Source organism: Neorhizobium huautlense (genome assembly GCF_030811685.1).
In the GTDB taxonomy this organism is placed as follows: domain Bacteria; phylum Pseudomonadota; class Alphaproteobacteria; order Rhizobiales; family Rhizobiaceae; genus Neorhizobium; species Neorhizobium huautlense_A.
This window is the reverse complement of the sequence record NZ_JAUSRF010000004.1, coordinates 227,698-341,608: the sequence shown is the minus strand read 5'-3', so window position 1 is coordinate 341,608 and position 113,911 is coordinate 227,698. Positions and strand designations below refer to the sequence as shown.

Below are 113,911 nucleotides of genomic sequence, written 5' to 3'. Positions count from 1 at the left end.
TGATCATCTCGAGTGCTTCATACCAGCTCTTGGCGATCGCCTTGGCGGCATCCGGATTGTCCTTCAGAAAGGCATTGGTGCAGCCAAAAGTGTCGAGGACCGCCGGGTAATCATTGGTGGTGGCGATGATCTTGCCCTTGGTGGGTTCGGCGCGCACGGAGGACAGATAAGGCTCGTAGGTCATGGCCGCATCGTTCTGGCCGGCGAGCAGCGCCTGTGCGGCGGGGCCCGGCTCAAGGTTGACGACCTTGACGTCCTTCATGCTCATGCCGTTCTTGTTGAGGATCCAGGCGAGCAGGAAGTAGGGCGAGGTGCCGGGCGCGGATGCGGCAACCGTCTTGCCCTTCAGGTCGGCGATCTTTTCGATGCCCGGCTTTGCGGCAATGCCGTCACCGCCGTGGGAGACGGAAAGCTGGAACATCTGCGTGGTTTCGATGCCCACCGCATTCCAGACGATCCAGGTTTCCACCGTGGTGGCGGCGCATTGCACATCACCGGAGGCGAGCGCCAGATGGCGGCTGCCCTGCGGGATCTTCTTGATGGTGACGTCGAGGCCGTTCTTCTTGAAGATGCCGGCTTCCTTGGCCAGCGTCAGCGGTGCAAAACCGGTCCAGCCGGAAATGCCCAAAGCGACAGCGGTTTCGGCTTTCGCGGCTGTGGTGGCCATGAGAGCAGCCGCAAAGGCAGCGATGGTGGCAAGCTTTTTCATGTGGTCGTTCCCCTGTCTGCTTCATTATTCAGCAGGTCAGTTGCCTGCCTATAAAGTGATAGTAGGCATGGGAGCGCAGACTTGTCTATACATAAGGTGTCGGGTTTTGCGCTTCTCAGTGCGCTGCAAAAACTTTCAGGAAAATCAGTGCGAGGCCTGAGAGAAAGGCCAGAGACAGGGTGGCGGCGCCGATGACGCGTGTGCCGGATTGGCGGATGCTGCGGATATCCACCGACAGGCCGAGCGCCGCCATCGAAACGATGGTGAGGAGGCCTGAGGCGGCCGAGATGGGAGCGAGTGCCGCCTGCGGGATCATGTCTGCCGAGCGCAGCGCCATCAACGCCGCAAAACCGATGATGAACCACGGCACCATGCTTCTCCAGCACAGTTTGCCGCCATCCTTGCGGCCATGCAGGACGGAAAGCGTGGCGATGACCGGGCCGAGCATCAACACGCGGATCAGCTTGACCAGTGTGCCGGTTTGTACGCTGACGAGGCCGGCCGGCGCGGTGGCGGCCAGAACCTGCGGCACGGCATAAACGGTGAGGCCGGCAAACACGCCGTAATCGGCAGCACCGAGCGACATCGGTACCTGCAGGAGCGGTAGCGCCAGCACGAGTGCCACGCCCAGCACGGCGGTGAAGGCAATCGATGAGGCGATTTCGTCCGGCTTGGCCTTGATGACGGGAGCGGCGGCGGCAATCGCCGAATTGCCGCAGATGGAATTGCCACAGGCGACCAGCGTGGCGATGCGCGGGGGCAGGCCCGCCAACCGGCCGATGGCATAACTGCCGATCAGCGACAGCGCGACAATGACCATGATGGCAATGACGAGCGTCATGCCGGCATCCTCGATGGCCGAAAGGCTGATCGATGCGCCGAGCAACACCACCGCCACTTCCAGTACCGTCTTGGCGCAGAACTGGATGCCGGCTTCCAGCGATGCCGGCAGATCGAAACAGGAGCGGACCGCCATGCCGATGAGGATCGCAAGAACGAGGCTTTCGATCCAGCGGCCGTGCAGGAGATGCACTTCGAGCGTTTCCGCCAGCATGGCCGCCGCTGTCACCGCAAGCGCGACCAGCACGCCCGGCAAAAGGCGGGTGATGGTGTGCGATGTGTTGTGGTCTGTGTGGCTGGCAAGGGCCATGAGGCATCCAATCTGTTGCAGGCAGGATGCGCTTTCACCGTTTGTAATTCCATCGTATAATGCGGGATGTTTCATGCGGTAAAATCGAACGATGACCTTTGAGCAGCTTGCCATCTTTGTTGCCGTCGCCGAGCGCGAGCACCTCACGCGGGGTGCTGAGGCCGTGGGGCTGACGCCGTCCGCGGCCAGTTCCGCCATCCGCAATCTCGAGGGATTTTATGGTGTCGAGCTGTTTCACCGAGTGGGGCGGCGTATCGAGCTGACCGCCATCGGCCGCGAGTTTCTGGGCGAGGCGCGGGCAACGCTGGCGCGGGCGAAAAGCGCCGAGCTGATGCTCTCGGAAATGAGCGGGCTGGCGCGCGGCGAGATTTGCGTTTTTGCCAGCCAGACCATCGCCGGCTACTGGCTGCCGCCGATCCTTCTGAAATTCAAACGGCTTTATCCCGGTGTCGAACTGAAGCTGACGATCGGCAATACGCGCATGGTGGCGGACGCTATCCGCGACGGGCTGGGTGAGGTGGGGTTTATCGAGGGACTGATCGACGAACCGGCGCTGTCGGTGCTGCCGATTGTCGCCGACAGGCTGGTGGTGGTGGCAAGCCCGGTGCATCCCTTTGCCGATGGTCGCGCCATCGGGCGGAACGATATCACCTCTGTGACGTCATGGGTGCTACGCGAAAAAGGGTCAGGAACGCGCTCCGCCTTCGAGGAGGCGCTGTCGGGCATGGGGATCGGCGTCAACGACATTTCGGTGGTGCTGGAACTGCCGTCCAACGAGGCCGTGGTCTCGGCGGTGCGCTCCGGCGATTGCGCCACGGCCGTATCGGGCATGGTGGCGGCGCCGTTTCTGCGGCAGGGGCTGCTGGTACGCGCGGGGATAGAGCTTCCGGCCCGCAACTTTGCCATCCTGCGCCACAAGGAGCGCCATCGCGGCAGGGCGGCGGAAGAGCTGGAACGCATCAGCCGGGCGGCGGCAGATGAGCACAAGGTGGGGCTGATGGGGCTGTGAGGCAGGGGGATTGCGTGGGGAGTTGAGGTGGTGCGGCATAGACCCTTCTCCCGTCAGACGGGGAGAAGGTGCCGGCAGGCGGATGAGGGGCAAATATCTCAAGCTCCAGGGGTTCGTGGCTGCCCCTCATCCCCTCGCTAACGCTCCGGACCTTCTCGCCGCGCGCGGGGAGAAGCGGCAAGCCGCGCCGTCCGCATTCCATCATCTCCATGCCGCCCTTTGCATGTTCAGGCACTTGCATGGGCTGGTTCATTGTGACAAGCACTGGGTAACGCAGGGTGAGGCTTTCCACCCCGGTTCTTCAGGTTGGCTATGACGTCATCCATCTCGCACATTGCTGCCCCCATGATACGGCGAAAACGCGGTATCAGTGTGTCGTCTTGGACTTTTGGCATTGCTGTCGTCGTGGCGCTGCTGGCGCTTTTGCCGTTCGCTTTCGTGATCTGGGCGACGATCGCCACCGGGCCGGAAACCGCCTACAGGCTGATCGCGCGGCCGCGTGTCGGCTTGCTGCTGGCCAATACCGTGGCTCTGGTGCTGATCACCGTGCCGATCTGCGCCTTGCTGGCCGTGGCATTGGCCTATCTGACCGAGCGGACCGATATGCCGGGCAGGCGGCTCTGGGCGTGGCTGTGCATCACGCCGCTTGCCGTGCCGGCCTTCGTGCATTCCTATGCCTGGATCGGGCTGTGGCCGAGCCTTCACGGTCTTGGGGCCGGCGTGGCGATTTCCGTTGTCGCCTATTTCCCGTTTCTCTACCTGCCGGTTGCGGCCGCATTCCGGTTGCTCGATCCGGCGCTGGAGGATCAGGCGGCCTCGCTGGGGCTTTCTCCTGCTGCTGTTTTCCGCCGGGTGGTGCTACCGCAATTGCGGCTGTCGCTGTGCGGTGGTTCGCTGCTGGTGGGACTGCATCTGCTGGCCGAATACGGGCTTTTCGCGATGATCCGCTTCGACACGTTTACGACTGCCATCGTCGAGCAGTTCCAGTCCACCTATAACGGCGTGGCGGCGCATATGCTGGCGCTGGTGCTTGTGATCTGCTGTTTCGCGCTGATCGGTTTTGAGGCGGTTTTGCGCGGGCGCAACCGTTATGCGCGGCTGGGCTCCGGTGTGGCGCGGCTGGCGGGTATCACGCGGCTGGGGCGTTGGCGATATGCGGCGATGCTTCTGCCGGCGCTGGTGGCTGTCTTCGCGCTCGGCATTCCGGCCTATACGCTGACGCGCTGGCTGGTGGCGGGCGGCGCAAAAATCTGGCGGATGGACGAGATCGGGCTTGCACTCTCGCAGACGCTGCTGATCTGCGTGATTGGCGGACTGGTGACCGTTCTGGCGGCGCTGCCGGTGGCGTGGCTTTCAGTGCGCAAGGCAGGTCGCTCGAGCCGGCTGGTGGAGAGCTGTTATTATCTGGCAAGTTCGATGCCGGGCGTTGTCGTGGCGCTGGCTCTGGTGACGGTGACGGTGCGCGTGGCGCTGCCGCTTTATCAGACGGTGGCGACCATCACGCTTGCCTATGTCATCATGTTCCTGCCGCGCGCGCTGGTTAGTCTCAGAACCAGTATCGCCCAGGTGCCGGTGGAGCTGGAACAGGCGGCGGCAAGCCTAGGCCGTTCGCCGGGCCGCGCGCTGCTGGCCACCACGGTGCGGCTGGCGGCGCCGGGGGCGGCCGCCGGCATGGCACTCACCTCGCTCGGCATCCTGAACGAGTTGACGGCGACGCAGATGCTGGCGCCGAACGGTACGCGCACACTCGCCATGGCCTTCTGGGCGCTGTCTGGTGAAATCGATTATGCGGGTGCCGCGCCTTATGCGGTGCTGATGGTGGTGTTTTCGCTGCCGATGACATGGCTTCTCCATCACCAGTCGAGAAAGATAGCAGGTCGATGAGTTTTTTGAAGGTAAAGGGTCTGCACAGGCGGTTCGGCAGCGTTGCGGCGCTGGATGGTGTCGATCTGGTGGTTGCCAGTGGCAGTCGCACGGCGATCGTCGGGCCGTCCGGTTGCGGCAAGACCACGCTTCTCAGAATGATCGCCGGTTTCGATGTGCCGGACGGCGGTACGATCACGGTGGATGGCGTGGTGCTGGCCGATGCGCAAAATCAGCTGCCGGCGCATAAACGCGGCATCGGTCTGGTGGCGCAGGACGGTAGCCTGTTCCCGCATCTGACCGTCTCCGACAATATCGGTTTCGGGCTGGACAGAAATTTCGACGGGCGTGAAAAACTGGTCAGTGAGCTGATCGACATGGTCGGGCTGGAACGTTCTATGCTGGCGCGCAAGCCCGAGCAGCTTTCCGGGGGCCAGCAGCAGCGCGTGGCTTTGGCGCGCGCCCTTGCCAGAAAACCACGGCTGATGTTGCTGGACGAGCCGTTTTCGGCGCTCGATACCGGCTTGCGCGCCACCACACGACGGGCGGTGACAGAAGTGCTGGTCGCAGCCGGCATCACCACCATTCTCGTCACCCACGACCAGAACGAGGCGCTGGCCTTTGCCGATCAGGTGGCGGTGATGCGCGCCGGAAAATTTTCCCAGATCGGAAGCCCGCGCGAGATCTATGCAAGGCCGGTTGATGCGGCGACGGCGCGGTTTCTGGGCGAGGCCATCGTGCTGCCGGCGGATATCGCCGACGGGTTTGCAGATTGTGCGCTGGGGCGTGTGGCGGTGGTTGGTGGCGCTCGCACCGGCCGGGCTGACATCATGGTGCGGCCGGAGCAGATCGAAGTTTTGGCATATGGCGAAGATGGCAAAGATGTCACCGGCATGGCCTCGCAGATCGATTTCTCCGGCCCGAGTTATGACGTGACGATCACCACCGATGCGGCGGCACCGTTCGTGATGCGGCTGAGCCTGCCGAGCCGGAATGTTCTGGGCGAGGGTGATCGGGTGCGGCTAAGGGTGGCCGGCGCGGCGCATGTGCTGAGTGGACCGGGATCGCAATGACCGCCACGACGCTGACCATCGATTGCCGCGGTATCGACAGCACGGCTTCCTTCTGGGAGCGTTATGTGGAGGTGGTCGGCCCGGAGAATTGCGTAGATTTCGGACGCAATCTCGATGCCCTATGGGATGCGCTTTCCGGCGGCGGGCCGGGATGGCCGGATGTGGAGCATCTGGTTTATGAAAACTCGAAAGCCTTGCTGGACATGCCAGACGGTGAGGCCGCGTTTCTGCTTCAGCGGCTCAGCGATATGGCGGCGAGGCTGACGCATATGAAACTTGAACTGGCCTGAAGGCCTGCCGTGTTCGGCAATTGATGCGCCCTTCTATCGCCCGGCGGCTTTCTCTGTGCGTGCGGTTTTTTCCGGCAGCAGCCGTCTTGCCACCACATCGGCCGGTTCCGGGCGTCCGAAATAATAACCCTGAAAGACATCGCAGCCGAGGCGGCGCAGGGCTTCGGCATGCTGCTTGGTCTCGATGCCTTCGGCGATGACGCCGACTTTCAGCGCCTGGGCGATCTGAATGATCGATTTCAGCACGCGACGCTGTTCCACCGAAACCACCACGTCCTTGACGAGATTACGATCGATCTTCAGCCGGTCCGGGCGGATTTTTACAAGGCCCAGCAACGAGGCGTGGCCGGAGCCGAAATCGTCGATTTCTATATCAATGCCAAGAGCGCGCAGGGCCCGGATGCGATCGAGGATTTCATCGGAGGATTCGTCTAGAAAGATGGTCTCGACCAGTTCGAAGGCGATGCCGTGGAAATCCGCGTGACGCCGCTCCAGTTCGGTCAGGAGTTCGGCGTCATGAAGACGGGTCGCGGAGACGTTGACGGCGATACGGGGGACGCACAGGCCGTTTTCACGCCAGCGTTCGCGGTCTTCCAGAACCCGGTCGAGAACGGTCGCGTCTATCGTGTTGGCAAGGCCTGCTTCCTGGGCGATGGGCAGGAATTCGAAGGGAGAGAGCAGGCCGCGGACAGGATGGTTCCAGCGCACCAGCGCCTCCATGCCGATGATCGCGCCGGTGCTGGCATCGACCTGGATCTGGTAGTGCGGCACGACTTCATGGCGTTCGAGCGCGCCCGCCAATTCGGCCGAAAGCGTGCGTCGGGCCAGAAGCTCGTCCTTCAGGGCGGGATCGAAAAAGGCGATGCGGTTCCGGCCGAGCCGTTTGGCCTGGTAGAGCGCCACATCGGACTCCGTCAGCAGGTTGGCGCCGGGGCGAGCATCGAGCGTGTAACCGATGCCGATCGATACGCCCGAGCGCAGGATGTCGTTGCCGAAGGTGACGGGCTCGCTCAGTGCTTTCTGCATGCGCCGCGCGATCTGCTGCAGGTCTTCGGTAGACGCAAAGTCGGTCAGCACGATGACGAATTCATCGCCGCCGGTACGGGCGGCAATCGCATTGGCGGGAGCCGCACCGATGATGCGGGAGGAGGCGACCCGCAGGACATGGTCACCGGCCGCATGGCCGTGACTGTCGTTGATCTGCTTGAAGCGGTCGAGATCGAGATGCAGCACGGCCAGCGAGCGGTGACGGCCATCGGCCTGCAGAGCTCGTAGCCGGGCGTCGAAAAAGTTGCGGTTCGGCAGGCCGGTCAGGTAATCGTGCTGGGCGGCGTGCTCGATTTCGGCATAACTGTCGGCCAGTTCGCGCGCGCGTTCTTCCAGTTGCGTCTTTTGCGTCTGCAGCGCGTGATGCAGAACCACGTCGTCGGTCACGTCCCATTCGGCACCGATCACCGAAGGTTCGCCTGCATCGTTGAGATAATAATGGCCGCGAGAGCGCAGGTGGCGGATTTCTCCGCCCGGCAGCACAATGCGGAACTGCGAATCGTAGCGGCTGTGGCTGGATACTGCCCTTTCGAAATCCGCATTGGCCTTTTGCATGTCGTCGGGGTGAATGGCATTCTGCCAGGCATCCGCCCCGACCAGCCTGTCATTGCGACCGGTGTGGTAGATCCGGTGCATCTGGGCGTCCCACAACAGTTCGTCGCGTGCCAGATTATGTTCCCAGACGCCCAGTTGCGATGCGTCGAGTGCCAGTTCCAGTCTGCGGATGAGGTCGCGATAATCGCTGTTGGAAGATGGGGTGTTTGCCACTGCTGTCCTCGAAATTCGAGAATATAGTAGGGCCTGCTTATTAACGTAATGTTTGTATCGGGTAAATCTTTCCATCAATCAGTTTTTTGCTTTGTATCAGGAAGCCGGCATGTCGCTGGACATGTTCGTTCGTGGAACGTGATCTTGTGTCCGGTTTGAAACCGTGACAGCGGCTGCCTTCCCATGCGCGACGGAGACCAGGCTCGATGATTTTCGCCTGGCCGCTGGGGGCGGTGCAATTCAGGGTAAAAATCCCCAAGTCGCCTTAAAATACAAGGTGTCGGCAAGAGCGCCGATGCGGTGCCTTGGTGTGCCCGCGGTGAACAGCTGTGCAAATGACGGGGCAGTCTTAAGCGTAAAATCTGGTCATATTTACTTGCTGTTAACCATTTTTTCTCATTAGGTGGCGCTAAATGAGGCAATGTCGACTTTTGCGTGGCGATATCGATTTTTAGACTGGACTGCACGTTATGGCTGTGTTTACATCCGCGTTATAAGTTTGCGTCACGCTGAGTTTCACGCAGCGGATGTATCTACACGAAGCCCAGAACGAGAAACGGTAGTGCCTGATAAAGCCGGATTTCGACATTTATCCCTTCGTGTCCCTACGCACCTGAATACGGATCTTTCATCCGTTTTCGGGCAGAGGCCGCTTCGCCCCGATGCCGCTATGCGGCGGGGAGGCGTGTCCAGCGAGATCATCAAGGGTCTTCCACGGTTCGCGATGGCGTTTCAGCCGATCGCAGACACGATGACGGGTGCCGTCTTCGCGCAGGAAGCACTTGCGCGCGGCCGAGATGGCGAAGGTGCCGTATCGGTGTTCGACAAGGTGCCGCAATCGCGGCGGCATCTGTTCGAATCGCTCTGCCGCCAGCGGGCGCTGGAAGCGGTCAAGGAAATCGGCCTTGGCGAAACCCGCATTAGCCTTAATGTTTCGCCCGAAGCGGTGCTCGATCCCGAATTCGGCATTCTGGAAACGATCCGGGTGGCGCGCACTCTGGGCCTGCACGAGCGCCAGCTCATCCTCGAATTCACCGAGAAGCAGAAGACCGCTGATATCCGCGCCATTCGCGACCTGATCATCCCGTTCCGCAAGCGCGGCATGATGGTGGCGCTCGACGATTTCGGCGCAGGCTATAATGGTATCCAGACGCTTCTGGAGCTGAAGCCGGATGTGGTGAAGTTCGACATGGGGCTGATCAACCGCATCGACACCTGCGAGATGCAGCAGACACTGATCTCCAGCCTTGCAGAGGCCTGCAGCCGGCTCGACATCATTGTCGTGGCCGAGGGCGTCGAAACGCTGCCTCAGGCGCGCATGCTGCAATCCATGGGCATCGCCCTGATGCAGGGCTATCTTTTCGCCCGTCCGGCCGTAGGCCTGCTGCCGGCTCCGGCTGAAGCGGTCATGGCAAAACTGATGTGACGCTGGAGGCGGTTCCAGACGGGCAGGAAAGGAAACACTTTCCGGGATGCTCGCTCTGGTCCGCTCGCTGGTGTTTTCGCAATGCCTTCCATTGCAGCATCCGCTCGCGGAACCTTAACCGCATTTGTGCCTGCTTTTCTCCTTTGCCGATGGGCGACATCGCGCTCACCTGTTCGATGCCGTCGGTGATGGTCTCGACAGTATCTGGCGACGTGGAACTGCGAGCATTGTCGCGCATGCAGGGGTAGACGCGGTCGCGACTGGCATCCGCCATCATCAGGTTTTTCGCGTGCGCATCAATGATGTCGGGCACTCTCTGTCGAGGAGGTATGTCGCCGATCTGCGGCCTCCGGCGGGAACGACGGAGTTTCATGCACTGGTGGAGCGGCATGCAAGAGGTTTTGCGACGCCGGATGGCTGACCTGAGGACCGGCGACCAACGGCCGTTTACCGCTCGCGCAATGCTTCGCTCGCCTTGTTGAACGGCTTGACCAGATAATCGAACACCGTCTTGGCGCCGGTATGGATATCGACGGTCGCCACCATGCCCGGCACGATCGGAAACCGCTTGCCGGTGGCATTGATCAGCGCGTCGGCCTCGGTCTCGATGAAGACCCGGTAATAATAGATTTCCGGGTCGGCCTCGTCGCGCATCGTGTCGGGCGAAATGGTCGTGACCTTGCCTTTGAGATCGCCATAAACGGCGTAGTCGTAAGCGGTGATCTTGACGCTGGCATTCTGGTCCGGGTGGATGAAGGCGATGTCGCGTGGGGCGATACGGGCCTCGATCAGCAGCTTGTCGTCGAGCGGGACGATAGCCATCAGCTTTCCATTGGGCGGAACGACGCCGCCGATAGTCGAGACCTCGATATCCTTCACGATACCGCGCACCGGCGAACGCAGGGTGAGGCGGGTCAAAGCATCCTTCTGGCCGCGGATGATCGATGACAGCGCTTCCACCTCGGCGCTCGCCTTGGCCAGTTCCTCACGGGCCTGCACGATGTATTTCGCCCGCGTATCGACCTTCTTCAATTCCAGTTCCACGACTTCACGCTTCAGCCGCAGAACCTCGACATTGCTGGCCGCACCCATGCTGATCAGGCCGGTATTGATCGACAGTTCGTCATTGAGGAGAACGAGCGATTCCGCGATCCATTTTTCCGTCTGTTCGAGACTGTCACGGCGGGCGTTGTAAAGGTCGGTCTCAGCGCGGATCAGTTCCGGAAATTCGTCGAGTTCGGCCGGAAAAGTCAGTTCGGTCTGGTTGACCTCGGCGCGCAGGCGGGCGCTGCTGGCCAGTGCCGCGCGGTATTTGGCGGCACTTTCGCCGACTTCGGCTTCGGTCACCGTCGGATCAAGGCGGGCGAGGATCTGTCCGGGCCAGACGACCATGTCTTGCCTCACCTGAAGGTCGGCGAGAATGCCGCCCTGAAGCGACTGGATAACCTGTTCCCTTGTGGTCGGCACGACGCGACCGGTGCCGCTCGAAACCTCATCGAGCAGGGCAAACCAGGCCCACACACAGCCGGCCGCGACAAGAAGGAAAGCAAGCACGATGATACGCGTGGAGCGCACGATCTGTGCGTCGTCGGCTTCTCCGTAGATCCATGAGCGTTCTTCCTCACCGAAATTCCGGTGAATGGTGACGCCGTCGCGTTTCTCATGTTTCATTGGAGGACTTTCGGCTGCGCTTGGCTGTGGTCGCTTGCCGTTCCGGTGGCGCGGCAGGCTCTGCTGCCGGTGGTGCGGACGGTTCTTCCGTTGGTGCCGGGTTTGGTGTGCTGCTGGCCGGTGTTGTCGCTGCCTGTGTTGGGTCGTTCGGCTGGATTTTCGTCACGGCCGGCTTTTGTACCGATGCTCCGGCCATCCTGCGCATGGCGTTTTCCTTGTTGTCATCCAGCGTGATCGTGCCGTTTTCAACGACGATCATGCGTTCGGCGACATCGAGCACGCGCATGCGGTGGGTGGCGATGACAACGGTGCGCCCGGTGCTCCATTCGCGGAACTGGCGGATGAAATTGCGTTCCGTCGCCTCGTCCATCGATGCCGTCGGTTCATCAAGCAGGATGACATTAGGCTGGCGGATGATCAGGCGCGCAAGCAACAGCGCCTGACGCTGGCCGCCCGACAGGCCGATGCCGCCTTCGAGCAGGACATGTTCCAGCCCCTTGGGCAGTTTGCGGATGAACTCGTCGGCACCCACCATGGAGAGCGCGCCCATGATTTCCTGCGCCGAGGCATGTGGTGCACCGAGCGTGATGTTTTCGCGGATCGTGCCGAAAAACAGCCGTGCGTTCTGGGTGATGAGGCCGACATCGCGGCGCACATCGGCGGGGTCGATCTGCGGCAGCGAGACGTTTTCGAGAAGAACCTCGCCGGAGGAGGATTCCAGCAGGCCGGACAGGGCCTGCAGAAGCGTGGATTTGCCGGCGCCGTTCTTGCCGAGAATGGCGATATGTTCGCCCGCCTTGATGGAAAGGTCGCGCACGGTGAGGGCAGGGAGACCTTCCGGCCCGTAACGGAAAACGGCGGATTTCAGCCGGTAGTTTCCGGGGATCTGACCCAAATGAACACGCGATTCCGCATCCGGGTGATCGACGGGCAGGCCCATCAACTCGTTGAGGCTTTTCATCGCCACCTTGGCATGTTGCAGGCGTGTCAGCACCTGGGCGATCTGCGCCATCGGCGCGATCATGCGCGAACCGAGCATGGAGGCGCCGACCAGCGCGCCTGTCGTCATGTCACCGGCGATGACCATCGGCGCCCCGACGAAGATGACGACAGCATATACGGCGGTCTGCACGCTGCTGGTCCAGGTGTTGAGCGTATTGGCGAGATCACGCCCGCGCATCTGCGCCTCGCCGGTGACGAGGTTGTAATGGTTCCACTGCTGCTGAAAACGCTCTTCGGCCTGCAGGGTCTTGATATCCTCGATACCCTGCACGGCTTCGACCAGCATGGCATTGCGCAGCGAGGATTCACGCATCGCCTCGCTGGCGTGGATGCGGATCTTTCGCTGGGCGAGAATGCCCGGAATGAGCATGGCAAGGATGGCGGCGATCGGCACCAGCACGATGATGCCGCCGATATACCAGAACAACACCAGAAACAGCAGCACGAAGGGCAGGTCGGCAATCGCTGCAACCGTGGTGGAGGTCAGCAGTTCGCGCACCTGTTCGAGATCGCGCAGCTGGGCGATGAACGTGCCGGTGGAGGCGGGGCGGGCGCTGTTTTTCACACGCAGTGCGTGGCCGAACACGCGGTCCGACATGCGCAGGTCGGCGCGTTTGCCAAGCAGATCGACCACGCTGGTGCGCACCCGGCGCATCAAAAAATCGAAGAGGATCGCCAGCAGGACGCCACTGAACAGGACATAAAGCGTGGGATAGGATTGGGCCGGCACGACGCGATCATAAACCTGCATGGAAAACAGGATGCCGGCCATGCCGAGCACGTTGGCAACCAGAGATGCCAGCAGGACATGGCCATAAGGTTTCAGATCGCGCAGGACGATCTGACGCAGCCAGTTCTTTTCATAGGGCTTTATATAGGCATCGACACGCTGGTCGGGCACGGCCCTGGCGGGACGCGGGATCAGCAGCGTTTCCACCTTGCCCGCGAGTGCTTCCAGCGGAACGGGCGTTTCAAGCCCGCGATCACCACTGAAGGCAAGACTTGCCGTGTCCTTGCCGAGCGCCGTCAACACGCCGATGCGGCCGTCCGCCAGTTGCAGCACGATCGGCAGGTTCCAGCTGGAAAGCCGGGTTGCGCCGGCATTGCCGAACTTGACCTGCAGGCCCATCTGGCGGGCGATGTTGCGGATCATTTCCGGCTCGTCGCTCAGTACGTCCCATTCGGCGGCGTGGCGTACACGCTCGACGGAGACGGGCAGGCGATAATGCTGGGCGACATGCTGGAGGGCTTCGAGCCAGGGTTCGAAATGCAGGCTGCCGAGAGACTTCAGGGCATCGGCCTCGCGTCCATTGCCGGCATCTTCGCCGGAACCCTCGGAGTTGTTTGGCGATGCCCGCATGTTCATTACAGATTTACTCCACGAACCACTGTGCCATTCAAACGGAAGGCCTTGCGCGCCATGCCGGAGTTGAACAGGCAATCCGCATCCAGCCGTCGAAGATCATGTTCTGTGTTGACGGCGTCGAAGCGGGCGGTGTGCAATTCCTGTTCGGCATTGAGGAGATCGAGCAGGGTACGGGTGCCGAGCTGCACATATTGCTCGCGGTAGAGGTCGCGGGTCTCGATCATCATGCCATTGCGTGAGGCAAGCGATGCCAGCAGCTGTTTCAGCCCCGCCACCTGTCCGCGCGCCTCGTTGAGGCTGCGCCCGGCTTCGAACCGGGCGGCTTGAGCGGAGGCTTCCGCCGCCTTCAGCGCAAAACCGGCGGCATCGCGACGGGCGGCACTCGCACCGCCCTGATAAAGATTGCCGACGAGATTGATGCCGACGGTGAAATCGGGATTGTCGACGCGCGAGTTGGTGCTGGAGCCGGCAATGTCGTAACTGCCATCCGCCTGCAATTGCAGTGTCGGGAAGATTTCCGACTTGCTGAGCGCCAGCCTTGCGGCGGCCTCCCGTTTGCCGGCTTCCGCCTGCAGCAGGCCCGGCACCTGTTGCCAGTCCGGTTCCATCACTTCGCAGGCCTTCGACAAGGTGGCCGAGCGCCCGGCGTTGAGGCCGACGCGGCCGCTGACGCCGGAGAGTGCGGACAACGTGGTTTCCCAGCGGGTGAGGCCGGACGATACTTCCAGAACCCGAGACTGTGCAGCCTGCACGCGCGCTTGCGCCTGGATCTTGTCCGACCGGGTGCTGGCGCCGCTATCGGTGCGCTGGCTGACGAGCTTGGCGATCTCGCCGACGCCCGCCAACTGGTCCTTGGCGACCGCCATCATGGCGCGGTAGCGCTGGACTTCGATGACGGCATAAGTCGTTTCGCGCACGATCGTGTCGATCATTTCCAGCATTTCGGCATGGCTGAGTTCCTCGCCGGCCTTTTCCGCCGCCACCGAGTTCGAAACCTTGCCGAAATCATAGACCATCTGCGAAACCTGCAGGGTCGCGCGCGGGCGAAAACTGCCGTCACCGCCATTGCCATAACCGGTGTTGAGGCCGCCCTGGATTTTCGGGTAATAACCGGCGCGGGCGATTTCGATCTCCTGTCCGCTCTGGTAGACGCGGCCGGCCGATGCGGTGATGGCGGGGTGCCAGGAGACGGCGCGCAACACCGCTTCCTCCAGCGATCCCTTCTTGAAGGAAGGCGGCGGCGAAAAGGCTGTTGCCTGCGATCCAGGCTGCGAACGGTTCTGCTGCTGATCTGCGCGCAGTGCTGTCTCCCCGTGGCTCAACGGCGAAAGGGACCCGCGCTGAACGGAGCCCTGATTGAGTTTTTTACCCTCTGCCACGTCCTGCGACGCGTTCGGGGTCGTGCATGAAGTCAAAGTCCAACATCCAAGCAATACAAGAGCAGTCGGCCTTCCCCAGAGCCGTCCGAACATTCACCCTCCATCACGCGCCGTCGCGCGGATCATGGCGACCGGCGATAGGGATATGCCGGTCGGTCGCTGTCGTCTGCCGAAGGGCATCCCCCCGCGTTCAATCCGGCATCGCAGTTTTGAATGATGCCGTTGCGGTCCGTAATTGCCGTGAGGGATAAGGTCTGCCGTCTCGTAACCTGATTGTTCCGTTCGATCGGATCATTCGGGTTGCAGTCGGCCATATCCCTAACACGTGACAGATTCGCGCTTGCAGTATCCCTAATGTATCAAGCTTGTGCGAGGGTGTGTTTGCTACCTTTCATTGTAAATTCACTCATAACGTCATCTTTTATGGCCGGACACGCTACGGGAGAGAGGTGGCTGGCGGCGCCGCACCTAATGCCCGTCCCGCTGCTCACCAGCCTCGAGAAGCGCGCGACGCAGAAGATCCTCATCATGCAGGCCAGTCTGGAAAAGGTGGATCGCCAATGCGGCCAGACGGACGGCTTCAGGGTCGCGCGTAGACAGGTGGAGTATGTTGAGCGAGCGCATGAACGCGCGCTCGACAAGCGATATGTCGGGTGGAGAGAGCGGCGGTTTCGCGATGGCCTGGGCGCTGGTGTTTATCGTTTTCATCCCTCGGATCGCCGATCTCTTTTATATTAGAGAGCCATTATGTTGGCGGGCCGTGGGATGATCAAGTCTGGCACACATCTATGGTTTACCAGTGGTAAGTGTGGCGGTGTGAAACACTCGCGGCTATCGAGATTTTTGGTGTTTTTTCTTTGATCGGGCGGGGCGCCGATGGAACCGCGATGGTTGTTTATCCGTTGTCAGGCCATTGAACACTAAGGACGAAATCCATGCTGAAATGGGCTCTCATCTTCCTCGTCATCTCCCTTATCTCCGGCTTTCTCGGGTTTTCGGGGATTTCCGCGGCGACAGCCGGTATCGCCAAGCTGCTGTTCTACATCGCGCTGGTGATCTTCCTGATCTTCCTCGTGCTGGCGCTGATGGCCGGCAGCGCCATCTTCTGACGGCGACCAGGGATTTGCCAGGAATCTGAATGTGCAGGCAGACCGTCATCTTAACCGATGACGGTCTTTCCGTATGGGGATCAGAAACCCTTGTCCTTCACCGACTGCATGACGACAAAAGTGGAGGTGCTGGCGACATGGGGCAGGGCGGAAATCTTCTCACCCAGCACGATGCGGTATCGGCGGATATCGGCGGTGCGGACTTTCAAAAGATAATCGAAGGAGCCGGCGATCATGTGGCATTCCTCCACCTCGCGCAGCTTCTTCACCGCCGTGTTGAATTCATCAAGCGCCTTCTCGCGCGTATCCGACAACTTGACCTCGGTGAAGGCAATGTGATCGAGCCCGAACTTTTGTGGGTTCAGCGTGGCGCGGAAGCCTGTGATATAACCTTCGTCGACGAGACGCTTCAGGCGAATCTGGCAGGGGGTCTTGGAAAGGCCGACCTTTTCGGAGAGATCGGTGATCGACATGCGGCCGTCATCTGCCAGCGCATCGACGATCTTGCGGTCGAAAGCGTCGAGTTCACCAGCGATCGTGGCTTTTGCCATGTATTTTGACTTTCAAGTGGCCTGATAAAAGAGAAAAACACCAGAAACTGACCGTATTCAAGTCAGCATGATGATTTGAGAAGATGATATTCAGCAGGAAAGCGGCACGTGTGATGCCGCAGCCCAGATGAGGACATCGCAATGGCAGACAGAGTGGAACAGCCAGCAGAGGCCCAACCGGTTTCGACGACGCAGATGGATCTGCCGTTCCAGCCGGTTTTCGAGGATTTTGCGTCGCCGGTCAGCGAAAAGACGCCGCTGCGCGCTGCCATTACCGCCGCCTATCGACGGCCGGAAGCGGAATGCGTGGCGCCGCTTCTTGAAGCCGCAACCCTTTCGGACGAGCTGAGCGCCAAGGCAAAAAACACCGCGCGCAAACTGATCACTTCGCTTCGCGCAAAACATCGCGGTTCCGGCGTCGAGGGGCTGGTGCAGGAGTATTCGCTGTCCAGCCAGGAGGGCGTGGCGCTGATGTGTCTGGCGGAGGCGCTGCTGCGTATCCCGGATACGGCGACACGCGATGCGCTGATCCGCGACAAGATTTCCGATGGCGACTGGAAGTCGCATGTCGGCGGCGGGCGTTCGCTGTTCGTCAATGCCGCAACCTGGGGCCTCGTGGTCACCGGCAAGCTGACCGCCACCGTCAATGATCGCAGCCTGACGGCAGCGCTGACCCGTCTGATCGCCCGCTGCGGCGAACCGGTGATCCGCCGTGGCGTCGATATGGCAATGCGCATGATGGGCGAGCAGTTCGTGACCGGGGAGACGATCGCGGAAGCCTTGAAGCGCTCGAAGGTCATGGAAGAAAAGGGCTTTGCCTATTCCTACGACATGCTTGGGGAGGCTGCGACGACGGCTGCGGATGCCGAGCGTTATTACCGCGATTACGAGACCGCCATTCATGCGATCGGCAAGGCCTCTGCCGGGCGCGGCATCTATGAAGGTCCGGGTATTTCGATCAAACTGTCGGCGTTGCATCCGCGTTATGTTCGCGCGCAGGCCGCCCGTGTGATGGACGAGCTTCTGCCGAAGGTGAAGGCGCTGGCGGCGATCGCCAAATCCTACAATATCGGCCTCAATATCGATGCCGAGGAAGCCGACCGGCTGGAGCTTTCGCTGGACCTGTTGGAAGGGCTCTGCCTCGACCCGGATCTGGCCGGCTGGGATGGCATCGGTTTTGTGGTGCAGGCTTATGGCAAGCGCTGCCCCTTCGTGCTTGATTTCATCATCGATCTGGCGCGTCGCTCAAAGCACCGGATTATGGTGCGTCTGGTGAAGGGGGCCTATTGGGATGCCGAGATCAAGCGGGCGCAGCTGGATGGTCTCGACGGTTTCCCGGTGTTTACCCGCAAGGTGCATACGGACGTTTCCTATATCGCCTGCGCCAAAAAGCTGCTGGCGGCGACGGATTATGTTTTTCCGCAATTCGCCACCCACAATGCGCAGTCGCTGGCGACCATCTATCATCTCGCCGGTTCCGATTTTCAGATCGGCAAATACGAGTTCCAGTGCCTGCATGGCATGGGCGAACCGCTTTACGAAGAAGTGGTCGGCGCCAAAAATCTCGGCCGTCCGGCGCGCATCTATGCGCCCGTCGGTACGCATGAAACGCTGCTGGCCTATCTCGTTCGCCGCCTGCTGGAAAACGGCGCGAACTCCTCCTTCGTCAACCGCATCGGCGACCCGCTTGTCTCGGTCGATGAGCTGATTGCCGATCCGGTGGATGTGGTCAACGCCATGGTCGAGCCGGGTGCCGGCCATGATCGGATCGCGCTGCCGGAAGACCTCTTTGGTGCTGCCCGCAAGAATTCGGCGGGGATCGACTTGTCCAACGAGGATGTGCTGGCTTCCGTCTCGGCTTCGGTGAAGCAGGGTGCGGCGATGGAATGGCGTGCCGTTCCGCAACTGATCGGTTCGGAAGCGTCCGGCGCGCCGCAGCCGGTGCGCAATCCGGGTGATCATCGCGATACGGTCGGCACTGTGACGGAAGCGACCGAGGAAGAGGCACGCAACGCGGTCGCCCGCGCTGCCGCTGCCGCCGCAAGCTGGGCAGCCGTTTCCCCGGTCGAGCGTGCCGAATGCCTGGAACGCGCCGCCGACCTGATGCAGGCGGAAATGCCGGGCCTGCTCAGTCTGGTCATGCGCGAGGCCGGCAAATCCATGGCCAACGCCATTGCCGAAGTGCGCGAGGCCATCGATTTCCTGCGTTATTACGCGCAGCAGACCCGCCGCACATTGGGACCGGCGCATGCGCCGCTCGGGCCGATCGTCTGCATCAGCCCGTGGAATTTTCCGCTGGCGATCTTTACCGGTCAGGTGGCAGCAGCCCTCGTTGCCGGTAATCCGGTTCTGGCAAAACCTGCTGAAGAAACACCGCTGATCGCCGCAGAGGGCGTGCGTATTCTGCGCGAGGCCGGCATTCCGCTGGAGGCGCTGCAATTCCTGCCCGGTGACGGGCGGATCGGTGCGGCACTCGTCGGTGCGTCTGAAGTGGCCGGCGTGATGTTCACCGGCTCGACGGAAGTGGCGCGGCTGATCCAGAAACAGCTGGCCGATCGCGTATCTACCTCCGGCCGCCCGATCCCGCTGATCGCCGAAACCGGCGGCCAGAACGCCATGATCGTCGATTCCTCGGCGCTGGCAGAACAGGTGGTCGCCGACGTCATCGCCTCGGCCTTCGACAGTGCCGGTCAGCGTTGCTCGGCGCTGCGCGTGCTCTGCCTGCAGGAGGATGTCGCCGACCGTATTCTGGCCATGCTCAAGGGCGCGTTGCACGAGCTGAACATTGGCCGCACCGACACATTGTCTGCCGATATCGGTCCGGTCATCACGGCGGAAGCCAAGGGCAATATCGAGGCGCATATCGAAGCCATGCGCGCGCTTGGCCGCAAGGTGGAGCAGATCGCGCTCGGCGATGCCACCAAGGCCGGTACATTCGTGGCGCCGACGATCATCGAACTGCCGTCGCTCGCCGATCTCAAACGCGAAGTGTTCGGCCCCGTCCTACACGTCATCCGGTATCGCCGCGCCGATCTCGACAAGCTGATCGACCAGATCAACGGTACCGGTTACGGCCTGACCTTCGGTCTTCACACACGTCTCGACGAAACCATCGCGCACGTGACCAGCCGCGTGAAGGCCGGCAATCTTTACGTCAACCGCAACGTCATCGGTGCTGTTGTCGGCGTTCAGCCGTTTGGCGGACGCGGATTGTCCGGCACGGGCCCGAAGGCGGGCGGACCGCTTTATCTCGGCCGTCTGGTCAGCGTGCCGCCGGTGCCGCCGCAGCTGAGCTCGGTGCATCGCGACGAGGCGACCGCCGATTTCGCGCGCTTCCTCGATGAAAGCGGCGAGAGCGATGCGGCGGAAGTGGTGCGCACGCTGGCAAGCACGTCGGCTCTCGGGCTGGAACAGGAACTGCCGGGACCGGTGGGTGAGCGCAATCTCTACGGCTTGCATCCGCGTGGCCGCATCCTGCTTCTGCCGCAGACCAAGGGTGGTTTGTTCTGGCAGCTGGGTGCCGCACTTGCGACCGGCAATACGGTGGTCATCGACGAGGAAAGCGGTCTGCGTGATGCGCTTTCCAAGCTGCCGGCCTCGGTTGCGGCACGTGTGACCTGGGCAAAGGACTGGGCCGGGCAGGGGCCTTATGCCGGTGCGCTGGTGGAAGGCGATGCCGAGCGGCTGAAGAGGCTGAACAAGGCGATTGCCGCGATGCCGGGACCGCTGGTTCTGGTGCAGTCGGCAACGACGGAGGCGCTCATTGCCGATCCGGAAGCCTATTGCCTTAACTGGCTGCTGGAAGAAGTGTCGATCTCCACCAACACGGCAGCGGCCGGCGGCAATGCCAGCCTGATGTCGATCGGATAGTCTTCAGCGGGACTGTCCAAAAGAAAGGCCGCGCGGACAAACCGCTGCGGCCTTTTTGATATACGGAGTTTTCTTCAGCCTAGTTGTCGACGCCGGCCATCTGTTCCGGGGTTGCGACAATGTCGTTGCCCAGTGTGTTGTCGGCATATTTCAGGCCGAGAATGCCCAGCACCGATGCGACCATGATCACGAATACAATGCGCATGCAAAAACTCCTTGATAGGTAAGCGGAAAACGACGATCGCCTTGTCGCGGTTCCCGCTCCCCTGGTTTCTGACGGGTTATGTGGGGATGGTGTTGCCCTGCTGCATCAGTGCCGACGCCCGGCAAATCAATGATCACGTCCAATTGTCGGATGTCTCGCACCCATTGTGACGTCCACTCAGGCACGGTCACGGCTCTATACCGAGCGAGTGTCATACGCCTGTAAAGAACGCCCTCTAGAGAAGCTTCCATAGTGATTGCACGCCTGTGCAATGGGGGCATGGTATGAGTGGTGACGGGTTTCTTCAACTGCGTGGCGTGGCCAGCCGTTATGGCCAGACGCGGGTCCTGAAGGATATCGATCTTTCGATCGGCAAGGGTGAGTTCGTGGCGTTGCTGGGCTCTTCCGGCTGCGGCAAGACCACGCTTCTGCGTGTCATCGCCGGTTTCATCGAACCGTCCGACGGACAGGTGGCTGTCAATGGCCGCGACATCACCCGCCATCAGCCCGACAAACGCGGCATGGCGCTGGTTTTCCAATCCTACGCGCTGTGGCCGCATATGACCGTGGCGCAGAATATCGGTTACGGCCTGCGGCTTCGCGGTGTCGCCCGCGACGAGATTGCCCGCCGGGTTTCCGAAATGGCCGAGCTTCTGGGGCTTTCCGGTCTTGAGGAGCGCAAACCCGCCAATCTTTCCGGTGGTCAGCGGCAGCGTGTGGCGCTCGGTCGCGCACTTGCCATCGACCCGGAAATTTTGCTGCTCGACGAGCCGCTTTCCAACCTTGATGCGCGTATCCGCCTCAGCGTTCGCCATGAGCTGCGCGCCTTGCAGAAGCGGCTTGGTATCACTGCCGTGCACGTCACCCACGATCGCGAAGAGGCGATGGTGATGGCCGACCGGATCGTCATTCTTGATGGCGGCCGCATCGCCCAGCAGGGTTCGCCGGAAGAGGTTTATAACCGGCCGGCATCCTCCTTCGTCGCCGCCTTCATGGGGGCGGAAAATCTGCTTGAACTCGACGGTGTTCGCGACGGGGAAACTTTTGTCCTGCAGCCGGGCTCTGCGGGCGAGGGCGGTTCGGTGCCGGTTGCCGGACGCGCTCTGGAAAGCGGTGCCGTCGAGGCGCGGTTCCGGCCGGAAGCGGCACGGCTGACGGATATCGATACGCCCGCGACAGAGCCCGGCGCGCGCTTCTTCGGTGAGGTGATGGCGGTGTCCTATCCCGGTGGCCATTGGCGCCATGCGGTCAAGGTCGGCGATCGCGAGATCATGGCCGATGCCGACCGCGCTTTTCCGCCCGGCCAGCCGGTTACCGTGTTCGTGCCGGCGGAGACGCTGTTCCTGTTCAATACGCCTTCGGGCGACCCTGTTTCCCGTCCCGGCCTGCCGTCGGAGACGGTGAAAATTCCAGCCTGACTTTTCTCTGATCCGACTTCAATCTCTGGAGAGAACCATGAAGAGATTTTCCTACGCTGCCATCGCCATCACGCTCGCTGCCTTTCCGGTAAAGGCCGCAGAACTGACGGTTGCCACCGCCGGCGACCAGAACATGGTCGATTACATCAATCAGTATCTCGGACCGTTGTTCGAAAAGACCTATCCGGGCAACACGGTCCGCGCCGTCGGCACCGGCCCCGGCGACAGCGGTTCGCAGAAGCTGCTGGAGCGTTTTGACGCCCAGGCAGCCGCCAAGTCTGAAAAGTGGGATGTCGACGTTGCCGTCGTCCACGAAAAGTTCGTCGGCCCGATGGTCACCAAGAACTATCTGGCAAAATATCGTGGCGATATCGAAACCGGCTCGCTGGTCACCCGCGACAACGCCAAGATGGCGCTCGGCACCAATGTCGACGGTTACGTCATGCCGATGTTCAACAGTCAGACGGCGCTTGCCTACAACCCGGATCTCGTGTCCAAGCCGCCGCAGTCCTATGCGGAACTGGCCGACTGGGCCAAGGCGCACCCAAAACAGTTCGGTTATAATGGCATCAAGGGCGGCGCTTCGGGCGTATCCTTCGTGATGGGCTGGATCTACGCCTTCGGCGATAGCGACGCCAACACGCTGATGAACGGCCCGTTCAATGCCGATGATACCAAGAAGTGGGACGGCGCCTTCAAGAGCTTGGCCGATTTCACCACCAATGCGACGCTGACGCCGGGCAATGCCGGCACGCTCGACCTTCTGTCGCGCGGCGAAATCGCCATGGGTCCGGTCTGGGTCGACATGTTCTATTCGTGGCAGGCCAGCGGCCAGCTGCCGCCGACCATGAAGCTCATCCTGCCGGCGCCGGGCATGCCGGGCCAGCCGATGCATTATGTCATCCCTGAAAAGACCGCCCAGAAGGAACTGGCCGAAAAGTTCGTGGCGCTTGCCACCAGCCCGAAGGTTCAGGCCGAAGGCATCGTCAAGCGCTTCAACTGGTACCCGGGCATCGACGCCGACAAGGTCAAGGCCGAACTCGACGACGCCACCTGGAACAAGCTGTTCGTCGACATCTCGCCGGCTGATCTGGCCGAAAAGGGCAAGCCTTTCCCGATCGCTCCTTATAACTCGGCGATCCTCGAGGCTTACGAGAAGTCGGTGAAGTAAGACGCGATCGCTCTTTTTTCGGGAGAGCTTTGCCTGGGAGCGGTGACGGTGCGGCGGGTCGATCTCCCCCTTGAGGGGGAGATGGCCGGCAGGCCAGAGGGGGGTGACGTCGTGCACAACTCCGATGGTCGGTCATGCCGCGCCGTTGCCTGCCCCCCTCTGTCACCTTCGGTGACATCTCCCCCTCAAGGGGGAGATCAGAGGGAGCAAGCGGCGCCGCTCCGGCAATGCGTCACCCCTTGAAGAAGAAATCACGTGCAGTCGCCTCAGCGAGCAAACCCATGTCCAGACGTCTCCTCGGTCTCCTTCTCGTCCTGCCCGCACTCGCGGTGATCGCGCTGTTGTTCATTCTGCCGCTGATCATGTCGGCAGTCGGCGCGTTTCAGGTCGATGGTGCATTCGGCTGGGGCAACTTTGTCAAAACCTTCGATCTCTACACGAAGGACATCATCTTCACCGTCGTCATCGTGTCGCTGTCGACCGTACTGATCGGCCTCGCCTCGATCGCCATCGGCGGATACCTGACGCTCGGCAACAACCCGGTTGCCGTCTCCATTCTGCGCTTTCTTTATCGCTGGCCGATGTTCATTCCCTTCATCGTCGTCGGGCAGTTGATGCGCACCTTCCTTGCCAAGAACGGCATGATGAACAATGCCGCCGTCAGCCTTGGCCTGATGACGCCGATGGAGACGATGAGCTTTCTCGACTGGCGCGGCATCGTATTTGCCTTCGTGTGGAAACAGACGCCTTTCGTGGCGCTGCTGGTAGCCGGTGCCATGGCCTCGCTCAATCGCGACACGATCGAGGCGGCGCGCAATCTCGGCGCATCGAAACTGCGGGTTCTGTTTGAAATCATCGTGCCGCAGGTGGCGGTGACGCTGACGGTCGGGCTGATACTCTCTTTCGTCACCATGATGTCGGTGCTCTCGGTACCGCTGATGATCAACGCCCAGTCTCCCACCATGCTGACCGCCGATATCGCCTTCCGCGTCAATGCCTATGGCGATTACGGCGTCGCCAATGCGCTGGGCCTGATCTCGCTGGTGCTCGCCTCTTCCGTCGCCTGGATCTATCTCCGCATCAGTCTCAAGGAGCGGACATGACCGCCTTGCGCAACAATCTCTCCGCCCTGTGGTGGGTGCCGCGCGGCATCGTCTTCGGGCTGATGGCCTTTTTCATCTTCGGGCCGCTGTTCAACATGCTTTTGTGGACCGTGACGGAGAAATGGTATTTTCCGCACACGTTCCCGCTCGAATACGGTTTCAGCTCCTGGGAAAAGGTTTTTGCGCCGCGTGGCGGGGCGCTGGAATCGCTCGGCAATTCGCTGGTCGTGGCGCTTTTGACGGTGGTCGTGTCGCTGGCTCTGGCCATCCCGGCCGGTTATGCGCTGGCGCGGCTGAAACTGCCGCTTCGGGGCGTGATCCTGCTCGCCTTCCTCATTCCGCAGGCGTTTCCGAACCTGACGGTCTACGTCAATATCGCCCGCATCTTTTACGAGATCGGCCTCAACGGCACGATCCCCGGCGTGGTTCTGGTGCATGTGTCGCACGGTCTCGTTTATGCCGTCTGGATCGCCACTGCCGCATTTTCAGCCATCGACCCGGAACTGGAACAGGCAGCCCGCAATATCGGTGCCGGGGCGTTGCGCACCTTTCGCGACGTGACCCTGCCGCTGGCCGCGCCCGGCCTGATGGCCAGCGCCATCTTCGTCTTCCTCGAAAGTCTCGACGAATTCACCGGCAGCTATTTTGTCGGTGCGCCCGACGTCAACATGCTGCCGCTGCTTCTCTACACGACCGCCTCCGGCGGCAATTACCAGATCGCTTCCATCACCGCCCTTCTGCTTCTCGTGCCCTCACTGGTCTTCATGGCCGTGGTGGAGCGCTTTTTGAAAGCCGACGTGCTGTCGCGCGTCGGACAATGAGGTTGCCATGACCGAAGACGCCAAAAACAATGGACGCATGCGCTTCGTCAGCGCCCAGCAGGTGGCTGAACTGGCGGGGGTTTCCCGCTCGGCCGTATCGCGCACTTTTACCAAGGGGGCGAGCGTTGCCCCCGCCACCCGCGAAAAGGTGCTGGCGGCGGCAAAAGAGCTTGGATATCACGTCAACGATCTGGCGCGGGGTGTGCTGAACAATCAGAGCCGGCTGGTGGGCATTGTGGCGATGAAACCGGAACTCGGTTTTCGTGCGCATCTGACGGCGGCGCTTGCCAAGGCGCTGATCCGGCGCGGCAGTATTCCGATCCTCATCAATACCGGGCAGACGGAAGCCGAATTGTTGGCGGCGCAAAAAATGCTGATCGGTCACCGGGCCGAGGCCACCATCGTGCTTTCCGGCTCACCGCCTGCGGCGTTTTTCGAGGAGGCGCAGCGTAATGGCCAGCCGCTGGTGATGATCGGCCGATCGGAAGCGGATGCCGACCATGTCCGCGCCGGCAATTCGGAAGCCTCTGCCAAGGCGGCAGACGCTTTTGTGGGGGCAGGGCGCACATATCTGGCGGTCGCCACATCCTCTTCCGGCACGCCGGCCATTCGCGAGCGCGAAACGGCTTTCGTAAGCTCGGCTGAAAAGGCGGGCTGTCGCACCTTGGTTGTCGAAGGCGGGCAGGAATCGGACTATATGACGGGGCTGGCGGCCGCGCGAAAACTGTTTGCCGGTGATGATCATCCCGATGCGGTGTTCTGCACCAATGACCTGATCGCATTCGGAGTGATCGACCATCTGCGCAAGGAGCGTGGTCTGCGCGTGCCGGAAGATGTCGCCGTCATCGGTTTCGACGACGTACCGGAAGCGGCATGGCTGAGTTTCCGGCTGACGACCTTCCGGCAGGACCCGATCGTGATGGCCGACCGGGCGGTGGAGCTGCTGCAGCGGCGCATGGACAATCCTGACGAACCGCCGTTTCAGGAGCGTGTCATTCCCGAACTGGTGGTGCGCGACAGCTTCTGGCCAGTTCTGGGCGCGAAGGCATAAAACTTGGCCGCAAGCTTCGGTCAGGCAAGGTGAGGGTAACAAGGTGCCTGAATGCCGAATCTGCCCCGACGGAGCCCCATGGAAAGCGCCAACCAGAATTATCGTGTTACTGCGGCCAATGCGCTGGTTGCGGAACTGATGACCGCCGCCGGCTCGATCGGCGCGGTAAAGCCGCATCAGCGCAGGATTCTGGTGGCGCGGGCGGCTGCGGCCATCGAGACGCAGCGTGAGTTGCTCGATATGGGCGAGGGGGCGATTTCGTTGCCGACGGGAATCGTTTCCGATCTCGATATGCTGCGGCGCGAATCCTCGGATTTTCCCGATCTTCTGGCAGCGCAAATCCTGCGTCAGGTGGCCGACGAAATACGCCGTCTTGCAGGTCTCGTTAAGCAAACGATCTAACATTTTCGTCAGATGTCGTTTCTGACATGGTTCCGTTAAATTTAATGGTTAATTTATTAACCTTCACTGGGAGAGAGTGAGGAACCGAAACGCTGGAGGCGCGTTTCGGATAGCACACGGGAGAAGCCAACATGTTCTTTAGCAAGCCTGCCACCACTGAACCTGTAACGGACGACATTTCGGCCACCGGCACCTTTGCCGACGGTGTGCTGCAGCTGACCGAAAAGGAACTGGCGGAGTTTGCCCGCAAGGATTTTTCCGGCGCCTCCTTCAAGCGTGATTACGGGTCGGCCCGTCGCGTTTCCGAATGCCGGGTCGCACAGGTCTGATCCCATCGGTTCATCGAGGTTTTTAAAAGGCGTCTGCCGGTCGCGGCAGGCGTCTTTTTGTTTGTCGACTGGCGGTTCAGTCGTCGTTCTCATCGTCCTTGATGCCCAGCGCCACTTCGCTATGGCGCACCAGCCAAAGCACGATGATGCCAGCGAGGGTGGCGATGGCCGCGATCAGCCAGAGGCCAAGCCCGACGCTGAGCCCGATGGCGCCCGACAGCCACATGCTGGCGCCGGTGGTGAGCCCCTGAACCGAACCGCGCGTGAAGACCACGACACCTGCCGCCAGAAAGGCGATGCCGCCGGTGACGGCCTCGATCAGGCGGATCGGGTCCATGCGCATGGCATCGTTGGCGGGCGCGAGATTGTTGGTGATGTGAAGCGTCACCAGCGTGAAGATGGTGACGGAGAGGCCGATCAGCATGTTTGTGCGCAGGCCGGCCATGTTCTTGTTGATGCGCCGCTCCAAGCCGATCAGCCCGCAAAGAACCATGGCGCCGAACATGCGGGTGACGAGGATGAGCACCGGCACCGGGCTTTCATGCGAAAATTCCTCGGCAAGTGCCTGTAGCATAACGCCTTCTCCATTCTTGTTGATGGAGAACACGTGAGGGCGGTGGTGGTTCCCGCAACGTGAAGTGCGGGAGCCAGTCTCTTGAAATCAGCGCGTTCCGGCTTCGAGAATGCCCCGCGTCACGCTGCCCGTGGCCGGGTAAAGCGGGATCAGGCAGGCTTGCAGGGCGTGGTAGATGTCGCCCTTGCCCGGAAACAGGTCATGCGAGGGTACGAGATCCTCGGTCAGTTCCTCATGCCAGCCGCCATGTTTGTGGTCGATGAAACGGCGTTCGATGACGTTCCAGATTTTGCGATAACTGTCCTCGTGGAAATCCGAGGGCAGGTGTTCATTGAGGAAGTGTGCTGCACCGGCGCCTTCGCAGGCCGGCCACCACAGCTTGTTGCGTTTTTCCGGCTTGTCGTTCCAGTCAAGCGTGTAGAAGAAGCCGCCTTTGTCCGTATCCCAGCCGAGCGCCATCGACTGCGCAAAAAGCTCGCGGGCCGCTTCCGGCATCCATTCGTGTTTCTTATTCCCGAGCACCCAGAGTTGCAGGATCAGGCGCGCCCATTCCAGCCAGTGGCCGGGCGTGGTCCCGGCCGGGCGGAACATTTCGTTCGGATGGTAATAGGCCTTGTCGATGGTCCAGTTGGTGTCGAAATGTTCGGCGACGCGCCAGTCGACCGAACCGGCGGCGCGGCGGATGATCAGGTCGGAAATGCGCTCTGCCTTGCGCAGATATTCAGCGTCGCCGGTTGCTTCGAAAGCGGCCATCAGCGCTTCCGTGAGATGCATGTTGGAATTCTGGCCGCGATAATGGCCGCCATCGAGCGGCTGCCAGTCCGGTGTGAACTCTTCGCGGATCGCGCCGTGTTCCTCATCCCAGAATTTTGTGTCGATGATCTCGGTAATGTCAGCCAGCATCTTGTCCGCCAGCGGATGGCCGACGAGTTTGGCCGAGGAGGCGGCGAGCAGCACAAAGGCGTGGCCGTAGCCCTGCTTGTTGGCATCGACCGGGCCGTTATCGTCGAGCGACCAGAAATAGCCGCCATTCGTCTGGTCGCGGTGGTGATGCCAGAGATAGTTCATGCCGTGATCCACGACATCATAGGCGCCCGGTCGGCCGAGCAGGGTGCCGATGGCAAAGCAATGCACGGCGCGCGCGGCAATATGGATGCTGCGGATCTGGCCTTCGGCGTCGAGTGGTCGGCCAAGATCGTCGAGATCGAAAAAGCCGCCCTTTGGGTTGATGGAATTGTGCTGGAAGAAGCTGAAGAGCCCGTTGGCCTGTGTGGTCAGCCAGTCGCGATGGTATGTGCGGCTCGTCCAGTTGCCGAGGTCGCGATCTGCCAATGCCATGAAGTCCCTCCAATTTCGTGCATAACAATCTGCCGATTGCCTATATAGGGCAGCCATGAGTCTGTCATCGGCCCGCTTTGGGGAATTGATGGCGAAAGGCCCATATAACATCCGTCATATATTGACATAAAGATATCTTTATGTGATCTGGGATGCCTGAAATCGATGACGTCAAGGGAGTGCGCCGTGTTCGACAATGTTTTCGGTCCTGAAGGGACAGTCCGCGACGGCAACGAAGTGTTCGCAGCGCTGCGCAAGGCGGCCAGCGAACGCATTCTCGTGCTTGACGGCGCCATGGGCACGCAGATCCAGGGGCTTGGCTTCGATGAAGACCAGTTCCGTGGCCACCGCTTTATCGGCTGCGCCTGCCATCAGCAGGGCAATAACGATCTTCTGATCCTCACCCAGCCGCAGGCGATCGAGGACATCCATTATCGCTATGCGATGGCGGGTGCCGATATTCTCGAAACCAACACCTTCTCCTCGACCCGCATCGCGCAGGCCGATTACGAGATGGAAAACGCGGTCTACGACCTCAACAAGGAAGGTGCGGAAATCGTGCGCCGCGCCTGCCAGCGCGCCGAACGCGAGGATGGCAAGCGCCGTTTCGTGGCCGGTGCCATTGGCCCGACCAACCGGACCGCCTCGATTTCCCCGGATGTGAACAATCCCGGTTTCCGCGCCGTTTCCTTCGACGAGCTGCGCATCGCTTATGGCGAACAGATCGACGGTCTGATTGATGGCGGCGCCGATATCATTCTGATCGAAACCATTTTCGATACGCTCAACGCCAAGGCCGCGATCTTCGCCTGCAACGAGCGTTTCGAAGCCAAGGGCATCACCCTGCCGGTGATGATTTCCGGCACGATCACCGACCTTTCCGGCCGCACGCTTTCCGGCCAGACGCCGACCGCCTTCTGGGATTCGGTCAGCCATTCCAACCCGTTCACGATCGGCCTCAACTGTGCGCTCGGTGCCGACGCCATGCGTCCGCATCTGCAGGAACTGTCTGCCGTTGCCGACACGTTCATCTGCGCCTATCCGAATGCCGGCCTGCCGAACGAGTTTGGCCAGTATGACGAAACCCCGGAAATCATGGCCGCACAGGTCGAGGGTTTTGCCAAGGAAGGCCTCGTCAACATCGTCGGCGGTTGCTGCGGTTCGACGCCGGACCATATCCGTGCGATTGCTGAAGCTGTTGCCAAACACAAGCCGCGCCCGATCCCGGAACATAAGCCTTTTATGTCGCTGTCGGGTCTCGAACCCTTCACGCTCACCAGGGACATTCCGTTCGTCAATGTCGGCGAGCGCACCAACGTCACCGGTTCGGCCAAATTCCGCAAGCTGATCACCGCCGGCGATTATACCGCCGCGCTCGCCGTCGCCCGCGATCAGGTCGAAAACGGCGCGCAGGTCATCGACATCAACATGGACGAAGGCCTGATCGATTCCGAGAAGGCGATGGTCGAGTTCCTGAACCTGATCGCTGCCGAGCCGGATATCGCCCGCGTGCCGATCATGATCGATAGCTCGAAATTCGAGATCATCGAAGCCGGCCTGAAATGCGTGCAGGGCAAGTCGATCGTCAATTCGATCTCGCTAAAGGAAGGCGAGGAGAACTTTGTCCGTCAGGCAAAGCTGGTGCGTTCCTATGGCGCGGCCGTCGTCGTCATGGCCTTCGATGAAACGGGGCAGGCGGATACGTATGAGCGCAAGGTCGAGATCTGCAGCAGAGCCTACAAGATCCTGACCGAACAGGCGGGTTTCCCGCCGGAAGACATCATCTTCGACCCGAACGTGTTTGCGGTTGCCACCGGCATCGAGGAACACAACAATTACGGCGTCGACTTCATCGAGGCGACCCGCACGATCCGTGAAAAGATGCCGCTCGTGCATATTTCCGGCGGCGTTTCCAACCTGTCCTTTTCGTTCCGCGGCAATGAGCCGGTGCGCGAGGCCATGCATGCCGTGTTCCTCTACCACGCTATCCAGGCGGGCATGGATATGGGCATCGTCAATGCCGGCCAACTGGCCGTTTATGATCAGATCGATCCGGAATTGCGCGAGGCCTGCGAAGACGTGGTGCTGAACCGCCGCGCCGATGGCACCGAGCGCCTGCTGGAAGTGGCAGAGCGTTTCCGTGGCGGTCCCGGCCGCGAGGCCAAGGTGCAGGATCTGTCCTGGCGCGAACGCTCCGTGGAAGAGCGTATCTCGCATGCGCTGGTTAACGGCATTACCGAATATATCGAGGCCGATACGGAAGAGGCGCGCCTTCAGGCCGAGCGTCCGTTGCATGTCATCGAAGGCCCGCTGATGGCCGGCATGAACGTGGTTGGCGACCTCTTCGGATCGGGCAAAATGTTCCTGCCGCAGGTGGTGAAATCCGCCCGCGTGATGAAACAGGCCGTGGCCGTTCTTCTGCCTTACATGGAAGAGGAGAAGCGCCTCAACGGCGGCGAGGACAAGAAGGCTGCCGGCAAGATCTTGATGGCGACCGTGAAGGGCGATGTCCACGATATCGGCAAGAACATTGTCGGCGTCGTTTTGGCCTGCAACAATTACGAGATCATCGATCTCGGCGTCATGGTGCCGGCGACAAAGATCCTCGAAACGGCGATTGCCGAAAAGGTCGATGTCATCGGCCTGTCCGGCCTGATCACGCCGTCGCTGGACGAGATGGTGCATGTGGCTGCCGAAATGGAACGTCAGGGGTTTGAGATCCCGCTGCTGATTGGTGGCGCGACGACCAGCCGTGTCCATACGGCGGTAAAAATCCATCCGGGCTATAACAAGGGCCAGACGGTTTACGTCACCGATGCATCGCGTGCGGTGGGCGTGGTGTCGAACCTGTTGTCGCAGGACGGCCGCGAAAAATATGTCGCCGATATTCGCGAGGAATATGCCAAGGTGGCGGCGGCGCATGCCCGCTCAGAGGCGGAGAAGGTGCGCCTGCCGCTCAGCAGAGCCCGTGAAAATGCCCAGAAGGTGGATTGGGATGCCTACACCCCGGTCAAGCCGCAGTTTTTCGGCACGAAGATTTTCGAAACCTACGATCTCGAAGAGCTGTCGAAATATATCGACTGGACGCCGTTCTTCCAGACATGGGAGTTGAAGGGACGTTACCCCGCCATTCTCGAAGACGAGAAGCAGGGCGAAGCGGCCCGCCAGCTGTGGACAGATGCACAGGCGATGCTGAAAAAGGTCATCGCCGAAAACTGGTTCCGTCCGCGCGCCGTTATCGGTTTCTGGCCGGCCAATACGGTGGGTGACGATATCCGCGTTTACACCGACGAAAGCCGGACCGAAGAGGCCGCGACCTTCTTCACGCTGCGCCAGCAGCTTTCGAAGCGCGATGGTCGTCCGAACGTGGCACTGTCCGACTTCGTGGCGCCGGTCGATAGTGGCAAGAAAGATTACGTCGGTGGTTTCGTCGTCACTGCCGGTATCGAGGAAGTGGCGATCGCCGAACGTTTCGAACGCGCCAATGACGATTATTCGTCGATCCTCGTCAAAGCTCTGGCCGACCGTTTTGCCGAGGCTTTTGCCGAGCGCATGCACCAGCGTGTGCGTAAGGAATTCTGGGGTTACGCGCCGGACGAGGCCTATGCCAACGAAGACCTGATCCACGAGGAATATGCCGGCATTCGCCCGGCGCCCGGTTATCCAGCCCAGCCCGACCATACGGAAAAGGACACGCTGTTCCGTCTGCTCGATGCGACGGCGGCAACCGGAGTCGAGCTGACCGAAAGCTACGCCATGTGGCCGGGCTCGTCGGTTTCCGGCCTCTATATCGGCCACCCGGACAGCTACTATTTTGGCGTCGCCAAGGTGGAGCGCGACCAGGTGCAGGACTATGCGGCCCGCAAGGGCATGGCGATCGAGGAGGTCGAGCGCTGGCTGGGGCCGGTGCTGAACTATGTGCCGCAAAGTGCTGCCAAGGATGAGGCGGCCTGAGCCGCGTCGTCACCACGTCGTCATGCTCGGGCTTGTCCCGAGCATCCGCTACGTCGCGATTTTGGTGACGTGCTTAGACCCTCGGGACATGCCCGAGGGTGACGCCAAGGGGGCGGCGGCGTTCAGGCGAGAAGCAAGCCGAGCCGATCCAACGTCACCCGGCATTGTCGGCACAAGGCCTCGTTGCGGCCGCCTCGGTAATAGCTCAATGCGATAACGGCGCCGTAGAGCGCCCAGCCTTCTGCGCGCAGCCAGTCCTCATCCGACAAGTCGAGCGCCTTGCGAAAATGGTCACGGGCTGTGGGATCGATAAAGACCCATGCGGTGGCATAATCGGCGGCCGGATCGCCGACGGCGGCGAGCCCCCAGTCGAGGACAGCGTGAAGTCGGCCATTGCGGGCAAGCAGATTGTCGGCCTTCAGGTCTCCATGAAGCCACACGGCCTGTTCAGGCAAGGGCAGGGTGCAGGCGCGTTTCCAGAGTGCGTGTGCCGCTTCGCTGTCGATCTCGTCGGCGAGAATGTCGATGGCCGGCAGGGTGACGGCGGAGAGATCGTCAAGCGCGACGCCACGGCGGTTGTTGAGCGGGCCAGATCGAGGCGCGTCCTTGGTATGTTTCAGATGTAACGCACGAAGGAAGGCGGCGAGATCGTCTGCCGCCTGGAACGGATCGGAGATCTTGTCGGGGGTGGCGATATCGCCCATGAGCCAGTCGAAGATGCCGAAATCAAGAGGTTGATCGAGGTCGGCCGTGCCGCGATATCGCAGGTTCGGCACGGCGAGCGGCAGGCCCTGCATATATGGCAGCCAGTCCAGTTCCTTGCGAGCCAGATCAACGGCGTGGCCTCGGCGCGGCAGCCGCAGCAGAAGCACGTCACCAAGCCGGTAAAGCGCATTGTCCGTGCCGGAAGAGGCGAGGCGCTCGCAGGGCAGCTCTGCCCATTGCGGGGTGTGATCCGCAATCAGTTGTCGAACACGGTTTTCGGGCAGAGAGATATCGTCATCGTGCATGGCATGACGTTAGGTGAGGCATGTGACACCCGCATGGCGGGAATTTGCGAAAAATTCAATTTTCCTGGCTCAGCGCATCACGCATGGCGCGAATGACGAGGATGGAAGAGAGTTCTCCAGCCCCGGGTTTTGGAAAACCGGCCGGCTGTTCTTCGGCCGCCTCGGTGGCGGCCTGCAGACAGGCGGACAGCTTGCCACCGGCGGCGGATTCCATCGCATAGGCTTTTGCCGCACGTTGCCACACGACGGCGATTTCCGCGCCGCCGGGTTCCCGCTCGGCGTGATCGCGAAAGCTGGTGGCCATTGCGGCAAAGGCGCTGCCGAAATCCTCGGCGAGAATGGAGCGTTTGCGCATCAGGGCGCTGCCGGCGCGGCGGAATGCGCTGGCATAAAGGCGGGGCGCGACGCCCGGAATGGTGAGAAGTGTTTCGGCGGCAAGGTCGAAATAGCGGCCAGGGGTCCATTCCGACGGTTCAAGGCCGGCAAGTTCGGCTTCGATCGCGTCGAACATGTCCGGCGTCACGGCACCGTGGTCGCCGCGACCTTCCTTGTCCGTCAACAGCACCAGACGGTGGCTGTTTTCGTTGATCGCCACCGCGATCTCGGAAAACATTTCGAAGATTGAAACGCTGTCGGTGTTCCGCATGAAACCCTGCCTTTCTTTCCTGTGCCTTTATCCGGTCTCTCAAAAAGTTTTTGGCTTTGCAAGGGTAGAAACGCCCCGAAAACGAGCAGGTTAGCGTAGCTGGCCGGTGTGGCGGGGCTCTCCAACCACCACAATTATTGTGCGCTGCCGCATCTTTCGCACTAGCGAAAAGCCCGGAAAACCGGGCTTTGTGAGCGATCCTCACGAACGGCTGCAAGTGCCGTTTTTGGGCGGCTTTTTCCGCCGTTCACGGCCCTTTACGTTTTTTCGCAATCGGTGATCACAAAATGCGGCGTGACCATCGTTTTCCACAAGGGGTCGCTAAAATTAATCGCGGATGACCAGAAGGTCACCGGCGGAAAAACGCAGCGTGACCACTTCGTCCGGCGTCGGCATGACGAGATCCGGCGAATTGAACATATCGAAGGAAATGACGTTGCCGCCGACATCGATGCGGGTGCGCACTACCGAGCCGAGGAAGTTCGCGGACACGACCTTGCCGGTGACCGCGGTATCGCCCTTCGCACCCTCGGCGATCGAACCCGCTTCGGGGCGCAGCGCCAGCGAAATCTTTTCGCCACCGGTCTTGTCGGCGATCGATTCACGCAGGGTAAGCGTCTGGCCGCCAACCGTTACGGTCGACGCTGACGGATCGACGACGGTCGCCTTGATGATGTTGAGCGTGCCGACGAAAGAGGCGACGAAGCGGGTGGCCGGGCGATTATAGATATCCGAAGGGGTGCCGATCTGGTCGGCGCGGCCGGCATTCATGACGACGATACGGTCGGAGATCGACAGCGCCTCTTCCTGGTCATGCGTGACGAACACGGTGGTGATACCCAACTGCCGCTGGATCATGCGGATTTCCTCACGCAGCGACACGCGGATCTTTGCGTCCAGCGCGGAGAGCGGCTCGTCGAGCAGCAGGACCTGCGGTTTCGGGGCAAGCGCACGCGCCAGTGCCACGCGTTGCTGCTGGCCGCCGGACATCTGGTAGGGGTAGCGGTCGGCGAGGTGCTCGAGATGGATGAGTTTCAGCATCTCGTTCACGCGCTTTTCGATTTCGGCCTTGGGCTGGCCTGCCACTTTCAGGCCAAACGCAACGTTGTCGAACACGGTCATGTTGGGGAAGAGCGCATAGGCCTGGAACACCATGCCGATATTGCGCTGGTTGGGTTTCAGGCGTGTCTGGTCCTTGTCGGCGATATGAATCGTGCCGCCGCTCGGCTGCTCGAAACCGGCGATCATGCGCAGGATCGTCGTCTTGCCGCAGCCAGAGGGCCCGAGGAAGGAGATGAACTCGCCCTTTTCGATCGACATGTTGAAATCATGCACGACCTGGGTCTGGCCAAAGCTCTTCTTGATGTTTGAAAGTGCGAGAAAGGGCATGGGTTAAACCTTTAAGGACGGGACTGTGTCAGCTTGCCGAAGCGCGACACGAGCTGGATGAGGCCCATGGAAAGCCAGGTGATGGCAAAGGCGATGATGGCGAGCGCGGAGGGCTCATAGGCCTTGTTGGCGCCGACGAGCTGCAGATAGGGGCCGAAAGCCGGACGGTTGAGAAGCGCGGCCATGGTGAATTCGCCAATCACGATGGCAAAGGTGATGAACGCACCCGACAGCACGCCGGACATCACGTTCGGAAAGATGCAGCGGAACATGATGGTCGGCCATTTGGCGCCAAGGATTTCGGCCGCTTCCGTCAGCGTGCGCACATCGATGGTGCGCATGGCGGTATCGACCGAGCGGTACATGTAGGGCAGCGACAGGGTGATGTAGGACATCACCAAGAGGATGTTGGTGCCGAGCAGCGAGCCGGTGAAGGGAATGTAGGAGGCCGAATTGTAGAGCCGGAGATAACCGAACACGATGACGATGGCCGGAATGACCAGCGGCATCAGCGTGACGAATTCCACGAAGGGGCGCATCTGCGGCAGGCGCAGGCGCACCCAATAGGCGGTCGGCACGACAAGCAGCATGCCGAAGACGATTGTAAAGAGCGCCATCAGCATGGAAAAGCCAAAGGTCTGCTGGAACTGCACGTCGGAAAACACCGAACCATAGGCATCCAGCGAATATTCGCCACGGCGCATGCGCAGCGAAAATTCGAACGTGCCGGCCAGCGGCACGAAGAAATAGGTGACGCCAACGGCGATGGCGAACCAGGCGAAGAATTTGGTCATCTTCATGCGCGCGCCCTCACTTCTGCCAGCGTTCGGCGCGCATGCGCAGCCAGATATAGAGGATGTTGGACAGGCCGGTGATCACGATCATGCCGAGCGCCAGCGCATAGCCGAGGTTCGGGTTGTGCAGCACGTCGCCGCGGATCTGTGCGTAAAGCAGGATCGGCACGATGTTGAGCGAGGCGCCGGTCAGCGCATAGGCCGTGGCGATGGCGCCGAAGGCGTTTGCGAACAGGAGAAGCGAGGTGCCGAGCAGGCTCGGCCACAGGATCGGCAGGCCGATCATGCGCCAGTATTGCCAGTTGGAGGCGCCGAGGATTTCGGAAGCCTCGCGCCATTCCTTCTTCAATCCATCCAGCGCCGGCGTCAGGATCAGCACCATGAGCGGAATCTGGAAGAACATGTAGGTGATGGTCAGGCCGAAGAACGACAGGAGGTTGAAGCCCGTCGAATAAAGGTTGAAGCCGAACCAGTCACGCAGCAGCACCGTCACAAGCCCGGTGCGGCCAAGCGTGGCGATGAAGGCAAAGGCCAGCGGCACGCCGGCGAAATTGGAGGCGACGCCGGAAAAGGTCAGGAGGCCGGAGCGGATCCACGAGGGAAGGCCACCGAGCACGATTGCCCAGGCCAGGAAAAATCCGATCAGCGCGCCACCCAGCGAGGAGGCAAGCGAAACCTTGATCGAAATCCAGTAGGCGGACATGATGGTCGGCGTGAAAAGACCGGCAATGTTCTCGAAGGTGAAATGGCCCTCGGCGTTGAAAAACGCGCCGCTAACCAGATAGAGCGTCGGGGCAATCAGGAACATCAGCGCGAAGATCATGAACGGCGCAATGCCGAGCCAGTCGATGATCGTGCGGCGATCGATGAGGGGAGAGGATGCGGTGGACATCAATGCCGCCGTTTCTGCCGGAGGAATGAAAGCCTCCCCGCGTTTTCGCGGAGAGGCCAATGCGATACCAGAGTGATTACTGGATGTTGGCGCCGACGACCTTGTCCCACTGGGTGGTGATGGCGGTCTTGCCCTTGTCCTGATCGTCGAGTGTCGGGAAGACAGCCTTTTCATAGGCTGCAGCCGGCGGCAGGGCGTCGAGCAGTTCCTTCGGGATCTTGTTGTTCTTGGCAAGATCGTTGAAGCGGATCGGGTGGCAATAACCCTTCAGGTAACCGAGCTGGCCTTCGTCGGAATAGATGTGTTCCATCCACAGCTTGGCAGCGTTCGGGTGCGGCGCGTAGGCGGAGATCGCCTGAACGTAAACGCCGGCGACAACGCCCGATTCCGGAACGACGACTTCGAGCGGCGGGTTGCCCTTCAGCGTGTCGCGCCAGGAGAGACCGTTATAGTCCCAGGCGATGACGATCGGGGTGGAGCCCTGCGCGAGCGATGCGGACTTGCCGATGACGGGCACGAAGTTACCGGCCTTGTTGATTTCGGCAAACAGGTTCAGGCCGGCTTCGCCAGCCTTGGTGGCATCGGTTTCGCCAGCGGCGATACCGGCGGCGTAAACGCCCTGAACGGCCTGGTTGGACGAACGCGGGTCACCGGCGAGAGCGACCGAGTTGGCGTAATCCGACTTGGTCAGATCTTTCCAGTCCTTCGGCAGTTCCTTGACGATGTCGGTGTTCACGATGAACGACAGAACGCCGTAATAATCGCCGTACCAGTAACCTTCGGCATCCTTGGCATCGTCCGGGATCGAATCCCAGGTCGAGACCTTGTAAGGCTGAATGAGGCCTTCCTTCTTGGCGGACGGACCGAAGGAGAGACCGACGTCAATGACGTCAGGTGCCTGCGGGCCCTTGTTGTCCTTGTTGGCCTTGATGGCTTCGATTTCGTCGCCCGAGCTGGCATCCGGGTTCAATTCGTTGACCTGGATTTCCGGGTATTTCTTCTTGAAGCTGGCGATGACTTCGCCATAACCGCACCAGCTGTGGGGCAGGGCGATAGTGGTGAGCATGCCTTCCTTCTTTGCGGCTGCAACCAGCTCTGCGCTCGGCTCGGCGAAGGCAAAACTGGTCGAGGCGACGAGCATGGCGGTGGTGACGGATAGAAGACGTCTGGTCCTGGTGATCACGGTATCCTCCTTAAGTTTCAGATTGTGTCGGCGACACTCGTAGAGCCGGTTCATGTATCGAATGTGACAGTATGCACAGCTGCGCAAGCATCAATGCAAACACTTGGATTTCCACTGATTTTCAGTGAACTATCCGTGATTTGAGCGATCGTTTTTCGCTAAGCGGCGGAAAAGACGGCTTCGCTCGAAAAGATTTTCCAAGGAATGCATGCGTTTGCGGGTGGTTTCCCAGCCGGCGCTCTGCACGGCTTCGATCAAGGCTTCCACAACAAACAGGGTAACGACCGAGGAATCCCACGCCGAGGGCGCCTCTATTCGGACCTTGAACGTGTGGCGGGCATGATGGGTAACAGGCGAAGCCCACAGGTCGGTGAACAAGACGATGACGACACCGGCCGCTTTGGCGGCTTCCGCCAGCGTCGCCATCTCCTGCTCGTAACGACGGATGTCGAAAATCACCAGCACGTCGCCGGCATTCATGTTGAGCACATGTTGCGGCCAGGAGCTGGAATTGTTGGAAATCAGCGTCGTGCGCGGCCGGATGACCTGCATGTGGGTGAAGAAATATTCGGCGAGCGAACCGGTGATGCGGCCACCGACGAAATAGACGTGCCGATCGAGATCCCGCAGCAGGGCGGTTGCGCCATCAAAGGCGGCAATATCGATTTCGGCCAGCGTTTCGCGCAGGTTGTCGGTGACGGCTTCGGCGAAGCGGTTGAGGATATGGGTGTCCGGGGCGCGGGCGGCCCAGCGATCCTGCCAGTGATCGTGTTTGGCGATCGGGTTGGAGATCGTCGCTTCCAGTTCCTGGTGCAGGTGTGACTGGAATTCCGGATAACCTTTGAAGCCGAGTTTCTGCACGGCGCGCGCCACCGTCGCCGTCGAGACGCCGGCATTTTCCGCAGTCACCGTTATGCTTCCAAGCCCGGACACCGGATAATTCTCCAGCAGGCTATCCGCCAGTTTCCGCTCGGTCGGCGTCAGGCTGTCGTAGCCGCGGCGTATGACATCTGAGACGGTGCGTGAGGTGGCTGGCACGGATGCTGTTTTCCCCTCCGGTCTTTGCCGGTTTGGCTGAAATTAACAATTGTCGGGCGGTTTCTGTCAATGGGGCCTCTGAAAAGATTCTTTCAGGAATACGATTGACCTTCGGCAAAAAGTGAAGAATTCTTTTCTTCAATGTTCGTTAACGAATGCGGCGGGGCCTGCATGCTCGTTCAGTCAGCGGTTTTGACAGAAGCGGATGGCGATCCGGTTGCCGTGGAAAACAGCGGCGGTCTGAGCGACGTGCTGCTGGTTTGCGAACATGCCTCCAACCGGCTGCCGGAAGCCTATGGCGATCTCGGCCTGTCTGCGGGTGCGCTTTCCTCGCACATCGCATGGGACCCCGGCGCGCTGGCCGTTTCGCAGCTCATGGCGCAAAGCCTCGATGCTGTGCTGATCCACCAGCGGTTTTCACGGCTGATCTATGACTGCAACCGTCCGCCGGAATCACCCGCCGCGATGCGTGATGTCAGCGAGGTCTTTCGTATTCCCGGCAACGAGAACCTGTCAGAAGCAGAAAAGGCGCGTCGCACCGCAGCGCTCTATCTGCCATTTCAGAAGCGGATTGCTGAAGAGATCGCTGCCCGGACAGAAACGGGCAGGGCGACTGTGCTGGTGACGGTACACAGCTTTACGCCGGTCTATTACGGCCGCAAGCGCGAGGTGGAGATCGGCATTCTGCATGATGCCGACAGCCGTCTGGCCGACCGTATGCTGGCGACGGCAGCAGATACAAAACTCTACCGCATCAAGCGCAATGAACCTTACGGGGCCGCCGATGGTGTGACCCATACGCTGGAAGTTCACGCTCTGCCGGGCGGGCTTTTGAATGTCATGATCGAGATAAGGAACGATTTGATCGAAGAGGAGGTCGACCAGAGGGTCGTGGCCGATTTCCTGACCGGCCTTTTGCGGGAAAGCCTCGCAACGGCCGACACCTGAGACCCTAGGGAAACAGCACTGCATGTCACCGACACCGAAATATCGGGCGGTGGGCACGAACGGAACTGGGGGCGCTGCCCGGCCATTCACGGCCGGTCGCCTGTTTTTTCTTTGATCAGGAGAGAAGGCATGGAAAGTTCATCATCAGGGGTCAGCTACAAGAAGGCTGACGCATCCTATTTCGAAAAACGGCATCTATCCCGTTACGCGGGCGTTTGGTCTCTTTGGGCGCTCGGTGTCGGCGCTGTTGTTTCCGGCCATTTCTCCGGCTGGAACTTTGGTTTCGCCACCGGCGGTTGGGGCGGCATGCTGGTGGCCGGCATCATCATCGCCATCATGTATCTCGGCCTCACCTTTTCCATTGCGGAAATGAGCCCGGCTTTGCCGCATACGGGCGCGGCCTATTCCTTCGCCCGTACCGCCATGGGGCCGTGGGGCGGGTTCATTACGGGCTTGTGTGAAAACGTCGAATACGTGCTGACGCCGGCCGTCATCGTCACCTTCATCACCGCTTACGTGAACACCATTCTGGGACTGGACCCGGCCTATTCGCCGCTTTTGTGGGTGTTCTTCTACGCGGTGTTTCTCAGCCTCAACATTTTTGGTCTGGAACTGTCGTTCAAGGTGACGCTGGTAATCACGCTGGTGTCACTGGCGGTGCTGGTGTTCTTCTGGGTGAGCGCCATTCCCAACATGGATTTTTCCCGCTGGGCGCTGAATATCGGCGTCGGACCGGATGGTGCGGCGGTGGAACTGCCGGAAGGCAATGGCGACTGGTTCCCCTTCGGTTTCTCCGGTGTGCTGGCAACACTGCCCTTCGCCGTCTGGCTCTTTCTTGCCATCGAGCAGCTGCCGCTGGCGGCGGAAGAATCCGTCGATCCGAAACGCGACATGCCCAAGGGCATCATTCTCGGGATCATCACTCTGATGATTTCCGCCTTCATGATCGTGCTTCTCAACCCGTCTCTGCCGGGCGTCGGTGCCTTCCATCTCGGTTCCGCACTGGAACCGCTGCTCGACGGTTTCAAGGCCGTTTATGGCGATAGTGGCGTCGTGGTTCTCGGTCTCGTCGCGCTGACGGGCCTGATCGCCAGTTTCCACACCATCCTTTATGCGCAGGGCCGGCAGATCTATTCGCTGTCGCGCGCCGGTTACTTCCCGACCGCGCTGTCGATCACCCATTCGCGCTTCAAGACGCCGCATATCGCCATGCTCACCGGTGCCGGCACCGGTCTGGCGGTCATGCTGGTGATCTGGTTTGCGCTGGGTGCGGAAGCTGGCGGCAGCGTTATCGGCGCGGTGTTGCTCAACATGGCGGTGTTCGGGGCGATGTTCTCCTACATCATGCAGGCGATCTCCTTCATCCTGCTTCGGAAAAATCTGCCGAATATCGAGCGGCCGTTCCGCTCGCCGCTCGGTGTGCCGGGCGCGGCGCTGACGGTGATCATCGCCTGCGTGACGCTGGTCTATCAGGTTCAGGACCCCAATTTCACCAAGGGCGTTCTTTGGGTCGCGGTGTGGTTCGCCGTTGCCATCGCCTATTTCGCGCTGATCGGTCGCCACAAGCTGATCCTGTCGCCGGAAGAGGAATTTGCGCTGGAGCACAAGGAGAAGGCGGTGGCTGCCGCTGCCGCCCGTGCCTGAAAAAAGCAAACGTGAGGACCGGCGGCACACATGCCGCCGGTCGACATGTCAAACAATCCGAGCATATCGGGGAGCTGCATGACCGCCGCATACACATTCGAAGACTTGAAGGCCGACGTTTCTGAAGGCGTTATCGATACTGTTCTGGCATGTCAGGTGGACATGCAGGGAAGGCTTATGGGCAAACGCTTCCAGGCGGAATTTTTCGTCGAAAGCGCCTGGAAGGAGACCCATAGCTGCAACTACCTGCTTGCCACCGATATCGAGATGGAGACGGTCGGTGGCTACAAGGCGACGAGTTGGGAAAGCGGCTACGGCGACTATACGATGAAGCCGGATCTTTCGACGCTACGCCGCATCCCTTGGCTGGAGGGTACGGCGCTGGTTTTGTGCGACGTGCTCGACCATCACACCCATGAGGAAGTGCCGCATTCGCCGCGTGCCATCCTGAAAAAGCAGGTGGCGCGGCTTGAAGCCATGGGCATGAAGGCCTTCATGGCGACGGAGCTCGAATTTTTCCTGTTCGACCAGACCTACGAACAGGCGCAGGCCTCCGGTTATCGCAGCCTGAAACTGGCGAGCGCCTATAACGAGGATTACCACATCTTTCAGACCACCAAGGAAGAGGATGTGATGCGGGCAATCCGCAAAGGCCTGCAAGGGGCTGGCATTCCGGTGGAAAATTCCAAGGGCGAGGCCTCGGCGGGCCAGGAGGAAATCAACGTCCGTTACACCGATGCGCTGACCATGGCCGACCGGCATGTGATCGTCAAAAACGGCTGCAAGGAAATCGCCTTTTTGAAGGGCAAGGCCATCACCTTCCTCGCAAAATGGCATTACAATGCCGCAGGCTCCTCTTCGCATATCCATCAGTCGCTATGGAGCGCTGACGGCAAGACGTCGCTGTTTTTCGACAAGGACGGTGAGTGCGGCATGTCGGAAACCATGCGGCATTACATGGCGGGGCTGCTCGCCCATGCCGGCGAGATCACCTATTTTCTGGCGCCCTATATCAATTCCTACAAGCGTTTCGTGGCCGGCACGTTCGCGCCGACCAAGGCGGTCTGGTCGAAGGACAACCGCACGGCTGGCTACCGCCTCTGTGGCGAGGATAGCAAGGCGGTGCGTGTCGAGTGCCGCGTCGGCGGCGCCGACCTCAACCCCTATCTCGCCATGGCGGCACTGATTGCCGCCGGGATCGAGGGCATCGAAAAGAAGATGGCGCTCGAGCCGGCTTTCGTCGGCGATGCCTACAGCATCAAGAACGTGCGCGAAATTCCGGTGACCTTGCGGGCGGCGACCGAGGTGATGACCGCATCGACCATGCTGAGGGCCGCTTTCGGTGATGACGTGATCGATCATTACACGCGGGCGGCGCGCTGGGAGCAGGAGGAATACGACCGGCGGGTAACCGACTGGGAAGTGGCGCGTGGTTTCGAAAGGGCATGAGGAAACCGCAATCGACCCAGCGGGATTGTTGAGTTTTTATCGATGATCGCCTAGGTTGAATGCGGGCTTTCGAGGATGACGCCATGACCAAGATCGACAGCGACTGGTTTTATGCGAGGCTGAAGGAAATCGGCGCCTCCAGCAGCGAGCTTGCCAAATTTCTCAAACTCGATCCGAGTTCCGTTTCGCGCATGCTGAAGGGCGATCGCAAGATGAGCGCCGAGGAGCAGGATGGGGTCTCGGCGTTTCTGCGCGTGCCGCTGAATGTTGTCGCTCTGCATCGCCGCGGTGAGGAAGCGGTGTTCGGTTTCTCGGAAAAGAAGCAGGAATCCTATGCAGCGACGAGCGGTCCGCCCGCGCTTGATCCCGCGATCAAATGGTTCACCGAGGATGATATCATCTACAAGGACGGCAAGCGCTGGATGGAGACGCAGGACGGACGCATTGTGGAATTACATCCGGCCTTCGGCTGCATGAAGGGGACGATAACAGTCATGCCGGGTGTCGATCTGACGGCGCCGATGGACTGGGATTATGAGTGGGGTGAGAAGCTCTACAATGAGTAAGCCCTATCTGCTCGATACCTGCGCGGTGATCTGGATCAGCCAGAATGAACGCTTGGCCGCTTCTGCTGCGGATGCCATTGCATCATGCCGCGTAAGTGGCGTTCCAATCTACATATCTGCCGCGACGGCTTGGGAGATGGCCATGCTCGTGGCGAGGGGACGGGTATACGAAAAAGACGATGCGAAGCTCTGGTACGATGATTTCAGGCGTGACGGAAAGGTGTCAGAGCAGGCCGTGACTGCCGATATTTTCATTGCGTCCTGTCGTCTTCCGCAGCCCATTCACAAAGACCCGATCGACCGCATCCTTATCGCCACCGCGCGCGAACACGACCTCACCATTGTCACGCGTGACCGTGCAATCCTCGACTACGGTGCTGCGGGCCATGTCCGCACGCTCTCCTGCTGATATGCCTGCTGAATTTTGGGAGTTTTTCTGGAAATGACGATGATCCAATGCATTTCGCCGATCGATGGTTCGGTTTATGCCGAGCGGCCGGTGCTCTCTTTCGATGCGGCAAAGACTGCGGTGGAGCGTGCCCGGAAAGCGCAGAAAAGCTGGGCGAAAATGCCGCTGGAAGACCGTGTGCAGCTGGTTCTGAAAGGTGTCGCCCGCCTCAACGAGATGGTGGACGAGGTGGTGCCGGAACTGGCCTGGATGATGGGCCGACCGGTGCGTTATGGCGGCGAGTTCAAAGGTTTCAACGAGCGCTCCAATTACGTCGCCTCCATCGCCGCCGATGCCTTGAAGCCGATCGAGGTGGAGGACAGCGCAAGCTTTGCCCGCCGCATCGAACGCGAGCCGCATGGCGTGGTTTTCGTCATCGCGCCGTGGAATTACCCTTACATGACCGCCATCAACACGGTGGCACCGGCGCTGATGGCCGGCAATACGGTGATCATCAAACATGCGGCGCAGACACTGCTGATGGGCGAGCGCATGGTGCGCGCCTTTGTCGAAGCCGGCGTGCCGGAGGACGTGTTTCAGAATGTCTTTCTCGACCACGAGACGAGTGCTGCGCTGATCGCGGCCGGTTCGTTCAATTTCGTCAACTTTACCGGTTCGGTGGAGGGCGGGCGTGCCATCGAGCGGGCGGCGGCCGGCACGTTTACAGGTCTCGGGCTGGAGCTTGGCGGCAAGGACCCCGGATATGTGATGGAGGATGCCGATCTCGAGGCCGCTGTCGACACGCTGATGGATGGTGCGACCTTCAATTCCGGCCAGTGCTGCTGCGGCATCGAGCGCGTCTATGTGCACGAAAATCTCTATGACGCCTTTGTCGAGAAATCGGTCGCCTGGGTTTCCAATTACAAGCTCGGCAATCCGCTGGATGCGGATACCACGCTCGGGCCGATGGCCAACAAGCGGTTTGCCAAACTGGTGCGCGAACAGGTGGCCGATGCCGTTGCCAAGGGTGCAAAGGCGCTGGTCGATCCAAAGCTGTTCCCGGCCGATGATGGCGGTGCCTATCTGGCGCCGCAGGTGCTGACCGATGTCGATCATTCCATGGCCTTCATGCGCGAAGAGACGTTTGGGCCGGCCGTCGGCATCATGAAGGTGAAAAGCGATGACGAAGCGCTCGCGCTGATGAATGACAGCCAATACGGGCTGACGGCATCGCTCTGGACCAAGGACGTCGAGCGGGCGTCGCGTATTGGTGCCGAGATCGAAACCGGCACCGTCTTCATGAACCGTGCCGATTATCTCGATCCCGCGCTGGTCTGGACCGGCGTCAAGCAGACCGGTCGTGGCGGCTCGCTCTCGGTCCTCGGTTTCCACAATCTCACGCGTCCGAAATCATACCACCTGAAGAAGGTTACAGCATGAACATCGTTGCCAACTGGAGTTATCCCACCGCCGTCAAGATGGGCCGTGGCCGGATCAGGGAACTGGCTGAGGCCGCCAAGTCGCTGGGCATGAAAAAGCCGCTACTGATCACCGATCGTGGCCTGTCCACCATGGTCATCACCCAGACGGCGCTTGATGTGCTGGAAGAGGCGGGGCTTGGCCGGGCCATGTTCGCCGAGGTCGATCCGAACCCGAACGAGATCAATCTCGAAGCTGGTATCAAGGCGTTTCGCGATGGTGGCCATGACGGCGTCGTCGCCTTCGGCGGCGGCTCGGGGCTGGATCTCGGCAAGTGCGTGGCCTTCATGGTCGGCCAGACCCGACCGGTCTGGGACTTTGAGGATATCGGCGACTGGTGGACGCGGGCCTCGGTGGAGGGCATTGCGCCGATCGTGGCGGTGCCGACCACGGCGGGCACCGGTTCGGAAGTCGGTCGCGCCTCGGTCATCACCAATTCGCAGACGCATGTCAAAAAGATCATTTTTCACCCGAAGTTTCTGCCGGGCGTGGTGATCTGCGATCCGGAACTGACGGTCGGCATGCCGAAGGTGATCACCGCCGGCACCGGCATGGATGCGTTCGCGCATTGCCTGGAAGCTTATTCCTCCCCCTTCTTCCACCCGATGTCGGCGGGCATCGCGCTGGAGGGCATGCGGCTGGTGAAGGAGTTTTTGCCGCGCGCCTATCATGAAGGCACCGATATCGAGGCGCGCAGCAACATGATGGCGGCCGCTGCCATGGGCGCTGTCGCTTTCCAGAAGGGGCTCGGCGCCATCCACGCACTGTCACACCCGATCGGCGCCGTCTACAACACTCATCACGGCATGACCAATGCGGTGGTGATGCCGGCCGTGTTGCGCTTCAATCGCGCGGCCATTGAGGAGAAGATCGCCCGCGCCGCCGCCTATCTCGGCATTTCCGGCGGCTTCGACGGGTTCTACGATTACGTCCTGTCGTTACGGTCGGAACTCGGCGTGCCCGATACGCTGACAGCGATGGGAATAGCTCCTGATCGGATCGACGAGCTTTCGGCCATGGCGATCGAGGACCCGAGTGCCGGCGGAAATCCGGTTCCATTAACGCTGGAGAATACCAAAACCCTGTTTCGCGACTGCTTTTAACGTTTTCGCAGGCAAGAGGCTCTCGCGTGCTGCCTTGGAAGTTCCAGTGAAACCCGCTGCTTGTCGGCGGGTTTTCACGTTTTGCGTGCAATACACGAAAACTCAATCATTATATTAACGATATCTGAATTAACGTCTTGTTAACCATGTTTGGAAAGGATGTGAACATCGGCGCATGTTCCATAGCGCCCCACAGGAGCGATGCGGCTCGCACCTTTTCGAGGATTTTTCGCATGCCAGTAATCTCTTTCGCAAATGCCAAGGGCGGCGCCGGTAAGACGACGGCAGCCCTTCTGCTGGCAACAGAACTTGCCCATTCCGGCCACCGTGTCACGCTGATCGACGCCGATCCGCAACGCTGGATCAGCCAGTGGGCGCAGATGTCCGGCCCGATCCGCAATATCGAGGTGATCTCCGAGGTGAGCCTTGCCTCGCTGCAGTGTCATCTGCGCGAGATGGCCGCGCAGACCGACTATTTCATCATCGACCTTGCCGGTGCTCGCGATGCGCTGGTGACGACGGCGATCGGCCTTTCCGATCATGTGATGATCCCGGTCCAGGGTTCCGCCATGGACGCCAAGGGCGCGGCGCAGATCCTCGATCTTCTGGCGATGATGAAGGAAAAGGCCAATCTCGACATCGCCCATTCCGTGGTGCTGACGCGTGTCGCCTCGATGGTGACGACCAAGGCGCTGGTTGCCATCAAGGGTCTGCTGGCGGCGCGTGGCGTCAACGTGCTGAACACGCCGATCAACGAGCGCAATGCCTTCAAGGAACTGTTCGAAGTGGGCGGCACGCTGCACACGCTCGATCCGGCAAAGGTCAGCAATGTCGACAAGGCCCGCGAAAATGCAGCGGCCTTCGCGACGGAAGTGATGCGGCTGATGCCGGTGCGGGTGGTGCGCTCGGGCATGCCACACATGTTCTCTTTCCGTCGTCAGGCGGCCTGACGCCTACATTTTTCAGGAAGTGGTCGGTTCGGATGAAACGACCACTTCCGCATATGTTTCAGCCGCTTGTCTGGCTGCTGCGGCGATGGTGATCAGTTCCGGCTCCGGCGCATTGGCCGACATTTGACGGGCCGACACGAACCGATCCCGCATCTCTTTCCAGTTTGCGATCGCCATTGCCTCGATTTCCTGATGCGGGATTGTGGAGGTCGTAACGAGCGAGATGGTCAGCATGTCAAAGCGGTCTTGCGCATGCGAGAAACTCCAGCCGACCAGCCGTGTTTCGGGAAGCGTTGCCACAAGTCTCTGCAGCATCGGGTCGAGCGCGATCCGCTCCGGTTCACCAAGCAGGGCTTCTTCATGATGAAGCGCAAGACCGAATGTGTGTTCATGCGGTTTATCGGCATGGCAACGAAATTGCTGTATGTCGCTGTTTTCCAAAAGTATCTGATTGCAGAGCATGACACAGCGGTTGCAGATCGATATCGCCGCCGGCCCGGCGATGATCGTTTCGACCGCATGGCGGTTAGAGGCGCAGAACGAACAGACAGTGCCATTGTCGCCGCGTCCGAAGATAAGGGAAAACGCACCCTTTAATCTCGTTGAGAAATCCATGTGATGCTCCGCCTTACCGTTTTTTCTTCTTTATCGAACCGTTTTCGATCCGGTATTCGGCATTCGCATCCCTTGCCCCGCCCGCATCGTCCGTCACCTCGAAAGTCTTGGTATCGATTGCCTTCTGGATCGCACCGGTGATGAACGAGAACACCACCTTGCCGTCGCTGCCCCAGAAATCGTTCATTTTCTCAAAGCTCGCGCCATCGATACCGGCAACGTTCATCGTGCCATTGGCTCGGTAAAGCCCGTTTTTGTCCTGCGCCCAGCTGTTGGTGGATGTTTCGCAGAGGAATCGAAAACTGGCGGCGTCCAGCTTCTTTTTGTGTTCGCCTGCAAGATAGACGCTTTTGGCATCCGCGGCCCATGAGCCGCGGCTGCCGAACGCCTGAAAACTCTCCGTTTGTGCGCCTTCCAGTGGTGCCAGCACATGGTCCGGATGGCCAAAGGGCTGGCTCGTCCTGTCGAAAGTCTCGGCGTAGACGCTGGTCTTGTCCTTGCCATAGGCGCGTGTCGTGTCGAATCGGACAAAGCTTGCCGGATCGGCGCCTTCCACACGGTAACCATTGTAATAGACCGCCTTGACATCGGCCCCGAACAGGGCGCCGAGGGCCTTGAAGCTGGATGGATCGGCATCTCTGATCCGGCGCTGACGGCAAAAGACGTTTTTCTCGTCCCGCCCGTGGTCGGAATCGAGCGCTTCAAAACTTTTTGGATCGGCGCCTCTCAGCAGGTTGAAGGCTTCGCCCTTGCCGCGCATGTGTTCGTGGGTTTCGTGGAAAAACACGGCGTTATCCGTGGCGTACCAATCGTCCGAAATCTGCTCGGCACCATCCGCCGAATATGGGTAATCGCGATGCCACCATCCGATGATGTCGGGGTGGTGTTTGGCAAGCCATGCGCCGATCAGCTGGTCATGCTCGTCCTCGAGCGAAAAATGTACCTGTTCGCGATGCCGGTAATGATTGATCGAGCTGAGCGACGAGCTGTGGTGAAAGAGGTTGTTGGCATCGCCGATCAGCGGGCCGTTGGCAATTACTGTTTCGATGTCGATCTCTTCGAACTGGAAAAAATGCGAACCGTCCTTCACATAGATGCGGTGACGGTCTTTTGCGAAATACGTGCCGTTCTCGACCAGTGCAAAGGTCTCGGGATCGGCTCCGGGGATGTTTCGATCCTCGAGATAGACATGGCTTGAATCGAGGCCGTAATCATCATCAATCACGCGAAAGCCATCGGCATCTGACGTGACGAACTGTGCCTTCCTGTTGCGGGCATGGAACCACCAGACACCCTTGGCATCGCGTAGGTAACCCGCCCACAGCCAGCCATCCTCGAAGGCGCTGATGATGGCAAAACCATCCGGCGAAATGCCGCCGCCGATCTCGACCGGTTCCCGATCATCATTGCCGACGCAGAAAACCTTGTTGTCGATGACGGCAAAGGGTTTTGTCATTCTAAAAATCCCGTGATGAAAATCGGCGCGGTTATCCCGACGATATCAAGGGCAGCAAGCGCCCATGGCAAGGGTAGATTTCCGGAATGCGTGCAGGAAAAAGAAACCCCCGGAAGCAGACTTCCGGGGGGTTGCGATGAGAAGGACGGCAGCCGTTATTCCACGAATTCCACGGTCGTGCCGGGCTTGACCATCTTGGCCAGTTCCGTCGCGTCCCAGTTGGTGAGACGGATACAGCCATGGCTGTTGGTCTTGCCGATCTTCGATGGTTCCGGCGTGCCGTGAATGCCGTAGGTGGGCTTGGACAGCGCGATCCAGACCGTGCCGACCGGGCCGTTCGGACCCGGCGGGATCTGCAGGATTTCGCGGTTTTCGCCCTGCTGGAAATTGATCTTGGGATTGTAGGTGTAGCCCGGGTTCAATGCGATGCGGGCGACGGTGTGGTTGCCGACCGGCGAGGGCGTATCGGACGAGCCGATCGTGGCCGGATAGGCGGCAATCAGCTTGCCATCCTCGCCATAGGCAAACACCTGCTTGCGGCCCTTGTCGGCGATGATGCGGGTGACATTGCCGGTTTTCGGCGTGCCCGGATTGATCACCTTGATGATCGTGCCGGGAATGGTGAAGTCGGCATTCGGGTTCAGTGCCTTAAGGTAGCCTTCGTCCATGTGGAACTGCTCGGCCAGCTTTTCGCTGGTCGAGGTAAACGACATGGCCGGCAGCTGCGCCTTGTGAGCGTAGTCGTCGGGGATCGAGGCGACGTAGGGGCCGGCGGCATCGGCGGCGGTGATCGTGTAGTCGACGATCGGCATGCCACCCGAATAGGAGAGGCGGCGCACGATGTCCTCGGCATTGTTCGGATCGAGCGTTTCGCCGGTCATTTCCTGCCAGGCGGCAATTGCCTTGTTGACGTTATCGCCCAGACGTCCGTCGATCACGCCCGGCGAAATGCCTTCGCGGTCGAGAAACACCTGAAGCGCCGCAATTTCGGCCTGCGGCTTGTTGGTGACGGTAATCGTCTGACCGGAATGTTGCGGCTCGGGGCCGAGCGGCTGCGTCTGGTTCGGCTCGATCGAGGCATAGTCCGGGTCGTATTGCGACGGATCGTTGGACGGTTCTTCGAGCGGCAGGCGGGTGACGGAGCCGTTGTTCGGCACGGAACCGGTGACTTCGCCGTCGTATCGGCCATTACCGCGATAATCGCGGTAGTCGCGATAACCGGGGGCGACGCCGGGCATGGGTTCACTGCGCGCATAACCGCCACGATCGCGACGGCTCTGCTGCTGCATCTCGGTGGCCACCACATTGCCGTTGCGATCCATGTAAACGCGGCGGCCGTTACGGTCGCGCGTGACCACGAATTCGCCGGGCTCCGGCGTGTAATCGAGGATATAGCCTTCAGGCGTGACGAGGGTTGGTTGTTCTCTGCCGTACTGGCGCTCGTAACGATAATCGGGTGCACCACCGTAATCGCGGTACATGACCTGCGCCTGAACCGGGGCGGCAACCGCCGTCAGGGCAAGGAGGCTGAGACTTGTAACGAGACTGCGCTTCACGATATCACCGATCCTTAACTTCATCTTCAACCCGAAAGGGTGGCGTCTCGTTCCAACGGTCGAGCTCATTGTTCCAGACTAATAAATTGCGACCCTAATGTGGAAAAAATGAATTCGTGGTGAAGGCGTTGTTAAATTTCCCGTGTTTACCCGTTTACCAATCACAATAGTCTCGGGGGGAGGCAGACATGAAGGCGTTTTCCACTGGTAAGGGACCAAAACTGTTCCTTGATCCGACATCGGTTCTCGATATCGGCTCCTGCATCGTCAACGGAGTGGATGTCGCACCGGGCCGCGCCATTCCCGATGATGGCGATCCGCGAATCGATCATTCGCTCGAAGGGTTTCTGTTCACCTGCGGGCCCGACCACATCCGTCATCCCGACCTGATCGATGGCCGGACGGATGGCAGGAAATATCCGCTGCATGGATCCTTTTCCGCGCATCCGGCCGAAATCCTGTTCTGGGATGCGCAGGGTGACGATGCCGAATGCCATGCCAAGGTTTCCGTGACGCTGGCGGATGGCGGTTCGGCCACTCTGGAGCGGCATTGGCGCATAGACGGGCAGACGGGCGAGGTCTCGCTCAAGGATCGCGTGACGAACACGGGTGCGACGCCGTTTGCGCGCGTGCACATGTATCACATGAACCTCGGCGCATGGCTGTTTGACGATGGCGTGCGGCTTGGCGGCAAAATGTTCGAAGGCGGCGGCTTTCCCTGGAATTTTGGCGAGGAGCCGGGCAGCGTTTTTTGCGTGCCGGCAGCGGAAGAGGGCGAGGAGTGGGCCGAGGTGTCGCTTGGTCCGATCGCAGCGCTCGATGGCCGCACACTGCATGTGAAGTTCAGGACCGACACGCTGCCGCACTTGCAGATGTGGCGAAACCAGAAGGCGCCGGCGCATGTGCTCGGCATCGAGCCGGTTTCGCACCGGCTGGCGGAACGTTCCGAACTGGCCGCAAGCGGTGAACTCGACATGGTGCAGCCAGGTGAAAGCACCGACTATGCGCTGCGCTTTGCATTTGTCTAAAACATTGGCGCGGCTTGCATTGACGCTCCGCGCCGCATCACGCTAAGTGATGCGCAATTCACAGAACTGGAGGGTCACGCATGGATATCCGCCCGATCAACGACGAGTATTCGGTCAGCGGCCAGATCACCGTCGAAGAGGTCGATCAGGTCAAGGCACTCGGTTTCCAGTCGATCGTCTGTAACCGCCCCGATGAGGAGGAGCCGGGCCAGCCGAGCTTTGCCGATGTTGCCGTACGCGCTGAGGAGCTGGGCATCCAGATCCGCCATATTCCGGTCGGCCGCATGGGCCTGACGCCGGAAGGTGTCACCGAAATGGTTGACGCACTGGAAGACCTGCCGAAGCCGATGCTCGGTTATTGCCGCTCGGGCGCCCGCTCGACCGCCATCTACGAACAGAGCCAGCGCCTGCGCGGCTGACGAACTCTCGCCGCCGGTGATCATTTGACGCCGGCTTCTCCACGCTCGCATTTTTTTCGAGGAGCATTCCCATGACCATCAAGCGTATCGAGCCCGGCGCCCGCATGAGCGGCGCGGTTGTCCACGGCAACACCGTTTACCTGGCCGGCCAGGTTGGCGAAGGCGAAACCGTTACCGAACAGTGCAAGGACGCGCTGGGCGAAGTCGATCGCCTGCTGGCCGCTGCCGGTTCGGACAAGTCGAAAATCCTGCAGACGCTCATCTACCTCGCCGACATCAACGATTTCTCCGAGATGAACGCTGCCTGGGAAGCATGGGTCGATCCGGCCAACACGCCGGCTCGCGCCACCAGCGAAGCAGCGCTTGCCGCTCCGAAATATCGCGTCGAATTCATCGTCACCGCGGCGATCTGATTTTTTGACAGTTCAATAAAAAAGCCGGGGCGTCGTCTGATGCCCCGGCTTTTTTCGTTCAAGCTTTGTCGCGGATCTGCGTCAGCGTTTTTGCCGGAGTGATGGCTTCCGGATCAAGACGCACTTCGATGATCGCCGGTTTGCCGCTGGCGCGTGCCCGCTCATAGGCCGGGCCAAAATCCTCGGTCTTTTCCACCAGTTCGCCGTGCCCGCCAAATGCCTGCGCATAGGCGACGAAATCCGGGTTCATGAGATCGGTGCCGCTGACGCGGCCGGGATATTCGCGTTCCTGATGCATGCGGATCGTGCCGTAGATGCCGTTATTGACGAGCACGGTAATGATCGGCAGTTCGTAACGCACGGCGGTGATGAATTCCTGCCCGTGCATCAGAAAACAGCCGTCGCCGGCAAAACACACGACCTCACGCTGCGGAAACAACTGCTTGGCGGCAACGGCTGCGGGAAGGCCGTAACCCATCGAGCCGGATGTCGGCGCCGCCTGCGTGTTGAACCGCTGGAAACGGTGGAAACGGTGCAGCCATGTGGCGTAGTTGCCGGCGCCATTGGTGAAGATGGCATTCTTCGGCGTATTGACTTCGATCCAGTCCATGATCGGACCCATCTGCACATCACCCGGGCCGGTTTTGGGTGGTGTCGACCATTTTGCGTAAGCCGCGTGCATGTCTGCCGTCCGTTCGGCCCAGACCGGTTTTTTCGGTGCCGGCAGATCCTTCAACGCTGCAACGAATTCGGCGGGTGCCGCGCAGATGGCAAGGTCGGGGCGATAGACGCGGCCCAACTCTTCCGGGTCGGGATAGACATGCACAAAAGCCTGCGCCGGGTAGGGGATATCGACCAGCGTGTAACCGGAGGACGGCATTTCCGAGAGGCGGCCGCCAAGCAGGACGAGAAGATCGGATTCCTTGATTTCCTTCGACAGCGCCGGATTGATGCCGATGCCGACATCGCCGGCATAATTCGGATGGGTATGGTCGAACAGCATCTGGCGGCGGAAGGAGCAGCCGACCGGCACCTTGAATTTTTCCGCAAACGTCTGGAAGTCCGCCACAGCCTGTTCGCTCCAGCGGGTGCCGCCGAGAATGAACATCGGCCGTTTGGCCTTGGATAGAACCGAGGCGAAGGTGGCGATCTGCGACGCGCCGGGATGGCTTTCGACCGGCGTATAGGGTTTGGCGGCAACGGCCTCGACCTCTTCCACCAGCATGTCTTCCGGCAGCGTCAGAACGACCGGGCCGGGACGACCGGATGTGGCGACGGCAAAGGCGCGGGTGACAAATTCCGGGATGCGGCGGGCATCGTCGATCTCGCCCACCCATTTGGCGAATTCGGTAAAGGCGCGGCGATATTCGACCTCCTGAAACGCCTCGCGTTCCTTCATGTCGCGGCCGATCTGGCCGACGAACAGGATCATCGGGACCGAATCCTGCTTGGCGACATGCAGGCCGGCGGAGGCATTGGTGGCGCCGGGGCCGCGCGTCACCATGCAGATGCCCGGCTCGCCGGTGAGGCGTCCCCAGCAATCCGCCATCATCGCCGCCCCACCTTCCTGGCGGCATACGAGGACGTCGATATCGCTGTCATGCAGCGCGTCGAGCACGGCGAGATAACTTTCGCCGGGCACGCAGGAGACGCGCTTGACGCCGTTCGCCTTCAAAGCCTCGACAATGAGCTGGCCGCCGGTCTTCATCCCGCATGTCCTTTCGTTTGAGGTGCGGATCCACGAAGTTCCGCCAGAATTTCATCCGTGTGTTCGCCAAGCGCCGGGCTCGGGCGGTGGTAGTGAAGCGGCGTTTGCGACAGCACGATCGGGCTACGCACGCCGGGGATCACCGTACCGTCCTCGGCCTCCAGATCAATGCGCAGTTTGCGCGCGATCACCTGAGGGTCTTCGAACATTTCGGCGATGGAATTGATCGGGCCGGCCGGAACGGCGGCCTTGCCGCATGCTTCCAGCAGATCGGCCTTCTGCCATTTTGCCGTTTCCGCTGTCACCATGCCGCGCACGCCGGCGCGGCTGGCGACACGCGCCTTGTTGGTGGCAAACAGGGGGTCGTCGGCCATGGCCTCGATGCCGAGAATTCTTGTCAGGCGCCGAAACTGGCCGTCATTGCCGATGGCAAGGATGATATGGCCGTCGGCGACCGGCACGACCTCGTAAGGGCTGATATTGGGATGGGCATTGCCGAGCCGGGAAGGGGCTGTGCCGGAGACGAGATAGTTCATGTTCTGGTTGGCAAGAATGCCGGCCTGTACATCGAGCAGCGCCATGTCGACCAGCTGACCCTCGCCGGACTTCATCACATGGATCAGCGCGGCCTGAATGGCGGTGACGGCATAGATGCCGGTGAAAATGTCGGCGATGGCGACACCCGCCTTCATCGGTTCACCATCGGGGGCTCCCGTCACCGACATGAAGCCGGACATGCCCTGCACGATGTAGTCATAACCGGCGAGGTCGGCATAAGGGCCATCCTGCCCGAAGCCGGTGATCGAGCAATAGACCAGTTTGGGATTGATCTTTTTCAGGCTGTCGTAATCCAGCCCGTATTTTTCGAGGCCACCACGCTTGAAATTTTCGATCAGCACATCGGCGCGGGCGGCGAGTTCGCGAACGGTAGCCTGGCCTTCCTCGGTCTTCAGGTCCACCGCGATCGAGCGTTTGCCGCGATTGGTGGAATGGTAATAGGCAGCCGACAGGTTTTCTCCATCCGCGCTTTCCACGAAGGGAGGTCCCCAGGCGCGGGTGTCGTCGCCGCCCTCAGGGTTTTCCACCTTGATCACATCGGCGCCCATATCGGCCAGCATCTGGCCCGCCCATGGGCCGGCAAGGACGCGGGCAAGTTCAAGGACACGGATGCCGTAAAGCGGAGGCTTTTTCGTGTGTGTGTCCGTCATGCCCAATCCTCCGTCATGCCATTCGGCCTGCCGCTGTAAGCGCGACAGAAATCTCCTCGGTATTTGATAACGGCAAGTGTTTTGGCGGGCACGTGAATTTAAATCATGAGGTCATTCCCAATCGGGGCCGGGTACGGCGGAGGGTTCCGGCAGAACACGCGTTGCCCATTCGGAAAAATCGGCGATAGCGGTGGCCGCGCCGATCTCGTTCAGTGTTTCGTGACGCATGTCGCGGTCGATGTTGCAGGTCACGCGGGTCATGCCCAGCGACTGCATCTGCCGGCTCAGCCACTTGACCGCCTGACCGTTATCGGTCGCCGGATCGCAGCCGCCGCCGACGAGGTGGACCGGCAGCGATTGTGGCAGTTTCAGCAGATTATCGTTTTGCGTCCCGCGAAAGGTCAGGTCGAAAATGTCGAGCCATAGGGAAACGCTGGCATCAAAACCGCAGAGCGGATCGGCGACATAGGCATCGACAGCTGCGTGGTCGCGGCTCAGCCAGTCGAAATCGGTCCGGCCTTCGCCGATGGATTTATTCCATGCGCCAAAAGTGAGTTTTGGCAGCAGAGTGCTCGGCACGTCCGAGCCTTTCAGCGCCCGTTCCGTTTTCAGTACCAGTTGTGCGGCGCGGCCCGCGATGCCCGGATTGAAGTTGGAGTTCCATATTGCCAGTGCATTAAAACTGGCGGGAAAGGCCTCTGCGGTGTTGAGGGCGATCAGGCCTCCCATCGAATGGCCGAAAAGGATGACCGGCAGATCGGGATGCGCTGTTGTTGCCATGTTGCGCATCGCCTGAACGTCGCGGGTCGCCGTGATGCCACCGCTGCGCAGGCCAAAACGGCCGATCGGCGCGTCATCCGCGGTCGTTTCGCCATGGCCGCGATGGTCATGCGCATAGACGTGGAAACCGGCTGCCGCCATGGCTTCGGCGAAGGGGCGATACCGTCTGGAATGCTCCGCAAGCCCGTGGCAGATGATGAGGATGCCGATGGCGGCGGTGCGGGCCGGCTCGTGGTGATAGGCGAGGTTGGCACCGGTCGGGCTCGGCAGTCGCTCTGTCGTGTCGAACATGTTGTTCCGCTGTACTTCAAATAATCTGTGTTTGCCTTGTTTCGCAGAGGCTAAGCTTTAGTGCAATCTTAAATGGCCATGGACTAGTTTTGAGGTCGGAATTGGCGGGGTTATCTATACGTGACACATGTGGCGGAAACTGGCGTGAGCGATCTGGCGCGACCTGCGGAGTTGCGTCTGCTGCCGCTCTTCGCCACCGTTTTGGTGATAGCCTTCTGTGTCTGCCTGTTCGATCTCGCCGACGCTCGAAGGTTTCTCGGCGACATTGACGACCAGATACGTGAAGTCCAGATTCACCACCTGATGTTCGGCGGCGGTTCATGGTGGGATCTCGGTTTGCCGGCGGTAGCACTGCCGGAACCTTATGTGTCTCCGTGGTCGCGTCTGATCGATGCGCCCTATGTGCTGATCGCCTCCCTGTTGACGCCAGTTTTCGGTCCCGAAACAGCGCTGGGCCTTGCGTTCGATATCTGGCCTCCGGTCATGCTTGCTGTGTTTTCGCTGCAATGCGCTGTCATCTACCGGCGCATGAGTGTCGCGGCATCGCTTTTGGGCTATGTCGTCGTCGCTTCGGCAACCATTCTCATGGCCTTTGCCCTTTGGGAATTCGTGCCGGGCCGGATCGACCACCACAATGCCCAGATTGTCGCCCTGATGGCGATCCTGTGCGGTCTCGTGCGCTGGGACCGTGCCGGTGGCTGGCTTGTCGGTATCGGCACGCTGGCCGCGGTTGCGATCTCTCTCGAAGGGCTGCCCTTTGTCGTCCTCGCTTACGCCTGCCTCGTGGTGGCAATGTTTCTGCGCGTGGATGGCGCGGCAGTGATGCTGAGGCGTGCTTGCGCCATAATGTTCTGGCTGTCCGTTCCGCTCGCCTACGGATTGCTGGGGCCGGTCGGTCTGCTGTCCACGCAATGCGATGCTTTCTCTGCGCCCTATATCGTGCTGCTGACGGGTTTCAGCGCCATTTTATGGTGCGTCGCGCGGTTTGTGCCGAATGCAGGCTGGGCTGCGCAAGCCGCGGCCCTTGCTGTGCCGGGTGTGGCGCTGCTCGTCGTGTTCGCGGTTCTGTTTCCGCAATGCCTCGCCGGCCCTTACTGGATGATCGATCCGCTTTCCAAAAGTCATTGGCTCGATCGTGTGGCGCAGGAACATAGCGCCCTCTATTTCATCCAGCAGGGGCAGGCCTCCATCATCTTGCTGGCCGTCATACTCGCTTCTGTCCTGACCTTGGCATCGAGCAAAACTGCCTCCCGGCGGGGGGACGGTTGGGTTGGCCTGCTGATCGTGCTGATCATCGCCTGGGCCGCCCTGATGCTGACGCTGATCCTCAACCGCTATATCCGCTTTGCCTTTGCCTTCGCTCCTCTTTTCGTGCCGGTCGCGGCACAGTTCTTGCTGGATGGTTCGACGGGCAGGACTGCGCGTCGCGTGGCGCTTGGCTGTGTTGCGATCTATGTGGCAGTGGCCGGATTGATCGTGGTGGCCACACCCGTTCCACCTCCCATGTTCGATGCGGCCGATTACATGGGTTACGATACCTGTGAGCAGGGTGATTTCAGCGCTCTGGCTGCAAATGCCCCCGGGCGTATCGCCGCGCCGCAGGGCATGGGAGCAACACTCATCAGCGCGCTGCCGCCGGGCTTTTCCGTGGCCGCCATTCCGTTTCACCGTGCGGCACCCGGCATGAAGCGCATGTTCGAGGCTTTCCTCAGTTCGGATAGGGACGTGCGCCGCAATGCGCTTGCGCCATTCGATTACGTCGCCATCTGCCGGTTTCCATTGAAGACCGATTACGGTACGGCGCCGCTTTACGACGCCTTGTCCATCGGCAAGGACTGGCCGGGCCTGATCCGCCTGCCAACCGGTGCAAACAACCCGTTCCAGCTGTTCCGGATCGACCATTCGGCCCTGCAATAACGTAAATTAGGCGTCGAAACCTGCGGCTTTCGGCGCACCACGCGTTGCCCCGGAGCGCTTCTTCGCCTACATAGCGGGCAAATCCCTTTTCCCCGGAGCAGAGTTACCGATGGCACGTCAGTTCATCTACCACATGTCGGGACTGAACAAGTCCTACGGCGCCAAGAAGATCCTCGAAAACGTCAACCTGTCCTTCTACCCGGATGCCAAGATCGGTATTCTCGGCCCGAACGGCGCCGGTAAGTCGACCGTGCTGCGCATCATTGCCGGCCAGGACAAGGAATATACCGGCGAAGCCTGGCTCGCCGAAGGTGCGACCGTCGGTTACCTCGAGCAGGAACCGCATCTGGACCCGGCCAAGACCGCCTTTGAAAACGTCATGGTCGGTGTTGCCGACAAGACCGCCATCATCGATCGTTATAACGAACTGATGATGAACTATTCCGACGAGACAGCCGACGAAGGCGCGAAACTCCAGGACATCATCGACAGCCAGAACCTGTGGGATCTGGAACAGCAGGTCGAGATGGCGATGGAAGCGCTCCGCTGCCCGCCGAAGGATGCCGACGTGACCCTGCTTTCGGGTGGTGAGCGTCGCCGTATCGCGCTCTGCCGTCTGCTGCTGTCGCAGCCGGACCTGCTGCTGCTCGACGAACCGACCAACCATCTTGACGCCGAAACCATCGCCTGGCTGGAAAAGCACCTGCGCGATTATCCGGGCGCCGTGATGATGATTACCCACGATCGCTACTTCCTCGACAACGTCACCGGCTGGATTCTCGAACTCGACCGCGGCCGCGGCATTCCGTACGAAGGCAACTATTCCGCTTACCTGCAGGCGAAAGCCAAGCGCATGCAGCAGGAAAGCCGCGAAGAAGCCGGCCGCCAGAAGGCCCTGTCGCGCGAACAGGAGTGGATCGCATCCAGCCCGAAGGCCCGTCAGGCCAAGTCGAAGGCCCGTATCAAGGCCTATGAACAGCTGGTGGATGCAGCCGAGGGCATTCGTCCCGGCGATGCGCAGATCATCATCCCGGTCTCCGAGCGCCTCGGTAACGTCGTTGTCGAGATGGAAGGCATCACCAAGGGTTTTGAGGGTCGCACGCTCATCAACGACCTGTCGATCAAGCTGCCGCCGGGTGGCATCGTCGGCATCATCGGCCCGAACGGTGCCGGTAAGACGACACTGTTCAAGATGATCACCGGGCAGGAAAAGCCGGATAGCGGTTCGATCCGCGTCGGTGAAACGGTTCAGCTCGGTTATGTCGACCAGAGCCGCGATGCGCTGGCCGCCGACAAGACCGTATGGGAAGAAATTTCCGGTGGCGCCGAAGTCATCAAGCTCGGCAAGTTCGACATGAACTCCAGAGCCTATTGCGGCGCGTTCAACTTCAAGGGCGGCGACCAGCAGCAGAAGGTCGGCAATCTTTCGGGTGGTCAGCGTAACCGCGTTCACTTGGCCAAGATGCTGAAGGCCGGCGGCAACGTTCTCCTCCTCGACGAACCGACCAACGACCTTGATACGGAAACGCTGGGTGCGCTCGAAAGCGCGCTCGAAGCCTTTGCCGGCTGCGCCATCATCATCAGCCACGATCGCATGTTCCTCGACCGTCTGGCGACGCATATCCTCGCCTTCGAAGGCGATGGCCATGTGGAGTGGTTCGAAGGCAACTTCGAAGACTACGAGCAGGACAAGATCCGCCGCCTCGGCCCGGATGCGCTCAACGCCGGCAGCCAGGCCTACAAGCGCCTGACGCGCTAAGATCTGCGACAAGACAATACAGGGAAGGGGCCGGTCACGGCCCCTTCGCATTTTTGCCAATCATCCGTGCTACCCACAGCTTTCCACTTGCATGATTGCGACTCTTCACATAAAGATATCTTTATATCTTGATTGAAAGTTGGTGAGAAACATGGCCCTTGGGCTGGATGCATTGGTGGATGTTCTGAAGGCAGCGGGCGAGCAGACCCGTTTTCGCCTGCTGGCGCTTCTGGCCTCCGGAGACCTGACGGTCAGCGATATGACCGAAATCCTCGGGCAGTCCCAGCCGCGCATTTCCCGCCATCTGAAGCTGCTTGCCGAAGAAGACCTGATCGAACGCTATCAGGAAGGCGCCTGGGCCTATTTTCGCCTGCGCCACGAAGGTGATGGCGCAACGCTGGTGCGCACGCTTCTGGCCGTATCCGATCGCAACGATCCGGTTCTTCTGCGCGATGGTGAGCGTCTGGCCGCCGTCAAGCGTACGCGCTCAGATCGGGCGCAGGCCTATTTCAGCCGCAACGCTTCCGAATGGGACGAGCTTCGTCGCCTTCTGGTGAGCGATGCCGCAGTCGAGGACGCGGTGCTGCGGCTGGTGGGCCCCAATCCGGTGGATGCGCTTCTCGACCTCGGCACCGGCACAGGCCTGATGTTGCAGGTGTTGCAGAATAGCTATCGCCATGCGGTCGGCATCGATGCCAGCCGCGACATGCTGTCGGTGGCGCGCGCCAATCTCGACAAGGCCGGCATCGTCAAGGCGTCCGTGCGCCATGGCGATATTTTGAACCTGCCGCTGGAAGGCCAGGATTTCGATCTGGTGATCATTCACCAGGTCCTGCATTTTCTCGATCAGCCGGAACTGGCGATCGGTGAGGCGGCGCGTGTTTTGCGTCCCGGTGGCCGGTTGCTGATCGTCGATCTGGCGCCGCATGAACTGGAATACCTGCGCAATGACCATGCGCATGTCCGTCTCGGCTTTTCGCATCAGTCGGTGGCCGAATGGCTGAACAAGGCCGGCCTCGATGTCGAAGAGGTTCTGGATCTGGCGGCGGACAGAAAGAACGAGGCCGCATTGACGGCGACCGTGTGGCTTGCCCGCGATCGCCGCCTGTTGATTGCTGACGACAAGGTTCCGGCCGCGAGCCCGGAACATATCGCATAAGATCGGAGACTTCACGCCATGCAGACGAAAGCCCCCGAACAGAAGGGTCGACACGCCTTCCGGCTTTCCTTCGAATTCTTTCCGCCGAAATCGCCGGAGATGGAGGCCCATCTGTGGGAATCCGTCAGCGACTTCACGGAATGGGACCCGGAATTCGTGTCGGTGACCTACGGCGCCGGCGGTTCCACCAAGGCGCCGACCTTCAGCACCATCGAGCGTCTTATGTCAGACACGCCGATGGCGACCGCTTCGCACCTGACCTGCGTCGACGCGGCGCGCGAGGAAACGCTTGCCGTCATCGACGAACTGCGAACTGCCGGCGTGCGCCATATCGTGGCCCTGCGCGGCGATCCGTCCGCCGGCATCGGCACGGCCTATCAGCCGCATCCGCAAGGTTATGCCAACGCTGCCGAACTGGTGGCGGCGCTGAAGGATGTTGGTGGTTTCGAAATTTCCGTCTCTGCCTATCCGGAAAAGCACCCGGAGAGCACTGACACCAATGCCGATATCGAGATGCTGAAGCGCAAGGCGGATAATGGTGCCGACCGCGCACTGACGCAGTTCTTCTTCGATAACGACGTGTTCGAACGCTACATGGACAAGGTGCGGGCGGCAGGCATCACGCTTCCGGTCGTGCCGGGCATCATGCCGATCCAGAACCTCAGCATGCTGAAGCGGTTCGCCGGCCGCTGCGGCTCCACCGTGCCGGAATTCCTCGATCGCCGTTTTGCCGGCACCGAGGATGATGCCGCGGCGCGTGCCGAAGTGGCTGCCGATGTCGCCGCCGAACAGATCCAGGATCTGATCCGTCGCGGGCTTGGCGAGTTCCACATCTACACGATGAACCGTTCGGCCCTCACCAATGCCGTTCTGGAGCGTCTCGGTCGCCAGCGCGTGGCCGCAAAGGAAGGGGCGGCGGCCTGATCGGTCGCAGCCTTCATCACGAAAAAAGAGGCCCATGTTCCTGACGGATCATGGGCCTTTTCAATTTGAAGTGCATTGAAGATCAAACGGTCAATGGATGCTGTAATGACCGGTTGAAGGGCGCGGCTGGCCTCAGATGAAAAGCATCGAGGCTACGAAAACGAACGCTGCACCAACCACCAGGACATTGAGAGAATGAGTGCGTCCCATATCTGCCTCCTTGCGTTGACAGATCAATTGTGGCGCGTTTGGCCGCAATTGCAAACGGTAATTTACGCTGCGATGTGCGGCCTGGTGCCCCAAGGCGCTGCTATTTCTATGTTAATTAGCTGATTTAAATGAATAAATCGCATTAACGAACAGGCTTAACCACCCCTTAAATTAATCGCTCGGCCTGTTAACAAGCGTTACGTTACGTGATGCTTTGCCACATTTCGCCTGTGGATAGTCGAATCGAGCACCGTGTCAGCGGCGGATTCCAAGCATGCCGTTGAGCACCAGAAGCCCCAATCCGATCAGCGCCATGCCGGCCACTTCGGCGACATCGAGCCGCTCATGCAGGAAGATTGCACCGAGCAGGATGGCGCTTGGCGGCACCAGCAGCGTCACCAGTGACGTGTAGGTGGCGCCGGCGAGTGCTAGGATGCGGAAGTAGATCAGGTAACCGAGCGCCGTCGAGAGCAGTGCCAGCGCGAGGATGGCACCGACCACGGCTGCGGATGGGAAGGCGAGCGTCCAGGGCTGGTCGGCGACCAGCATGACCGGCAGCATGATGATCGACGAGGCCGTCATCTGGCCGGCTGCCGTCACCGGTGCGGGCAGGCCGCGAAAGCGTTTGCCGTAGGTTCCGGCACATCCGTAGGAGAGGGCGGCGAGAACGGGCAGGATCAGCGCCCAGAGCGGGGCGGCCGTGGAGGTGAAGACGCCGGGACCGATCAGCACGATCGTGCCGGCAAGGCCGAGCAGGCAGCCGATGATCTTTGCGGTCGAGAGTTTTTCATCCTCGGTGAAGCGGTTGGCGATCAGCACGGTGAAGATCGGCGTGGTGGCGTTGAGGATGGCGGCAAGGCCGGCGCCGATTTCCGTCTGGCCGAAAAAGATCAGCGTGTGCGGAATGGCATTGTTGATGAGGCCAAGGATGGCGAAGGAGCGCCAGTGCTCTCTCAAGAGCGTATAGGTGCCGAAACGGCCGCGCAGATAGATATGCAGCGCCAGTGCGGCGAGAAACAGCCGGAAGAAGACCAAAGTGAAGGGCGGTACTTCCGCCACCGCGATGCGCGCGAAAAAGAACGAACCGCCCCCGAGCAGACCGAGAACGAAAAGAAGTGCCCAGGCGCCGGCACCGGGTTTGGTCATGGTCGAGGCGGTCATGTGGCGAGAATCTCCCTGTCTTGATCAGGGATAGACCCGCAATAAAAACGCCGCCACCCGATTTTTAACGGATGGCGGCGCAGACGCAAAAATTCGTTTCGTCAGTTCTGGCTCAGAGCCCCTGAACCAGCTGCTGGGTCGGCCAGCCGTCGGCGGGCAGGCCAAGGCGCTGCTGTTCCTTCTGGATGGCGTTGCGCGTGCCGGAGCCCAAAATGCCGTCGATCTTGCCGACATCGTGGCCACGTGCCTGCAACCTGGTCTGCAGGTCCTTCATGGCCGCATCATCGAGGGCAGGATGGGGGTTGCCTTTGGTGTAGGTCGGCGCGCCGGACAGGCGGGTGGCGAAATAGGCCGCGGACGTCGTGTAGATAAACGACTGGTTCCATTCCAGATAGATGTTGAAGTTCGGATAGGTCAGGAAGACCGGACCCTTGCGGCCCTGCGGCATGATCAGCGCCGTCGGCAGGTTGCCGAATTTTGTATCGCCGTCACGCGGGGTGACGCCGAGCTTGAACCATTCCGACGCCGGCATCTCGTTGCCGAGGCCTGTCTTTTCCCAAGGCAGGTTTTCCGGAACCTGGACTTCCTGGATCCATGGTTCGCCCTTGCGGTAGCCGAGCGACTTGATGAAGGCGGCGGCGGTCAGAACGGCGTCTGCCGAAGACTTCTTCACGTCGATATGGCCGGAATTGTCGCCATCGACGCCGTGGGCGATGATGTCCTTCGGCAGCATCTGCACCTGGCCGATTTCGCCGGCCCATGCGCCGGTGTTGGTGGCCGGGTCGAGATCGCCATGCTGGACCATCTCGATGAGGGCGATCAGCTGCGGGCGAAACAGCTGCGGGCGGCGGCAATCATGCGCCAGTGTGACGAGAGCATTGCGGGTGTTGAAATCGCCCTGTACGGCGCCGAAATCGGTTTCCATCGCCCAGAAGGCGGTGATGACACCGGCTGGCACGCCATATTCGCTTTCCGCGCGGCCAAAGATGTCCTTCATCTGGCTCATCTTCTGGCGGCCGATATCGAGGCGCGACTGGCTGACGGTGCGCTGCGAGAATTCAAGAAAAGTCTGGCGGAAGACGCCCTGTGCGCGGTCTCGCGACAGCACCTTCTGATCGATCTGCGCGCCGGCAAGGGCGGTATCGACGGCACTGGCCGGAATGCCCTTGGCAATGGCTTCCTGCTTGACGCCGGCGAGGAAGGCCGGCAGCTCGCCACCGCAGGCAACCGGCTGGGTGTTGTTGCCGGCCGAAAGCTCCAGCGACGCGGCCTGCGTCAGCGTGGTGGTGGCAAGAAGGGCGGGCAGGGTGAGGGCGAGCGCAAGGCGGCGTGCGACGGACATGCAAAGGTTTCCTGTTATGGGCAAATGCGGAGTTGGCGTTTGTTGTGACGCAAACAATGTGACATAAACAAGGAAACGGCCCCGATATGGCCCGTCTTACATCAGTTCCTCGTCATTTCTGCAAGTACCGCCGCCAAAGCGCAGCACTTCTACCTGTTGGCGGAAGCAACCCATTGCCGCCAGCTCTTTTCCGAACCGGAGAACACGTTGATGTCGGTCGGTCCCTTGATGCCGGGAATGACACCGGTCGCCGTATATTGCCAGAAGGTCCATTTGCGGTTGGCGTAGATCTGGCTTGGATGGGCGGCCACGGAGCGCACCCAGAAATGATGGTTGCTGAAGGCGCCGACCAGCCGGTCGCGATGAAAATCCACCGACGTATAGATGATCGGCTTCACCCCGTAATGGGCTTCGATCCGGTCCATGAAACGCTGCATCACGTCGCGCACCGTTTCCGTGTCGGGCTTCAGCTTGCAGCTGGGCGAGGCGTGGTTCCACTCCATGTCCAGCACCGGCGGCAGCATGTTGGCTTCCTTCGGCACGTTGCGGATGAACCAGTCGGCCTGATCTTCCGGGGTCGAGCAGAAATAATAGAAATGATAGGCCGAATGCGGAATGCCGGCGCTGGCTGCCCCGCGCCAATGGGTGGTGAAGGCGGAATCGATGCGGTCCTTGCCCTCGGTGCCCTTGATGAACACGAAAGCGACGCCGGATTTTTTCACTTCCTGCCAGTCGATATCCGTGCCGTTCCACTTCGACAGGTCGATGCCATGCACGGCGTGCGTGCCGGGATGGTTGCGGCCAAAGTCCTGCGGGTCATTGTCCTTGAAACGCGTGCCCTTGATCGACGGCGCGTCGAGCAGGTCTGCGGTCGAGGTGCAGCCGGTGGCCAGCATTGCGGTCACGGCAAGGGCGATAAGGGCTCGATGCATGAAAGGTCCGGTCTTGAGGCTCAGATTTCTTGACCGTCCATGCGTGCTGGTCGGGCCGAATCGGGTTTAGCACAAAGACCGGAAAATTGGAGCCGGGCGAGCCCGGCCGCTGATGACAATCGTGTCAGGTCGGCAATGTCAGGCGCGCTTGCGGATGATCGCATGCCAGGCGTAACCGCCACCGATTTCCTCAAAGATCATGTCGGCATTGGCATCCGCCAGTCGTTTTTCCAAGGCTTCGTGGAGGTTCGCCCGTGGTGTCACATGGAAGCGGATGAGCCAGGCCTGCAGCATCGCGCGGAACCATGCGGGCAGGCGCTCTTGCTGGCCGAAATCGACGATATGCAACGAACCGCCGGGCTTGACGGCTTTCAGCGCCGCATCAATCGCGCCTTCCCAGTCGGGGATCATCGACAGGGCATAGGAGATCAGGATGCGATCAAAGCCGTCCGTGCCGAAATCCTGAGCCTTGAACGTGGTTGCGTCGGCCACTTTCAGCACCGGCTGCTCGGCCTTGTTTCGAAAATTGCGGCGGGCGCTTTCCAGCATTTCGGCGGAAATATCGAGACCGAACAGTTTTGCGCCGCGGTGGTGTTTGTGGGCAAGCAGCAGGTTGCGGCCAGTCCCGCAGCCGACTTCCAGCAGCGTTTCGCCTTCCGCCATGCCAAGGCTGGCGATCGCCTTGTCGCGGCCGAACAGGTAATATTTGCGGGTGAGGTCGTAGATGTGCCGCTGGTAACGGTACATGCCGTCCATGCGGGCGGCATGGTCGTGGTCTCCGCCGTTCAGGTGATTGTGTTCGTTTGCCGCCGCCATCCGTCCGGCCCCACTCAGGCGTTTTTGGTGTAGATGTGAAAACCGCCATAGATGGCTGAGCGGTCCTGAACGTTGAGCGCCTCCGAGCGGTCCTTGCTGTAGGTCCACTGGTCGGCAATGGCCTGCGACAGGCGGCCTTCGATGACGCTCTTTTCGGCGGCGGTGCGGAAGATGACGCGGGCGCCGGGAGCGGCAGTGCGGGTGACTTCGGTCCAAAGGTCGTTGAGCTGCTCGTCGTTCATCCAGTCCTGCGCATCGAGCAGGATGTAACGGTCGACGGAAGCGGCCGGCTTCTGGTTCAGAAGTTCGGTGAAGCTAGCGTGGTGGACGCTGACACGCTCGGCATTGTCGCGGATCGCGGCGTAATGTTCCTCGCGCAGATAGGTCGGCAGCGAACCCTCATGCGGCTGCGGATACCGGCGTGCAAAGGCCTGCCAGGCAAAATAGTTGTCGCGCAGCGGGAAATGGCAGGCGAGTTTTTCAAGCCTCTGACGCAGGACCGGTGCGATCGAGCCGTCATCGGCAAGGCTCGCCAGCTCGTCATATTGCTGCGGCGGGATGCCGAGGCCGAACAGCGAGCTCTTGCGGCTGGTGAGGAACTTGATGAACGGCTTGTCGAACAGGGGGGCGATGCGGTCTTCGAAGAACTGGCGCTGTTCGCGCAACGATTTTGCCTCCGCCATTTTCGTCAGATCGACGCCGTGCAGGCGCGCCAGAAGATGGCCGACGCCGATGAAACGACCGAGAAGGCCGGTGCGATAGATATTGCGCTTGAACACATCGATGCGACGGCGGCCGTTGACGCCGCGTTTCTGCCAATAGGCGCGGGTGGTGTCGTCGAGATGCGGGGCGATGAACGTATCGAAGGCGGAAATATTGGCGTCGTTATTGTGCTGGCCGAGCAGGCGTACGACGTCGGAATGGCCGGGCAGGTGACGGAAGGCCGTCAGCTTGAGACGGTTCAGCGCCACGTGGTGCGGATTGAGATCGACGACATCGATCTTTTCCGGGCGGCGGCTGAGATAGGCAATCATGTTGCAGCCGCCGGATGCGATGGTAACTACACGGTGACCTTCAGCCAGTTCCATCGCTGCCATGTCGACATCCGGGTCTTCCCAGATCTGCGGATAAACGAGGCCTGAAAACAGGAGGCCGAACATGCGCTCGGAAAGACCCTTGGCCGAGAGCGCCTTGTGCTGGAGGAGGGCACTCTTGAGTTTCTCGTTCTTGAGATAACCGGCTTCCGAAGCAAAATCAGTCATGATCGTTCCTGCTCTTCATGAGTTGAAACGGCTCTAGACCCGGCCTGCTACAGTTTGATGACGCGGATATGTGACCATGGTGACAGTCGCGGCTCTTCCCTTGATGAAACTTTCCTGATTGCATGCGCCCGCAACCGGAGCCCGCCATGCGCATCATCAAGATCATCCTCATCACCGTCGTCACGCTGCTGGCCGCCTGCCTTGTCTGGCTCGTCACCATGCCGCCGGAGCTTTTGCGGGTGGGCAGCGGTTATGCCGCCAAGATCGTGTGTTCCAACGTTTTTTTGGCGGATCGCGATGCGCAGGAGGTGCTGGCCGTCGATGTGCAGGCGCCGGGCCATCCGCTGCTGCGGCTGATGCGGGTGAGTGTCGATGAACAGGCGGCGAAGGTGGATGCGGCGATCTTCGGGTTCATCGCGCCTTCGGTCGCCATCTATCGTGACGATGTCGGTTGCGCGGTGACGCAGGATCTGGCCGCCAAGGGCGAGCGGAACCAGAGCTCGCCGATCATCGGGCCCGAATCAGCTCCGGCCGACGTTCTTTTCCCAGACGGTGCGAAGATCGAGGCGGATCAGCGGATCACCTCGCTTCTGGCAAACGAGGCTTTGACCGGACCCGGCATGCGCGCCGTCATCGTTGCGCAGAACGGGCGTATTCTCGGTGAGCGCTACGGCGCGGGATTTTCGGAGAAAACGCCGCTGATTGGCTGGTCTATGGCGAAAACGGTCAATGCGGCGCTGATCGCCAAGCTGGTGGGTGAGGGTAAGCTGGCCTATTCGGATCGCAACCTCTTTCCGCAATGGGCCAATGACGAGCGTGGCGAGATCACGCTGGCGCAGCTTCTCGCCATGGAGAGCGGCCTCGGTTTCAACGAAAATTACGGCACGGTGGCGGATGTCACGCGTATGCTGTTCCTTGAGCAGGACATGGCCGAATTCGCCATCGACACGCCGCTGGAAGCTTCGCCCGGCACAAAGTTTTCCTATTCCTCCGGCACCTCGGTGATCCTGTCGAAACTCTGGATGGACCGCATCGGCGACAAGGCGACGGCTCTTGCCTATCCGCGGAAGGCGCTGTTTGCGCCGCTCGGCATGCAAAGCGCGGTGTTTGAGACCGATGCGAGCGGTACTCTTGCCGGCAGTTCCTACATTTATGCGACGGCACGCGACTGGACGCGTTTCGGCATGCTGCTGGCGGCGGATGGCATGTGGAAGGGCGAACGCCTGCTGCCTGAGGGCACTGTTGCGATGATGGGCAAGGCTTCGCCGAAATCTGATGGCCGTTATTCGCAGATGCAGACCTGGCTAAAACTTTATGGCCGCGATGCCGAAGGCCTGCCGGCGGACATGTTCATGCTGAGTGGTCATGACGGGCAGACGGTGGCGATAGTGCCATCGATGGGGCTGGTGGTGCTGCGCATGGGGCTGACGCCCTCTGGCGGCGGCTACAACGTGCTGGAATTGATTGCGGCGGCCGCGAAGGCGGTGAGGTGAGGGGGCGCAAAGGGTCCCAATAAATACGACGTCATCCTCGGCCTTGTGCCGAGGATCTGCTGAGCGTCAATATGGGGCGTGGTTAGATCCTTGGGACAGGCCCAATGATGACGTCCGGGAGAGGTCGTCCCATCCTCACTGCAAGACGTGCAGCATGTTCTTGCGCTTGGCGTCGTAATAATAACCGCGGGCGTAAAGCTTGATGGCTTCGTCATTCTTGTTGCCGGCCACCAGCCAGGCGCCGCGCAGGTATTTGATCGCGTATTTCAGATTGGTTTCGGCATCGAGCAGGCCGTTGGCCGGACCGTCGTAACCCATCGATTTGGCGGTCGAATATTTGATCTGCATGAGACCCCAATAGCCGTTCTTGTGATAGGCCTTCGGGTCATATTTGCTTTCGCGATGCACGACGCGGTGCACCAGCGATTCCGGCACGCCATAGAGACCGGCATAACGGGTGATCAGCTTGTTGAGCTGCGGATTACTGGCATCGGCGGTTTCCGGGATCGGTGCGCCGGGTGCGGGCGGAAAGAAGCCCGCATTCATCATGCCGGAAACGGCGTCGTGCGGGCCGGCATAGGCCAGCATCATGTTCGGTGCAGTCGGTTTCGGCATCGGCACGACAGACTGAACGGCGACCATTTCGGCCGTGATGGGCAGTTCCGCGGTCGCGACCATTTCATTGGCCACTGGGCCGGCCGACATCTGCGGCTGCACGATACGTCCGGATTTGGTGGAAAGAGTATGCTGTGAGGGGGCAGCAGAAGCGAGAACTGTGCTGGTTGCCGGAGCGGAACCCGCGACCGGAGCGGCACTGGCGATGGCCTGCGCTGCACTGGTGGCGTCGGTGATCGGTGCAATGGCGAGCGGAACAGGCTGCGGTGCCGGGTCCGACGACGCAAGGGCTGCGGTCTGGATCTCGGTGACGCTGAGACTGGTCGGAAGCGAGGCGATATGGATGCGGCCGGACTTTTCGAGAACCGGCGCGGTCTCGCCAGCCATATCGGCCACCTGAGCTGCGTTCGGATCAACGGCGGTATCGGCTTGTGCGGTCGCCGTCGGCTGGCCTGCCGTCATATTCGGACCTGAGGCCTGATCCATGGCCGAACAACCCGCGAGTGCGGAAGAAACAGCAAAAGCCAGAGCCGTCTTGCAGCCGCCAAATCGCGTGATCACCATTGGGTCGCTCTCATGAAATCGGTTGTCCCAGCCCGCTCAAGAATCCTAACGGATCATTACGTCCATTAACCGATTGGTAGCATTCGGGCAAGTGGACTGCACAGGTGTTCGTTAAGCCCCTGTTTTCAAGGCCAAACGCCTATTCGTGTCAAAGTCTGCGCACAGCTTTTTTTGGTCGCTTCGCTTTTTTTCAGGCGGCAATCCGCCGGTATCCGGCCGTGACCGCACGACGGGATATAAATCGCGTACGAGGCTTGCGCGAGGCTGGCTTCTTAAGCCCGAGTTTTTCGGCCCGCTTCAGACGGCGCCCCGCAAGGACGACGTTCATCACGCAGCCGACCATTGCCGCACCCAGCAAAACACCATCCATTTCAACCAGTTGCAGAGAAAGCGAGCCATGTGGATCGAAAGCCTGCGGCAGAAGCGCGATAAAGGCGAGGATGGAGCGCGGTTTCAGCGCCGCAAGGCGGAAGATGTGCAGAAAAATGCGGACCGGCTGGCGTTCCGGCAGGTTGTCGTTGTGGGCGAGATAACCGCGGGCCGGATGCTGCAGCGTCCACAGCACATGCAGCAGAAGATAGGTGAGGCCGATCCACGAGACGAGTTCGAAAAGGTGCGGCAAGTAACGGGCGACGGCGACAACCGGCATGCTCGCCACCGTCATGGCGGCAACGAGGCCGAGCGCGATCGCCGGAACGGTGAGAAGGCCGGTGAGGCGGCCGCGCGACAAAGTGTAGCGCGCGGTCAGATCGGCAAGCGGACCGGGCAGAATGACGAGGAACAACGCCGCCGCTGCGAAAAGAAGCATTGCATCGCTGGACATTCCCATTCTCCTCCGGCCCTTCCTCTTTCGGGCCGCTGCCGCTGAAAATCAGGCCTTTTCGAAACCTTGGCCGACTGCCGTCATGACCTCACCGAACCATGGGGTCGACAAATCAAAATGCTTGCCTCCCTTGATACGCGGGAATTCGATCGTGCGCAATTTCCCATTCTGATCTTCGTCGTGTCCGGTGACGCCGGAAACGCCATTCAACGCACTTTCCACAGCCAGATCGACCATGCCCTGGATCAGTCGCAGGTCATCGCCATTGGCAGGAGCCGAGCGGGCAAAGTAGCCGGACTTTTGGACCAGCGAGCGTTCGGCACCCAGCAGCGAGGCGAACTGTTTCTGGAACCAGCCGCCGACATTGATCGTATCGAGCTTCACATGGCCAAAGGCATCACGCTTGATGTTTTCGCCGGACGCTTCCAGTTCCCTGACGATGACATCCATGCAGGCGCCCTCGGAAATGAACAGGGTGACGAAACCATAGCGGTCCATCACGTCCTTGAGGCGGGTGGCTTCCGCATCGCGATCAAAACGCATCTCCGGCAGATAGATGCCGTCGATCTTCTTCAACTGCTCGTCCATCATGAAGCCCTCGACGTAATCGTGGGTCCTGGTTTTCTGCATGTAGGCGCGGGCGGTAGCGGCTGTTAGCCAGCCGCAATGGCGGCCCATCACCTCATGGATGATCAGCGTGCGCGGTGCGGCGCTCTGTTCGTTCGACACATTATCGAAGAAGTTCGCGCCGACTTCCGCCGCCGTCCACGCGCCAAGCGACTGGCGGATCGGCACGACATCGTTGTCGACGGTTTTCGGCAGGCCGACCACGGTGAGGTCATAACCGTTCTGGCCGAGATAGGCGGCAAGATCGGCGGCCGTCGTATTGGTGTCGTCGCCACCGATCGTGTGGAGAATGGTGACGCCATCGGCTGCCAGCCGTTCGGCCGCCACTTTCAGCGGGTTTTCGCCTTCCTTGACGAGGCCGCGTTTGACGCAGTCCGCCGCATTGGTCAGCTTGACGCGGCTGTTGCCGATCGGCGAGCCGCCGAAACGATGCAGGAGGTGCGCCTTTTCGCGCATCTGCGGGGTGATTTCGATGGAATCGCCAAGCAGCACGCCCTGATAACCGGAGCGATAGGCGATGAGATCCAGTTCCGGCGCGACATCGCTGTAACGCTCGATCAAGCCGCCGACGGCTGAGGAAAGGCAGGGGGCAAGGCCGCCCGCCGTCAGCATCGCTACTTTTTGTCTGGCCATGAAATCTCCTCCGGGATAGTGCGCTCCTCTCAGCGCTTGTGCTGGATGGATGCGACAGAGCGGGGCGGCTGTAAAGCCGGTTTTGCTGGGAATTCCGTTATTTCTGAGCGCGCTAAAGGCGTTTCCAGTATTCAATCGGTTCAAATTCGTGGACGGCTTTCCGTAACGTTACCCGCCACATAGGGTCGCACGGCCAAGGGCTAATCTCTGCTCTGATTTCTGGTTCATTGTCGGCAATTTACGTCCATCTCTCTCAGAGATGTGATTGCTGCACCTGAACTGCCGGCTTCTCCGTCATCTTGCAAAAACTGGCAAAAACTGGTCATGTAGAATGATGATCATGGATTTTGCCTGCCTCCACATTTCCTCGCTCTGGGAAAAGCTGCTCGGCGCCATTGGCGACGCGGCCGGCAGTGCGCTTGGCCGTGTGGTGGAAGCGATCCGCACCGTATTCGAAGGTGACCCGGAAACCCGGCGTCAGGTGTCGTTTTCGGTTGCCATCATCGCGCTCTCGGCCAAGATGGCCAAGGCCGATGGCAATGTGAACGAAAAGGAAGTCGCCGCCTTCCGCCAGATTTTCGATTTCCCGCCGGAAGAAGCCCAGAACGTCGCGCGTCTCTATAATCTCGCACGTCAGGACGTCGCCGGTTACGAGGCCTATGCCTCCAAGCTTGCGAACCTTTGCGGCACCGGCGCCCACAATTGCCCGATGCTGGAAAATGTCGTGGACGGCCTGTTCCACATCGCCAAGGCGGATGGTCTTCTGCACGAGAAGGAACTGTCCTTCCTCGCCCGCATCGCAGAAATCTTTCGCATCGACGAAGCGCATTTCCGCCGAATCATGGCACGCCATGTCGAGTTGGAAGGTCGCGATCCCTATCTCGTCCTCGGCGTTTCGCCCGAAGATGATTTTGCCACGATCCGCAAGCGCTACCGCAGTCTGGTGATCGAACATCACCCGGACAAGCTGCACGCCCGCGGCGTGCCTGCTGCCCTGCATGCGGCGGCGACAGAACGCATGGCAGCTCTCAACGCCGCCTATTCGGAAATCGAGAAAGAACGCCGCGCCGCATGAGTGCCGTGAAATCCGAACATCTCGGCGCATCGCTGATGCCGTCGCCGAATCACGGCGAGCGTGCCGATGGCCGCGAGCCGGACATGATCCTCCTGCATTACACAGGCATGGGCGGTGAGGATGAGGCACTGTCCTGGCTCTGCAATCCCGAAAGCCAGGTTTCGAGCCATTATTTCGTCCGTGAAAACGGTGCCGTCTTCCAGCTCGTGCCGGAAGGGCTTCGCGCCTGGCATGCGGGCAAGAGCGTGTGGGAAGGTGAGGCCGATACCAATTCGCGCTCGATCGGCATCGAGATCGCCAATGTCGGCCATCCCGGCGGTCTGCCGCCGTTTCCCGGCGCGCAGATCGAGGCTGTGATCGGCCTGTGTCGTGACATTGCCGCCCGCCGGTCTATCGCGCCGCAGCGCATTCTCGGTCATTCCGATGTGGCGCCGATCCGCAAGGTCGATCCCGGCGAAAACTTTCCGTGGGGCCGGCTGCATCAGGCCGGAATCGGCCACTGGGTCGAGCCGACGCCGATTTCCGGCGGGCGGTTTTTCCAGCGCGGCGATAGTGGCCAGCCGGTCGAGGCGTTGCAGTCGATGTTGGCGCTTTATGGTTACGGCATCGAAATCACCGGTGAATTCTGCGAACACACGCAGGGCGTGGTCGAGGCGTTCCAGCGGCATTTCCGCACCGAACGCGTCGATGGCATTGCCGACATGTCGACCATCGATACGCTGCACCGGCTTTTGACCTCGCTGCCGCATTACGCCTGACCGATCCGGCTGTTTCTTGCTCTGGCATTGATTCCGCAAACGGCTACAACTGTCTGCGCACTATCGATAATCAGGGGAACGCAGGCATCTCATGGATGGGCATTTCAAATATATCATCATCGGTTGCGGCATGATGGGCGCGGCGGCTGCGCGGCATCTTTCGAGTTGGACGGACGGCGTTGCGGTGATCGGCCCGGCGGAGCCGGTCGAGACCGCCAGCCATGAGGGCGTGTTCGCCAGTCATTACGATGAAGCCCGCATCACCCGTACCATCGATCAGAACGAAGTCTGGGCGCGTCTCGCCAATCGGTCGATTGCCCGTTACGGCGAGATTGCCAGCGACAGCGGCGTCGACTTTTATTCTGAAGTCGGCTGCCTCGCCGTCGGGCCGAAACGCAATGGCCGCGACAGCTATATCGGCCGTATCGCTTCTGCGGCCTGCGTGCTTGGCGTCGAAACGGAAAACCTCGAGGGAGCCCGTATTGCCGAGGCTTTCCCGTATTTCTCATTCCCGCAGGGCAGTGACGGCATTTTCGAACGGACCAATGCCGGCCATATCAATCCGCGCCGGCTGGTGAGGGCGCAGACGGTTCTGGCCGAGCGACAGGGTGCCACCGTGATCCGCGAGACTGTTGTTTCGACACATGAGGAGGCGGGTCTTGTCGTCGTCACGACCGCCGAGGGCAAGACGTATACGGCGGAGAAGGTGCTGGTGGCGGCTGGAGGGTTTTCCATCGCGGAAAAGCTGGTAGGTGCCCGGCTCGACCTCAGCGTCTATGCCCGCACCGTGTCCTTCTTCGAAATCGACGAGACGCAGATGGACGCATTGGGCGAAATGCCGTCGCTGATCTGGAAATGGAGTGAGGGCGAAGACGGCATCTATCTGTTGCCGCCGGTGCGGTACCCGGACGGAAAACTGTATCTCAAGATCGGTGGCGATCCCGACGATGTGGAGCTGAAAGCCGAACCGGACATCCGCGCATGGTTCCGTTCCGGTGGTCGCGAAGGCACCCATCGGTACCTGACTTCGGTCGTGGAAAAGTTGGTGCCGGATGTCGATCTGTCGCGCAATTCCATGGCGGCCTGCGTCACCTCATTCACGCCAACCGGTTATCCGGCCATCGCCATGACGTCTGCACGCATGGGCGTTTTGACCGGTGGCTGTGGTGCTGCCGCCAAAAGCTCCGACGAGATCGGCAGGCTTGGAGCGGAATTGCTGTTCCGTGGCCGCATCGCGGATGATGCTTACGCTCAGGCGAATGGTTTCCCCGCCCATTTCCTCTGATCCGTCGCCGTTGGTGTTTTCCCGGTGGCAATTGTGTTTCGTCTCGTCTAAGGAGCGCGGACCAGTTGGCCGGGCAGCCGCGCTTTACCAATGTCGAAAGACGGTAGGGTGAGGAAAGTCCGGGCTCCACGGAAACACGGTGCCGGATAACGTCCGGCGGGGGCGACCCCAGGGAAAGTGCCACAGAAAGGATACCGCCCGGCTCCGGCCGGGTAAGGGTGAAAGGGTGGGGTAAGAGCCCACCGCGCTTCTGGTAACAGCGGCGGCATGGTAAACCCCACCGGGAGCAAGACCGAATAGGGATGACGCGGGTTCCGTCGCAAGGCGGAGCTACAGCCGGTTTTCGGGCCAGTCATCCGGGTGGGTTGCGTGAGGCGACGTGCAAACGGCGTCCCAGATGAATGGCTGCCACGTTCCGGTGTTCGCATCGGGGCCATACAGAACCCGGCTTACAGGCCAACTGGTATTTTCATCCTGTTTTGAGGCGAGTTCCGCGACGGTGATCCAATGGGGTGGCGTGGGGCGGTTAAAGTGATTCACGTCCTGACGTAGAGCGATCAATTTGTGGATGCTCGCCAAGATTGCGACTGCGAAGCGCTTTCTTATCCGTCGTTTTTCTAATCTGTCCGATTGCCCAACGGCTTAGCCTCCGATGTCATGCGACTTCGGGGCATTTGCGCATGCAATCTGCGGGCATTGCTCGCTAACTCTTTGTTAAACTTAACGGGTTATAAATAAACGATGTGGCATTCCGGTTTGCCGGGTGCTTCCCATTGACGCCCATATGGTCCCATGTTATCCCAAAACTGCACTGCACAAGGGTCGCGGCAGACCCCTCAATCAGACAGTTTCGACCAGTTCCGGAAACGGAAAGGCGGATGGGCTTATGGTCATCCGAAGGCTGGTTCGTGCGTCCGGTTCGAGGTCGTGCAGCGCGTTATTGCCGACATGTTTTTCGTTCGGCGGCTTTCGGGAGTGGGTGTTTGGTGTCATGAACCGCTTCCTGTCCAATGCGACGAATCGGATCGATGCGAAGGGGCGAGTTTCCGTCCCTGCGCTGTTCCGTTCCGTGTTGGCGCAGCGGGGCGTTCAGGAGCTTTATTGTCTCCAGGACCTCGTCTTTCCGGCGATCAGCGTCGGCGGTCCGGATCTGCTCGAGCGCTACGAGCGGCAGATTGCGGCAGCCGATCCGTTTTCACCGGAGGCAAACAGGATGTCGCTGCTGGTTCACGGTGGCGGCGTTTTCATGAGGCTCGATGCGGAAGGCCGTCTGATGGTCACGGATTTCATCCGGGACTTTACGGGCATCAGCACGGACGTGACCTTTGTCGGGCGCTCGGATCACTTTCAGCTTTGGCAGCCACAGGCGTTTCACGAGGCGCAGGCGGCAGCACGAGAAGGGCGCTTGAGTATGTCGCGCCCTCAATAGGACGAGGAAACGGGATGGCGGCGAATCTTGGCGACGGGACATCTGAAGCCGATGGCGGATCGGTTCGCCACATCCCGGTTCTTCTCCGTGAAGTCTTAGGCTCGCTGCAGCCCAAGGTCGGCGACATCATTCTTGACGGCACTTTTGGCGCAGGCGGTTATACCTCGGCCATTCTCGATGCTGGTGCCAACGTGATCGCGCTCGACCGCGATCCGACGGCGATTGCCGGTGGTCAGGCGCTGGTTGCGGCAAGCGGCGGTCGCCTCTCGCTCATTCATTCGCAGTTTTCCGATCTCGACCAGCATGCGCCGGAAGGCGGTCTCGATGGCGTCGTGCTCGATATCGGCGTCTCCTCCATGCAGATCGATGAGGCCGAGCGCGGTTTTTCCTTCCAGCGCAACGGCCCGCTCGACATGCGCATGTCGGCGTCGGGCGTGTCCGCTGCCGATGTCGTCAACCGTGCCAAGGTCGGTGATCTGACGCGTATTTTTGGTTTCCTCGGTGAGGAAAATCATGCCGGCCGTATCGCCCGCGCCATTGAAAAGCGCCGCGCGCAGGAGCCGTTCACCACCACGCGCGATCTCGCCAACCTGATCGAGACGGTCAATCCGCGCCGCGCCAAGGACAAGATCCATCCCGCCACCCGCGTTTTCCAGGCGCTGCGCATTTTTGTGAATGACGAGCTGGGCGAACTGGCGCAGGCGCTGTTCGCTGCCGAGCGCTCGCTGAAGCCCGGTGGCCGCCTGGTCATCGTCAGCTTCCATTCGCTGGAAGATCGTATCGTCAAAAAATTCTTCGCGGATCGTTCCGGCAAGGCCACCGGCTCGCGCCACATGCCGCTGGTCGAGGAGCGTCCGGTGGTCTTTGAGGCCATCGGCAAACCGATGATCGGCGCGACCGAAGAGGAGGCGGAGATCAACCCGCGTGCCCGTTCGGCCAAGCTGCGTGCCGGCCTGCGCACGACGGCACCTGCCGGTTCGGCAAACATGTCGATCTTCGATCTTCCCGATCTCGCAAGCCTTGTCACGATGGGAGCGTAACATGCTCAGAAGTTTTGATATCGTTCTCATCGGTGTCATGACGGCCACCGCCGTCGTCACCTATACGATCAAGCATCGGGCCGAGCTGAAGCTGGACGAAGTTCGTCGTCTGGAAACCGAAATCCGGCTGGAGCGCGAAACCATCGACCTGTTGAAGGCCGACTGGGCGCTTCAGACGCAGCCGAATCGCCTGCAACATCTGATCGGCGCCTATAATCAGGAATTGCAGCTGGCAGCCACTGATCCGACCCAGCTCGCACAGCCGAACGAGCTGCCGATGCTGAAATCGCAGCTGCCGCAACCCGAGACCTCGATCGAGCAGTTGATCGCCGGTGCGGATGATGAAGTTGCCAAGGCGATCCGTGGCGTTGCTGCCGCAAAAGCGTCGGCTCCAGCTTCGCGCATCCCCGTTCCGATAGCACGCGGTTCTGTACGCGTAGACTCAATCTCAACCGGATCGGTAAATCGCTGATGTCTTTTCTTTCCCGGATCATGGTGCTGAAGAGCAGGGGGCATTTCTCCACGGGTGCCCGTGGTGCTTCGCCGCGCAAGGCCGGTGCCAATTTCGAAGGGATCCGCAAGAGGAAGGCGCAGCAGGCCCGCAACCGTGTCGGTCTCGTCATTTTCGGTTTTGCCGCGCTTTACTGCGTCATCGGCGGCCGCATGGTCTATTACGGCATGACCGAACCGCAGACGACCTCCAGCATTCCGCCGGCCGACCGGCTGCTGGCATCGCGTCCCGATATCGTCGACCGCAACGGTGCGCTTCTCGCCACCGACATTCGTACGGTTTCGCTGTTTGCCGAGCCGCACAAGATCGTCGATGCCGATGAGGTCATCGAAAAGCTGTCGACCGTCCTGCACGACCTCGATGTCAGGGGAACCTACACAAAGCTCTCGTCGAAAAGCCGCTTCCAGTGGCTGAAGCGCCAGTTGACCCCGAAACAGCAGAGCCAGATCCTCGCGCTCGGTATTCCGGGCATCGGTTTCCGTCCGGAAAAGCGTCGCTTTTATCCCGGTGGACCGACCGCTGCCCATATCGTCGGTTACGTCAATATCGATAACCGCGGCGTTTCCGGCATGGAGCGTTACATCGACAGCCAGGGTCTCGCCGATCTTGCTGCCGTCGGCATGACCTCCAGCCAGCCGCTCGAACCGGTAAAACTGTCCATCGATCTGCGTGTGCAGTCGATCGTGCGCGACGTGGTTGCCAGTTCTCTGACGAAGTATCATTCGATTGCGGGTGGCGCTGTTGTCATCGACGTTCATACCGGCGAAATTCTCGGCATGGCATCCGCTCCGGATTTCGATCCGAACGACCCGAACGCCAACGGCCCGGAAGGCTGGATGAACCGCATGACGAACAGCACGTTCGAAATGGGATCCACCTTCAAGTCCTTCACGCTGGCCATGGGCCTCGATCACGCAAAAATTTCGCTGAACGACACGATTGATGCGCGTTTCCCGATCCGTATCGGCGGCTTCACCATCAAGGATTTCCACGGCAAGGGCCGTGTTCTGACCATTCCGGAAGTGTTTCAGTATTCGTCCAACATCGGCACCGGCAAGATCGCCGATGCGGTCGGCATTCCTGATCACAAGGAATTCCTGACCAAGCTTGGCCTGCTCAGCCGCATGAAGACGGAACTGCCGGAAGTGGCGATGCCGAGTCAGCCGCGTGAATGGAAGAAGATCAACTCGATCACCATTTCCTTCGGCCACGGCGTGTCCACCACGCCGTTGCAGACGGCGGTGGCCGGTGCGGCACTGGTCAATGGTGGCGTTCTGCACCCGCCGACTTTCCTGCCGCGCACGGAAGAACAGGCGGCGGAAGTCGCTACCCAGGTTCTGAAGCCGTCCACCAGCCGGGATATGCGTTATCTCTTCGAATGGAACGGATCGAGAGGGTCCGGCCGTAACGCCCGTGTCGAAGGTTTCGATGTCGGCGGCAAGACCGGCACGGCCGACAAGGTCGTCAATGGCCGTTATGCGCACGACAAGAATTTTAACGGCTTCCTCGCAGCCTTCCCGATGAGCAATCCGCGTTACGTGGTGCTGAGCTTCTCCGACGAGCCGAAAACCGACAAGGGCAATGGTGCAGCTCTGGCTGCGACCTCTGCCGCACCGATGGTCAAGGAGATCATCGCCCGGTCTGCGCCTATTCTCGGTGTACAACCTTCGTTTGGTGAAAATGGCTCCGCCTTGCTCGTGTCCTATTAGGTCATAATGAATGGGCACGACGATTCGCGGGCCGGCATGATCCGGCCCCCGGAAGGAGAGGGCAGAGATGATATTGAGAGAGCTTTTAGGCGCCGATTTTCCTGAGCTTGCCGAGGCTATGAAGGGTCCTGCGGGGGACCTGAAAATTACCGCGATCGCGTCGGACAGCCGCAAGGCTGTACCCGGCGCCTTGTTCGTTGCTATGGCCGGCACAAAGGCCGATGGCGCAGGGTTTATCGGGGATGCCGCCGCGCGCGGTGCCGTTGCCGCGATTGCAGCGCATAGCGCCGATGTCGGCATTCCGGTCCTGACCGTTTCCAATCCGCGCCGCCTTCTGGCGCTGGCTTCGGCGCGGTTCTCCGGAGCGCAGCCGCAAACCATGGTCGCCGTCACCGGTACGGCCGGCAAGACGTCTGTCGCTTCCTTCACACGCCAGATCTGGGCATATGCGGGCCATCCGGCAGCGATGATCGGCACGACCGGCGTGGTTTCACCTACCCGCAACGACTACGGTTCGCTGACCACGCCCGATCCGATCGCGCTGCACGCGCTGCTTGCCGAACTGGCTTCGGAAGGCGTCACCCATGCCGCCATGGAAGCCTCCAGCCACGGCCTCGACCAGAGCCGTCTTGATGGCGTGAAGCTGGTGGCCGCCGGTTTCACCAATCTCGGCCGCGATCACATGGATTATCATCCGACGGTCGAATCCTACATGGCGGCAAAAATGCGCCTGTTCGATACGCTGATGCCGAAAGGTTCTCCGGCAGTGATTTTTTCCGACGATCCGTGGTCGGAAGAAGCCATCCGCGTTGCCACCGAATCCGGACTGGATGTCCGCACCGTCGGCCGCAAGGGGTCTTATCTGACGCTCAAGCGCGTCGAACATTTCCGCCACAAACAGACCGCCGAAATCACCGCAGAAGGTCGTATCTTCGAAGTGGATATTCCGTTGGCCGGTGATTTCCAGATCGCCAATGCGCTGGTCGCTGCCGGTCTTGCCATGTCCACAGGCGTCTCCGCCGAAAAGGCAATGGCGGCGCTCGAAAAGCTGGTCGGTGCTTCCGGCCGTCTCGAACTGGTTGGTCAGACGCCGGATGGCGCGCCGGCCTATGTCGATTATGCCCACAAGCCGGACGCGCTGCAGAACGTGCTGTCCTCCGTGCGTCCCTTCACCACTGGCCGTGTTGTCGTGGTGTTCGGCTGCGGCGGTGATCGTGACAAGGGGAAACGCCCGATCATGGGTGAGATCGCCACGCGCCTCGCCGATGTGGTGATCGTCACCGATGACAATCCACGCTCGGAACAGCCTGAGGTGATCCGCTCGGAAATCATGGCAGCTGCTCCCGGGGCCACCGAGATCGGCGACCGCGCCGAAGCGATCCGTCATGCGGTCTCGCTGCTGCATTCGGGTGACACGCTGATCGTCGCCGGCAAAGGCCATGAAGAAGGCCAGACCGTCGGTTCGACCACGCTGCAATTCTCCGATCATGTCGAAGTTCGCAAGGCGTTGGAGGGGCTGACACAGTGACTTTGCTTTGGACCTCCGAAGAAATGACCGCCGTGATGGAAGGTCGTCCGTTTGGCGCGCTTCCTGCCGGGATTACCGGCATTTCCATCGACAGCCGTTCGATTGGCGAAGGTGAAGCCTTTTTCGCCATCAAGGGTGACCGCGTCGATGGTCACGATTATGTCGGCGTCGCCGTTGCCAATGGTGCGGCGCTGATCGTCGTTGCCGAAGGCAAACTGCCGGCCATGGGGCGCATCAGCGTGCCGATGATCGTCGTCGAGGATGTGCTTGAAGCGCTGGGAAAGCTGGCTGTTGCCGCCCGCAAGCGCAGTCGTGCCCAGATCGTCGCCGTCACCGGCTCGGTCGGCAAGACGACCACCAAGGAAATGCTGCGCCACGCACTCGCCCCTTCCGGCAAGGTGCATGCCGCCGTAGCCTCCTTCAACAATCACTGGGGCGTGCCGCTGACGCTCGCCCGCATGCCGATCGATACCTATTTCGGCGTTTTTGAAATCGGCATGAACCATTCCGGCGAAATCCGCCCGCTGGTCGCCATGGTGCGCCCGCATGTGGCTGTCGTCACCACCATTGCCGCAGCCCATCTCGGCCATTTCCGCGATCTCGACGAGATTGCCGAAGCCAAGGCCGAGATTTTCGAAGGCGTGCTGCCGAATGGCGCGGCGCTGATCAACCGCGATATTCCGCAATACGATCTGCTGGACAAGGCGGCGCAGGCGGCAGGCGTCGAGAACGTCCTGACCTTCGGCCAGCATGCCAAGGCGGATTTCCGTCTCGCTGATTTCGAAGGCAATGCCGACGGATCGGTGATCTGGGCAACGCTGCAGGGCGATACGACCGAAGTGCGCATCGGCGCGCCGGGTCGGCACATTGCTGAAAACGCCATGGCGGCACTTGCCGTCGTGTCGCTGTTCGGTGCCGATATGGATGCCGCCAAACAGGCACTGGCCGAGCTGAAGCCCGTCAAGGGCCGCGGCGAACGCCACACACTCGGTATCGGCGAAGGTCGCCTGACCCTGATCGATGAAAGCTACAACGCCAATCCGGCCTCGATGCGGGCAGCGATTGCGCTTCTCGCCACGCATCAGCCGGAACTGTCCGGTCGGCGTATCGCGGTGCTTGGCGACATGCTGGAAATGGGCGAACATTCGACAAAGGTTCATCAAAACCTTGCGGGTGCGCTTTTGGCTGCGGGTATCGAGCATGTCTGGCTCGCCGGCCCCGAAATGGCCGCATTGCGCGACTCACTGCCCGACAGCGTTGAGGTTTCCTACTTCGAGACGACTCAGGAACTCGCGGATCACAGTGTGCGCTCGGTCGTTCCGGGGGATGTTCTGATGGTCAAATCCTCGCTGGGCCTTGGTTTCCGCAAGATCATCGACGCTCTTATTGACAACTATCCGGCCTTCGCAGACACGGAGCCGCAATCTTGATCCCGGCTTCCGAGAAAGGGCCATCATGCTGATCTGGCTAGTCGAACTGGCGAACCACGTGCAATTCTTCAATCTGTTCCGGTACATCACGTTCCGCACAGGCGCCGCCGCGTTCACCGCCGCGTTCATCGTTTTCATGTTCGGCCCGCGTATCATCGATTCGCTGCGTGTCCGTCAGGGCAGGGGGCAGCCGATCCGTGCCGATGGCCCGCAGACCCATTTCAAGAAAGCCGGCACGCCCACCATGGGCGGCCTGATGATCCTTGCCGGTATTTTGGGCGGATCGCTGCTCTGGGCCGACCTCTCCAACATCTATGTCGTTTCGACGCTGCTGGTGACCCTCGGTTTCGGCGCCATCGGCTTCTATGATGACTATCTCAAGGTCACGAAACAGTCGGACAAGGGGTTCTCGGGCAAGGCGCGTCTCGGCATCGAATTCGTCATCGCCGGTATCGCCACCTACTTCATGATGCGCATGGCGCTCGCCACCGGCCAGAGCGGTTCCGCGCTCGGTTCGTCGATCGCCTTTCCGTTCGTGAAAGATTTCGTCATCAACCTCGGCATCTTCTTCGTGCTGTTCGGTGGTTTCGTTATCGTTGCGGCCGGCAATGCCGTTAACCTGACGGATGGTCTCGATGGTCTCGCCATCGTGCCGGTGATGATTGCCGCCGCTTCCTTCGGCATCATCTCTTATGTCGCCGGTAACGCCGTTTTCGCAAACTACCTGCAGATCAATTTCGTGCCCGGCACAGGTGAACTCGCCGTCATTCTCGGCGCCGTCATCGGGGCAGGGCTTGGTTTCCTGTGGTTCAACGCACCGCCTGCCGCCATCTTCATGGGCGATACCGGTTCGCTGGCGCTCGGTGGTCTGATCGGTTCGGTTGCCGTCGCCACCAAGCACGAGATCGTCATGGCCATTATCGGTGGCCTTTTCGTCATGGAAACGCTGTCGGTCATCATCCAGGTCGGTTTCTTCAAGCTCACCGGAAAGCGCGTGTTCCTGATGGCGCCGATCCACCACCATTTCGAAAAGCTCGGCTGGACCGAAAGCCAGGTGGTGATCCGCTTCTGGATCATCGCCGTCGGTCTTGCCCTTCTCGGCCTATCCACCCTCAAGCTGCGCTGATTGTATCATGATCCCGGTCACCACGTTTTCTGGCAAAAAAGTCGCTCTCTTCGGCCTCGGTGGCTCGGGGCTTGCGACGGCAAAGGCTCTGGTGGCCGGTGGCGCTCTCGTCACCGCATGGGATGACAATCCCGACAGCGTTGCCAAGGCGACCGCCGAGGGTATTACGACTGCGGATCTGCGGGGGCTGGACTGGCCCTCGCTTTCCGCGTTTGTGCTATCGCCCGGCGTGCCGCTCACCCACCCGAAACCGCATTGGACGGTCGATCTCGCCCGTGCGGCCGGCGTCGAGGTGATCGGCGATGTGGAACTCTTCGTGCGCGAACGCCGCGCCCATGCGCCGGATTGTCCGCTGATCGCCATTACCGGCACCAACGGCAAGTCGACCACGACGGCGCTGATCGCCCACATCCTCAAATCCAGCGGTCGTGACACCCAGCTCGGCGGCAATATCGGCACCGCCATCCTGACGCTCGATCCGCCCAAGGCTGAGCGTTATTATGTGGTCGAATGCTCCTCCTACCAGATCGATCTGGCCCCGACGCTCAACCCGTCTGCCGGTATTCTCCTCAACCTGACGCCCGATCATCTCGATCGTCACGGCACGATGCAGCATTACGCCGACATCAAGGAACGTCTGGTTGCCGGTTCGAAGACGGCCGTTATCGGTGTTGATGATAGCTTTTGCACCATGATCGCGGACCGTGTCGAACGTGCCGGTGTGAAGGTCGAGCGCATCTCCAAGCGCAATCCGGTCGCCGATGGTCTTTATGCCGAGGGCAGCCGAGTTGTCGGTGCTCACAGCGGCAAGATTTCGGACGTGGCTGATCTCGCCGGCATCGATACGCTGAAGGGTGCCCATAACGCCCAGAACGCCGCTGCGGCGATTGCCGCCTGCCTTGCCGTTGGCGTCTCGATCGAAGAGATCCGTGCGGGTCTCAAAAGCTTTCCGGGTCTGAAGCACCGCATGCAGCCGGTCGGTCGTCGCGGGCAGGCCGTGTTCGTCAATGATAGCAAGGCGACCAATGCCGAGGCTGCGGCGCCTGCGCTGTCGAGCTATGAGCGCATTTACTGGATCGCCGGTGGCCTTGCCAAGGACGGTGGCATCACAAGCCTCGCACCACTCTTCGGGCGTATCGTCAAAGCCTATCTGATCGGGGAGGCGGCACCGCAATTTGCCGCAACGCTGGGTGATGGCGTGAAATTCGAGATTTCCGGCACACTTGCCCAGGCAGTTGCCCATGCGGCAGTGGATGCGGCGCAAGATGGCGAAGCGTCGGCCGTGATGCTGTCGCCGGCCTGCGCCAGCTTCGATCAGTTCAAGAATTTCGAGGTCCGCGGTGACGCCTTTGTTGCCGCGGTCGCAGGGCTCGACGGCGTGACGATGCTGGTCGAGGTCGGTTAAGGAGAAAGATTATGGTAAGCCGCGTAGACCGTGGTCCGCTTGCGGACTGGTTCTGGACGATCGACCGCTTTTTCCTGGCGGCCTTCATCCTGTTGATGGGTATCGGTTTCATGCTGTCCTTTGCGGCATCCCCCGCAGTGGCCGAACGTCTCGGCCTCGACAGCTTTCACTTCGTCGAACGTCACGCGTTTTTCCTGATCCCCTCGATCGCCGTCATGGTCGGCCTGTCCTTGTGCAGCCCGCGCCAGATCCGCCGCACCGCGATCATCCTGCTTATCGTGGCGCTGGCGATGATGGTGCTGGCACTGTTTTTCGGCATCGAGGTCAAGGGCGCCCGTCGCTGGGTCAATTTCGGCAGCCTGTCGATTCAGCCTTCCGAATTCATGAAGCCGGCCTTCGTTGTGGTCTGTGCCTGGTTGTTTGCCGAGCACGCGCGCCAGCCGGAAATTCCCGGCAATCTGTTCGCCATCATCCTGTTCGGCATTGTCGGCGCGTTGCTTGTGGCCCAACCGGATATCGGTCAGACGATCCTCACCAGCGCGGTGTGGGGCGGCATGTTCTTCATGGCCGGCATGCCGTGGCTGTGGATCGTGCTGCTGGGTGGTCTGGGTGTCGGCGGCGTTGCGACAGCCTATTACATGCTGCCGCACGTGGCCGGCCGTATCGACCGGTTCTGGACCGGCGAGGGCGACACGTTTCAGGTCGACACCGCCCGTGACGCCATCATCAACGGCAACTGGTTTGGCCTCGGGCCGGGCGAGGGCATCTACAAGCGCATCATCCCCGACAGCCATACCGACTTCATCTTCTCCGTTGCGGCGGAAGAATTCGGCATCCTGTTCTGCATGGTGCTCGTGTCGATCTTTGCCTTCATCGTTCTGCGCGGCTTGAGCCACGCATTTCGCGAGCGCAACGATTTCAACCGTTTTGCCGTCGCCGGCCTCGTTCTGCAGCTCGGCGTGCAGTCGATGATCAACATCAGCGTCAATCTCGAACTCATCCCGGCCAAGGGCATGACGCTGCCGCTGATTTCCTATGGTGGTTCGTCGATGATCGCGGTCGCCGTCACCGCCGGTTTCATTCTGGCGCTCACCCGCCACCGCCCGGAAAAGCGTGCACAGGAACGCAGCCTGTTCCGCGTGACATCTGCTGTGCCGGCAGAGTAGAAGGGTTTTCATGACCAAAGGCATTATCCTGCTTGCCGCCGGGGGAACCGGCGGCCATCTGTTTCCGGCCGAAGCACTGGCGCATGAGTTGAAGGCGCGCGGTTATTCCGTGCATCTGGTGACCGACAGCCGTGCCGAACGTTTTGCCGGCAAGTTCCCGGCCGACGAAATCCATGTCGTGCCATCGGCGACGATCGGCTCGAAGAACCCTATTGCGGTGGCGAAATCGCTGTTCAAGCTGTGGACCGGCCTGCGCGCCGCCCGCAAACTGATCACGCGGATCAAGCCGCTGGCCGTTGTCGGTTTCGGCGGTTATCCGACCGTACCGCCGCTTCTGGCCTCGACCGGTCTCGGCGTGCCGTCGATGATCCACGAACAGAATGCCGTGATGGGCCGCGCCAACAAGGCGCTCGCTAAACGCGTCAAGGCGATCGCCGGCGGGTTTCTGCCCGAGGGCGTTGGTGCCTATGCCGACAAGACGGTGACGACCGGCAACCCGGTGCGTCCTGCCGTGCTTGCCGCAGCGACCACGCCCTACCAGCCGAGTCTCGAAGGCCAGCCGTTTAACCTCGTCGTGTTCGGCGGCAGCCAGGGCGCGCAGTTCTTTTCCCGCGCCATTCCGACGGCCTTGAGCCTGCTGGAAGAGAATGAGCGCAGCCGCATCGTGCTGACCCAGCAGGCGCGCCCGGAAGATCAGGATCAGGTCGGCTCCTGTTTTGCCAAGCTGAAAATGTCGCCGGATGTTTCCGCCTTCTTCCCGGATATGGCCGAACGCCTCGCATCCGCGCATCTGGTCGTCTGCCGTTCCGGCGCGTCCACCGTTTCGGAAGTGTCGGTCATCGGCCGTCCATCCATTCTTGTCCCTTATCCTTACGCGCTCGATCACGATCAGGCCGCCAACGCTGCAGCACTCGTTGCCACCGGTGGCGCCGAGGTCGTGCCGCAGGCGGAGCTTTCGCCGGAACGTCTGGCGCAAAAACTGTCAGCGGCTCTGAAGGAACCCGAGCGTCTGGCGAAGATGGCGGAAGCCGCCAAGCAGGCCGGCCGTCCACATGCGGCGACCTTGCTTGCCGACATGGTTGTCGCTATTGCCGGTGCACAAGGGATCGCGCAGTTCAAAGGAGTTCGGGCATGAAGATGCCGCAGGCCATCGGCCTCGTCCATTTCATCGGTATCGGCGGCATCGGCATGAGCGGCATTGCCGAAGTGCTGCACAACCTTGGCCACAAGGTGCAGGGCTCCGACCAGTCCGACAGCGCCAATGTGCAGCGTCTGCGTGACAAGGGCATTCCGGTTTTCGTCGGCCATCAGGCGGAAAACCTCGGCGATGCCGAAGTGGTCGTTGTTTCGACCGCCATCAAGAAAACCAACCCGGAACTGATCGCCGCGCGTGAAAAATCGCTGCCGATCGTGCGTCGCGCCGAAATGCTGGCCGAGTTGATGCGTTTCCGTAACGCCATCGCCATCGGTGGCACACACGGCAAGACCACGACCACCTCGATGGTCGCCACCTTGCTCGAAGCGGGCAATCTCGATCCGACGGTCATCAATGGCGGTATCATCAATGCCTACGGCACCAACGCCCGCATGGGCGAGGGTGAGTGGATGGTGGTGGAAGCCGACGAATCCGACGGCACTTTCCTGAAACTGCCGGCAGACGTCGCTGTTGTCACCAATATCGATCCGGAACATCTCGACCACTACGGCAATTTCGACGCCGTGCGCGCCGCTTTCCGCCAGTTCGTGGAAAACGTGCCGTTCTACGGTTTTGGCGTGATGTGTATCGATCATCCGGAAGTGCAGGCGCTGGTCGGCAAGATCGAGGATCGTAAAGTCGTCACTTACGGTGAAAACCCGCAGGCCGATGCGCGTTTTTCAAACGTTCGTATGGAAGGCACAAAGGCCATCTTCGACGTGGAAATCCGCCGCCGCCGTACTGGCCGTGTATTCTCCTTCAAGGACCTGACACTGCCCATGCCGGGCCGCCACAATATTTCCAACGCCACGGCTGCGATCGCCGTCGCCAACCGTCTCGGTATTTCCGAGGAAGACATTCGCAAGGGCCTGGCTGCCTTCGGTGGCGTCAAGCGCCGTTTCACGCTGACCGGTATCTGGAACGACGTATCGATCTTCGACGATTACGGCCACCATCCGGTCGAGATCAAGGCTGTCCTCAAAGCTGCGCGCGAAAGCTGCTCGGGCCGCGTCATCGCCGTCCACCAGCCGCACCGTTATTCGCGCCTGAACAGCCTGTTCGAAGACTTTGTCACCTGCTTCAATGATGCCGACAGCATCATCCTCGCGCCTGTCTATGCGGCTGGGGAGGATCCGATCGAAGGTGCCGATTCCGAGACGCTGGCTGCGCGCATCCGCGCCGGTGGCCATCGTGACGCCCGCTTCATGGTCTCGCCGGAAGCGCTTGCCGGTATCGTTGCCACCATTGCCAAACCGGGCGATTTTGTGGTTCTTTTGGGAGCGGGTAACATCACGCACTGGGCAGCAGCACTGCCCAAGGAATTGCAGGGCATTTCGGGGCATACGCAATGAAGCAGGTGAATGGGGAACGGTTGCTGGCTTCGCTCGGTGAGGGCGTCAAGGACATTCGCGGACGGCTGACGCCGGATGCGCCGATGGACAAGGTTACGTGGTTTCAGGCCGGTGGTCTGGCCGAGCTGATGTTCCAGCCGCATGACGTCGATGATCTCGTCACCTTCCTGAAACTTCTGCCGGAAGATGTGCCGCTGACCGTCGTCGGTGTCGGATCGAACCTGCTTGTGCGCGACGGCGGCATTGCCGGAGTTGTGCTGCGCCTGTCGGCCAAGGGGTTTGGCCAGGTCGAACTGGTCGGTGAAAACCGCATCAAGGCGGGTGCGATCTGCCCGGACAAGCATGTCGCCGCGATGGCGATGGACAACGGTATCGGCGGTTTCGCCTTCTATTACGGTATTCCGGGCTCGATCGGCGGCGCGCTGCGCATGAATGCCGGCGCCAACGGTACCGAAACCAAGGACCGTGTTGTCGAAGTCCATGCCGTTGACCGCAAGGGCAATGTGCATGTCCTGTCGAATGCCGATATGGGCTACAGCTACCGCCATTCCTCGGCACCGTCGGACCTGATCTTCACCCACGCCGTGTTCGAAGGTTACCCCGACGATCGCGCAAAGATCCGCGCAGAAATGGATGCCGTGCGCCAGCACCGTGAAACCGTGCAGCCGGTCAAGGAAAAGACCGGAGGCTCGACCTTCAAGAACCCGGAAGGCCATTCGGCCTGGAAGGTGATCGACGAAGCCGGTTGCCGTGGCCTGATGAATGGTGGTGCGCAGATGTCGGCGCTGCATTGCAATTTCATGATCAATATCGGGCACGCGTCCGGCTACGATCTGGAATATCTCGGCGAGATGGTGCGCCAGCGTGTGTTTGAAGACCACGGCATCAAGCTGGAATGGGAAATTAAGCGCCTCGGCGTCTTCATGCCCGGTCGTGAAGTGCGTCCCTTCCAGGGCGTCACGACGGAGTAATCGGCTCGGCTGGTCCGTTCGGGAGGCGTTGATGACGCTGGTGCATAATGAACGGACCAAGCTGACGGCGAATTCCCTTGATCGCCTGTCTACCGCCTGTGCGTCTGCGGGGTTTATTGCTCCTGCCGCATCTTCGCGAATTCCACTGGAGCATTTCAGATCACCTGGGGCACGGTGATTTTCACCTCCGCTTGGCTTTCCGGCGCTTTGATATTACGTTTGGGTGCCAGACACGTATTGAAGAAACTGAAGTCATGAATGCCCCGACTTTCTTCTTTCTCTATATTCTCCCCTTCGTCATCGCCGGCACGGCGTGGGCAGGCATTCTGCTGAGCGAATGGTTCGAGCGCCGCAAGGTGCGGATCCGCGCCGGCAAGTAACGCTGTTGGTCGGCGGGGTGATATATGTCTGATGCCGGTTTTGACGAGAGGCAAGAGCGGCGGCGCGTTCTTGTACGGAATGAGCGATTGAAGCTGGCTTCTGCCAATCTGGATAGATTGTCGACAGCTTATGTCGTAGCGGGCTTCATTGCCCCAATAACCTCGCTGTCATCGACCGGCTCTTTCGCGATCCTTACGCCAAAGTCGGCATCTCGACGACGGCTTGGATTTTCGCGGCATTGATATTACATTGGATAGCGAGGCAAGTCTTAGGAAAGCTGGAAATATGACATTCATGGCTGCTTTCTATCTGTACATCATCCCCGCGGCGACCGTGGTGATCGGTCTGGCTTGGATTATGTTCGACAAACGACAGGAGCGCCGTAACAAGCGGCTGCACCCCGGCGAATGACAGTGCGCGTCACGAAATAAAAAAAGCCCGCGAAACCATCGGTCTCGCGGGCTTTTTCGTCAGTTCAGTCCGTTAAGGCTCAGACTTCGTCCTTGCCCGACAGGAAGATGCAGGCGAGTGTCACCACGGCGGCGAAGCCGAGGTAGAAACCGACATAGGTCATGCCGTAATTGGCCTGCAGGTAGGTGGCGATGTAGGGCGCAAGCGACGCGCCAAAAATGCCGGCGAAGTTGAAGGTGATCGACGAGCCCGTGTAACGGACCGCGGTCGGGAACGGAGCTGCCAGCGCCGTGCCGATCAGGCCGTAGGTCATGCCCATCAAAACCATGGCGATGGTGACGAACAGGAAGATCATGTTCGGGCCGCTGGTCATCAGAACCGGCAGGATGAACGAGAACAGGCCGATCAGAACGGTGGTGAGGATCAGCATTTCGCGGCGGCCGTAACGATCGCCGAGCTTGCCGATGACCGGGATGGCGAGGCCGAAGACGACCGAACCGAGCAGCTGCACTTCCAGAGCTTCAAGGAACGGCATGCCGATGACCTTGACGTTGTAGGAGAGCAGGTAGGCCGAGCCGATATAGAACAGCACGAAGGTGGCGAGTGCCACGAACGTGCCGAGCACGAGGCTGCGCTTGTGCTTGCGGAACAGTTCGGCGACCGGAACCTCGACGCGCTCGTGGCTGTCGATGGCCTTCTGGAAGGCCGGTGTTTCGGTGATAGACAGACGCACCCAAAGGCCTATGCCGATCAGAAGGATCGAGGCGATGAACGGAACGCGCCAGCCCCAGGAAAGAAGCGATTCCTGCGACATGAAGTGCAGAAGAACCCAGAACACGCCGGAGGACAGGAACAGACCAAGCGGTGCGCCCAGCTGCGGGAACATGCCGTACCAGGTCTTCTTGCCCGGAGGTGCGTTTTCGGTGGCCAGCAGAACCGCGCCACCCCATTCGCCGCCGAGGCCAAAACCCTGGCCGAAGCGGCAAATCGCCAGCAGCAGCGGTGCGAGAACGCCGATCTGCTCATAGGTCGGCAAAAGGCCGATGACGACGGTGGAAATGCCCATGGTCAGAAGTGCTGCCACAAGTGTGGTCTTGCGGCCGACGCGGTCGCCGTAATGGCCGAACACGATGGCGCCGAGAGGGCGTGCGAAGAAGGCGATCGAGAAGGTCGCGAACGAGGCGAGAAGCGCGCTCGTCGGGTCCGAGCCCGGGAAGAACAGCGCCGGGAAAACCAGAACGGCAGCCGTTGCGTAAACGTAGAAATCGAAAAATTCGATCGTCGTGCCGACCACGCTGGCCGTCAGGACTTGTGCAGGAGAGTTCTTTGCAACAGGTTCCAGCGGCTCAGCGGCCGACGACACGGGGGAATCCATCTGTGTCATCTTATATCCGTGAGAGTTGTCTCGCCTCCTTGTTAAGGAGGGTTGTTGCGGCCATAGCGTAATTTTAAATCGAATAAAATGGCTGTCCGGCAATAAAGCGCAAAAATTCAGGGCTTGAGCGAAAGCTATGACGCATTTCCGCCACGCGACCGGGCGACGGAGGGTGATGTCGTTAACGCCTGCGGGCGGGCGCGGTTAACGAAAGTAAACGTTTTATTAACCTTAATGGCGCTTAACTGGCACCTATCGGAAACGGTTGGAATCAGGCCGCGAAAGTTTCGCACAAGCGTCGAGCTTCAACCTTTATTGATTTCCTGAGGAGTGGTTTATGAGTGGCAAGCATGTGGCTGTTTTGATGGGAGGTTTTTCTTCCGAGCGGCCTGTCAGCCTGTCTTCCGGCAATGCCTGTGCCGATGCCCTCGAAGGTGAGGGCTACAAGGTCACGCGGCTTGATGTCGATCGCAACGTCGCGGCCGTGTTGGCCGAACTGCGCCCGGATGTCTGCTTTAATGCGCTCCATGGTCCTTATGGCGAAGACGGTACCATTCAGGGCATTCTCGAATATCTTGAAATTCCCTACACCCATTCCGGTGTACTGGCGTCTTCGCTGTCCATGGACAAGCAGCAGGCGAAGCATGTCGCCAAGGCGGCCGGCATTCCGGTTGCCGAGGCCAAGGTGCTGAGCCGTTTCGATTTCGGCAATGCGCATCCGATCAAGCCGCCTTATGTCGTCAAGCCGGTGCGCGAAGGCTCGTCCTTCGGCGTCGTCATCGTCAAGGAAAACCAGACGCATCCGCCGCAGGTCATCGGCTCCTCCGAATGGCGTTACGGCGAGGAGGTCATGGTCGAGCGGTATGTCTATGGTCGCGAACTGACCTGTGGTGTCATGGGCAATGTCGCGCTCGGTGTGACCGAAGTGGTGCCGAATGGCGACACGTTCTACGACTATGATGCGAAGTACGCCGCAGGTGGCTCCACTCATGTCATTCCGGCACGAATTTCACCGAATATTTACCAAAAGATTCAATCATTGGCACTGAAGGCGCACCAGGCGATGGGTTGCCGTGGCGTGAGTCGGTCGGACTTTCGTTACGACGATCGTTTCTCCGAAAACGGTGAGGTCATCTGGCTGGAAATCAACACGCAGCCGGGCATGACCCCAACCTCTCTGGTGCCCGAGATGGCCGTACATGCCGGTCATTTGTTTGGTGATCTCGTCCGTTGGATGGTGGAGGACGCTTCTTGTTCGCGATGAACAGCAAAAGGGCAGGTGGGGCGCGTAATCCTTACGAGGATGGTCCTGTTGCGGACGATCGCCGGGTGCTGCCGCGCCCGCTGCGTCGTGTCGTGCGCTTTTGCGTCAGTCTTGCGACCGGTCGTATCGATATTCCTCGCCATACCGGCACGGTTGCCACGTTCGGCCTTTTTGCGGTCGTTGGTCTTTACGGCATGTCGATGGGCGGTCACACGCAGACGGTTGCTCAGGCGACTACCGCTGCTGCCGGTTTTGCCATCGAGGACGTGCGCGTCTCCGGCAACAGTCAGACGTCTGAAATCGATATTCTCCAGTTGCTCGGTCTCGATGGCACGACGTCGCTGGTCGCGCTCGATATCGAATCGGCCCGCCGCCAGCTCTCCGAGCTTCCCTGGGTTGCCTATGCCGAGGTCCGCAAGGTCTATCCGCGCACGATCGAGGTCATGCTCAGGGAGCGTGAGGCTTTCGGTATCTGGCAGCATGGCAATGAACTCTCGCTGATCGAAAAGAGCGGCGCGATCATTGCTCCTCTGCGCGACAACAAGTTTGCCTCGCTGCCGTTGTTTGTCGGTCGCGATGCAGAAAAAGCCGCCTCCGGCTTTGAAGAGGAAATGGCCGAATGGCCGGAGCTGAAGCAGCGCGTGCGTGCCTTCGTGCGTGTCGCCAGCCGTCGCTGGGACCTGCATCTCGACAACGGCATCGTCATCAAGCTGCCTGAAGACAATGTCGGCGATGCGCTCAAGCGTCTCGCCAAGTTCGAAACCAACCAGCAGATGCTGGAGCGCGATATCGCCGCCGTCGATCTTCGCCTTCAGGATCGCACCACAGTCCAGTTGACGGCCGACGCTGCCGAACGCCGCGAGCAGGCGGTTGCGGAGCGCGCCAAGGCACTCAAGAAAGCAGGGGCAACGTGAGCCTGTTCGGATCATCCAATCTCGGTCTGCCGCGCCTGAAGCCTCTGTCTTCGAAGCGCAGCCATGTCGTTTCGGTTCTCGATATCGGATCGAGCAAGGTCGTGTGCATGATCGGCCGCCTGACCCCGCGTCAGGAAAGCGAAATCCTGCCGGGTCGTACCCACAATGTCGAAATCATCGGCATCGGTCATCAGCGTTCGCGTGGCGTCAAATCCGGCGTGATCGCCGATCTCGATGCCGCCGAAAGCGTCGTGCGTCTCGCAGTCGATGCGGCCGAGCGTATGGCTGGCCTCACCATCGACAGCCTGATCGTCAACGTTTCCGCCGGTCGTCTGGCCAGTGACGTCTATACCGCCACCATCGATCTCGGTGGCCAGGAAGTCGCGTCGGGTGATCTGCGCAAGGTCATGATCAATGCCAGCCAGCTGTCGCAGCGTCAGGATCGGGTTATCCTGCACTCGTTGCCGACCGGTTACTCGCTGGATGGCGAACGCGGTATTCGTGATCCGCTCTCCATGTACGGCGATACGCTGGGCGTCGACATGCATGTCGTGACCGCCGAACGCGCCTCGATCCGCAATCTCGAACTCTGCGTCAATCGCGCGCATCTGTCGGTCGAAGGCATCGTTGCGACGCCTTACGCCAGCGGTCTTGCGGCTCTGGTCGACGATGAGGTCGAACTCGGTTGCGCCGCCATCGATATGGGCGGCGGCACCACCACCATTTCTGTCTTCTGTGAAGGCAAGCTGGTTCACACCGATGCCATCGGCCTCGGTGGACATCACATCACCACCGACCTTGCGCGCGGTCTTTCCACCCGGATCGAAGACGCCGAGCGTATGAAAGTCGTTCATGGCTCTGCCATTTCCACGGGCGCCGATGAGCGCGACCTGATTTCGGTCGCACCGATCGGCGAGGACGACCGTGATCAACCCACCCAGATCCCCAAGGCTCTGGTCACCCGTATCGTTCGCGCGCGACTCGAAGAGACGCTGGAACTGATCCGCGACCGCATCCAGAAATCGGGTTTCAGCCCGATCGTCGGGAAGCGGGTCGTTCTGACCGGTGGCGCCAGCCAGCTCACCGGCCTGTCAGAAACTGCGCGCCGAATCCTTGCCCGAAACGTCCGAATCGGGCGTCCTATGGGCTTGTCGGGTCTTCCGACCGCAGCAAAGGGACCGGCCTTCTCCACGGCGGCCGGGCTGATGATCTATCCGCAGGTCGCCGGTCTGGAGACGCATGCGGCAAATGGCGGTTTCGCGTCGGGACTGGTCAGCGGCAACGGCCGGCTGGCGCGAATGGGGCAGTGGTTGAAGGAAAGTTTCTGACACACCGGTTTCGCACCAGCGTGTCGAGGTAACAGGAATAAACGGCGGCGTGGCGACGCTGCCCAAGGATTAAGAAGGAACGGTTAGATGACCATCAATCTGAACAAGCCGGACATTACCGAGCTGAAGCCACGGATCACCGTGTTCGGCGTCGGCGGCGGCGGCGGCAATGCTGTCAACAACATGATCACCGCGGGCCTCGAAGGTGTCGACTTCGTCGTTGCCAATACCGATGCCCAGGCACTGACCATGACCAAGGCTGACCGCATCATCCAGATGGGTGTGCAGGTAACCGAAGGTCTGGGCGCCGGTTCGCAGCCGGAAGTCGGCCGCGCTGCCGCAGAAGAGTGCCTCGACGAAATTCTTGACCATCTCCAGAACACCCACATGTGCTTCGTCACCGCCGGCATGGGCGGCGGCACCGGCACGGGTGCAGCTCCGGTCGTGGCACAGGCCGCCCGCAACAAGGGCATCCTGACCGTTGGCGTCGTCACCAAGCCGTTCCACTTCGAAGGCGCACGTCGCATGCGTCTGGCCGAACAGGGCATCGAGGAACTGCAGAAGTCGGTCGATACGCTGATCGTCATCCCGAACCAGAACCTGTTCCGCATTGCAAACGACAAGACGACCTTCGCCGACGCATTCGCGATGGCCGACCAGGTTCTCTATTCGGGTGTTGCCTGCATCACCGACCTGATGGTCAAGGAAGGCCTCATCAACCTCGACTTCGCCGACGTTCGCTCGGTGATGCGTGAGATGGGCCGCGCCATGATGGGTACGGGCGAAGCTTCCGGTTCGGGCCGCGCCATGCAGGCCGCCGAAGCCGCGATCGCCAACCCGCTGCTCGACGAAACCTCGATGAAGGGCGCACAGGGCCTGCTGATCTCCATCACCGGTGGTCGCGACCTTACCCTGTTCGAAGTCGACGAAGCCGCAACCCGCATCCGCGAAGAAGTCGATCCGGACGCCAACATCATCCTCGGCGCCACCTTCGACGAAGCTCTCGAAGGCATCATCCGCGTCTCCGTCGTTGCCACCGGCATCGATCGCGGCATGGGCGAAGTCGATCTGCGTGCCGCTGAAATGCGCGCAGCCCAGAAGCCGATTATCCGTCCTTCGGCGGCCGTTGCTCCGGCTCCGGCCGCAGTGCAGCCTGTCATCCAGCAGGCACCCCGCGCGATCGCCCCGGCACCGGTAGACCCGATTGCCGAGACCATCCGTCACGCCGAAGCCGAAATGGAACGCGAACTGGCCATCCCGGCTGCTCCCGCTCCGGTCGCTCCGGCACCGGTCGCCCAGGCTCCGGTTGCTCAGGCTGAAGAGTTCCGCCCGCAGAGCCGCATCTTCGCATCGGCTCCGGCTGAAGCACCGCGCGCTGCCGCTCCGGCACCGTCCTACGCCGCAGCACCGCAGCCGTCCTACGCTGCTCCGCAGCAGCAGGCTCCGGTCGCTCCGCAGCCGGCCCCGGCACCGCGCATGATGCAGCCGGAAGCTCCGGTCATGAGCCAGCCGATGATTCGCGAAACCGTCGAACAGGTTCGCATGCCCCGCGTGGAAGACTTTCCGCCGGTCGTGAAGGCTGAAATGGATCACCGCGCTCACCCGGCACAGCCGGCCCACGAAGAGCGTGGCCCGATGGGTCTCCTCAAGCGTATCACCAACTCGCTTGGCCGTCGCGAAGAAGACGATCACGCCGGTGAAATGATGCAGGCGCCGTCTGCCTCCTCGCAGCAGCGTCGCCCGCTGTCGCCGGAAGCAAGCCTCTACGCTCCGCGTCGCGGCAACCTCGATGATCACGGCCGCAGCACCCCGCGTGCGGGCTCGCAGCACGAGGATGATCAGCTGGAAATCCCGGCCTTCCTGCGCCGCCAGTCCACCTGATCGGCACTTGAATACAGACTGTGGAAAAGGCCCGGATCGCGCGATCCGGGCCTTTTCACATTTCGTTTTAATGATGGAAAATTGTTGAGCATCTCCCGACACTTGGCTTCGTAACAATACGAAACGAACAGTGATTTGAGATGTACGCCCGAGACACGTATCTAGATGATCAAGAGACCGTGAATCGCAGTTTGTTAATTCAAACGGATTTATGGACAAAGTATCCCGGATCGCCCGAAGAGACGCTGGTTCGGTTCAATAAAGGCATAAAAGAATGAGCATCGAACTTCTCGGTTTCCAGACCACCATCGCCGCACCCGTAACGCTCTCGGGTATCGGCGTTCATTCCGGAAGCCAGGTATCGATCACCTTCCAGCCGGCCGATGCCGGCACCGGCATCGTTTTCTCCCGCACCCTCAGCGATGGCAGCACTGCCGAATACCGCGCAGTGTCCTCGCAGGTCGGCAATACCGATCTCTGCACCGTGCTCGGCACCAACATGGCCCGTTCGGTTGCAACCATCGAACACGTCATGGCGGCGATCTACGCTCTCGGCCTCGACAACCTCGTCGTCGAAGTCGAAGGTGCCGAAATGCCGATCATGGACGGCAGTTCTTTCCCCTTCATCGAAGCGATCGAGCAGGTCGGCACGGTCAATCTCGGCGTCAAGCGTCGTTACATCCGCGTGATCAAGCCGGTCCGTATCGATGCCGGTGCTTCCTGGTCGGAATTCCGCCCCTATGACGGTACGCGCTTCGAAGTCGAGATCGATTTCGATTCGCCGCTGATCGGCCGCCAGTCGTGGAAGGGTGACCTGACCGCCTCCGTATTTCGTGACGAGCTGTCGCGCGCTCGTACCTTCGGTTTCATGCGTGATGTCGAGCGGCTGTGGGCTGCCGGTTATGCGCTGGGTTCCTCGCTCGAAAACTCGGTCGTCATCGGCGACGACGACACGGTCGTCAATGTCGAAGGCCTGCGTTACGCCAAGGATGAATTCGTTCGTCACAAGACGCTCGATGCCGTTGGCGATCTGGCGCTGGCCGGCGCCCAGTTCATCGGCTGCTACCGTTCCTATCGCGGTGGCCACAAGATGAACGCCAATGCCTTGAAGGCGCTGCTCAGCGATCCGACGGCTTACGAGATCGTCGAGGCTCCGGCCCGCAGCCAGCGTGTTCGCGCCCGCGAGTTCGTTCCGGTCAATGTTCCGGAATTCGCTCCCTGGGTCGGCTGAACCCCGGGATAGATTTGGGACTCCAGTCGTTTTGGCCGTGTCTGTGGACACGGCCTTTTCTTTTTTGTTGTTTTTACCGTAATTTAAGTAAGTCCGCCGCCACAAAATTGCACGAATGGGCCATCATTGCGTTGCCCTCATGCTGCTTTTATGGCTAGAACGCCTGTCAGGGCGGTGGCTCTTTTTATCGCGTGGCAATCGGGAACTATTGCATGGCTAATGTCAGGTCTTCTGTAATCGGGAAAACGGCGCGCGTGGCGGTCGTCTCCCTCGTGCTGGCCGGCGTCGGCATGACGACGACCGCGTGCGGCACTGACCCGGATATCGACATTACCAAGCTCGGACTTGCCACCGATCCGCCGGAGCAGCTTTACAATCAGGGCCTGGCCAATATGAAGGCCGGCAATACAGGCGAGGCGATCCGCAAGTTCGATGCGATCGACAAGCAGAACCCGTTCACCGAATGGGGCCGCAAGGCGCTTGTCATGCTGACATTTGCCAATACCCGCCAGAACCGTAACGACGAGGCGATCGCCGCCGGTAACCGTTACCTCAAGCAATATCCGCGTTCTGCCGACAGCGCCTATGTCCAGTATCTGGTCGGCCTGTCCTATTCCAAGCAGATCAGCGACGTCACGCAGGATCAGCGCGCGGCATCGCGTACGATCGAGGCGATGAACAAGGTCGTCAAGGACTATCCCGATTCGGAATATGTCGACGACGCGCAGGCCAAGATCCGTTTTGCCCGCGACCAGCTCGCCGGCAAGGAAATGCAGATCGGCCGTTATTATCTCGAGCGCAAGGAATACCTTGCCGCTATCCAGCGTTTCCGTCTGGTGGTCGAGCAATACGGCAATACCAACCAGATCGAAGAAGCGCTCGCGCGTTTGGTCGAATCCTATTACGCCATGGGCATTGCCGAGGAAGCACAGACCGCTGCCGCCGTTCTCGGTCGCAACTATCCGGACAGCCAGTGGTATGCCGACAGCTACAAGCTCCTGAAGGGCGGCGGACTTGAGCCGCGCGAAAACCGTGGTTCGTGGATTTCCCGCGCAGCCATCAAGCTTGTCGCCGGCGAGTGATTTCAAGGCAGGGCAGGGCCGGATCGAGGTAACATGCTGATCCAGTTGTCGATCCGCGATATCGTCTTGATCGAACGGCTGGACCTCGATTTCGAGGCCGGCCTTTCTGTGCTGACCGGTGAGACGGGTGCCGGCAAATCGATTCTTCTCGACAGTCTTTCGCTGGCGCTCGGTGGCCGTGGCGACGGTGGCCTCGTGCGCCATGGCAGTGACAAGGGGCAGGTCACGGCCGTCTTCGATGTCGGCATGGATCATCCTGCCCGTCTTCTCCTGCGCGAAAACGGCCTCGATGACGATGGCGACCTGATCTTTCGCCGCGTGCAGTCCGCTGACGGCCGCACCAAGGCTTCCGTCAACGATCAGCCTGTGAGCGTGCAGTTGATGCGCCAGCTTGGCCAGCTGCTGGTGGAAATCCACGGGCAGCACGATGACCGTGCGCTTGTCGATACCAATGCTCACCGCACGCTACTGGATGCCTTTGCGGGCCTTGGCGACGAGGCCATGCAGGTCTCCGGTCTCTACCGCACATGGAAAGACGCCGAGCGCGGCCTGAAGAGCCACCGCGCCCGCGTCGAGGCTGCTGCGCGTGAGGCTGATTATCTGCGTTCATCGGTCGAGGAGTTACAAATCCTGTCGCCGCGCGATGGTGAGGAAGACGAACTCGCCGATCACCGCGCCCGTATGCAGAAATCCGAACGCATCGCCGGCGACATTTCGGAGGCGTCCGAGTTCCTGAACGGCCATGCATCGCCCGTTCCGCTGATCGCTTCCATGGTTCGGCGTCTGGAACGCAAGAGCCATGAAGCGCCGGGACTTCTCGAAGAAACCGTCGAGCTGCTGGATCAGGCGCTCAACCACCTTTCCAATGCCCAGATGGAAGTCGAGGCGGCGCTGCGCCGCACCGAGTTCGATCCGCGTGAACTGGAGCGTGTCGAAGAGCGTCTGTTTGCACTGCGGGCTGCGGGCCGCAAATATTCCGTGCCGGTGACAGAACTGCCGGCGCTCGCCGAAAAGATGGTTGCCGATCTCGCCGACCTCGATGCCGGCGAGGAAAAGCTCGCTCAGTTGGAAAAGATCTCCGAGGCTGCGAAGGTCGAATTTGATCACGCCGCTGCGGCACTCTCGCAAAAGCGACAGAAGGGTGCATCGGCGCTGTCCGAAGCCGTGATGGCCGAACTGCCGGCACTGAAGCTGGAACGCGCACGCTTCATGGTTGAAGTCACTGCCAATGCCGAATCGGCGAGCGCAGACGGCATTGATCAGGTCGAATTCCACGTCCAGACCAATCCGGGCACACGTCCGGGACCGATCATGAAGGTTGCCTCGGGTGGCGAGCTTTCGCGTTTCCTGCTGGCGCTGAAAGTGGCGCTTGCCGATCGCGGGTCGGCCCCGACGCTGGTCTTCGATGAAATCGACAGCGGCGTCGGTGGAGCGGTCGCGGATGCGATCGGACAGCGTCTGAAGCGTCTGTCGGCCAATGTGCAGGTTCTGTCGGTCACGCATGCGCCGCAGGTCGCCGCACGCGCTGCCACGCATATGCTGATCTCCAAGGGGCCGGCTGGCGACGGATCGGAAAAGATTGCCACCCGTGTTGCCAGAATGACGCCGGAACATCGCGCCGAAGAGATTGCCCGCATGCTTTCGGGTGCATCCGTGACCGCGGAGGCGAGGGCGGCGGCTGCGGCGCTGCTGGCCGCTGAGGGTTGAGATCATCGATGATCGCGTCACGCCAGCAAGATTGAGGGTGTCATGGCCACAGTTCTTCAAACTATCGCTTGCCTGCGTTTCTTTGGCGACGATCTCGATCCGGACCAGATTTCGAAAGCGCTGGGTGCGGCGCCTACGAGCGCCTATCGCAAGGGCGATGTGACGCTATCCGAAGCGGGCAACAAGGCCGTCGCTGAAACGGGCACATGGCAGCTGGAAGCGGATGAAGAGTTTTCGGGCGAACTCGCGGAGCAGATTGCTTCGCTTTTTGCTGCGCTGACCAACGACCTCACGGTCTGGAAAGACCTGTCCGCCCGCTTTGAAGGGGACGTGTTCGCGGGGTTTTTCATGGTCGAAGCCAATGAGGGGTTTAGCCTCGATCCCACTCTTCTGGGCGCTATCGCAGCGCGTGGCCTCGTCCTCGAGTTCGATCTCTTCAGCGCCGAAGACGACGACGCCTATTACGAAGAAGCCGCCGTCACTTCCTGATCTATTCCGCCGGTGCCATCTGGCGTGCCGGCCCGGCCATGCGCGACAGCACTTCGTCCTTCCAGATGAAACGGTGGATCAGCACCATGGCGATATGGCCGCCGATCATGGCCAGCATGACCCATGCGAGCGTGCCATGCAGCAGCCGGGCAGGCGCAATCATCCAGGCGATATTTTCGCCGCCGCGTGCGACGATCTGCAGGCCGTAAAGCGTAAGCCCCCATTCCGAACCGAAGGCGCGCAGCAATGCCAGTGCGGGCACTGCCAGCATCAGCAGATACAGCACGACATGGCCGGCGCGGGCAGCGAGGCCCAGCGGGCCGCGTTCATGCGCCGGCCGATCCTTCAGGTTATAAAAACCCCATAGTGCTCTGAGCGCCGCCATGATCATGATTGTGGCACCGAGCGAGCCGTGCGTGCTGTTCAAAAAGTCCGTCACGCCCGAGCGGCCGAACAACCGCCCCAGCACGAGGCCGGAAAACTGCCAACAGATGAGAAAGGCCATCGACCAGTGAAGCAGCCGCGTCACGAGGCCATATCGTAATCCCGTATCCCGCCAGCGATTGGCCATGTGTCTTCCCCGAAAATGCTGTGTGCGAACATGAGTATTTGAGTGGGGTATTACGACGGTGCGACGCAGCACGTCCAGTCGGCCGGGAGCACAAGCCGTGCCGTTTTTCAAAACATGTTCGTGATTTTGGTGCGACGTCGGGGCGGCTTCTTCCAATCTGCGGCAATTGCACTAGAAAAAGCCTCAAGACATGGAGATTCCCGAATGGCCGCCGATCAGACCGCAATCGATACCCTGACCGAACAGACCGCCGCCGCCGAGCTGGAACGGCTGGCAAGGGAACTCGCCCATCACGACGAACTTTATCACGGCAATGATGCACCGGAGATTTCGGATGCCGATTACGACGCGCTGAAGCGCCGCAATCAGGAGATCGAAGAAAAGTTTCCGCAGCTGATCCGGGCCGACAGTCCGTCGATCAAGGTCGGTGCGGCACCGCTTGCCACCTTTGCGCCGATCACCCATTCGCGGCCGATGCTCTCGCTCGACAACACGTTTTCCGACGAGGACGTGCGCGATTTCGTCAATTCCGTCTATCGTTTCCTCGGCCAGCTGCCGGACAATTCCATCGCCTTCACGGCCGAGCCGAAGATCGACGGGTTGTCGATGTCGATCCGCTACGAAAACGGCATTCTGGTCAATGCCGCGACACGCGGTGACGGTACGACCGGTGAAAACGTCACGGCCAATATCAAGACCATCAGGGAAATTCCGCAACGCCTGCCCAAGAGCGTGCCGGCCGTCGTGGAAGTGCGCGGCGAGGTCTATATGGCCAAGAGCGATTTTCTGGCGCTGAACGCCGAGATGGAAAAGCAGGGCAAGCAGCTTTACGTCAACCCGCGCAACACAGCGGCCGGATCGCTGCGCCAGCTCGATGCCAAGGTGACGGAAAGCCGCAAGCTGAAATTTTTCGCCTACGCCTGGGGTGAAATTTCGGAGCCGAACGAATTGCCGAAGACGCAGTATGAGATGGTGCAGACGTTCAAAGACTGGGGTTTTCCGGTCAATCCGCTGATGAAGCGGCTGACCTCGCTCGAAGAGATTCTGGCGCATTATAACGAGATCGGCCTCGCTCGCCCGGATCTCGACTATGATATCGATGGTGTCGTCTACAAAGTCGACCGGCTCGACCTGCAGGCCCGCCTCGGTTTCCGCTCGCGCTCACCGCGCTGGGCGACAGCGCATAAATTCCCGGCCGAACAGGCGTTCACGACGGTCGAAAACATCGACATCCAGGTCGGTCGTACCGGCGCCTTGACGCCGGTGGCCCGTCTCACGCCGATCACCGTCGGCGGCGTGGTCGTCACCAACGCGACGCTCCACAATGCCGACTATATCGAAGGCATCGGCAATTCCGGCGAGCATATCCGCGAGGAAGGACACGATATCCGCATCGGTGACACCGTCATCGTGCAGCGGGCAGGGGATGTCATTCCGCAGGTGCTGGACGTGGTGATGGAAAAGCGCCCGGCGGATGCGAAAAAATATGAATTCCCGGCCAAATGCCCGGTCTGCGGCAGCCATGCTGTGCGCGAGAAGAACGAAAAGACCGGCAAGCTCGATTCGGTCACGCGCTGCACCGGCGGTTTCGTTTGCCGTGCGCAGGCGACGGAACACTTGAAACATTTCGTCTCCCGCAATGCCTATGACATCGAAGGTTTTGGCACCAAGCAGGTAGATTTCTTCTTCGAGGCGGAAGATCCATCGCTACAGATTCGCACCGCGCCCGATATCTTTACGCTGAAAAAGCGTCAGGAAGCCTCGCCGTTCATGAAGCTCGAAAATATTGACGGTTTCGGCAAGGTCAGCGTCAAAAAGCTGTTCGATGCCATAGACGAGCGCCGCTCGATCGCGCTCAACCGCTTCATCTATGCACTCGGCATCCGCCATGTCGGCGAGACCACGGCAAAGCTTCTGGCCCGCCATTACGGCAGCTACGTTGCCTTGGAAAAGGCGATGAAGGATGCCGCCGATCTCTCCGGTGACGCCTGGAACGATCTCAACAATATCGAAGGCATCGGCGAGATCGTCGCCCGCGCTATCGTCGAGTTCTTCAAGGAACCGCGCAATCTCGACGTCGTCACACGCCTGCTGGAGGAAGTGACGCCGCAGGACGCAGAGCAGGTCGCGGTTTCGGACAGCCCTGTCGCCGGCAAGACGGTGGTGTTCACCGGCTCGCTCGAGCGCTTCACCCGTGACGAGGCGAAAGCGCGCGCGGAAGGGCTTGGCGCCAAGGTGGCCGGATCCGTCTCGAAAAAGACCGATTACGTGGTTGCAGGCCCCGGCGCCGGTTCCAAGCTCGACAAGGCAAGGGAACTCGGCGTCGAGGTGATGACGGAAGACGAATGGCTGGCCTTCATCGGCGGCTGACGATCAGATCTTCAGCCGCGCCATCGTATAGGCATCGACATAACGGCCATCTCGGAATGCGAATTCCTTGAGGCAACCTTCCGTGACGAAGCCCTGCTTTTCGTAGAGGCTTATGGCAGCGTCGTTGTCGGTGAAGACTGTCAGTTCAACGCGGCGAAGATTGAGCCAGTTGTCGGCGATGTCGAGGGCTGCCGTCATCAGTGCCGAGCCGACACCGCGCCCGGCAAAGGCGTCATGCACGCCCATGCCGATCGTTGCGGTATGGCGACGTCGCGGATTGCCGGCGAGTGTGAGCCCGATATCGCCGATCACCTGACCGCCCAGATCGGCGACAAGGCGCCTGCCATCACCCGGCGAACTCTCCAGATAGGTGCGGATGTCCGCCGAGGAATGAAACGGGGTGCGCAGCGTCCCGTAACGGTAGCCGGGAAGGTTATGCAGAGCGGTGATCGCCTCCGCATCCTGTGGGCTGGCCGCGCGGATCACGACGCCATCCAGCCTCTCGGGGCGAGGTGACTTTTCTTTCTGTTCTTCCTGCAAATTCATCTCTGCTCTCCTGGGTTTTGCCGAGGCAGAGCGGATCTCCCATCCCTGCCATGATGCGGCAGGGTGGTGACGGATGGCAACTTAACGCGCCAGACCCGCCACGCGCCCTGCAGGGCGAATGGTCACATGGGTATGGGTAAGGGTGGCGCGATTGGTCATGGGAGTTATAACGCCAGAGACATCCGGCAAGGTCAACAGGAAAGCTGGCCTCAGGCGGCGACGTCGGTCGGCGAGACCACGTCAATTCCGAACATGTGGAAATGTCTGAGGTTTTTCGTGACCAGTTTCAAGTCATGCAATTTGGCTGTCGCGGCAATCATCGCATCTGCCATGCCTGGCTCGAACCCAGCCGAAATCGCCACGGCTTCCAGTTCTCCAGCCAAGCTCGCTGTCGTTTCATCGAAACAGACAAGTCTGTCGCTGAAATCTGATTTCACGATGTCAAGCCAAGTGACAAGCCGCTCGGCCTTCGCCGTTGCGCCCCTGTGCCTGAGCAGCGCGATGCCTCTTGAGATCTCGTGAATGGTGACGACGGACAGGAAAAGCGTATCGAGCTTCACCTGTTCACGCAGCCATCGCCCAAACGCTTCATTCGTTTCGTGGTGGATTGGCGAGGAGGCCGAAATGACGTTGGTATCGAGCAGGAAGCCGCTCAAAGCTCGACATCCCGTGCCGGTGAGCAATTGCGTTTGAAAACATCCTCGTCGATATCGGGAAAGGCAAGGATGTGATCGGCGAAACTCCCGTCTCCCTTGCGGTAGGCTCTTTTGGCTGCTTCCGCGGCATCGACGCTCACCAGAACGGCTGCCGGTTTGCCGTGGCGGGTAATGGTGACGAACTCGCCAGCGCTCGCCTTGTCAACCAAGGCCGAAAAGCCGGCTTTTGCATCTTTCAGGGTAATCGTCGCCAAGGCACTCTCCTGAAGTGGTCACATGTGACCATTTTAGTGCGAAATGGCTGATCAGGCAAGTTTGCCTGCATTCGCGCATGCACCTTCCCCGAATCACCTCATCCATCCTAAAAGCGGTGACACGTCACTGTCCGGAATACCGCTTTGAAAACCATCGCCATCGATTTCGAAACCGCCAACGAACAACGCGGCAGCGCCTGTTCGGTCGGTTTGGCGTGGATCGAGAACGGCAAGGTCGTGCGCGTGGAGGAGCGGTTGATCCGTCCGAAGGACATGCGGTTTTCCTCGTTCAACATCGCCATTCACGGCATTCGCCCGGAACAGGTGGAGGATGCCGGCGAGTTTCCCGAGGTGATGGACGAGTTCGCCGACGATTTTGCCGGCGCCACCATGATCGCCCACAACGCATCATTCGATTTTTCAGTCTGGCGCGCCTGTCTCGATCAATATCGGCAAAGCTATCCGCAACTCTCCTATCTGTGCAGCGTGAAAATGGCGCAAAAGGTCTGGCCGCATCTCGGTTCGCACAAGCTGAACATTCTTGCCCAGCATCTTGGCCTGTCCTTCCTGCACCACAATGCTGCGGAAGATGCCGCCATTTGCGCCGAAGCTTCGCTGGCGATTGCCAAGGCGCTCAGGGTGGCCGAAATCCGCGATATCGCACCCGCCATCGGCATGCGAACCGGGCGGCTTTATGTCGGCGGTTATGATGCCTGCACTTTGCGCAAGCAGTAGGTCGTCACGCGATCTTGCAAGTGCTGCGCCGCACCTTATCTCTCGTCACACATGATTGACCGGAGATTTTTTGCCATGCGCCGCCGTCTTGTTTCATTTGCCTGTGCCTCCGCCGTTCTTGCCGGCGTCTTGTCCGTGCCTGCCGTCGCTGAAGTGGTCGGCGAGGTCGGGGTGGACTGGATCGGCAACGACATCATTGTCGAGGCGGTAGCCGATCCGGCGGTCAAGGGCGTCACCTGCCATGTGACCTATTTCGATCGCAGCATGATCGACCGCTTGAAGAACGGCAACTGGTTCGAGGACCCATCCAACAGCGCGATTTCGTGCAACCAGACGGGCCCGATCGAGATCGGCGATATTGAGCTCGACAAGGGTGGCGAGGAAGTTTTTCGGCAGGGTCGCTCGCTGATCTTCAAGGATCTGCTGGTCAAGCGCATCTATGACAAGGCCAATGACACGCTGATCTATCTGGCGCATTCCCGCCGGGTGGTGGAAGGGTCGGCGAAGATGGCGGTGTCCGCCGTGCCGCTATACGGTCAGCAGGTGACATGGACCAAGGGAAAACCCTGACGGAAAATCGGGCATGAAAAAGCCGGGCATGGAGACCCGGCTTTTTCGAGGATATGGCGTGCTTAGCGCACGTAGACGATCTTGCCGCCATTGGCGGCCGTCTGGATATGCACGACATTGGCCAACTGAACATTCTTCATGGCGAGCGCATCGACCAGGGCCGGGTCGGATTCCAGCTGCGCCCGCGCATCCTCGATCAGCTCAGGACCGGGATTGGTGAGCGTGATCGGCAAGCGGCTGCCGCTGCCGGCGCTCGGGTCGTTGGTGACGTTGACAACGCTTACGTCTACCGGGGACGTGGCCGGCATGTCGGAATTGTAGGTCTGGGCCGATACGGCGCCTGCAAAAGCCGAAGCGGAAATCAGTGCTGCGAGTGCAATAACCTTTTTCATGACAATTCTCCTTTTTGTGTCTGTCGGTCACGCTACAAGGCGGTTCCTGAAAACGGACCGTTTTGTAGCGCCGTGCTGAATTCACGTGGAGTTAACCGTCGAGATTCTAGAAGGTTTCAAGAAAAATCATTATTTTGCAATGACTTGATGTTCCATCACATATGCGTGCCTCACGGCTCTGTGAGGCGTTGATGGAGTTCAAAATGCAAAACACCCGCCGTGTCGCCACAGCGGGTGCGTCAAAACGATACTGACGAGATCGATCAGGCGGCTTCGCGTGTCAATTCGTCGGCAATCACGGTATCGAGGTTGAGGAAGCAGACCATGGTCTTTTCCAGCGCCACGATGCCGCGGCAGAAGGCGCGCTGGCCTTCCGGAATGATTTCCGGTGCCGGCTGCAGGTCTTCGCTCTTGATTGTCATCATGTCGGAAACCTGCTCGACAAGCAGGCCGACCAGCTTTCCGGCGATGTCGGTGACGATGATGGCAGCGCGCTCGGAAGGCTCCGTCATCTTCATGCCGAGACGGCAGGCCATGTCGATGACCGGAATAACCGCGCCGCGCAGGTTGATGAGACCCAGAACATAAGGCGGGGTATGCGGCATCGGCGTCACCGGGGCCCAGCCGCGAATTTCGCGGATGGCCATGATGTCGATGCAGAATTCCTGGTCGCCCAGATGGAAGGAGACGATTTCGAGATATGCTCCCGACTGCTTGATGGCATTGCTCATGGCGATCATCCTGATTTCGTTGGGCACACGCTCTCAAACGCGGGTTAAACTTCCCCTAATCTCTGTGGCGGAGCTGCCTTTTTCTGCTGTTTTAGAGACTAAAAAGCCTGTTATACTGGCGTCCATGCATCAGAACGCCTCATCCTTGCGCCTTCCACTCATGCTCGCCGGCTTTCTGCTGGCATCGGGCCTGCTGATTCTGTGCGTGGCGGGCTGGCTGCACTACGGTTCGGAAATTTTCATCACCATGGCGGAGACCGGCATGGCCTGGTGCCTGTAGGCCAGATCGCCTGCGGCGAAACGCCCACGTTCTGACAAAAACAGCCAGTTGATTTGCGCCTTCCAATCGCTTTGTCTATCAGCAAGATATCATTCGTTGCAGAAGCGTGCGGACCCGTTGCCATGAAGACTTTTCGGATCGTTCTTTGGATCGCCGTCGTGGCGCTGGCCGGTGTGCTGGGCTGGCTGACATTCGAGGTGACCGGCAAAACACGACAGGTGGCCGATGCGCCGTTCGGCGTGCCGTTCGAACTGGTGGCGCAGGATGGCAAGCCGATCACCGAAAAGGCGTTTCAGGACAAGCCGACGGCGCTGTTCTTCGGCTTTACCCATTGCCCGGAAGTCTGCCCCACGACACTTTTCGAGCTGAATGGCTGGCTGGAAAAGGTCGATCCTGACGGCACGCGCCTCAATGCCTATTTCGTTTCCGTCGATCCCGAGCGCGATACGCCGGAATTGCTGCAGCAATACATTTCCAATGTCAGCAAGCGCATCAAGGGCATTTCCGGCGATCCGCAAAAGGTTGCCGACATGGTCAAGGGCTACAAGGTGTTTGCCCGCAAAGTGCCGGTCGATGAAAAGGATCCGAACGGCGAATATACGATGGACCATACGGCTTCGGTTTTCCTGCTCGACAATGGCGGGCGTTTTTCCAAAACTATCGCTTATGGCGAGGATCCCGACAGTGCGGTCAAGAAGCTTCAGAGCCTGATTGGCGGTTAGAGCACGTCGCAGCTAATCTGCGCCATTCTGCCGGAGCAGGTTTTCGTCAGGGCAAAGGCGATCGGCGAAGGGCATACCCGAAGGTACGTTCGAGCCGATCGCCTCTGATCCTGGCGGAAAGATGCCCGGCCCCTTCGGGGTTGGCTGATACGGGCCGCCTATTCGCTCGGCCGGCTTGGCCGTATGCTTTGGCTACGACGCGCGCCGGCCGAGCGAATATCCGACTCCGTCTAAGCCAACAGAATGGTGCAGATTGGCTGCGACGTGCTCTAAGCTTTTCTCGCGCGGGCTTGAAGCGGTACGGCCTTGTGTGGCATTGCACACGCCTACAGCAAATCTAAGGACCCGGCCGTGAGCGAAATCCGCCTCTATGTCTCCACCACTGAAAAGAAGGCGGAGCACATCCTCGACATTCTCTCCTTCTGTTTCGGCGAAGAGGATTTTGCCGTCGGCACGACGGAGATCGACGAAAAGAAGGATATCTGGGAAGCCTCGGTCTACATGATGGCCGAGGATGAGGCCGATGTGCATGCACGCATTGCCGAAGCGCTTTCCGAAGAATTCCCGGATGCCGTCATCGAGCGCGAAATCATCCCGGATATCGACTGGATCGCTAAATCGCTGGAAGGTCTCAAGCCCGTCAGGGCAGGGCGTTTTCTCGTGCATGGCAGCCATGATCGCGACAAGGTGCGCTCGGGCGACATCGCCATCGAGATCGATGCCGGTCAGGCTTTTGGCACCGGCCACCACGGCACCACCGCCGGCTGCCTCGAAACCATCGAGCGTGTACTGAATGCCGAAAACCCGCGCAATGCGCTCGATCTCGGCACCGGTTCAGGCGTGCTGGCGATTGCGGTTCGCAAATTGCGGCCGATGATCCCGGTTCTGGCCACCGATATCGATCCGGTTGCCGTTCGCGTGGCGCGTGAAAATGTTCGTCGCAACGGTATCGCCAATGGCATCGCGCTCGAAACCGCACCGGGTTTCCATTCGCCGGCCTTCGATCGTTACGGGCCGTTCGATCTGATCATCGCCAATATTCTGGCCCGTCCGCTGATCAAGATGGCGCCGCAGTTGGTGACGCATCTGTCGCCGGGCGGTTCGGTCATTCTGTCGGGCATTCTTGCTGAACAGCGCTGGAAAGTGATTTCCGCCTATTCCGGCGCGGGGCTTGGTCATGTACGCACCATCTGGCGTAATGGCTGGGTGACGATCCACCTGACCAAAAGCTGATCCGATCCCATAGGCACACAGTGCCTGAAAAGATGACGGAAATGAAAAAGGCGGCCTGAAAAGCCGCCTTTTGCTGGTTTCTCACCAGCGTTCCGCGAGCCTGGGAGGAGGGCTCAAGCGGCGATCATTGTATTGCGTGATTAGAACTTCGAGCGCTCGCGCAGCAGTTCTTCACGGCTCGTGCCGAAAGTCTTCAGCGTGCGATCATCGAATTTCATCAGCGTTTCGTTGACGAAGACGTCAGCCTGATGCTTGCGGGCTGCAGCTGCCCGGTTGAAGGCGTTGCGGAAAAAGGAAATGGCCATCGATCTCATCCTGTGGGGCGAATGTTTCGCCGCTCTGTTTGAAAAGGAATATAAGACGATACTCAATGCCCAGTAAGAAGGCTCTTTTCATTCGTGTTATGCATCTGGTGCATGTCTCTGCGTTTTCCTCGATTTCGAGATTTTTTCGATCTCCTGATGATGGAGGGATATAGCTGGCGGTGACCTGCCGAATTCGATTAAGTGTCGCCCATCCGTTTTTTCAAATCAGATCACCTGGAATATTGCCATGTTTCAATCCTTCGACAGCACGTCCACGCCGCAGTTCGGTCGCGATCGCGTCAACGCCATCCGCGCCCGTTTCGATGAACTTGGTATCGATGGTTTTCTCGTGCCGCGCGCCGATGAATATCAGGGCGAATATGTGCCGAAATCCGCCGAGCGCTTGTCCTGGCTGACCGGTTTTACCGGTTCCGCCGGTATTGCACTGGTGACCCGCTCGACGGCTGTCGTGTTCGTCGATGGCCGTTACGTTACGCAACTGGCCGAACAGGTTGATGGCACGGTCTTCACCGGCGGCGATCTCGTCAACGAACCACCGCATCTCTGGCTTCCCGCGCATGCGCCAAAAGGTTTTCGCCTCGGGGTCGATCCGTGGCTGCATGGCGGCGCGGAGGTGAAGAAACTTGCCAAGGCGGTTTCCGAA

Annotated in this window: 105 protein-coding genes, 1 other RNA gene and 1 pseudogene (2 of these 107 running past the window's edge); 64 read left to right on the top strand and 43 right to left on the bottom strand. The window is 60.4% G+C overall.

Features of this window, described 5'->3' with window-relative positions; all coding sequences use genetic code 11:
- Together J2T09_RS08250 and J2T09_RS08245 are read right to left on the bottom strand one after the other, a co-directional pair.
- Positions 1-709: the 5' portion of an ABC transporter substrate-binding protein gene (locus J2T09_RS08250; RefSeq protein ID WP_306833122.1), read on the bottom strand. The gene continues 236 nt to the left of window position 1, outside the view; 709 of the gene's 945 nt are visible here — the first part of the coding sequence; the start codon lies at positions 707-709; its stop codon lies off the left edge, out of view.
- Positions 710-824: 115 nt separating this feature from the next.
- On the bottom strand, positions 825-1,859 hold the full coding sequence (locus J2T09_RS08245) for a YeiH family protein (protein ID WP_306833120.1): 1,035 nt from the start codon (positions 1,857-1,859) through the stop codon (positions 825-827).
- A gap of 91 nt (positions 1,860-1,950) precedes the next feature.
- Here J2T09_RS08245 and J2T09_RS08240 point away from each other — a divergent pair, with 91 nt between their 5' ends.
- The 4 genes from J2T09_RS08240 (at position 1,951) to J2T09_RS08225 (ending at position 6,094) form a co-directional block, all read left to right on the top strand.
- Complete coding sequence (locus J2T09_RS08240) at positions 1,951-2,868, top strand: LysR substrate-binding domain-containing protein (protein WP_306833118.1); 918 nt, start codon at positions 1,951-1,953, stop codon at positions 2,866-2,868.
- Between the two features lie 345 nt (positions 2,869-3,213).
- Positions 3,214-4,752 (top strand): ABC transporter permease, encoded by a 1,539-nt coding sequence (locus J2T09_RS08235; RefSeq protein WP_306833115.1) that lies wholly within the window; start codon positions 3,214-3,216, stop codon positions 4,750-4,752.
- Positions 4,749-5,804, top strand: coding sequence for an ABC transporter ATP-binding protein (locus tag J2T09_RS08230; protein WP_306833113.1), 1,056 nt, complete (start codon positions 4,749-4,751; stop codon positions 5,802-5,804). Before J2T09_RS08235 ends, J2T09_RS08230 begins: the two co-directional genes overlap by 4 nt.
- Complete coding sequence (locus tag J2T09_RS08225) at positions 5,801-6,094, top strand: barstar family protein (protein ID WP_306833111.1); 294 nt, start codon at positions 5,801-5,803, stop codon at positions 6,092-6,094. Before J2T09_RS08230 ends, J2T09_RS08225 begins: the two co-directional genes overlap by 4 nt.
- A 33-nt stretch (positions 6,095-6,127) precedes the next feature.
- Here the strand turns inward: J2T09_RS08225 and J2T09_RS08220 are convergent, their stop codons facing one another.
- Entirely contained in the window at positions 6,128-7,909 is a 1,782-nt protein-coding gene (locus J2T09_RS08220; protein ID WP_306833109.1) for a putative bifunctional diguanylate cyclase/phosphodiesterase, read from the bottom strand.
- 685 nt (positions 7,910-8,594) lie between these two features.
- Between J2T09_RS08220 and J2T09_RS08215 the strand changes: the two genes are divergently transcribed.
- Positions 8,595-9,335, top strand: a complete 741-nt coding sequence (locus tag J2T09_RS08215) for an EAL domain-containing protein (protein ID WP_306833107.1) — start codon at positions 8,595-8,597, stop codon at positions 9,333-9,335.
- Here J2T09_RS08215 and J2T09_RS08210 read toward each other — a convergent pair.
- From J2T09_RS08210 to J2T09_RS08190, 5 genes are all read right to left on the bottom strand, one after another.
- A complete protein-coding gene (locus tag J2T09_RS08210) occupies positions 9,316-9,648 on the bottom strand; it encodes a hypothetical protein (protein WP_306833104.1) in 333 nt (110 codons plus the stop codon). The two genes, J2T09_RS08215 and J2T09_RS08210, sit on opposite strands and share 20 nt — an antisense overlap.
- Positions 9,649-9,782: 134 nt before the next feature.
- On the bottom strand, positions 9,783-11,006 hold the full coding sequence (locus J2T09_RS08205; RefSeq protein ID WP_306833102.1) for an HlyD family efflux transporter periplasmic adaptor subunit: 1,224 nt from the start codon (positions 11,004-11,006) through the stop codon (positions 9,783-9,785).
- Complete coding sequence (locus J2T09_RS08200) at positions 10,996-13,374, bottom strand: type I secretion system permease/ATPase (protein ID WP_306833100.1); 2,379 nt, start codon at positions 13,372-13,374, stop codon at positions 10,996-10,998. Before J2T09_RS08200 ends, J2T09_RS08205 begins: the two co-directional genes overlap by 11 nt.
- The gene (locus tag J2T09_RS08195) at positions 13,374-14,753 is read right to left on the bottom strand and encodes a TolC family protein (protein WP_306833098.1); all 1,380 of its coding nucleotides are present in this window, start codon (positions 14,751-14,753) and stop codon (positions 13,374-13,376) included. The genes J2T09_RS08200 and J2T09_RS08195 overlap by 1 nt, the downstream gene beginning before the upstream one ends.
- 468 nt (positions 14,754-15,221) lie before the next feature.
- The gene (locus tag J2T09_RS08190) at positions 15,222-15,461 is read right to left on the bottom strand and encodes a hypothetical protein (protein WP_306833096.1); all 240 of its coding nucleotides are present in this window, start codon (positions 15,459-15,461) and stop codon (positions 15,222-15,224) included.
- 227 nt (positions 15,462-15,688) lie between these two features.
- Here J2T09_RS08190 and J2T09_RS08185 point away from each other — a divergent pair, with 227 nt between their 5' ends.
- The gene (locus J2T09_RS08185) at positions 15,689-15,862 is read left to right on the top strand and encodes a DUF1328 domain-containing protein (RefSeq protein ID WP_306833095.1); all 174 of its coding nucleotides are present in this window, start codon (positions 15,689-15,691) and stop codon (positions 15,860-15,862) included.
- Positions 15,863-15,942: 80 nt separating this feature from the next.
- Here J2T09_RS08185 and J2T09_RS08180 read toward each other — a convergent pair whose 3' ends face one another.
- Complete coding sequence (locus J2T09_RS08180; protein WP_306833092.1) at positions 15,943-16,413, bottom strand: Lrp/AsnC family transcriptional regulator; 471 nt, start codon at positions 16,411-16,413, stop codon at positions 15,943-15,945.
- A 141-nt stretch (positions 16,414-16,554) separates the two neighbouring features.
- On the opposite strand from J2T09_RS08180, the gene putA reads away from it, so the two are divergent.
- The gene (gene putA / locus J2T09_RS08175) at positions 16,555-20,283 is read left to right on the top strand and encodes a trifunctional transcriptional regulator/proline dehydrogenase/L-glutamate gamma-semialdehyde dehydrogenase (RefSeq protein ID WP_306833090.1); all 3,729 of its coding nucleotides are present in this window, start codon (positions 16,555-16,557) and stop codon (positions 20,281-20,283) included.
- Positions 20,284-20,362: 79 nt separating this feature from the next.
- Here the strand turns inward: putA and J2T09_RS08170 are convergent, their stop codons facing one another.
- Positions 20,363-20,488: a hypothetical protein gene (locus J2T09_RS08170; protein WP_306833088.1), complete on the bottom strand. Its 126-nt coding sequence runs from the start codon at positions 20,486-20,488 to the stop codon at positions 20,363-20,365.
- A gap of 284 nt (positions 20,489-20,772) precedes the next feature.
- On the opposite strand from J2T09_RS08170, the gene J2T09_RS08165 reads away from it, so the two are divergent.
- The 7 genes from J2T09_RS08165 to J2T09_RS08135 all read left to right on the top strand — a co-directional run bounded on the left by J2T09_RS08165 (position 20,773) and on the right by J2T09_RS08135 (position 26,783).
- Positions 20,773-21,906, top strand: a complete 1,134-nt coding sequence (locus J2T09_RS08165) for an ABC transporter ATP-binding protein (RefSeq protein ID WP_306833086.1) — start codon at positions 20,773-20,775, stop codon at positions 21,904-21,906.
- A 37-nt stretch (positions 21,907-21,943) separates the two neighbouring features.
- A complete protein-coding gene (locus tag J2T09_RS08160; RefSeq protein WP_306833084.1) occupies positions 21,944-23,077 on the top strand; it encodes an ABC transporter substrate-binding protein in 1,134 nt (377 codons plus the stop codon).
- 281 nt (positions 23,078-23,358) lie between these two features.
- The gene (locus J2T09_RS08155) at positions 23,359-24,180 is read left to right on the top strand and encodes an ABC transporter permease (protein ID WP_306833082.1); all 822 of its coding nucleotides are present in this window, start codon (positions 23,359-23,361) and stop codon (positions 24,178-24,180) included.
- Entirely contained in the window at positions 24,177-25,001 is an 825-nt protein-coding gene (locus tag J2T09_RS08150; RefSeq protein WP_306833080.1) for an ABC transporter permease, read from the top strand. The genes J2T09_RS08155 and J2T09_RS08150 overlap by 4 nt, the downstream gene beginning before the upstream one ends.
- 7 nt (positions 25,002-25,008) lie before the next feature.
- The gene (locus J2T09_RS08145; protein WP_306833078.1) at positions 25,009-26,052 is read left to right on the top strand and encodes a LacI family DNA-binding transcriptional regulator; all 1,044 of its coding nucleotides are present in this window, start codon (positions 25,009-25,011) and stop codon (positions 26,050-26,052) included.
- Between the two features lie 51 nt (positions 26,053-26,103).
- Positions 26,104-26,454, top strand: a complete 351-nt coding sequence (locus J2T09_RS08140) for a hypothetical protein (RefSeq protein ID WP_306833076.1) — start codon at positions 26,104-26,106, stop codon at positions 26,452-26,454.
- A gap of 131 nt (positions 26,455-26,585) precedes the next feature.
- Positions 26,586-26,783: a hypothetical protein gene (locus J2T09_RS08135; RefSeq protein ID WP_306833074.1), complete on the top strand. Its 198-nt coding sequence runs from the start codon at positions 26,586-26,588 to the stop codon at positions 26,781-26,783.
- Between the two features lie 76 nt (positions 26,784-26,859).
- Here J2T09_RS08135 and J2T09_RS08130 read toward each other — a convergent pair whose 3' ends face one another.
- Positions 26,860-27,357, bottom strand: coding sequence for an MgtC/SapB family protein (locus J2T09_RS08130; RefSeq protein WP_306833073.1), 498 nt, complete (start codon positions 27,355-27,357; stop codon positions 26,860-26,862).
- An 87-nt stretch (positions 27,358-27,444) separates the two neighbouring features.
- Complete coding sequence (locus tag J2T09_RS08125; protein WP_306833071.1) at positions 27,445-28,695, bottom strand: AGE family epimerase/isomerase; 1,251 nt, start codon at positions 28,693-28,695, stop codon at positions 27,445-27,447.
- A gap of 186 nt (positions 28,696-28,881) precedes the next feature.
- Between J2T09_RS08125 and metH the strand changes: the two genes are divergently transcribed.
- Positions 28,882-32,649, top strand: a complete 3,768-nt coding sequence (metH, locus tag J2T09_RS08120; protein WP_306833069.1) for a methionine synthase — start codon at positions 28,882-28,884, stop codon at positions 32,647-32,649.
- A gap of 122 nt (positions 32,650-32,771) precedes the next feature.
- Here the strand turns inward: metH and J2T09_RS08115 are convergent, their stop codons facing one another.
- From J2T09_RS08115 to J2T09_RS08085, 7 genes are all read right to left on the bottom strand, one after another.
- On the bottom strand, positions 32,772-33,659 hold the full coding sequence (locus tag J2T09_RS08115; protein ID WP_306833067.1) for an aminoglycoside phosphotransferase family protein: 888 nt from the start codon (positions 33,657-33,659) through the stop codon (positions 32,772-32,774).
- 55 nt (positions 33,660-33,714) lie between these two features.
- Positions 33,715-34,305 (bottom strand): DAK2 domain-containing protein, encoded by a 591-nt coding sequence (locus J2T09_RS08110; protein WP_306833065.1) that lies wholly within the window; start codon positions 34,303-34,305, stop codon positions 33,715-33,717.
- Positions 34,306-34,632: 327 nt separating this feature from the next.
- Positions 34,633-35,694, bottom strand: a complete 1,062-nt coding sequence (locus J2T09_RS08105) for an ABC transporter ATP-binding protein (RefSeq protein WP_306833063.1) — start codon at positions 35,692-35,694, stop codon at positions 34,633-34,635.
- A gap of 11 nt (positions 35,695-35,705) precedes the next feature.
- Positions 35,706-36,494, bottom strand: a complete 789-nt coding sequence (locus J2T09_RS08100; RefSeq protein WP_306833060.1) for an ABC transporter permease — start codon at positions 36,492-36,494, stop codon at positions 35,706-35,708.
- A gap of 10 nt (positions 36,495-36,504) precedes the next feature.
- Positions 36,505-37,380, bottom strand: coding sequence for an ABC transporter permease (locus J2T09_RS08095; protein WP_306833058.1), 876 nt, complete (start codon positions 37,378-37,380; stop codon positions 36,505-36,507).
- Positions 37,381-37,456: 76 nt separating this feature from the next.
- On the bottom strand, positions 37,457-38,563 hold the full coding sequence (locus tag J2T09_RS08090; RefSeq protein WP_306833056.1) for an ABC transporter substrate-binding protein: 1,107 nt from the start codon (positions 38,561-38,563) through the stop codon (positions 37,457-37,459).
- Between the two features lie 129 nt (positions 38,564-38,692).
- A complete protein-coding gene (locus tag J2T09_RS08085; RefSeq protein WP_306833054.1) occupies positions 38,693-39,601 on the bottom strand; it encodes a MurR/RpiR family transcriptional regulator in 909 nt (302 codons plus the stop codon).
- A gap of 171 nt (positions 39,602-39,772) precedes the next feature.
- On the opposite strand from J2T09_RS08085, the gene J2T09_RS08080 reads away from it, so the two are divergent.
- The 8 genes from J2T09_RS08080 (at position 39,773) to J2T09_RS08045 (ending at position 48,128) form a co-directional block, all read left to right on the top strand.
- Positions 39,773-40,549, top strand: a complete 777-nt coding sequence (locus J2T09_RS08080) for an N-formylglutamate amidohydrolase (protein WP_306833052.1) — start codon at positions 39,773-39,775, stop codon at positions 40,547-40,549.
- A 129-nt stretch (positions 40,550-40,678) separates the two neighbouring features.
- Complete coding sequence (locus J2T09_RS08075) at positions 40,679-42,193, top strand: amino acid permease (RefSeq protein ID WP_306833050.1); 1,515 nt, start codon at positions 40,679-40,681, stop codon at positions 42,191-42,193.
- 78 nt (positions 42,194-42,271) lie between these two features.
- A complete protein-coding gene (locus J2T09_RS08070) occupies positions 42,272-43,642 on the top strand; it encodes a glutamine synthetase family protein (protein ID WP_306833048.1) in 1,371 nt (456 codons plus the stop codon).
- Between the two features lie 83 nt (positions 43,643-43,725).
- Positions 43,726-44,208 (top strand): XRE family transcriptional regulator, encoded by a 483-nt coding sequence (locus tag J2T09_RS08065; RefSeq protein WP_306833045.1) that lies wholly within the window; start codon positions 43,726-43,728, stop codon positions 44,206-44,208.
- Entirely contained in the window at positions 44,201-44,617 is a 417-nt protein-coding gene (locus tag J2T09_RS08060) for a type II toxin-antitoxin system VapC family toxin (RefSeq protein WP_306833044.1), read from the top strand. Before J2T09_RS08065 ends, J2T09_RS08060 begins: the two co-directional genes overlap by 8 nt.
- A 33-nt stretch (positions 44,618-44,650) precedes the next feature.
- Positions 44,651-46,036 (top strand): aldehyde dehydrogenase family protein, encoded by a 1,386-nt coding sequence (locus tag J2T09_RS08055; protein ID WP_306833042.1) that lies wholly within the window; start codon positions 44,651-44,653, stop codon positions 46,034-46,036.
- On the top strand, positions 46,033-47,178 hold the full coding sequence (locus J2T09_RS08050; RefSeq protein WP_306833040.1) for an iron-containing alcohol dehydrogenase: 1,146 nt from the start codon (positions 46,033-46,035) through the stop codon (positions 47,176-47,178). The genes J2T09_RS08055 and J2T09_RS08050 overlap by 4 nt, the downstream gene beginning before the upstream one ends.
- Positions 47,179-47,411: 233 nt before the next feature.
- On the top strand, positions 47,412-48,128 hold the full coding sequence (locus J2T09_RS08045) for an AAA family ATPase (protein WP_306833037.1): 717 nt from the start codon (positions 47,412-47,414) through the stop codon (positions 48,126-48,128).
- Between the two features lie 12 nt (positions 48,129-48,140).
- On the opposite strand, the gene J2T09_RS08040 is transcribed toward J2T09_RS08045, so the two are convergent.
- From J2T09_RS08040 to J2T09_RS08025, 4 genes and pseudogenes are all read right to left on the bottom strand, one after another.
- Positions 48,141-48,443 carry a hypothetical protein gene (locus J2T09_RS08040; RefSeq protein WP_306833035.1) on the bottom strand — a complete coding sequence of 101 codons (303 nt, stop codon included), beginning with the start codon at positions 48,441-48,443 and terminating at the stop codon, positions 48,141-48,143.
- 174 nt (positions 48,444-48,617) lie between these two features.
- Positions 48,618-48,743, bottom strand: a pseudogene (locus J2T09_RS27575) (hypothetical protein); the annotation flags it as partial.
- Between the two features lie 13 nt (positions 48,744-48,756).
- On the bottom strand, positions 48,757-50,199 hold the full coding sequence (locus tag J2T09_RS08030) for a DKNYY domain-containing protein (RefSeq protein WP_306833031.1): 1,443 nt from the start codon (positions 50,197-50,199) through the stop codon (positions 48,757-48,759).
- A 155-nt stretch (positions 50,200-50,354) separates the two neighbouring features.
- Positions 50,355-51,779, bottom strand: a complete 1,425-nt coding sequence (locus J2T09_RS08025) for a L,D-transpeptidase (protein ID WP_306833029.1) — start codon at positions 51,777-51,779, stop codon at positions 50,355-50,357.
- Between the two features lie 164 nt (positions 51,780-51,943).
- Here J2T09_RS08025 and J2T09_RS08020 point away from each other — a divergent pair, with 164 nt between their 5' ends.
- From J2T09_RS08020 to J2T09_RS08010, 3 genes are all read left to right on the top strand, one after another.
- Complete coding sequence (locus J2T09_RS08020) at positions 51,944-52,783, top strand: DUF4432 family protein (RefSeq protein ID WP_306833027.1); 840 nt, start codon at positions 51,944-51,946, stop codon at positions 52,781-52,783.
- An 80-nt stretch (positions 52,784-52,863) separates the two neighbouring features.
- Positions 52,864-53,202, top strand: coding sequence for a TIGR01244 family sulfur transferase (locus J2T09_RS08015; RefSeq protein WP_306833025.1), 339 nt, complete (start codon positions 52,864-52,866; stop codon positions 53,200-53,202).
- 71 nt (positions 53,203-53,273) lie between these two features.
- The gene (locus tag J2T09_RS08010; protein ID WP_306833023.1) at positions 53,274-53,615 is read left to right on the top strand and encodes a RidA family protein; all 342 of its coding nucleotides are present in this window, start codon (positions 53,274-53,276) and stop codon (positions 53,613-53,615) included.
- Positions 53,616-53,673: 58 nt separating this feature from the next.
- Here the strand turns inward: J2T09_RS08010 and J2T09_RS08005 are convergent, their stop codons facing one another.
- The 3 genes from J2T09_RS08005 to J2T09_RS07995 form a co-directional block, all read right to left on the bottom strand.
- A complete protein-coding gene (locus tag J2T09_RS08005) occupies positions 53,674-55,323 on the bottom strand; it encodes a thiamine pyrophosphate-binding protein (RefSeq protein WP_306833021.1) in 1,650 nt (549 codons plus the stop codon).
- Positions 55,320-56,531, bottom strand: a complete 1,212-nt coding sequence (locus tag J2T09_RS08000; RefSeq protein ID WP_306833019.1) for a CaiB/BaiF CoA transferase family protein — start codon at positions 56,529-56,531, stop codon at positions 55,320-55,322. Before J2T09_RS08000 ends, J2T09_RS08005 begins: the two co-directional genes overlap by 4 nt.
- Before the next feature lie 111 nt (positions 56,532-56,642).
- The gene (locus J2T09_RS07995; RefSeq protein ID WP_306833015.1) at positions 56,643-57,602 is read right to left on the bottom strand and encodes an alpha/beta fold hydrolase; all 960 of its coding nucleotides are present in this window, start codon (positions 57,600-57,602) and stop codon (positions 56,643-56,645) included.
- 144 nt (positions 57,603-57,746) lie between these two features.
- Here J2T09_RS07995 and J2T09_RS07990 point away from each other — a divergent pair, with 144 nt between their 5' ends.
- The 4 genes from J2T09_RS07990 to metF all read left to right on the top strand — a co-directional run bounded on the left by J2T09_RS07990 (position 57,747) and on the right by metF (position 63,361).
- Positions 57,747-59,519 carry a hypothetical protein gene (locus J2T09_RS07990; protein ID WP_306833014.1) on the top strand — a complete coding sequence of 591 codons (1,773 nt, stop codon included), beginning with the start codon at positions 57,747-57,749 and terminating at the stop codon, positions 59,517-59,519.
- A 109-nt stretch (positions 59,520-59,628) separates the two neighbouring features.
- Positions 59,629-61,278, top strand: coding sequence for an energy-dependent translational throttle protein EttA (ettA, locus tag J2T09_RS07985; protein ID WP_306833012.1), 1,650 nt, complete (start codon positions 59,629-59,631; stop codon positions 61,276-61,278).
- 151 nt (positions 61,279-61,429) lie between these two features.
- Positions 61,430-62,437 (top strand): ArsR/SmtB family transcription factor, encoded by a 1,008-nt coding sequence (locus tag J2T09_RS07980; RefSeq protein WP_306833010.1) that lies wholly within the window; start codon positions 61,430-61,432, stop codon positions 62,435-62,437.
- 18 nt (positions 62,438-62,455) lie between these two features.
- Positions 62,456-63,361 carry a methylenetetrahydrofolate reductase [NAD(P)H] gene (gene metF / locus J2T09_RS07975; protein WP_306833008.1) on the top strand — a complete coding sequence of 302 codons (906 nt, stop codon included), beginning with the start codon at positions 62,456-62,458 and terminating at the stop codon, positions 63,359-63,361.
- A gap of 465 nt (positions 63,362-63,826) precedes the next feature.
- On the opposite strand, the gene J2T09_RS07970 is transcribed toward metF, so the two are convergent.
- The 5 genes from J2T09_RS07970 to J2T09_RS07950 form a co-directional block, all read right to left on the bottom strand.
- Positions 63,827-64,732: a DMT family transporter gene (locus tag J2T09_RS07970; protein ID WP_306833006.1), complete on the bottom strand. Its 906-nt coding sequence runs from the start codon at positions 64,730-64,732 to the stop codon at positions 63,827-63,829.
- 112 nt (positions 64,733-64,844) lie between these two features.
- Positions 64,845-66,074, bottom strand: a complete 1,230-nt coding sequence (locus tag J2T09_RS07965) for a lytic murein transglycosylase (RefSeq protein ID WP_306833004.1) — start codon at positions 66,072-66,074, stop codon at positions 64,845-64,847.
- A gap of 149 nt (positions 66,075-66,223) precedes the next feature.
- Positions 66,224-67,006, bottom strand: coding sequence for a glycoside hydrolase family 25 protein (locus J2T09_RS07960; protein ID WP_306833002.1), 783 nt, complete (start codon positions 67,004-67,006; stop codon positions 66,224-66,226).
- A gap of 138 nt (positions 67,007-67,144) precedes the next feature.
- Positions 67,145-67,822, bottom strand: a complete 678-nt coding sequence (locus tag J2T09_RS07955; protein WP_306833000.1) for a class I SAM-dependent methyltransferase — start codon at positions 67,820-67,822, stop codon at positions 67,145-67,147.
- 14 nt (positions 67,823-67,836) lie between these two features.
- Positions 67,837-69,084 carry a DUF3419 family protein gene (locus J2T09_RS07950; protein WP_306832998.1) on the bottom strand — a complete coding sequence of 416 codons (1,248 nt, stop codon included), beginning with the start codon at positions 69,082-69,084 and terminating at the stop codon, positions 67,837-67,839.
- Between the two features lie 146 nt (positions 69,085-69,230).
- Here J2T09_RS07950 and J2T09_RS07945 point away from each other — a divergent pair, with 146 nt between their 5' ends.
- Entirely contained in the window at positions 69,231-70,577 is a 1,347-nt protein-coding gene (locus J2T09_RS07945) for a serine hydrolase domain-containing protein (protein WP_306832996.1), read from the top strand.
- 135 nt (positions 70,578-70,712) lie between these two features.
- Here J2T09_RS07945 and J2T09_RS07940 read toward each other — a convergent pair whose 3' ends face one another.
- The 3 genes from J2T09_RS07940 to J2T09_RS07930 form a co-directional block, all read right to left on the bottom strand.
- On the bottom strand, positions 70,713-71,756 hold the full coding sequence (locus J2T09_RS07940) for a transglycosylase SLT domain-containing protein (protein ID WP_306832994.1): 1,044 nt from the start codon (positions 71,754-71,756) through the stop codon (positions 70,713-70,715).
- Between the two features lie 190 nt (positions 71,757-71,946).
- Positions 71,947-72,579: a LysE family translocator gene (locus tag J2T09_RS07935; RefSeq protein ID WP_306832992.1), complete on the bottom strand. Its 633-nt coding sequence runs from the start codon at positions 72,577-72,579 to the stop codon at positions 71,947-71,949.
- Positions 72,580-72,627: 48 nt separating this feature from the next.
- Positions 72,628-73,839, bottom strand: coding sequence for a pyrophosphate--fructose-6-phosphate 1-phosphotransferase (locus tag J2T09_RS07930; RefSeq protein ID WP_306832989.1), 1,212 nt, complete (start codon positions 73,837-73,839; stop codon positions 72,628-72,630).
- Between the two features lie 334 nt (positions 73,840-74,173).
- Between J2T09_RS07930 and J2T09_RS07925 the strand changes: the two genes are divergently transcribed.
- The 4 genes from J2T09_RS07925 (at position 74,174) to rnpB (ending at position 77,425) form a co-directional block, all read left to right on the top strand.
- Positions 74,174-74,914: a J domain-containing protein gene (locus J2T09_RS07925; RefSeq protein ID WP_306833226.1), complete on the top strand. Its 741-nt coding sequence runs from the start codon at positions 74,174-74,176 to the stop codon at positions 74,912-74,914.
- Positions 74,911-75,672: an N-acetylmuramoyl-L-alanine amidase gene (locus tag J2T09_RS07920; protein WP_306832987.1), complete on the top strand. Its 762-nt coding sequence runs from the start codon at positions 74,911-74,913 to the stop codon at positions 75,670-75,672. Before J2T09_RS07925 ends, J2T09_RS07920 begins: the two co-directional genes overlap by 4 nt.
- Positions 75,673-75,763: 91 nt before the next feature.
- Positions 75,764-76,957, top strand: a complete 1,194-nt coding sequence (locus J2T09_RS07915) for an FAD-dependent oxidoreductase (protein ID WP_306832985.1) — start codon at positions 75,764-75,766, stop codon at positions 76,955-76,957.
- 61 nt (positions 76,958-77,018) lie between these two features.
- Positions 77,019-77,425: RNase P RNA component class A (gene rnpB / locus J2T09_RS07910), an RNA gene on the top strand.
- Between the two features lie 372 nt (positions 77,426-77,797).
- Here the strand turns inward: rnpB and J2T09_RS07905 are convergent.
- Positions 77,798-77,950, bottom strand: a complete 153-nt coding sequence (locus J2T09_RS07905) for a hypothetical protein (protein ID WP_306832983.1) — start codon at positions 77,948-77,950, stop codon at positions 77,798-77,800.
- Between J2T09_RS07905 and mraZ the strand changes: the two genes are divergently transcribed.
- From mraZ to J2T09_RS07835, 14 genes are all read left to right on the top strand, one after another.
- Positions 77,949-78,386, top strand: a complete 438-nt coding sequence (mraZ, locus tag J2T09_RS07900) for a division/cell wall cluster transcriptional repressor MraZ (protein WP_306832981.1) — start codon at positions 77,949-77,951, stop codon at positions 78,384-78,386. The genes J2T09_RS07905 and mraZ overlap by 2 nt on opposite strands.
- A 14-nt stretch (positions 78,387-78,400) precedes the next feature.
- The gene (gene rsmH / locus J2T09_RS07895; RefSeq protein WP_306832979.1) at positions 78,401-79,426 is read left to right on the top strand and encodes a 16S rRNA (cytosine(1402)-N(4))-methyltransferase RsmH; all 1,026 of its coding nucleotides are present in this window, start codon (positions 78,401-78,403) and stop codon (positions 79,424-79,426) included.
- Position 79,427: 1 nt separating this feature from the next.
- Positions 79,428-79,898, top strand: a complete 471-nt coding sequence (gene ftsL, locus J2T09_RS07890) for a cell division protein FtsL (protein ID WP_306832977.1) — start codon at positions 79,428-79,430, stop codon at positions 79,896-79,898.
- Positions 79,898-81,646: a peptidoglycan D,D-transpeptidase FtsI family protein gene (locus J2T09_RS07885; protein WP_306832974.1), complete on the top strand. Its 1,749-nt coding sequence runs from the start codon at positions 79,898-79,900 to the stop codon at positions 81,644-81,646. The genes ftsL and J2T09_RS07885 overlap by 1 nt, the downstream gene beginning before the upstream one ends.
- A gap of 67 nt (positions 81,647-81,713) precedes the next feature.
- A complete protein-coding gene (locus J2T09_RS07880) occupies positions 81,714-83,174 on the top strand; it encodes a UDP-N-acetylmuramoyl-L-alanyl-D-glutamate--2,6-diaminopimelate ligase (RefSeq protein WP_306832972.1) in 1,461 nt (486 codons plus the stop codon).
- On the top strand, positions 83,171-84,604 hold the full coding sequence (locus J2T09_RS07875) for a UDP-N-acetylmuramoylalanyl-D-glutamyl-2,6-diaminopimelate--D-alanyl-D-alanine ligase (protein ID WP_306832971.1): 1,434 nt from the start codon (positions 83,171-83,173) through the stop codon (positions 84,602-84,604). Before J2T09_RS07880 ends, J2T09_RS07875 begins: the two co-directional genes overlap by 4 nt.
- 25 nt (positions 84,605-84,629) lie before the next feature.
- Positions 84,630-85,730 carry a phospho-N-acetylmuramoyl-pentapeptide-transferase gene (gene mraY / locus J2T09_RS07870; protein WP_306832969.1) on the top strand — a complete coding sequence of 367 codons (1,101 nt, stop codon included), beginning with the start codon at positions 84,630-84,632 and terminating at the stop codon, positions 85,728-85,730.
- Positions 85,731-85,737: 7 nt separating this feature from the next.
- Positions 85,738-87,135, top strand: coding sequence for a UDP-N-acetylmuramoyl-L-alanine--D-glutamate ligase (gene murD, locus J2T09_RS07865; protein WP_306832967.1), 1,398 nt, complete (start codon positions 85,738-85,740; stop codon positions 87,133-87,135).
- An 11-nt stretch (positions 87,136-87,146) separates the two neighbouring features.
- Positions 87,147-88,301 (top strand): putative lipid II flippase FtsW, encoded by a 1,155-nt coding sequence (gene ftsW, locus J2T09_RS07860; protein WP_306832965.1) that lies wholly within the window; start codon positions 87,147-87,149, stop codon positions 88,299-88,301.
- A 10-nt stretch (positions 88,302-88,311) separates the two neighbouring features.
- Positions 88,312-89,436 (top strand): undecaprenyldiphospho-muramoylpentapeptide beta-N-acetylglucosaminyltransferase, encoded by a 1,125-nt coding sequence (gene murG, locus J2T09_RS07855; RefSeq protein WP_306832964.1) that lies wholly within the window; start codon positions 88,312-88,314, stop codon positions 89,434-89,436.
- The gene (murC, locus tag J2T09_RS07850) at positions 89,433-90,848 is read left to right on the top strand and encodes a UDP-N-acetylmuramate--L-alanine ligase (RefSeq protein WP_306832962.1); all 1,416 of its coding nucleotides are present in this window, start codon (positions 89,433-89,435) and stop codon (positions 90,846-90,848) included. Before murG ends, murC begins: the two co-directional genes overlap by 4 nt.
- A complete protein-coding gene (gene murB / locus J2T09_RS07845) occupies positions 90,845-91,819 on the top strand; it encodes a UDP-N-acetylmuramate dehydrogenase (RefSeq protein ID WP_306832960.1) in 975 nt (324 codons plus the stop codon). Before murC ends, murB begins: the two co-directional genes overlap by 4 nt.
- 254 nt (positions 91,820-92,073) lie before the next feature.
- Complete coding sequence (locus J2T09_RS07840) at positions 92,074-92,199, top strand: hypothetical protein (protein WP_306832958.1); 126 nt, start codon at positions 92,074-92,076, stop codon at positions 92,197-92,199.
- A gap of 286 nt (positions 92,200-92,485) precedes the next feature.
- On the top strand, positions 92,486-92,611 hold the full coding sequence (locus J2T09_RS07835; RefSeq protein ID WP_306832956.1) for a hypothetical protein: 126 nt from the start codon (positions 92,486-92,488) through the stop codon (positions 92,609-92,611).
- 79 nt (positions 92,612-92,690) lie between these two features.
- Here the strand turns inward: J2T09_RS07835 and J2T09_RS07830 are convergent, their stop codons facing one another.
- Positions 92,691-93,995 (bottom strand): MFS transporter, encoded by a 1,305-nt coding sequence (locus tag J2T09_RS07830; protein WP_306832955.1) that lies wholly within the window; start codon positions 93,993-93,995, stop codon positions 92,691-92,693.
- 328 nt (positions 93,996-94,323) lie between these two features.
- On the opposite strand from J2T09_RS07830, the gene J2T09_RS07825 reads away from it, so the two are divergent.
- The 8 genes from J2T09_RS07825 to J2T09_RS07790 all read left to right on the top strand — a co-directional run bounded on the left by J2T09_RS07825 (position 94,324) and on the right by J2T09_RS07790 (position 103,882).
- Positions 94,324-95,250 (top strand): D-alanine--D-alanine ligase, encoded by a 927-nt coding sequence (locus J2T09_RS07825; RefSeq protein WP_306832952.1) that lies wholly within the window; start codon positions 94,324-94,326, stop codon positions 95,248-95,250.
- The gene (locus J2T09_RS07820) at positions 95,238-96,164 is read left to right on the top strand and encodes a cell division protein FtsQ/DivIB (RefSeq protein WP_373458396.1); all 927 of its coding nucleotides are present in this window, start codon (positions 95,238-95,240) and stop codon (positions 96,162-96,164) included. The genes J2T09_RS07825 and J2T09_RS07820 overlap by 13 nt, the downstream gene beginning before the upstream one ends.
- On the top strand, positions 96,161-97,492 hold the full coding sequence (gene ftsA, locus J2T09_RS07815) for a cell division protein FtsA (protein ID WP_306832948.1): 1,332 nt from the start codon (positions 96,161-96,163) through the stop codon (positions 97,490-97,492). Before J2T09_RS07820 ends, ftsA begins: the two co-directional genes overlap by 4 nt.
- 87 nt (positions 97,493-97,579) lie before the next feature.
- Positions 97,580-99,373: a cell division protein FtsZ gene (gene ftsZ / locus J2T09_RS07810; protein ID WP_306832947.1), complete on the top strand. Its 1,794-nt coding sequence runs from the start codon at positions 97,580-97,582 to the stop codon at positions 99,371-99,373.
- Between the two features lie 274 nt (positions 99,374-99,647).
- Complete coding sequence (gene lpxC, locus J2T09_RS07805; protein WP_306832945.1) at positions 99,648-100,604, top strand: UDP-3-O-acyl-N-acetylglucosamine deacetylase; 957 nt, start codon at positions 99,648-99,650, stop codon at positions 100,602-100,604.
- 212 nt (positions 100,605-100,816) lie between these two features.
- Positions 100,817-101,686, top strand: coding sequence for an outer membrane protein assembly factor BamD (locus J2T09_RS07800; RefSeq protein ID WP_306832943.1), 870 nt, complete (start codon positions 100,817-100,819; stop codon positions 101,684-101,686).
- 33 nt (positions 101,687-101,719) lie between these two features.
- Entirely contained in the window at positions 101,720-103,393 is a 1,674-nt protein-coding gene (gene recN, locus J2T09_RS07795; protein ID WP_306832940.1) for a DNA repair protein RecN, read from the top strand.
- Positions 103,394-103,435: 42 nt separating this feature from the next.
- The gene (locus J2T09_RS07790) at positions 103,436-103,882 is read left to right on the top strand and encodes a DUF4279 domain-containing protein (protein ID WP_306832938.1); all 447 of its coding nucleotides are present in this window, start codon (positions 103,436-103,438) and stop codon (positions 103,880-103,882) included.
- Position 103,883: 1 nt separating this feature from the next.
- Here the strand turns inward: J2T09_RS07790 and J2T09_RS07785 are convergent, their stop codons facing one another.
- Positions 103,884-104,453: a cytochrome b gene (locus J2T09_RS07785; RefSeq protein WP_306832935.1), complete on the bottom strand. Its 570-nt coding sequence runs from the start codon at positions 104,451-104,453 to the stop codon at positions 103,884-103,886.
- 204 nt (positions 104,454-104,657) lie between these two features.
- On the opposite strand from J2T09_RS07785, the gene ligA reads away from it, so the two are divergent.
- Entirely contained in the window at positions 104,658-106,823 is a 2,166-nt protein-coding gene (ligA, locus tag J2T09_RS07780; protein WP_306832934.1) for an NAD-dependent DNA ligase LigA, read from the top strand.
- A 3-nt stretch (positions 106,824-106,826) separates the two neighbouring features.
- On the opposite strand, the gene J2T09_RS07775 is transcribed toward ligA, so the two are convergent.
- The 3 genes from J2T09_RS07775 to J2T09_RS07765 form a co-directional block, all read right to left on the bottom strand.
- The gene (locus J2T09_RS07775) at positions 106,827-107,369 is read right to left on the bottom strand and encodes a GNAT family N-acetyltransferase (RefSeq protein ID WP_306832932.1); all 543 of its coding nucleotides are present in this window, start codon (positions 107,367-107,369) and stop codon (positions 106,827-106,829) included.
- 209 nt (positions 107,370-107,578) lie between these two features.
- Entirely contained in the window at positions 107,579-108,025 is a 447-nt protein-coding gene (locus J2T09_RS07770) for a type II toxin-antitoxin system VapC family toxin (RefSeq protein WP_306832930.1), read from the bottom strand.
- Positions 108,022-108,279: a type II toxin-antitoxin system Phd/YefM family antitoxin gene (locus tag J2T09_RS07765; RefSeq protein ID WP_306832928.1), complete on the bottom strand. Its 258-nt coding sequence runs from the start codon at positions 108,277-108,279 to the stop codon at positions 108,022-108,024. The genes J2T09_RS07770 and J2T09_RS07765 overlap by 4 nt, the downstream gene beginning before the upstream one ends.
- A 144-nt stretch (positions 108,280-108,423) precedes the next feature.
- Between J2T09_RS07765 and J2T09_RS07760 the strand changes: the two genes are divergently transcribed.
- Both J2T09_RS07760 and J2T09_RS07755 read left to right on the top strand, forming a co-directional pair.
- Complete coding sequence (locus J2T09_RS07760; protein ID WP_306832926.1) at positions 108,424-109,014, top strand: 3'-5' exonuclease; 591 nt, start codon at positions 108,424-108,426, stop codon at positions 109,012-109,014.
- Between the two features lie 75 nt (positions 109,015-109,089).
- A complete protein-coding gene (locus J2T09_RS07755; protein WP_306832924.1) occupies positions 109,090-109,584 on the top strand; it encodes a CreA family protein in 495 nt (164 codons plus the stop codon).
- Positions 109,585-109,646: 62 nt separating this feature from the next.
- On the opposite strand, the gene J2T09_RS07750 is transcribed toward J2T09_RS07755, so the two are convergent.
- On the bottom strand, positions 109,647-109,976 hold the full coding sequence (locus tag J2T09_RS07750; protein ID WP_306832922.1) for a hypothetical protein: 330 nt from the start codon (positions 109,974-109,976) through the stop codon (positions 109,647-109,649).
- A 263-nt stretch (positions 109,977-110,239) separates the two neighbouring features.
- Positions 110,240-110,707 carry a chemotaxis protein CheW gene (locus J2T09_RS07745; RefSeq protein WP_132272195.1) on the bottom strand — a complete coding sequence of 156 codons (468 nt, stop codon included), beginning with the start codon at positions 110,705-110,707 and terminating at the stop codon, positions 110,240-110,242.
- On the opposite strand from J2T09_RS07745, the gene J2T09_RS07740 reads away from it, so the two are divergent.
- The 3 genes from J2T09_RS07740 (at position 110,706) to J2T09_RS07730 (ending at position 112,942) form a co-directional block, all read left to right on the top strand.
- Positions 110,706-110,987, top strand: coding sequence for a hypothetical protein (locus J2T09_RS07740; RefSeq protein WP_306832918.1), 282 nt, complete (start codon positions 110,706-110,708; stop codon positions 110,985-110,987). The two genes, J2T09_RS07745 and J2T09_RS07740, sit on opposite strands and share 2 nt — an antisense overlap.
- Before the next feature lie 122 nt (positions 110,988-111,109).
- Positions 111,110-111,709, top strand: coding sequence for an SCO family protein (locus J2T09_RS07735; RefSeq protein ID WP_306832916.1), 600 nt, complete (start codon positions 111,110-111,112; stop codon positions 111,707-111,709).
- 351 nt (positions 111,710-112,060) lie between these two features.
- Positions 112,061-112,942 carry a 50S ribosomal protein L11 methyltransferase gene (locus tag J2T09_RS07730; protein WP_306832914.1) on the top strand — a complete coding sequence of 294 codons (882 nt, stop codon included), beginning with the start codon at positions 112,061-112,063 and terminating at the stop codon, positions 112,940-112,942.
- A 140-nt stretch (positions 112,943-113,082) separates the two neighbouring features.
- Here the strand turns inward: J2T09_RS07730 and J2T09_RS07725 are convergent, their stop codons facing one another.
- Positions 113,083-113,247: a hypothetical protein gene (locus tag J2T09_RS07725; protein ID WP_306832911.1), complete on the bottom strand. Its 165-nt coding sequence runs from the start codon at positions 113,245-113,247 to the stop codon at positions 113,083-113,085.
- Between the two features lie 247 nt (positions 113,248-113,494).
- On the opposite strand from J2T09_RS07725, the gene J2T09_RS07720 reads away from it, so the two are divergent.
- Positions 113,495-113,911: the beginning of an aminopeptidase P family protein gene (locus J2T09_RS07720; protein WP_306832909.1), read on the top strand. It continues 1,419 nt past the right edge of the window; 417 of the gene's 1,836 nt are visible here — the first part of the coding sequence; the start codon lies at positions 113,495-113,497; its stop codon lies off the right edge, out of view.

What these genes read in the sequence shown, in the direction of transcription:
- J2T09_RS08245 (WP_306833120.1), bottom strand. Translation starts at nt 1,859, where the DNA reads ATGGCCCTTGCCAGCCACACAGACCACAACACATCGCACACCATCACC.
- J2T09_RS08240 (WP_306833118.1), top strand. Translation starts at nt 1,951, where the DNA reads ATGACCTTTGAGCAGCTTGCCATCTTTGTTGCCGTCGCCGAGCGCGAG.
- J2T09_RS08235 (WP_306833115.1), top strand. Translation starts at nt 3,214, where the DNA reads ATGATACGGCGAAAACGCGGTATCAGTGTGTCGTCTTGGACTTTTGGC.
- J2T09_RS08230 (WP_306833113.1), top strand. Translation starts at nt 4,749, where the DNA reads ATGAGTTTTTTGAAGGTAAAGGGTCTGCACAGGCGGTTCGGCAGCGTT.
- J2T09_RS08225 (WP_306833111.1), top strand. Translation starts at nt 5,801, where the DNA reads ATGACCGCCACGACGCTGACCATCGATTGCCGCGGTATCGACAGCACG.
- J2T09_RS08205 (WP_306833102.1), bottom strand. Translation starts at nt 11,006, where the DNA reads ATGAAACATGAGAAACGCGACGGCGTCACCATTCACCGGAATTTCGGT.
- J2T09_RS08200 (WP_306833100.1), bottom strand. Translation starts at nt 13,374, where the DNA reads ATGAACATGCGGGCATCGCCAAACAACTCCGAGGGTTCCGGCGAAGAT.
- J2T09_RS08190 (WP_306833096.1), bottom strand. Translation starts at nt 15,461, where the DNA reads ATGAAAACGATAAACACCAGCGCCCAGGCCATCGCGAAACCGCCGCTC.
- J2T09_RS08185 (WP_306833095.1), top strand. Translation starts at nt 15,689, where the DNA reads ATGCTGAAATGGGCTCTCATCTTCCTCGTCATCTCCCTTATCTCCGGC.
- J2T09_RS08180 (WP_306833092.1), bottom strand. Translation starts at nt 16,413, where the DNA reads ATGGCAAAAGCCACGATCGCTGGTGAACTCGACGCTTTCGACCGCAAG.
- putA (WP_306833090.1), top strand. Translation starts at nt 16,555, where the DNA reads ATGGCAGACAGAGTGGAACAGCCAGCAGAGGCCCAACCGGTTTCGACG.
- J2T09_RS08170 (WP_306833088.1), bottom strand. Translation starts at nt 20,488, where the DNA reads ATGCGCATTGTATTCGTGATCATGGTCGCATCGGTGCTGGGCATTCTC.
- J2T09_RS08165 (WP_306833086.1), top strand. Translation starts at nt 20,773, where the DNA reads ATGAGTGGTGACGGGTTTCTTCAACTGCGTGGCGTGGCCAGCCGTTAT.
- J2T09_RS08160 (WP_306833084.1), top strand. Translation starts at nt 21,944, where the DNA reads ATGAAGAGATTTTCCTACGCTGCCATCGCCATCACGCTCGCTGCCTTT.
- J2T09_RS08155 (WP_306833082.1), top strand. Translation starts at nt 23,359, where the DNA reads ATGTCCAGACGTCTCCTCGGTCTCCTTCTCGTCCTGCCCGCACTCGCG.
- J2T09_RS08150 (WP_306833080.1), top strand. Translation starts at nt 24,177, where the DNA reads ATGACCGCCTTGCGCAACAATCTCTCCGCCCTGTGGTGGGTGCCGCGC.
- J2T09_RS08145 (WP_306833078.1), top strand. Translation starts at nt 25,009, where the DNA reads ATGACCGAAGACGCCAAAAACAATGGACGCATGCGCTTCGTCAGCGCC.
- J2T09_RS08140 (WP_306833076.1), top strand. Translation starts at nt 26,104, where the DNA reads ATGCCGAATCTGCCCCGACGGAGCCCCATGGAAAGCGCCAACCAGAAT.
- J2T09_RS08135 (WP_306833074.1), top strand. Translation starts at nt 26,586, where the DNA reads ATGTTCTTTAGCAAGCCTGCCACCACTGAACCTGTAACGGACGACATT.
- J2T09_RS08130 (WP_306833073.1), bottom strand. Translation starts at nt 27,357, where the DNA reads ATGCTACAGGCACTTGCCGAGGAATTTTCGCATGAAAGCCCGGTGCCG.
- J2T09_RS08125 (WP_306833071.1), bottom strand. Translation starts at nt 28,695, where the DNA reads ATGGCATTGGCAGATCGCGACCTCGGCAACTGGACGAGCCGCACATAC.
- J2T09_RS08115 (WP_306833067.1), bottom strand. Translation starts at nt 33,659, where the DNA reads ATGCACGATGACGATATCTCTCTGCCCGAAAACCGTGTTCGACAACTG.
- J2T09_RS08110 (WP_306833065.1), bottom strand. Translation starts at nt 34,305, where the DNA reads ATGCGGAACACCGACAGCGTTTCAATCTTCGAAATGTTTTCCGAGATC.
- J2T09_RS08105 (WP_306833063.1), bottom strand. Translation starts at nt 35,694, where the DNA reads ATGCCCTTTCTCGCACTTTCAAACATCAAGAAGAGCTTTGGCCAGACC.
- J2T09_RS08100 (WP_306833060.1), bottom strand. Translation starts at nt 36,494, where the DNA reads ATGAAGATGACCAAATTCTTCGCCTGGTTCGCCATCGCCGTTGGCGTC.
- J2T09_RS08095 (WP_306833058.1), bottom strand. Translation starts at nt 37,380, where the DNA reads ATGTCCACCGCATCCTCTCCCCTCATCGATCGCCGCACGATCATCGAC.
- J2T09_RS08080 (WP_306833052.1), top strand. Translation starts at nt 39,773, where the DNA reads ATGCTCGTTCAGTCAGCGGTTTTGACAGAAGCGGATGGCGATCCGGTT.
- J2T09_RS08075 (WP_306833050.1), top strand. Translation starts at nt 40,679, where the DNA reads ATGGAAAGTTCATCATCAGGGGTCAGCTACAAGAAGGCTGACGCATCC.
- J2T09_RS08070 (WP_306833048.1), top strand. Translation starts at nt 42,272, where the DNA reads ATGACCGCCGCATACACATTCGAAGACTTGAAGGCCGACGTTTCTGAA.
- J2T09_RS08065 (WP_306833045.1), top strand. Translation starts at nt 43,726, where the DNA reads ATGACCAAGATCGACAGCGACTGGTTTTATGCGAGGCTGAAGGAAATC.
- J2T09_RS08060 (WP_306833044.1), top strand. Translation starts at nt 44,201, where the DNA reads ATGAGTAAGCCCTATCTGCTCGATACCTGCGCGGTGATCTGGATCAGC.
- J2T09_RS08055 (WP_306833042.1), top strand. Translation starts at nt 44,651, where the DNA reads ATGACGATGATCCAATGCATTTCGCCGATCGATGGTTCGGTTTATGCC.
- J2T09_RS08050 (WP_306833040.1), top strand. Translation starts at nt 46,033, where the DNA reads ATGAACATCGTTGCCAACTGGAGTTATCCCACCGCCGTCAAGATGGGC.
- J2T09_RS08045 (WP_306833037.1), top strand. Translation starts at nt 47,412, where the DNA reads ATGCCAGTAATCTCTTTCGCAAATGCCAAGGGCGGCGCCGGTAAGACG.
- J2T09_RS08040 (WP_306833035.1), bottom strand. Translation starts at nt 48,443, where the DNA reads ATGCTGCAGAGACTTGTGGCAACGCTTCCCGAAACACGGCTGGTCGGC.
- J2T09_RS08030 (WP_306833031.1), bottom strand. Translation starts at nt 50,199, where the DNA reads ATGACAAAACCCTTTGCCGTCATCGACAACAAGGTTTTCTGCGTCGGC.
- J2T09_RS08025 (WP_306833029.1), bottom strand. Translation starts at nt 51,779, where the DNA reads ATGAAGTTAAGGATCGGTGATATCGTGAAGCGCAGTCTCGTTACAAGT.
- J2T09_RS08020 (WP_306833027.1), top strand. Translation starts at nt 51,944, where the DNA reads ATGAAGGCGTTTTCCACTGGTAAGGGACCAAAACTGTTCCTTGATCCG.
- J2T09_RS08015 (WP_306833025.1), top strand. Translation starts at nt 52,864, where the DNA reads ATGGATATCCGCCCGATCAACGACGAGTATTCGGTCAGCGGCCAGATC.
- J2T09_RS08010 (WP_306833023.1), top strand. Translation starts at nt 53,274, where the DNA reads ATGACCATCAAGCGTATCGAGCCCGGCGCCCGCATGAGCGGCGCGGTT.
- J2T09_RS08005 (WP_306833021.1), bottom strand. Translation starts at nt 55,323, where the DNA reads ATGAAGACCGGCGGCCAGCTCATTGTCGAGGCTTTGAAGGCGAACGGC.
- J2T09_RS08000 (WP_306833019.1), bottom strand. Translation starts at nt 56,531, where the DNA reads ATGACGGACACACACACGAAAAAGCCTCCGCTTTACGGCATCCGTGTC.
- J2T09_RS07995 (WP_306833015.1), bottom strand. Translation starts at nt 57,602, where the DNA reads ATGTTCGACACGACAGAGCGACTGCCGAGCCCGACCGGTGCCAACCTC.
- ettA (WP_306833012.1), top strand. Translation starts at nt 59,629, where the DNA reads ATGGCACGTCAGTTCATCTACCACATGTCGGGACTGAACAAGTCCTAC.
- J2T09_RS07980 (WP_306833010.1), top strand. Translation starts at nt 61,430, where the DNA reads ATGGCCCTTGGGCTGGATGCATTGGTGGATGTTCTGAAGGCAGCGGGC.
- metF (WP_306833008.1), top strand. Translation starts at nt 62,456, where the DNA reads ATGCAGACGAAAGCCCCCGAACAGAAGGGTCGACACGCCTTCCGGCTT.
- J2T09_RS07970 (WP_306833006.1), bottom strand. Translation starts at nt 64,732, where the DNA reads ATGACCGCCTCGACCATGACCAAACCCGGTGCCGGCGCCTGGGCACTT.
- J2T09_RS07965 (WP_306833004.1), bottom strand. Translation starts at nt 66,074, where the DNA reads ATGTCCGTCGCACGCCGCCTTGCGCTCGCCCTCACCCTGCCCGCCCTT.
- J2T09_RS07960 (WP_306833002.1), bottom strand. Translation starts at nt 67,006, where the DNA reads ATGCATCGAGCCCTTATCGCCCTTGCCGTGACCGCAATGCTGGCCACC.
- J2T09_RS07955 (WP_306833000.1), bottom strand. Translation starts at nt 67,822, where the DNA reads ATGGCGGCGGCAAACGAACACAATCACCTGAACGGCGGAGACCACGAC.
- J2T09_RS07950 (WP_306832998.1), bottom strand. Translation starts at nt 69,084, where the DNA reads ATGACTGATTTTGCTTCGGAAGCCGGTTATCTCAAGAACGAGAAACTC.
- J2T09_RS07945 (WP_306832996.1), top strand. Translation starts at nt 69,231, where the DNA reads ATGCGCATCATCAAGATCATCCTCATCACCGTCGTCACGCTGCTGGCC.
- J2T09_RS07940 (WP_306832994.1), bottom strand. Translation starts at nt 71,756, where the DNA reads ATGGTGATCACGCGATTTGGCGGCTGCAAGACGGCTCTGGCTTTTGCT.
- J2T09_RS07935 (WP_306832992.1), bottom strand. Translation starts at nt 72,579, where the DNA reads ATGTCCAGCGATGCAATGCTTCTTTTCGCAGCGGCGGCGTTGTTCCTC.
- J2T09_RS07930 (WP_306832989.1), bottom strand. Translation starts at nt 73,839, where the DNA reads ATGGCCAGACAAAAAGTAGCGATGCTGACGGCGGGCGGCCTTGCCCCC.
- J2T09_RS07925 (WP_306833226.1), top strand. Translation starts at nt 74,174, where the DNA reads ATGATCATGGATTTTGCCTGCCTCCACATTTCCTCGCTCTGGGAAAAG.
- J2T09_RS07920 (WP_306832987.1), top strand. Translation starts at nt 74,911, where the DNA reads ATGAGTGCCGTGAAATCCGAACATCTCGGCGCATCGCTGATGCCGTCG.
- J2T09_RS07915 (WP_306832985.1), top strand. Translation starts at nt 75,764, where the DNA reads ATGGATGGGCATTTCAAATATATCATCATCGGTTGCGGCATGATGGGC.
- mraZ (WP_306832981.1), top strand. Translation starts at nt 77,949, where the DNA reads ATGAACCGCTTCCTGTCCAATGCGACGAATCGGATCGATGCGAAGGGG.
- J2T09_RS07905 (WP_306832983.1), bottom strand. Translation starts at nt 77,950, where the DNA reads ATGACACCAAACACCCACTCCCGAAAGCCGCCGAACGAAAAACATGTC.
- rsmH (WP_306832979.1), top strand. Translation starts at nt 78,401, where the DNA reads ATGGCGGCGAATCTTGGCGACGGGACATCTGAAGCCGATGGCGGATCG.
- ftsL (WP_306832977.1), top strand. Translation starts at nt 79,428, where the DNA reads ATGCTCAGAAGTTTTGATATCGTTCTCATCGGTGTCATGACGGCCACC.
- J2T09_RS07885 (WP_306832974.1), top strand. Translation starts at nt 79,898, where the DNA reads ATGTCTTTTCTTTCCCGGATCATGGTGCTGAAGAGCAGGGGGCATTTC.
- J2T09_RS07880 (WP_306832972.1), top strand. Translation starts at nt 81,714, where the DNA reads ATGATATTGAGAGAGCTTTTAGGCGCCGATTTTCCTGAGCTTGCCGAG.
- mraY (WP_306832969.1), top strand. Translation starts at nt 84,630, where the DNA reads ATGCTGATCTGGCTAGTCGAACTGGCGAACCACGTGCAATTCTTCAAT.
- murD (WP_306832967.1), top strand. Translation starts at nt 85,738, where the DNA reads ATGATCCCGGTCACCACGTTTTCTGGCAAAAAAGTCGCTCTCTTCGGC.
- ftsW (WP_306832965.1), top strand. Translation starts at nt 87,147, where the DNA reads ATGGTAAGCCGCGTAGACCGTGGTCCGCTTGCGGACTGGTTCTGGACG.
- murG (WP_306832964.1), top strand. Translation starts at nt 88,312, where the DNA reads ATGACCAAAGGCATTATCCTGCTTGCCGCCGGGGGAACCGGCGGCCAT.
- murC (WP_306832962.1), top strand. Translation starts at nt 89,433, where the DNA reads ATGAAGATGCCGCAGGCCATCGGCCTCGTCCATTTCATCGGTATCGGC.
- murB (WP_306832960.1), top strand. Translation starts at nt 90,845, where the DNA reads ATGAAGCAGGTGAATGGGGAACGGTTGCTGGCTTCGCTCGGTGAGGGC.
- J2T09_RS07840 (WP_306832958.1), top strand. Translation starts at nt 92,074, where the DNA reads ATGAATGCCCCGACTTTCTTCTTTCTCTATATTCTCCCCTTCGTCATC.
- J2T09_RS07835 (WP_306832956.1), top strand. Translation starts at nt 92,486, where the DNA reads ATGACATTCATGGCTGCTTTCTATCTGTACATCATCCCCGCGGCGACC.
- J2T09_RS07830 (WP_306832955.1), bottom strand. Translation starts at nt 93,995, where the DNA reads ATGACACAGATGGATTCCCCCGTGTCGTCGGCCGCTGAGCCGCTGGAA.
- J2T09_RS07825 (WP_306832952.1), top strand. Translation starts at nt 94,324, where the DNA reads ATGAGTGGCAAGCATGTGGCTGTTTTGATGGGAGGTTTTTCTTCCGAG.
- ftsZ (WP_306832947.1), top strand. Translation starts at nt 97,580, where the DNA reads ATGACCATCAATCTGAACAAGCCGGACATTACCGAGCTGAAGCCACGG.
- lpxC (WP_306832945.1), top strand. Translation starts at nt 99,648, where the DNA reads ATGAGCATCGAACTTCTCGGTTTCCAGACCACCATCGCCGCACCCGTA.
- J2T09_RS07800 (WP_306832943.1), top strand. Translation starts at nt 100,817, where the DNA reads ATGGCTAATGTCAGGTCTTCTGTAATCGGGAAAACGGCGCGCGTGGCG.
- recN (WP_306832940.1), top strand. Translation starts at nt 101,720, where the DNA reads ATGCTGATCCAGTTGTCGATCCGCGATATCGTCTTGATCGAACGGCTG.
- J2T09_RS07790 (WP_306832938.1), top strand. Translation starts at nt 103,436, where the DNA reads ATGGCCACAGTTCTTCAAACTATCGCTTGCCTGCGTTTCTTTGGCGAC.
- J2T09_RS07785 (WP_306832935.1), bottom strand. Translation starts at nt 104,453, where the DNA reads ATGGCCAATCGCTGGCGGGATACGGGATTACGATATGGCCTCGTGACG.
- ligA (WP_306832934.1), top strand. Translation starts at nt 104,658, where the DNA reads ATGGCCGCCGATCAGACCGCAATCGATACCCTGACCGAACAGACCGCC.
- J2T09_RS07775 (WP_306832932.1), bottom strand. Translation starts at nt 107,369, where the DNA reads ATGAATTTGCAGGAAGAACAGAAAGAAAAGTCACCTCGCCCCGAGAGG.
- J2T09_RS07755 (WP_306832924.1), top strand. Translation starts at nt 109,090, where the DNA reads ATGCGCCGCCGTCTTGTTTCATTTGCCTGTGCCTCCGCCGTTCTTGCC.
- J2T09_RS07750 (WP_306832922.1), bottom strand. Translation starts at nt 109,976, where the DNA reads ATGAAAAAGGTTATTGCACTCGCAGCACTGATTTCCGCTTCGGCTTTT.
- J2T09_RS07740 (WP_306832918.1), top strand. Translation starts at nt 110,706, where the DNA reads ATGGCGATCATCCTGATTTCGTTGGGCACACGCTCTCAAACGCGGGTT.
- J2T09_RS07745 (WP_132272195.1), bottom strand. Translation starts at nt 110,707, where the DNA reads ATGAGCAATGCCATCAAGCAGTCGGGAGCATATCTCGAAATCGTCTCC.
- J2T09_RS07735 (WP_306832916.1), top strand. Translation starts at nt 111,110, where the DNA reads ATGAAGACTTTTCGGATCGTTCTTTGGATCGCCGTCGTGGCGCTGGCC.
- J2T09_RS07725 (WP_306832911.1), bottom strand. Translation starts at nt 113,247, where the DNA reads ATGGCCATTTCCTTTTTCCGCAACGCCTTCAACCGGGCAGCTGCAGCC.